Here is a 112,621-nt window from a genome sequence, read left to right on the forward strand (position 1 = left end):
GCGCGGCGGTGTTCGGCGTCGAGTGCGGCTTGGGTGGCGGCGTCGGCGATGTCGGGGGCGACGTGGTCGAGGATGCGGGTGCCGAGTTTGCGCAGGTGGGTGGGGTCGAATTGTGCGGCCCAGCCGACGAGCACACCGACTGCTTTGTCGGCGGTCTCGGCGTCGGCCGACCTGTTCACGGTGTCGAGGGTGTCGGCGATGACCCGGGCCTGGTCCAGGCTGATGGCGCCATCAGCCAGCGCTTGTCGGATGCCGGGGTTGCCGGTGTCGAGGGCCGTGGAGAGGTCGACGAGGCGTCGGGCGGCGGGAACGGTCAGCCGCAGTCGCTCGCGGAGCCAGACCCCAGTGCAGGAGGCGCCCTGCGCCCGGGGCGTGCCGCGGCCGTCGAGCTCGCGGACCAGAGCGAGTTTGACGGCGGCGAGCCGTTGCTCCAAGCGGTGCGCGGCATCGAGCGCGGCGATCAGGTCGTGCTCCGGCAGGGCCCAGGCGGCGGCGTCGACGCAGGCGGCGACGGCGTCGTCTGCCAGCGCCAACTCCTCGACCATGGCCCGACACTAGAACAGGTGTACGACACTTTCAGTCATCATGATCGATTGCTTCGCGGCAGGCAACGTGTAGCTGGCAGGGCAGGGCAGGGCAGCCTGTCGGCAGTGTCGCTTCGGAGCGTGGTCGTTGGCCGGAGCGTCAGTCGCGCCGGACGAGGCCCGGGCCGGCGATGATGTCGATGTCGCCGTCGGCGATCTCATGGCCGGCGGCGCAGCGGAGCACCGCGCGGATCGGCTCGCCGCAGTCGTGGTGGGTGGCGACGACGGACGGGCCGGTGTCGGTGGCGGCCCAGGTGTCGCCCCAGTTGCGCAGTGCGGTGATGACGGGCAGGAGTTCGCGGCCCTTGCGGGTGAGTTGGTACTCGTGGCGGGTGCGCTGCCCGGGCTCCCGGTAGGGAATTCGTTCGAGCAGTTCGGCGGCGACCATCTCCTTGAGGCGGGCCGCCATGGCGGGCTCGCCGACGCCGACCCGGCGGACGAAGTCGTCGAAGCGGCGCGTGCCGAGCAGGGCCTCGCGCATGATCAGGACCGTTGACCTGCTGCCCACGATGTCCATCGCCCGGGCCACCGAGCAGTTTTCGCTCGTCCAGGAATCGCGATCGTCTCGTAGGTCCTCCATGCCTCCAGCGTACCTGACTTGCATGGAGGCTAGTCAGGTGCTTCACTGGGTCGAGCTGACTTCAGCATACGCAAGTCAGACCACCAGCCTGAAGGATCTTCAGTGACCACCAGCGCCACGGCCCCAACCCCACCCGGGAAGACCCCACCAGGACCGGCGGCACCCGGGTCGGCCGCCGTCGCCCGCTCATCCTTGCGCGGCTCCCGCGCGGTGACCCTGATCGCCATGTGCCTGGGCGCGATGATCACGTTCCTGCAGATCACCGCGACGGTCTCCGCGTTGACCACGATCCAGCAGGACCTGCGGGTCGACCCCACCACTCTGGTCTGGATCCCCAGCGCCTACACCCTGATGGTGGCGAGCGCCGTGCTGTCCGCGGCCACCCTGGGCAGCCGCTACGGGCGTAAGCGCATGTTCGGCGCCGGGGTCGTCGCGATGATCGTCGGCGCAACCGTCGTGGCTGGCGCTCCGACCGTCGCATGGGTGATCGTCGGACAGTTGGTCGCGGGCCTCGGCGGAGCCCTGATCCTGCCGAACAGCCTGGCGATCCTCGGCGCGACCTTCACCGATCCGCACCGACGGACCGAGGTCATCACCGCGTGGTCGGCGGCCTCCGGCATCGGCCTCGCGATCGGCCCGCTCATCGCCGGCACCCTGCTGCGGCACTACCAGTGGCACAGCGTCTACCTGTCGACGATCGCGCTGGGTCTGGTCACCCTCGTCGTCGCCATCGTCGGGGTGGCCGAGTCCCGGCCGAGCGCCGCCCGACTCGACGTGCCCGGCCTGCTACTGGGCACCGTCGCCATCGCGGCCGCCGTCTACGCGCTGATCCAGGGCGGCAAGGTCGGCTACACCAACCCGGTGGTGTCGACGGCCTGGGTCGTCGCGGTCGTCGCACTTGTCGCGTTCGTGCTGGTCGAACTGCGGGCCAACGCGCCAATGCTCGACGTGCGGCTGTTCCGGTCCCGGTCGTTCAGCGCCGTCATGGTCGTCGGCGCGGTGTCGCTGTTCGGCTTCACCGGCGTGGCGATCCTGCTGGTCCTCTTCCACGAACGTGCCCAGGCGCTCAGCCCGCTGGACACCGGCTGGCGCATGTTGGTGCTCTTCGGCGCGTACGTGCTGGTCGCCTTCGGTGCCGGGCGCGCGATTCGTCGTACCGGATTCAAGGCGCCGTTGACCCTCGGCCTGGTCCTCGGTGCGGTGGCCAGCTTCGGGTTGGCCAACCAGGGGCCGACCACGTCGTTCGGTGACCGCTGGGCGCTGTTCGCATTGTTCGGCGCGGCCAGCGGTCTGGTGGTGGCCCCGGCGACGGCGGCGGCATTGGCCAGCGTCGCGCCCGCCCAGGCCGGCATGGCCTCCGGCGCGGTCAACGCCGCCCGACAGGTCGGCTCGGTGCTCGGTTCGTCAGTGCTCGGCACTCTCCTCACCACCACGATGGTGGCCGACCTGCCGGACCGGCTCGCCGCGCACCAGATCGGCGAACCCACCCGTACCGCCGTGCAGGCAGCGGTGGCCTCCGGCGCCAACGGCGGCCAACCGCTGCCCGACCCGGTCCGGGCGGCGATCGCCGAGGCGCTGACCTCCGGTGTCCAGGCGGGGTTGCGGGTCAACGGCGTCGTCTTCCTCGTCACCGCAGTGCTGGCGCTCACCCTGATCCGCAACCGGCCGCACCAGCACTAGTCAGGAAGCCAACGCGTCCAACTCGTCGACGGCGTCGGTCGGCAGTTTCAGGTCGGCCGCCGCCATGTTCTCCCGCAGGTGCGCCAGGCTGGAGGTGCCGGGGATCAGCACTGTGGTGGGGGAGCGCTGGAGCAGCCAGGCGAGGGCTACCTGCTGCGGTGAGGCACCCAGTCGGGCGGCCACGCCGTCGAGCGTGTCGGACTGCAACGGCGTGAACCCGCCGAGCGGGAAGAACGACGCGAACGCGATGTTCTCCTCCGCGCACCGGTCGAGAAGGGCGTCGTCCTGCCGGTTCGCGAGGTTGTAGAGGTTCTGCACGGTGACCACCGGCGCGATGGCCTGCGCCTCGTCGAGCTGGTCGAGCGTCACGTTGCTGAGCCCGAGGTGCCGGATCAGGCCCTCCTGCCGCAGCTCCGCCAGGGCGGCGAACTGCGCACCGAGTGGCGCGTCGCCGGTGCCCTCGGCCATGCCTACCCGCAGGTTGACCACGTCGAGCACGTCCAGGCCGAGGTGTTCCAGGTTCTCCCGTACCTGGGCCTTGAGGTCGTCCGGCTCCAGAGCCGGGATCCAGGAGCGGTCGGCGCCGCGGCGCGCGCCGACCTTGGTGACCAGGTGCAAACCCTGGGGGTACGGGTGGAGCGCCTCGCGGATCAGCTCGTTGACCACGACGGGTCCGTAGAAGTCGCTGGTGTCGATGTGGCGGACGCCCAGGTCGACGGCCTCGCGGAGCACGGCGAGCGCCTGCTCGCGGTCGCGGGGCGGGCCGAAGACACCCGGGCCGGCCAACTGCATCGCCCCGTAGCCCATCCGGCTCAGGGTGAGGCCGTCAGCGGGGGTGAGGGCACCGCCGGGAAGGTTCTCGCTCATCTCATCCTCTGTCCGTAGTCGTCATGACATCTGCGGCCGTTCGGAACCGGCCCTTCGACGACTGTCCGCCGGCAGCCGCCCAGGCGGCAGGGCGAGCTGTTCCTGGTAGTGACACAGCCAGTCACCGGGCCGCCCGGCGATCTACCGTCGGTGGCATGGACGCAACGAACCCGCTCGGCGACTTCCTGCGTGCCCGCCGGGAGCAGACCCGGCCCGAGGACGTCGGGCTCGGCCCGGGCGTTGGCCTGCGCCGGGTGCCGGGCCTGCGGCGTGAGGAGGTGGCGATGCTGGCCGGCATCAGCGCCGACTACTACCTCCGATTGGAGCAGGGTCGCGAGCGGCACCCTTCGGTGCAGGTCCTCGATGCCCTCGCCGGGGTGCTGCGGCTGGATCCGGAGGCGACCGCGTACATGATCGGGTTGAGCCGTGCGCGGTCGCGCCGGGCGGCCCGACCGGCCGCCGAGCGGGTGCCGGCCAGCATCCTGCACCTGCTGCGGCAGCTCTCCATGCCGGCCTTCGTGCAGAATCGCTACCTCGACATCCTGGCGTCGAACCCGATGGCGAGGGCGCTGTCGCCGAATCTCGCCCCGGGCGCCAACCGACTCCTGGCGGTGTTCCTGGACGAGGCCGAGCGGGAGCTGTTCCGCGACTGGCGGCAGGCGATGCAGAGCGTCGTGGGGCAGATGCGTGCCGACTCGGGCGGGGCCACCGACGACCCACGGTTGACGGCGCTGGTGGGCGAGTTGTCACTCAAGAGCGACTGCTTTCGGCAACTGTGGGCGCGCCACGAGGTGCGTCGGCGGGAGGGCATCGTCAGCCGGCTGCACCACCCCGAGGTGGGCGATCTCGACCTGTACTGCGACAAGCTCGCGGTGGCGGGCGCCGACGGGCAGCTGCTGGTGATCTACCACGCCGAGCCCGGTACGGAGTCCGCCCGCTCGTTGGCGCTGCTCGGCTCGATCGCCGCCAGCAGCGCCGACGACGTGCCGGACAGCCTCCGCCCCGGCGACCCGGCCCGCCTCCATCCGCTGGAGTGAGCCGGTCAGGGCCGCTGCGGGGTAACCCGGGTGGGGATGTGCTCGTAGCGTTTGCGCATGGTCTCGCTGGCGGCCGGGCCGGCGGCGAACACGAAGTCGGCGTCGTCGAGCGGGCGACCGGTGCGGCGGTCCACGATCACCGGGTCGGCCTCCACCCCTGTGGTCCGGTCGACGAGGATCATGCTGCGCTCGCTCGGCTCGAGGCGTGAGTTACCCCAGGCGGCGAGGGCGACGACGACGGGCCGCAGGCTGCGGCCGAGGTCGGTGAGGACGTACTCGTAACGGTCGGGCCTGGTCTGGTAACGGCGTCGTTCGAGCAACCCCTGACCGGTGAGGGTCTTCAGCCGGCTGGTCAGGATGCTGGACGAGACGCCCAGGTTGGCCTGGAACTGGTCGAACCGGGTGTAGCCGTCGAAGGCGTCGTGCAGGATCAACAGCGTCCACCACTCGCCCACGTGGCCGAGCGCGCTCGACAGCGGGCATTCGCGGTCCTCCAAGCGGATCTTCCCGGCCACAACTGTGCCCTCTCCCGAGTAGGTGCTAGTGTCGAAGTTAGTAGCTGCTGTTTCAGCAGTAACTATACGACTGCCGCTTCATGCTGCCCAGACAGGAGTAACAGATGTCCCAGCGGGACTCACTGCACGGTCGCCGCGCGCTGGTGACCGGAGGTACGAAGGGGGCCGGCGCGGCGATCGCCGCCCGGCTGCGCGAGGTCGGGGCGGACGTGTGGGTCAGCGCCCGCAGTGAGCCGGCGGGGTACGAGTTCGCCGATCGGTTCATCGCCGCCGACACGTCGAGCGTCGACGGCGCGGGGACGGTGGCCGAACGCCTGCTCGCCGAGGGGGGCGCGGACATCGTCGTGCACGTCGTCGGTGGGTCGCACGCTCCGTCCGGTGGTTTCGCCGCGCTCACCGAGCAGGCCTGGATGGACGAGCTGAACCTCAATCTCCTCGGCGCGGTACGCCTGGACCGGCGCCTCGTTCCGTCAATGATCGAAAAGCGCGCCGGCGCGATCGTGCATCTCACCTCGATTCAGCGGCGCAAGCCGATGTACCAGGCCACCCTGGGGTACGCGGCGGCCAAGGCGGCGCTGACCGCGTACAGCAAGGGTTTGGCCAACGAACTCGCTCCGTACGGCATCCGGGTGAACAGCGTGGCACCCGGCTTCATCCAGACCACCGCCGCCGACGCGCTCGTCGACCGCCTCGCCGTGGGGAGTGGTGTCGACCGCGACACCGCCCTGGGGCAGTTGATGGACTCGCTGGGTGGGATCCCGCTCGGCCGCCCGGCGCGGCCGGAGGAGGTCGCCGACCTGGTGGCCTTCCTGGTCTCCGAGCGTGCCTCGGCGATCGTCGGCGCCGAACACGTCATCGACGGCGGCACCATCCCGACGGTCTGACCTGATCTTCACAACGTCCAGGGAGGACGCCAACCATGACCGCCACCCAGGCCGCACCGGCCATCATCCGCCGCTACTTCGAGCTCGCCGGCCAGCCCGACTCCGAGGACTACTTCGCCCTCTTCGCCGAGGACGCCGTGGTCGAGGACGAGTCGACCGAGCACCGGGGCATCCAGGCCATCCGTGCGTGGCGTCGTGCCGTGCCGCTGGTGTCGTACGAGATCACCGACGTCGAGGTCACTGCCACCGGCACCGTCGTGACCACGACGATCACCGGCGACTTCCCCGGCAGCCCGTTCGCCGGTCTCCGGTACCGCTTCGGTGACTACGACGACAATGCGATCCGGCTGCTGCGCATCGCACCCTGACAAACCGAGCGACTTGACGACCCTTGTTTGTGAGTGCACACTTACAAACATGCGATCCACTGCCGAGGCCCGCCGGGTCACCGTCCTGAACACCGCCGTGTCGGTGTTCGCGCGCGCCGGCTTCCACGCCACCCCGGTCACCGCCGTGGCCGCCGCCGCCGGCATCTCCGAGGCGTACGTCTTCCGGCTCTTCTCCGGGAAGCTCGGCTTGTTCGTGGCGGCGGCCGGGGCGTGTTTCGACCGGATCGCCGACGCGATCGAGGCGGGTGCGGAGCGCGCCCGGGGTGACAGCCCGGAGGGGGTCCTCGACGCCATGGGCGGTGCCTACGCGGAGTTGATCGCCGATCGCGACCTGCTGCTCTTCCAGGTGCAGGCGCAGGCCGTCACGGACATCCCGGAGGTCGCCGAGGCGGTGCGGGCCGGCTACCGGCGGGTCGCGACCTTCGTGCAGAGTCGGGCCCGGGCCAGCGACGCGCAGGTGCAGCAGTTCTTCGCGTACGGCCAGTTGTGCCACCTGATCGTGACCGCCGGCCTGGAGCAGGTCCCTGAGCCCTGGGCCCGAGCCCTGACCGCCGGCATTCGCCACCCCTGACCGACCCCGACGCTGGGCCGCTACGGCGGCCCAATCTTTCGGTCCAACAAGTGTGTGAGTGCGCACTTACAAACAAGGGAGAACCTCGATGACCACCGAAACGACGATCACCGAAGTGGTACTGCCCGGCGTGGTCGAGCCCGACGGCCTCCTGCTGCACCGGCGCGCGATGCCCGTGCCCGCCCGGGGGCAGGCGCTCGTCGAGGTCGAGGCCACCGGCATCTCGTTCGCCGAGCAGCAGATGCGCCACGCCCTCTACCCCGGCCAGCCGAAGTTCCCGTTCGTGCCCGGCTACGACCTCGTCGGCACCGTCCGGGAGGTCGGTCCCGGCGGCGACGACGCACTGGTCGGCACCAGGGTGGCGGCGGTCACCAAGACCGGTGCCTGGGCCACGCACGCGCTTGTCGACATCGATGCCCTGGCTGCCGTACCCGTGGGTCTGGACCCTGCCGCGGCCGAGACCGTCGTCGTCAACGGGGTGACCGCCTGGCAGATGCTGCGGGACGCCGACTTGACGGCCGGACAGACCATCCTCGTGCACGGCGCGAACGGCGGCGTCGGGAGCGTGCTCGTCCAACTCGGCCGACACCTCGGCCTGCGAGTCATCGGCACCGCCGCCGAGCGGCACCACGCCGGGCTGCGCGCACTCGGCGTCGAACCGCTCGACTACCGCGACCCGGACATGGCCGCGCGGGTCCGCGAGCTGTCGCCGGGTGGCGTCGACGCCGTCTTCGACCCGGTGGCCGGCCCGGGCGTACGCACCTCGTACGCCCTGCTCGCCCCCGGCGGCAAGCTGGTCGTCTACGGCAATGCCGCCGCCGTCGGCACCGGGCAGTCGGTCGTGTGGGTCTTCGTGAAGCTGTTGACCCGCCTCTACACCTGGAACGCGCTGCCCAACGGCCACCGGGCCGGCTTCTACAACTTCTGGGCCGGCCAGCTCACCCGGCGCGCCGCGTTCCGCCGTCGCCTGCGCACCGATCTCGGCATCGTGTTCGACCTGCTGCGGCAGGGAGTGATCGTGCCGCAGATCGCCGCCCGCTATCCGCTCAGCGAGGTCTCCGCGGCACTGGTGTTCGCCGAGAACCGCACCCGGGCCGGCAAGGTGGTGCTGGAGCCCTGACCTCCGGCCCGTCCAGGGCTGGTGCGGCGGACCGCCGCGAGGGCGTACGGTGAACATGTCGCCCGGGACCCCGGTGGCCGCCAGACGCCGTCGCCACCAGCCCGCCAGGGGCGTTACCGCTCATCTTCTCCATCGCCGCGACGTACCGGTCGTGTCGGCTGATCGCAGACCGCGTCCCGACCGACCGGCGCCGCGTCGTCGGTGTCCGGCGGTCGGTTGCCCGACGCGCGCACCTGGGTACACCCTCCGTGCGAATTGTTCCGAACGCCTTAACTAGGGAGTACCAGATGAGGATCGCCAGGGATCGGATCGTCGCCGCACTTCGCGACCGGGGTCAGGTGGCCCGGGCCGCCTGGGTCGAGCGCGAACTGCCCGAGCAGGTGGACCCGGCCAAGCACTCAGGGCTGCTCGCCACCCTGAACCTCAACCCAGCTGATCTCGTCGACGCGTCGTCTTCCCCTTGAGGGTTGCGCTGGTCGGACCGGTCGCCTGGCGTACGCCCCCACATCACTACGGCCCGTGGGAGCAGGTGACCGGCTTGCTCGCCGAAGGGCTGGTCAGCCGCGGGATCGACGTGACGCTCTTCGCGACACTGGACTCCGTCACGTCCGCCCAGCTCGACGGAGTCTGCCCACGGGGGTACGCGGACGACCCGGACCTGGACGGTCGGGTGTGGGAGGCGATGCACGTCTCCCACGCGATGGCCCGCTCGGCGCAGTTCGACCTCGTGCACAGTCACCTGGACTGGCTGCCGCTGGCGTTCGCGGAACACTGCCGCGCGCCGCTGCTGACCACAGTGCACGGTTTCTCCGGCGCGGGGATCCTGCCCGCCTATGGCCGAGCCCGCTCGTCGTACGTGTCGATCTCCGACGCCGACCGGGCGCCGGAGCTGGACTACGTGGCCACGGTCTACCACGGCGTCGATGTCGCCGGACTGCCGTTCACCAACAAGGCCGGTCCTGGGCTGGCCGCCTTCGGCCGGATCCACCCGGACAAGGGCACCCACACCGCGATCGAGATCGCCCGCCGCGCCGGCCGGCCCCTCACCATCTGCGGGATCGTCCAGGACGAGCGGTACTTCGCCGAACAGGTGGCCCCGCACATCGACGGCGACCAGGTCGCCTTCCTCGGGTCGGTGGGTCCGCGACGGCGTGCCGAGGTACTGGGTGACAGCACCGCACTGCTGCACCCGATCGCCTTCGACGAGCCGTTCGGGCTGTCGGTGGTGGAATCGATGGTCTGTGGCACCCCGGTCGTCGCCTACAAGCGAGGCTCCATGCCCGAGGTCGTCGACGAAGGGGTGACAGGTCTCCTCGTCTCCACCGTCGACCAGGCCGTCGAAGCGATCACCCGGGTCGCCGGCCTCGATCGGGTGCAGTGTCGGGCGCGGGCTCTGAAGCGCTTCAGCGCGGACCGGATGGTCACCGACTATCTCGCCGTCTACGACAATCTCGTCCGCAACTGACTGAACTGCACCGCTCTCCGTTCCGCCGGTCACACACGCTGACCGGCGTGCGCCGTCCCCGCGTGAGGCTCACTCGTACTCCTGCGGTGGCCGACAACCGGAAGGCCCGATGTTCATGCTCAGCTACGGATTCCTCAGCACCCACCCACCGACCCGGTGCGGACTGGCCACCTTCAACGCGGCCCTCGCCGCCCAGTTGACCGCCGACGGCACCCGCAGCGGCATCGTCCGGGTCACCGATCAGGGCGACGACCAGCGACCCGTACCCGGGGTCGTGCACACCTGGTCGGCGCGTAACCCGGCCGGCTGGCGGGAGGCGGCGGCCGCTCTGAACGCGTACGACGTGGCGATCGTCCAGCACGAGTACGGCATCTACCCCGGCACCGACGGCGAGGAGGTCCTGCCGTTGCTGCGGCGGCTCAGCGTGCCGAGCATCGTGGTTCTGCACACAGTGCTCAGCCAGCCCTCGGCCCGGCAGAAATCCCTGTTGGAGCAGATCGTGGCGACCGCCGGGGCGGTCGTCACGATGACCGACACGGCCCGCGACCGGCTGCTCGTCGGATACGCCGTGCCAGCGGGCAAGGTGACGGTTATCCCGCACGGCGCGGCCGAGCTTGCCGGCGTACCCGTCGACCGGCGTACCCGCCCGCACCTGCTGACCTGGGGGCTGCTCGGGCCGGGCAAGGGCATCGAGTGGTCGTTGCGGGCCCTCGCGCGGTTGCAGGATCTGGAACCGACTCCGACCTACACGGTGGCGGGGCGGACCCACCCGAAGGTGATCGAGCACCACGGTGAGGTGTACCGGGCGGGGCTGCACCAGCTCGGTGCCCAGCTGGGCGTCGCGCACGCCGTCGACTACCAGGACGTCTACCACGACCAGGAGGCGCTGGGCCGGTTGATCCGCTCCGCCGACGTGGTCGTCCTGCCCTACGACTCCCGCGAACAGGTCACCTCCGGGGTGCTCATCGAAGCGGTGGCCGCCGGAGTGCCCGTCGTGGCGACGGCGTTCCCGCACGCCGTCGAGCTGCTGACCGGTGGGCCCGGTCTGGTCGTACCCCACCAGAACCCGACGGCACTGGCCAAGGCGATCCGGCGGGTCCTGACCGAACCGGGCCTGACCGCCCGGTTGGCCGGACGGGTTCGCCCGCTGGCCGCGCACCTGCGTTGGCCTGCGGTGGCGGCCCGCTACGGCGCCCTCGCCGAAGAGCTCGTCGACGCCCGCTCACCCGCCGTCAGCGCCGTGCCGGCGTGACGGCGACCACCGGACGCCCCCGGACGTCGACGCGTGGGCGCTGGGTGACGGCACCCGCGCCGAGCTTCGCGCACCTGGCTCGGCTCAGCGATGACACCGGTCTGTTCGAGCACGCACGGCACGCCATCGTCCGGCGTGAGCATGGTTACTGCACCGACGACGTGGCCCGCGGCCTGCTGGTCGTCAGCCGCGAGCCGGAGCCGAGCGAGGAACTGCTCCGGCTGGCGGAGGGATACCTGGCGTTCCTGACCCACGCACAGGACGCCGGCGGAGCGTTCCGCAACCGGCTCGGGTACGACCGGCGTTGGGTCGACGAACCAGGGCTCGGCGACTGGTGGGGTCGAGCTCTGTGGGGCCTGGGCACTGCCGTCGCCCGCAGCCCCGCCCCATGGGTACGCGAGGAGGCGCTGGTCGCCTTCAGCCGGGGCGCCACCCGCCGAGCCAAGGCCCCGCACACGATGGCCTTCGCCGGTCTGGGCGCGGCCGAGGTGCTTCGCCGTCATCCGGGCCACGTCGCCGCCGCGTCCCTGCTGGCGGACGCGGCCAGCACGATCGGCCCGCCGGCCTCCGATCGGGGGTGGCCGTGGCCACGGCAGGAGCTGACGTACGCGAGTGCCGCCCTCGCCGAAGTGGTCATCGCCGCGAGTCAGCTTCGCGAGGGTGGCCCACCTCTCGACGATGGCCTGCGCATGTTGACCTGGCTGCGCGATGTCCAGCTCCGCGACGGACGGCTGTCGGTCGTACCCGCCGGGGGTTGGCGGCGCGGCGCCGTACGGCTGCACCACGACCAGCAGCCGATCGAGGTCGCCGCCCTCGCCGATGCCTGTGCCACGGCGGCCACTGTCACCGGTGACCCGGAGTGGGACAACGGGGTGCGGCAGGCGGTCGGATGGTTCCTCGGCGACAACGACCTCGGCACGCCGATGTGGGATCCGGCGACCGGCGGTGGCTACGACGGGCTGACCGCGCACGGGCCCAACCTCAACCAGGGCGCCGAGTCCACCCTCGCGCTCATCTCCACGCTGCAGCACGCCCGGCGGTGGTCGTGACAGGGAGTCTGGCCGTCCGGCAGGACGTCACTCTCACCCCGGACCCACGCCGTGTCATCGTCAAGCTCTTCGTACCGGGTGAGGACGCCGCGGTGGTACGTAACCGCGCGCGGGCGCTCATCGACCGGGTCGCGCACCTCGACGACGAGGAGACCGGCCGGCTGTTGCGGGACACGTTCGACCGGTTCGGCGCCCGGCACCGCGACCTGGCTGGCACTTTCCAGCACCACTACGAGCTGGTCCGGCACCGCGCCGCGCGGGCCCGGGACCTCTCACCGAACAGCCGGCTGCTGGTCGGCGCCTACTTCAGCCACGAGTACGCAGTCGAGGCCGCCGCCCTGTGCAACCCGTCGATGGTGGTCCACCCGGACCAGAGCGGTCTCGGCCCGGGGCAGCTGCGCGTCGCCATCAGCCTGCGCCAGGTAGGGGAGGGCCACGTGTCCTCGATCGGTTTCGCCACCGCGATCGTCGGACCAGGGGAACAGCTCACGATCGCCGACCGGGCCGGGCCGTTGGTCGTCGGGCAGCGGATGGGCGTACGGCACCGCCGGGACCTGCTCGTTGCCGGCCTGGCCGAGGAGGAGTGCGACAACGAGGTCGCGGCCACGGTGCTGGACGCGTTGCCCGAGTGGTACGACGAGGCCGCCTTCGAGCGGGTGCTCGGCACCCTGCCACCCGATCTGCTCTCCCGCAGCACCGGGTTGGGGACCGTCGAACAACTTCGTCGCACCAACGCCGGTAGCTACGCCACGGCCTTCCCCGCGGACACGGTCCTGCACCAACGGGTGCTGTGGCCGGCGACCCCGGCGGAGAGCAACGGCATGGAGGACGCCCGGTTCGTCCGCTTCGTCGATGAATCCGGGCCGGTGTACCGGGCCACCTACACCGCCTACGACGGCCGGAACATCGCCACCCGGGCGCTGGCCAGCGACGACCTGCGCCGGTTCGAGATGACCCCGATGCGCGGACCGGGTGCCCGCAACAAGGGGCTCGCGCTGTTCCCGCGTACCGTCGGCGGCCGGCACCTGGCACTGTGCCGCGCCGACGGCGAGACCATCGGCCTGACCGCCCTGGACGGCGAGAGCCGCTGGCAGGCCCCGACCCCGTTGCACGCACCGGGCGAGAGCTGGGAATTGATCCAGGTCGGCAACTGCGGATCACCGATCGAGACCGACGTCGGCTGGCTCGTGCTCACCCACGGCGTCGGGCCGATGCGTCGGTACGCGATCGGTGCGCTCCTGCTCGACCTGCACACACCCGAGCGGGTCGTCGCTCACCTGCCTGGTGCGCTTCTCGCACCCGACGAGGACGACCGGGACGGGTACGTGCCGAACGTCGTGTACTCCTGCGGCGCGCTCGTGCACGACGGTGAGTTGTGGGTGCCGTACGGGGCGAGTGACGCGCGAGTGGGATTCGCCACCGTGCCGCTGTCCGCGCTCCTCAGCGCGATGGTCGAGGCGGGCGGAGAATGCGCTGGGGCGGGGTAGCCTCACCGCTGGACAGGGGGAGGTGAAGCATGGCCGACATCGGCGAGGTGGTGCGTTGGTTGCAGCTCAACGCGCCCCGGGGTGGCCCGGACGAGGTGTCGCAACTGGTCGCCCGTGCGGCGCCCGCTCTCGATGCCAGCGAGATCGTGATCTATCTGGCCGACTACACGCAGACCCTCCTCGTGCCGCTGCTCGGCGCGGGACTCGACCGGGATCAGTTGCCGATCGAGACGACGCTCGCCGGTCGGGCCTTCACCACCCTCGCCATCCAGCGCGCGCCCGACAACCCGGACCGGGTCTGGGTGCCACTGCTGCTCGGGTGTGAGCGGATGGGCGTACTGGAGATCGTCTCCCCGGCCGCCGCCGACGAGACGATGGACGCTCCGGCCTGGGAGGTGGCGGTCAACGTCGCCCAGATCCTGGTCAACCGCCGGCTCTACGGTGACGTGGTCGAGCGGATGCGGCGGCGGATGCCGATGCAGGTCGCGGCCGAGATCGTGTGGGGCCTGCTCCCGCCGCTGACCTTCGCCACCGACGACCTGGTGGTCACCGCCATCCTCGAACCGTGCTACGACGTCGGCGGCGACATCTTCGACTACGCGTTGAACGACGACGTGCTCAGCGTCGGGCTCTTCGACACCTGCGGGCACGGCATCAAGGCGAGCACCCTGGCCTCGCTGGTGGTCAGCGCGTACCGCAATGCCCGTCGGTGTGGCCTCGACCTGGTCGACACGGCGATCAGCATCGACCGGTGGGTGCGCTCCGAGCACCCGAACTTCTTCGCGACCGGGTTGCTCATCGAGTTGGACCGCCAGACCGGCCAGCTCAGCATGATCAACGCTGGGCATCCCGGTGCGATGTTGCTGCGTGACGGCAAGGCAGTTCGGGAGCTACCCGGGCCGACCGTGTTGCCGCTGGGCCTGGGTCACCTGTCCCCTCGCCGACCGCGGGTGCACGTGGAGAATTTGCACCCGGGCGACCGCATTCTCGCCTACACCGACGGCATCACCGACGCCCGTAGCGCGGAGGGGGAGCAGTTCGGGTTGGACCGGCTCGTCGACTTCGTCAACCGCGCCCTGAACGACGGGTTGCCCAGCCCGGAGACGATGCGTCGCCTGGTCCGCGCGGTCGTCGGCTACCAGGACGACCAACTCGATGACGACGCCACCGCCCTGTTCGTGGAGTGGCGGCCACCGCACCTGCCGCTCGCGCACCTCCGCGACCTCGCCGCGCTCCGACACTGACCGGGCGCAGTGGGATTTTGCACTCCCAGTGCACTTGTCTCCGATTGCGAGGCTGTCTAGCGTCACCTCATGGCTGACTCATGGACCTTCGCCGTGGCGCGTGACGACCTCGGGCAGACCACGCTCGTCGATGGCTCCACCCCCGCCCTGGCCGACGGTGAGGCGCTGCTGCGCGTGGACCGCGTCGGCCTCACCGCCAACAACGTGACCTACGCGGTGCTCGGCGACCCGATGCGGTACTGGCAGTTCTTTCCGCCGGCCGCCCAGGGCCTCGGGCCGCAGTGGGGCCTGCCGCCGCTCTGGGGCTTCGCCGAGGTGGTCGCCTCGGCGGTGGCCGGTGTCGAGGTAGGGCAACGGATCTACGGCTACCTGCCGCCCGCCGGTCACCTCGTGGTGCGGCCGGACCGGGTGGACGCGTCCGGGTTCCGCGAGGCGAGCCCGCACCGGGCCGAACTGCCGTCGCCGTACAACGCGTACCGGTCGACCACCGGCGACCCGGCGTACCAGCGCGACCAGGAAGATCTGCTGATCCTGTTCCGTCCGCTGTTCTTCACCTCGTTCATGCTGGCCGACCAGGTCGTCGACAACGACTTCTACGGTGCCGACGCGCTGCTGGTGTCGTCGGCGTCGAGCAAGACCGCGTACGCCGCAGCGTTCGAGCTGAACGGGCGTGGGCCGCGCCTGGTCGGTCTCACCTCGCCAAGCAACCTGGCGTTCACCCGGTCGCTCGGCTGCTACGACGAGGTCGTGTCGTACGACGACATCGACGCCCTCGACGTGGTCCCGACGGTCTATCTCGACCTGTCCGGGGCACCCTCGACCCGTGCCGCAGTGCGTCGACGCCTCGGCGATCGGCTCGTCCGGGACATCGCGGTCGGGCTCACCAACCAGACGCCGAACGCCGCCGCCGCCGAGGAGGTGTTCTTCGCGCCGGTGCAGATGCGCAAGCGCAGCCACGACTGGGGCCGCGACGGCCTCGACCAGCGGTTCACCGAGGCGTGGCAACGCTTCGCCGCGGTGGTGAGCGGGTGGCTGGACGTTCGGGTGGGTGCCGGGCCGGAGGCGCTGCGACACGCGTGGCTCGAGGTTCTCGCCGGTCGTACGCCGCCACGGGTGGGCCACGTCATCCAACTCTGATCGGGCTCAGGCAGCGATGTCCGGGTTGAGCTGGAGGCGCAGCGCGGCCAGCGAGCGGGTGATCAGCCGGGACACGTGCATCTGTGAGACGCCGATCCGCTCGGCGATCTGGGCCTGGGTCAGGTTGCCGTGGAAGCGCAGGCTCAGGATCTGGCGCTCGCGTGCCGGCAGCGTGGCGAGGGCCGGGCCGAGGGCGACGCGGATCTCGACGAGGTCGAAAGCGCGGTCGTCGTCGCCGAGGGTGTCCCCGAGCTCCCGGCTGCCGTCAGCCCCGGTCGGGGTGGACAGAGACGTGGCCCGGTAGGCGCGCGCGCCCTCCAGCCCTTCCAGCACGGTCTCCTCGGTCACGTCGAGGTGGGACGCGATGTCGGCGACGGTCGGCGAGCGGCCGAGGGTCTGGGTAAGGGCGCTGTTCGCCGCGCTGATCGACAGGCGCAGCTCCTGGAGGCGGCGGGGCACCCGCACCGCCCAGGTGCGGTCCCGGAAGTACCGCTTGATCTCGCCGATGATTGTGGGAATGGCGTACCCGCTGAAGTCGACACCTCGGTCGTGGTCGAAGTTGTCCACGGCCTTGATGAGCCCGACGAAGGCGGTCTGGGCCAGGTCGTCGTCGGGTGCGCCGCGCCCGCCGTAGCGGCGCGCCAGGTGCCGGGCGAGCGGCAGCCACGCCTCGATGGCGCGGTCCCGCACTGCCGGGCGGCGGGGATCGTCCGCCGGGGTCGCCGCCAAGGCGGCGAGGAGGTCATCCGGGCTCTGCTCGCTGCTCCGCTGATCGGCGCTGGTGGCGCTGCTGGCGTTGTCGACGATGGTGGCCATGTGGGTGGTCCTTCCCGCAGGCCCGTCGATCGAGTCGACCGGAAGAGTCTCCGAACCGGCTGCCGCCGGGGCGCACGTACGGGCGAAGGTGCGCTGTCGCAAGGCCACGAGCACGGGCCTCGCCACCGCGTCATGTCGTTCACTTGATGACCCGGACACTACCCGAAAGACCGATTATTTTCTAGCCGAAAGTATGAGGCTAGGCGTTTAGGGAGGGAGCTGGCGGGGATCAGCCGCGCTGATCCAAGGCGTCGACAGCGGTCGTGGCCGGCTGGGCCGGCTTCACCGCGAACGGGTGGCGCAGTCGCCGCATGGCCTCCTCGCTGCTGTCGAAGGTCACCGCCGGTCCGTCCAGCACGTCACCGTGGGACGTGGCGAGGAACAGGGCGGGTCGACCGTTGTCGTTCGATGTCATGCAGGGATCCTGTCTCTACGAAAGGGGTGCGTCTGGGGCCTCGGCAACGTCGGCCGTGCGACCTGGTGACGCTTCGGCGCACACGCTGGCGCCCGAATGCTGGTGTCCTGTGCACGGGCGAGCGCCCGGCGACACCGACACCCCGCACCATACCCGCCACCGCCACCACATATGCGCCGGCGACGGACCCGTCTCGCTTGTGGCGAGCCGGCGGCCCGGGAATTCTGTAATCCCACCCGCTGCCGCGAGTCTCCGATCTTGAGGGCGGTCAGCACACCCAGCGTGGGCGCCGCGCGGATCAGCATCCAAGGAGTGAGACCCATGTCGTCAGCCGGTCGAGCACTGCCCGATGTCGGGTTGGTCGTCGCGGCCCGGCAGGGCGACCAGCGCGCTCTCGACGACGTCGTCGCGGCCTCGCTCCCGCTGGTCTACAACATCGTCGGGCGTGCGCTGCGCGGGCACGCCGACGTCGACGACGTGGTCCAGGAGACGTTGGTACGGGTGATCCGGTACCTGCCCGCGCTCAACGACCCGGCGGCATACCGGTCCTGGCTGGTGGCGATCACCATCCGCCAGGTGCGTGACTGGGAGACGCGCCGGCGTGTCGCGCTCAACCGCGATGCCGGTCTCGACGCGATCCACAACGTGCCCGACCCCGCCTCCGACTTCGCGGGGATGACCATCCTCCGGCTCGGCCTCACCGACCAACGACGCGAGGTCGCCGAGGCGACCCGCTGGCTCGACCCGGACGACCAGGAACTGCTCTCGCTGTGGTGGCTGGAGGAGACCGGCGAGATCACCCGGAACGAGGTCGCCGACGCGCTCGGGCTGTCACCCGGGCACGTCGCGGTGCGGATCCACCGGATGAAGGAGCAGATCCAGAGCGCCCGCGGCGTCGTACGCGCGCTCCGCGCCCGCCCCGGCTGCCCGGACCTGGGAGCCGTGACCGCCGAGTGGGACGGCACGCCCAGCTCGCTGTGGCGCAAGCGACTGGCTCGACACGTCCGCGACTGCGCGTTCTGCGGACGGCTGGGCACCACCCTGCTGCCGATCGATCGGCTGCTCGCCGGTATGCCGTTGCTGCCGCTGCCGGCGGGTCTCGGCGCCCACCTGCCGAGCGCGGCCACCCCGGCAGCCGCCGCGCAGGCCGTCGCGCCGCCTGGCCCGACGGCCGGACCCGCCGCCGGGTCGACCCCACCGGGCGCGGTGCCCACCGATGCGGGCGGCGGCCCGAGCGTCGTCGACCTCGCGGTGAACCGGCCCCGTGGCCTCGTACCGTCCCTCGCCGCCGGTGTGGCCGCCGCCGTCCTGGCCATCACCATGGCGGTGGTGATCCTGCCGGACGAGCCGTCCGCACCCTTGTGGGCGGCGCCGCCGTCTGCCGCGCCCACCGCCGTCGCCGCCCCGAGCGTCGCGCCCTCGCCGAGCGCACGGCCCTCGTCGAAGGCTGCGGTCGCGCCGGCGGTCAGCTCCGCCCGCAAGGGCGTCGGGGTGTGGAACTTCGCCGGGGCGAGTCAGGCGTTGGCGAACTCCAAGGCCGGCTGGTACTACACCTGGGGCACCCAGCACCCGGGGATCAGCACGCCGCGCGGTGCGACGTTCGTGCCGATGATCCGCAGCGCGGAGAACGTCACCGCCGCGGAGCTGGCACGGGCCAAGGCCGCCGGGCCGTACCTGCTCACCTTCAACGAGCCGGACATGCCCGAGCAGGCGAACATGACAGTCGAGCAGGCGTTGGACCTGTGGCCGCAGCTGATGGCGACGGGCAGCAAACTGGGCAGCCCGGCGGTCGCCTGGGGCGGGCCGGACCCGCAGGGTTGGCTGGACAGGTTCATGACCGGCGCGCAGGCCCGGGGCCACCGGGTGGACTTCATCACGCTGCACTGGTTCGGCGCCGACTTCACGACCGCCACTGCGGTGGCCCAACTCCGGCAGTACCTCCAGGCCGTCTACCAGCGCTACCGGAAGCCGATCTGGCTGACCGAGTTCGCGCTGATCCGCTTCGCCGGGGGCGGTTCGCAGTTTCCCACTCAGCAGCAGCAGGCGGCCTTCCTCACGGCGGCCACCGCCATGCTCGGCCAACTCCCCTACCTCCAGCGCTACGCCTGGTTCGGGCTACCCGCCACGGAAAAGGACCGGTCCGGGTTGTTCAGCGACGGGACCGAGGCGACAGTGGTCGGCCGCGCGTTCCAAGCCGCCCGTTGAGCACCGGCGAACGGATGGACGAGCAGATCATGGTGGTGCGCCGAGGGCGTCGCGTACGGGCCGGGCGGCTGGTCGGCGTCGTCGCGACCCTGGTCGCCACAGCATTGGCCGTCGGGCTCAGTCAGGGCTGGGGCCGCACCGACCAGGCACCAGCAGCGTCGTCGGTAGCAGCGTCGCCGACCGCTGCGGTGCCGACCGCGCAGGTGGTGCTCAACGGCACCGACGACGCCTTCATCCAACTGCTGATTCCGATGAACGAGGGCGCGCTCGCGCTGATCGACCAGCTCGACAACCGCCCGGCGGATCCGTGGCTGCGGGCCCTCCTCGGCGAGGTCCGGAAGGCCCATCAGGCGGAGTTGCGGGACCTGCGTGGGCTGTTGGCAGCGGGCAACGTGCCGGAGCTGAACATCCACGAGGGGCATCAGATGCCCGGCATGGTCACCGAGGCCAGCCTCGCCGAGCTACGAGCCGCGTCCGACGCGGAGGTGTCGTCCCGGGCGGCTGGTCTGATCCGGGCGCACCTCGCGCAGACAGTGGTGCTGTGCCGGGGCGAGCAGGCCGCCGGGGGAAGCCCGGAGCTGAAGGCGCTCGCCGGCCGGATCCAGCAGGCGCGGGCCGCCGAGCTGAACACGCTGGACAACCGGCCCGGCGCGCCCACCGCCGCTCCGGGCGGCTGAACATGCGGCCCAGAGGACCGGCCGATGCGGACGTCTGACCTGCACACCGACGTCCACCCCCCGTCCCGGGCGTCCCGTCCCGCCCACCGTGCCGTCACGTCGGACGCCGTCCGCCCCTTGCGGCGCGCGACGCACCGGACCCGCAGCGCGGCACCGGCCGACGCGGTCATGCCGATGCCGGCGGCCGGTTGGCGCGGCGGCCACCGTCGCGCCGCCGGCCGGGCCACCATCGTCGCCTCGGTTCTGACGGTCAGTCTCGGATGGCTGGTCGCGATCCTCGTCGCACCGCACGTGACCCTCTCTCCGGGTGCGCGGATGGTCGCCCTCTTCTGCCACCTGACCTGCCTCGTGGTGGGCTTCGGCGCGGTGCTGACGGTGGACTGGTTCAGCCTCCGCTGGCTGCTGCGCCAGGAACCGCTCGGCACCGTGCTGACCGCCGCCCGCGGAGCGCACCTGCTCATCTGGCTGGGTCTGGTGGGTCTGCTCGCCAGTGGGGCCGCCCTCGGACCGGACACGTCGTCCGGGCTGGTCTGGGTCAAGTTGCTGGCGGTGCTCGTGGTCGGCGTCAACGGGCTGTTCCTCGGCCGGGTCCGGGATCGACTCGTGGCCGTGCAGGGCCGCCCACCCTGGTCCGCCCTGCTGCCCGGCGTCGCCGCCGCCACGATCTCGCAGCTCGCCTGGTGGACCGCGACCCTCGTCGGCTTCTGGAACGCCAACGGCTGACAGTCGCCGGCTGCGTCGCTGGTCAGGCCGGCGTCGGGTGCCTCTCCGCGAACCGGGCGCGGGTCAGGAACGCGAGTTGGGCCCGCTTGTCCGGCATGTCGATCTCGGAGTCGAAGGTGAAGCCCTCGATCTCCAGTCGGCGCAGGGCGAGGTGGTTGCGGACGTCCGGCTCCACGACGATCCGCTGCGCGGCCGGATCGCGGAACAGGAAGCGGGCGACGGCCGGGCCGGCCGCGTTGGTGAGGCTGCGGGCGAGGCGTCGGTCGGGGCTGAGCAGCAGGTGCATCCCCACGTCGCCGGGCTGGACGGGGTAGCGCTCGCCGACCGGGTCCGCCTCGGGCTGATAGCTCTGGAAGAGGCCGACCGGCTCCCCGTCGACGGTGATCAGGTACGCGTGGTGCGTGGGCAGACTGTTTACAAAGGCGTAGATCTCGCGGACCTCTTCGAGGGTGTGCGAACCCATGCCCCAGAAGGAGTTGCGGGGCAGGGTCACCCAACCGTGCAAGAGGGCGGCGTCCCGGTCCGGGTCCACGGTCACCAACGACAGCTCGCCGAGACCGGCGATCTTCTCCTGGTACGTCATCGGGCGCTGTCCTCTGTTCCATCCGGGGCGCAACTTAGGTTAACCTCCCCTAACCAAGGATGACCTTACCTGGAGGGGTGCGTGAAACGGAACTGGGAGGCCCTGGTCCTCAAGGCCATGGGAGGGCGGGACTTTCAGTTGACCGTCCTGAGCACCGAGTCGATCGACGGGCACTACCAGCGGCTCCTCCTGGACGGGGGCGGCCTGCTGGAGACGTGCGGGGTGCACCCCACGATGTGGATCCGGCTGTGGTTCGACAACGACGGCAGGGCCCACCAGCGCGCGTACACGCTGGTGGACCCCGATCCGGCCACCGGCCGATTCACACTCGAATTCGCCATCCACGACGGCTGTGCGGCCCGCTGGGCCACCACGGCCAAGGTCGGCGACACCATCAGCGCGACGATGCAGGGCAGCGCCTTCGAGCTGCCCGACCCCGCGCCCGAGCACCTCTACCTGGTCGGCGACGCGGCCTCGCTGCCTGCGGTGAACAGTCTGCTCGACGCCGGTGCCGACATTCCGGCGACGGTGTGGCTGGAGTACGCCCACGAGGGCGAGAAGGCACTCGCGCTGCGGGCCCGGGCGCACCACGACGTCACCTGGGTGCCAAGGCGCGACGCGGGTCAGCATCTCGTCGACACGGTCTGCGCGGCAGTGCCGACCAGCGGCGCTGGCCACTACTGGGTGGCCTGCGAGGCGGCCACCACCCGGGGCATCACCCGACACCTGCGCAAGACGCTGGGCGTCGACAAGGACCGGCTGACCTCCCTCGGCTACTGGAAAGCGGCATGAAGGGCCGGCTCGGCACCCTGACCGCGCTGTACGTCACCCAGTACCTCGGCGTCGGCTTCATCACCGTCGGGCTCACCGCCATCCTGCGCGACGGTGGTACCTCGCTGGACACGCTGGCGCTGTTGCAGATCGTCGGCCTGATCTGGCCCATCAAGTTCCTCTGGGCGCCGATCCTCGACCGGTACGGCTCACGGCACCGCGGCCACTACCGCTCCTGGCTGCTCGTGCTCCAGACCGCCCTCGTGCTCGCCCTGCTGGCGCTACTGCCGTTCGCCAGCCCGGCCGACGCACTCGGCCCGATCATCGCGATCTGCGCCGCGTACGTGTTCTTCTCGGCCACCCAGGACATCGCCGTGGACGCCGTCGCGGTCCGGATGCTGGCCGACTCGGCCCGGGGCACCGGCAACGGCATCCAGGTCGCCGCGAGCTACCTCGGCAACCTGCTCGGTGGTGGAGCCTGCGTCCTGGTCTACGACCAGTTCGGCTGGGTGCCGGCGATCGGCCTGCTGGCCGCGATGACAGCGGTCGGTCTGCTGGTGGTGTGGCGGTTCCGGGAGCCTCCCCGTACCGATCGGGTGGAACGAATCGGCGCTGCCTACCGGGCGTTGCTGTCGGTGTTCGGCCAGCCGGGCTGCCGGTGGTGGACCTTCGGTGTGGTGCCGCTGGTGTACGTCGGTGCGGGCATGGCGTACGCCCTGGTCACCCCGGCGCTGGTCGACGCCGGGTGGTCGTTGGGTCGGATCGGCGTCGTCACCGGCGTGGTGATCAGCGCCCCGGCCATCGTGGCGGGCCTGGTCGCGGGTCTCGGGATCGGGCGGTTCGGGCGCGGTGGCGTGCTGGTGGTCGGCGGCGTGGCGCTCACGGTGTCGACGTTGTTGCTGCTGCCGCTGATGAACGGCAGGGCTCCGCTGGGCGGGACGGTCGCCGCGCTCTGCTGCTTCATGGTGGCCTACACCATCGCCAACGTCGTGCTCTACACGGTCAACATGGACTACTCCCGGCCCGACACCGGCGGCACCGACTTCACGGTGCTGTCGTCGTTCGGCCTGGTCTGCTCGTTCGTGGCCGCGTCCATCGGTCTCGCGGCGGCCGAGCGGGTCGGCTATCCGGCGGTAGCTGTCGCGGCCATCGTGCTGGTGGCCGCCGGGGTCGCCCTCGGCCTCTCCCACCAGCGGCGATTCCCGCACCGGCCCGGCCCCGCCGTCGGCCCGACCGCCGAGCAGCCCACCGAGCAGCCCGCAGTGGACGGCGTCAAGGCGGTGGCGTGACCACCGTCCAGCCGGCCACCGACACCGCGACACCGGCACGACTGCCACAGCGATGGCTCATCCTGGCCGTGCTGTGCGTCGCGCAACTGGTGGTGGTGTTGGACAACACGGTGCTGACAGTGGCGGTGCCGGTGCTCACCACCGAGTTGGGTGCCAGCACCGCCGAGGTGCAGTGGATGATCAACGCGTACGCGTTGGTGCTGTCCGGGTTGCTGCTCACCGCAGGTAGCGCCGCCGACCGGTACGGCCGTCGTCGGATGCTGCTCGCCGGGCTGGTCCTGTTCGGGGTCGGCTCGCTGGCCGCCGGTCTGGCCAGCACCAGCGGGCAGTTGATCGCCGCGCGGGCCGGGATGGGCGTCGGTGGGGCGCTGCTGGTCACCGCGACGCTCGCGGTGGCGATGCAGGTCTTCGACGCCGCCGAGCGATCCCGGGCGATCGGCATCTGGGCCGCCACCAGCGCGTTGGGCTTCGCCATCGGGCCACCGATCGGCGGCACGATCCTCGCGCATCTGCCGTGGGGCGCGATCTTCCTGATGAACGTGCCGATCGTGCTGGTCTGCCTGTTCGTCGGTCGTGCGCTGGTCCCCGAGTCCCGCGGGCCGGCCGGCGGTCGACTCGACGTGCTCGGCGCGCTGCTCTCCACCGCCGGCCTGACCGCTGTCGTCTGGGCGATCATCTCCGGGCCGGAGCGCGGGTGGGCGTCGACGGAGGTGATCGGCGCGGCGGTTGTCGGCGTACTCCTGCTCGGGATCTTCGTGCGGTGGGAGCGACGGATCGCGCACCCGATGCTGGACATGCGCTTCTTCCGGGACCGGCGCTTCGTCGGTGCGATCTCCGGCGTCGTGCTGATCACGTTCGGCGCGACCGGCGCGCTGTTCCTGCTCACCCAGCACCTCCAGTTCGTCAGGGGTTATCCCGCCTGGGAGGCCGGTCTGCGGATGGCGCCCTTCGCGCTGTCCATCGTGCTGCTCAATGTCAGTGGCGTCGTCGCGAGTGTGATCCGCCGGCTCGGCCTGGCGGTCGCCATCGCCGTTGGCATGACGCTGCTCGCGGCCGGTCTCGCGCTGGTCACCCTCTTCCCGTCCGACGGGTACGGGGTGCTGCTGGTCGGGCTGCTCGTCATGGGTGTCGGTTGCGCGCTTGCCAATCCGGCCATCGTCGAGGCGGTGATGAGCGCGATCCCGGCGGCGAAGGCCGGCGCGGGCGCGGGTGTCGACGGCACCATGACCGAGGTCGGCAGCAGCCTCGGCATCGCGGTGCTGGGTGCCGTGCTGAACGCCCGGTTCGCGGCGCTGCTGCCGGCGGCCCTGGCCGGTGCCGGGTCGTTTCCCGCGGCTCTCGCCGCCGCCGGTGAAGGAACCGAACGGGAGGTCGTGACTGTCGCCTTCGCCTCGGCGCTGGAGACGGGGCAGTTGGTGGGCGCGGCTGCGGTGTTGATCGGTGGCCTGGTCGCCGCCGGGTTGCTACACCGGGCAGATCGCACCAAAACCTCCTAATAAGGGTAGGCTACCCTAATACTCACATCGTGGTAGTCGACGGAGGCGGTATGCGGCTCTACCTGACCGCGCTCAACCCCACCGACGCCGTCCTGGACGGGTTCCTCCCGGCGGCGGCGTCGCTCGGGCTGCCGGCCACAGTGCTGACCGACCGGCCCGCCGAATGGCCGGCCGCCGTGCCGGTGGCGCGCTGCGCGGTCCGCGACCCGGCCGCTGTGGTCGCGGCGGCGGCACCCACCCGACCGGTGGCGCTACTGTCCAACAGCGACCATCTCCAGGAGGCCACCGCGATCGCCGCCCGAAAGCTCGGCCTGCCCGGCAAGGACCCGGACGCCGCCCGTCTCTGCAAGGACAAGGCCGCGGCCCGCCGGGCGATCGCCGCTGCGGGCCTCGATCTGGTACGCGCCGTCACCGTCGACCCCGGCGCCACGCCGGAGGTGCCGACCGGCATGTTCCCGGCGGTGCTCAAACCCCGCGAGGGGGTGGCCAGTGAGGACGCGTACCTGGTGGCCGACCACGCCGAGCTGGTCGCCCGGGTCGCCGAGATCCGTGGCCGGCGGCCGGACGTGGCACTGGTGGTCGAGGAGTACCTCGCCGGCGAGCTGCGAACCTTCGAGACCCTCGGCGACGGCACCGAGCTGGCCTCCCTCGGCGGATGGCGCACCGGTCTCGGCCCGCCGCCGACCTTCACCGAGGAGAGCCTCGCCTGGTCGCCCCCGGCGGAGCAGGCGCGCACCCAGCTGCGGGCGCGGCTCGACGCGCTCGGGGTCGGCTTCGGCGCCTGTCACACCGAGTACGTCGTCTCCGACGGCCGGGTCCGGCTGATCGAGGTGAACTACCGCCTCATCGGCGACCGGATGGACCTGATCCTCGCCGAACTGCTCGGTGTGCCGTTGTTCGAGTACGTCATCCGGCTGCACCTCGGCGAGCCGCTGGCCGCCCTCGGCCTGCCCGACACCGTCGACCGCTACGCCCAGGTGGAGTACGTCTGCGCGGACCGGTCCGGCCGACTCGTCGCCGCACCGGGCCCCCTCGACACCGTCCACGGCGACGTCCGGCTGGGCTGCCGTCCGCTGCGCGAGGTGGGCCGCACCGCCGAGCACACCGGCACGAACCGCGACTACCTCGCCGTGTTGCACGGAATCGGCCCCGACGAGGGCACCGTCCGGCAGTCGCTGGCCGCCCTCCGCAACGACCTCCAGTGGACCATCGTCGAGTGAGCGACGACTGTGAGCGGGAGGTCTTCGCCCGGGTGCTCGACGCCCTGCTGCGCGAGGACCACCTCGGGCTGCGCAGCGCCGGCCGACCGGACGGACCCGACTGGTGGCAGGTGCCACACCCCGCTGGTCTGCTGCGCATTCCGGTCCGGGCGGACGGGTTCCAGCAGGCCCTGCGCAGTGCCGCGCCGACAGTGCTGCTGGTGACCCGCGCCGGCGACTTGCGGCGTACGGAGACGCTGGACGGACTGTTGACGCTGCTCGCCCCGCGCGACAACGCCGAGGCCGAGGCCGGCTGGCGGGACTTCGGCGTCGAGTGCCGCGCCGACCTGGGGGCCCGACGGCTCGCCGCCCGCAACCGGGCGCGGGTGCTCACCGAGGTGGCCGCCGAACGCGCGCTCACCCCGACCGGCCTGCCGGCGGCGGTCCTGGACGACGTGCTCGCCGCCCACCAAGGCCACCCCGTCTACCCCACCGACCGGTGCCGGCACGGTCTTCGCGACGACGAACTGCTCCGGTACGCCCCGGAGCACGCCCCACGGTTCGCGCTGCGCTGGTACGCCGCCCCGGCCGAGGACGTCCGGCTCGCGGGCGAGCTGCCGTCGTGGTGGCCGCGCGCACCGCGACCGGATCAGCTGCTGCTGCCAGCGCATCCGATCACGGTGGCCCGCGACGCGCTCCCGGTGGTCGACCTGCCGGTGACCCCGGTGCGCCCCACCCTCTCCATGCGGACGGTGGCGCTCGACCACGACCCGTACCTGCATCTCAAACTGCCGCTGCCGACCGCGAGTCTCGGTGCGCGCAACCGACGCACGCTGCAACCGGGCTCGCTCGCCGACGGCGCGGCCGTCGCCGCACTGCTCGACCGGATCGCCACAGCCGAACCCAGCTTCGTCGGTCGGATCCGGCACGCCGACGAGAGCACGTGGGCGCACGTCGACGCCGACGAGCACCGCGGTTTCCTGCTGCGCCGATTTCCGCGCGACCTGGCCGGCGTCCAGGTGGTGCCGGTCGCGGCCCTCGCCGCAGCCGACCCGGTGGCGGGCACGGTCCTCGAACGGATCAACCCGCAGCGGCCCGTCGCGCTGCTGGAGTCCTACCTGGACCTGCTGCTCGACTGGCACGTCTTCCTCTGGCTACGCCACGGGATCGCACTGGAGGCGCACCCGCAGAACATCCACCTGCTGGTGCACCCGGACGGCACTGTCGGCCTGCTCTACAAGGACAACGACGGCGCCCGGCTCGACAGGCGACACGCCGGCACGAACGGGCTCGCCCTGCACGACGACCGGATGTGGGCGCGCGACCCGCACGAGTTGGCCGACGTGTTCACCACCATCACCCTGCACCTTGCCGCCGCCGCGCCTCTGGTGGCCCTGGCCGCCCGAGGGCTGCCCGTGCCGACACCCGCCGAGGCGCTGGCGCCCCGGCTCGCCGCCGCCCGCGACCGCTGGGGCGACGGACCGGCGGTGCGGACCTTCACCGAGCGGGTCCTGAACGCCACCCAGCTGCCCATCAAGGCGATGGTCACCGCCGGCACCCTGCTGCCCAAACAGCGACTCGGCTGCGCCGACATCAACAAGTACTACCTGCGTACCGGCCCGAACTACCTCCGGGAGACACGATGACGAGCGCCCAGTTGCGCTCCCGGCCGGCCAGCGACACCGGTCAGCGCGCCGACCTGGCCGCCGCCCACGCCGTCTTCGGTTGTCTGCTGCGCGAGCTGGCCCCGCCGGACGGCACCCCGACAGTTGTCGACGGTGCCGTACGGCTGCTACTGCGGCACCTCGACGTCACAGTGCGCTGCGAGGTCGCGCGCACCTCGCCGCTCGGCGCGCACCGCTACACCGGCCCGGTCCAACGCAGGACCGGCGGCGGGCGGTGGGAAGACCTGGACGCGGACGGGCTGGCCGCCCTGGTCGCGGCGGAACTGACCACCCGTACCGGCCTGGTCAACGTCGAGTTCGCCGAGCAGGTCCGGGCCAGCAGGGACACAGTGGCCCGGCTGCTGGCCGACCGACCGGCCGAGGATCCGACCCCCACCGGTGAGCCCGCCATCGACGCGTACGTCGACTCCGAGCAGTCGTTGGTCTTCGGCCACCCGCACCACCCCACCCCGAAGTGGCGCAGCGGTGACCCGGACAGTTGGCGGGCGTACGCGCCCGAGCTGCGCACCGCGTTCCGGCTGCACTGGCTGGCCGTACCGGACGACCTGATCGCCGACGCCGGGCCGTTCGACCCGCTGGTGGCCGCGCTCGACCCGCCACGGCCCCCGCGCGGGCACCGCGTCCTGCCGGTACACCCCTGGCAGCTGTCGCTGATCCCGCCCACCCACCCACGGCTGCGCGACCTGGGCGCGGCGGGTGTGCCGGTACGACCCACGGCGAGCGTCCGAACCCTCTACGCCCCCGAGGCCGACCTGTTCGTGAAGACCAGCCTGCACGTGCGGATCACCAACTGCCTGCGCAAGAACGCCCGCTACGAACTTACCGGCGCGGTGGCGCTGACCGACCTGCTGGCCCGGGTGCCGCTGCCGGACGGCGTGGGGCTGCTCGCCGAGCCCGCCTACCGCACCGTCGACGTCCCCGGCCCGGACGAGGCGTACGGAACGATCCTGCGCGACGGTCTTCGCCAGCACCTGCGTCCGGGGGACATCCCGGTGCTGGCGGCGGCGCTGGCCGCAACGCCGCTGGTGACACCGGATCCGGTGGCCTGGTGGCGCGCGTACGTCGGCCTGCTGGTGCCGGCGGTGCTGCGCAGTTGGCTCAGTCACGGCGTCGTGCACGAGGCGCACCTGCAGAACGTGGTCGTCGTGCTCGACCGGGATCGCCGTCCGGTACGCATGCTGCTGCGTGACCTGGAGGGGGTGAAGCTGGACGCCGACCGTTGGGGCAGCTGGCCGGACGGCGTCCCGGCGCAGGTCCGCTACGGTCCCCGGGCCGCCCACCGCCGGATCGTCTACTGCCTGTTCGTCAACCATCTCGGTGGGATCAGCGGGGCCCTCGCCGACGCCCGGCCGGGAGTCGAACGGCGGCTGTGGCAGGAGCTGCGCGCCGTCGTCGAGGCGGTGGCCGCCGACCTCGGTGAGCCGGCGGAGCTGCGGGCGCTGCTGACCGGGGAACCGCTGCTGGCCAAGGCGAACCTGCTGGTCCGGTGGCGGCGTGACGCCGACCGCGCCGCACCGTTCGTGCCGGTGCCGAACCCGATGGGTGGACCACGATGACCCGACCGGTCTACGTTCACGACCTCGACGCGCTGGCCGGGCACGCCAGAGCCGTCCGGGCGGCACTGCCCCAGCCGGTTGAGCTGCTCTACGCGGTCAAGGCCAACCCGGATCCCGGTGTGCTGCGAACCCTCGCCCCGATCGTCGACGGGTTCGAGGCCGCCAGCCGGGGTGAGCTGCGCAGGCTGGCCGAGGTGCTGCCGGGACGGGCGCCGGCCGCGTACGCCGGGCCGGGCAAGACGGACGCGGACCTCGCCGCCGCTCTCGCCGCCGGGGTGCACCGCATCCACGTCGAGTCACCCAGCGAGTTGGCGCGACTCGGCGCGCTGGCCACTGCGGCGGGCCGGTCGGCCCAGGTGCTGCTGCGGGTGAACCTGCCGGTCGACGCGCCGGGCGCGAGCCTTGTCATGGGCGGTGGACCCAGCCCGTTCGGCATGGACCCGGCCGACGCGATCGCGTGCGCCCGCCGCCCGCCGGCCGGCATCGACGTACGCGGAATCCACGCCCACCTGGCCAGCGGACTGGACGCACCGCTCGCCGCGACGGTCGCCGCCGCCGTTGTCGGCTGGGCTGCGGCCGAGGTCGACGCGGCCGAGGTCGACGTCGGCGGCGGTATGACCGTCGACTACACCGACCCGGACGCGCGGTTCGACTGGGAGGGCTACGGCCAGGCCCTGGCGGACGTCCTCGACAGGCACCCGGGCGTGCGGCTGCGCATCGAGCCGGGCCGGTCGGTCACCGCCTACTGCGGGGCGTACCTCACCGAGGTAGTCGACGTGAAGCGCTCCTACGGCGAGTGGTTCGTGGTGGTGGCCGGTGGGACGCACCACCTGCGGACTCCGGCGGCGAAGGGGCACGCGCAGCCGTTCACGGTGCATCCGCGACCGGGTGCCGGCGGCCCCCGCACCGACGGCGGGTCGGTCACCGTGGTCGGGCAACTCTGCACCCCGAAGGACGTGCTGTCCCGGTCGGCCACCGCGGGGCCGATCGCCGTGGGCGACGTGCTGGCCTTCGCCATGGCCGGGGCGTACGCCTGGAACATCAGCCACCGTGACTTCCTGCTGCACGAGCCTCCACATTTCCGCACCGGTGACCTGCACGAAGTGGTCGCCGAGTGGGCGGCCCGGCCGCTCGGGACGTGAGCCCGAGAGCCTCGATCGGCTCAGCGTGTTATCGATAACATGCTATCTTTCATCCGGGAGTGAAGGGCACACTCCCGGTCACCCGAGCCAGCCGGCGAAGATCTGCCGAGGGGCACGCCCCTTCCGCTGCCTTCCCGGTCGGTGACCAGTCCGGGCCCCCGTCAATGCCAGGCGACCATGGTTGGTCGTCGAACGGCAAGGAGCCCAAGCAATGCTCAAACGTAGATTCTTCCTCCCATCCATCGCGGCTGCGGCGCTTCTCCTCGCGGCCACCACCGGCGGCGCGTTGAGCGGCGGCTTCGGTGCGACGGCGGTGGCCGCCACCAACGGCACCCTCGCGGCGACCGCCGGCTGCGGCAAGGCCCCCACACTCGCCAGCGGAACGCGGACGATTCAGAGCAGCGGCCAGAGTCGTACGTACAACCTGCGGATCCCGGACGGGTACGACCGGAACCGTCAGTACCGGCTGATCTTCGGCTTCCACTGGTTGAACGGCTCGGCCAACAACGTCACCTCGGCCGGCTACTACGGGCTCCAGCCGCTGTCGAACAACAGCGCGATCTTCGTCGCTCCACAGGGTCTCAACGCCGGCTGGGCCAACACCAACGGGCGCGACCTGACCCTCTTCGACGACATCTCCCGGCAGATCGAGAATGATCTCTGCGTGGACACCACCCAGCGCTTCGCCCTGGGCTGGAGCTACGGCGGGGCGATGAGTTACGCGGTGGCCTGTGCCCGGCCCACTGTCATCCGTGCGGTCACCGTCATATCCGGCGCCAACCTCAGCGGATGCAACGGGGGCACCCAGCCGGTCGCCTACTTCGGCATCCACGGCATCTACGACAGCGTGCTGAACATCTCCCAGGGTCGGCAGCTGCGCGACACGTTCGTGCGCAACAACGGCTGCACCGCGCAGAGCCCGCGCGAGCCGAGCCGGGGCAGCCTGACCCACATCACCACCGCCTACTCGGGTTGCCGGGCCGGCTACCCGGTGCAGTGGGCGGCCTTCGACGGGGACCACACCCCAAGCCCGGTGGACGGGTCGGGCAGCCCCAACGACTCGCGGACCTGGACCTCGGGTGAGATCTGGAGGTTCTTCAGCCAGTTCGAGTCGACCACGCCGCCGACGACCCCGCCGCCGACCGACCCGCCGCCCACCGATCCGCCGACCACCCCGCCGCCGACCGGGGAGCCCGGCACCTGCGCTGCCACCTACCGGACGCTCAACACCTGGCCCGGCGGGTTCCAGGCTGAGGTGACAGTTGCCAACAACTCCACCGCGCCCCTGAACGGCTGGACGGTGGGCCTGACCCTGGCCAGTGGTCAGGCCATCAGCAGTCTCTGGAGCGGCACCAACACCGGCACCACCGGCAGCGTCACCGTCAGGAACGCCGCGTACAACGGCACAGTTGGCCCGAACGCGTCCACCACCTTCGGGTTCACCGCCACTGGCAACGGTGCCACCGCACCCAGCAACGTCACCTGCACCAGCCCCTGAGTTCCACAGCAGGAGGGCCCGGAGCCATTGGCTCCGGGCCCGCGGGTGACATCCGCTGGCGCCGGTTGCCGCCGGCGGTACCGGGCCACGCTGCGCTCAGGTCTCGCTCTCCAGCAGGTCGCGAAGGGTGTCGAGGGCGGCGATCTCCTCCTCGAACGTCTTGCCGACGACCGGGCCGAGGAAGCGCGACAGCCCGCTCGGCTGCCACGCCAGCTTCAGCGTGAGCCGCGTCCCACCGCCGTCGGCCGGGGTGAGCGTGTATTCGCCCTGGGTGCGTACCACGTTGCCGGTTGCCTGGAACGCCAGACGTCGACCCGGCTCGAACCCGGTCACCTCGTAATCGGCCGGGATGCGGCTCCCACCGGGGCCCTTGAGTCCCTGTTTGTAGCGAGCGCCGACCCCCTCGCCGGAGACGCGCGCGACGTCGAGCACGTTGGGACGCCAGCGCGCGTCGTTCTCGCCACGGGCGAGAAAGGCGAAGACGACCTCAGGGGTCCGTCCGATCTGCACAGTCTTCTCTGCCGAGGGCACAAGAAACCTTTCTCAGGGGTCAGGGAACGATCTTCATCTGTGCCATCATCCCACTCGCCGAATGGTCGATCATGTGGCAATGGTAGACATATCGGCCAAGGTACGGCCCAAATGTCGCCTGGAGCCGGACCGTCTCGCCCGGTCCCACCGCGATGGTGTCCTTCACCCCGGCCTCGCCCGGCGCCGGCGGCTGACCGTTGCGGGTCAGCACCCGGAACTGAACCAGGTGGGGGTGGAAGTTGTGCGGGATGCCGAAGAGCGTGTCGCCGTTCGTCACGGTCCACACCTCGGTCGTGTTGCGTTTGATCTCGGTATCAACCCGTTCGGCGTCGAACTGCTGCCCGTTGATGAGGAACTGGCCGGTTGACGGGTTGAAGTTGAGCGTGAACGCCCGCTCCTTCGTGGCCTCCGGCAGCGCGGGGATGGTGCTCAGCCGGTCGGGCACCCGGCTGGTGTCGGCGGCGGCCCGGTTGACGTCGAAGCGCAGCACCGGCCCGGCCACCGCGTCGTCGAGGAAGACCTGGCTGCCGACCGGGAACGCGCCGAAGTCGACGACGATCTCGACCCGCTCGCCGGGCGTCAGGCTCCACGAGCGGATCGGCGTCGGCCCGGCGAGCAGCCCACCGTCACTCGCGATCTGGGCGACCTCGGTGTCGTTGCCGAGCCGCAGGGTGAACGTGCGGAGGTTGGACGCGTTGACGAAGCGCAGCCGGTACTTGCGGGCGGCCACCGGGAAGTAGGGCTGCGGCTTGCCGTTGACGAGGATCGTGTTGCGGAACTGGAAGTCGTCGTGTTCGAAGACCAGGCTCGCGTCGTCGGCGAACCGCGCGTCGCGCAACATGATCGGAATGTCGTGGTTGCCGGTGGGCAACCGAAGTTCGGCCTGGGCCGGGTCGTCGATCAGGAAGAAGCCGGCGAGCCCGCGGAACACGTGCTCGGCCTCCATGTGATGGGCGTGGTCGTGGTACCAGAGCGTGGCTGCCCGTTGTTTGTTGGGGTAGTTGTAGATCCGGCTCTTCCCCGGGTCCAGCACATCGGTGGGGAACCCGTCGCTGCTCGACGGTGTGTGGCCTCCGTGCACGTGCACCGCGGTCGGCATGTCGAGGTGGTTGCTGTGGGCGATGACCGCGAGCCGGCCCGTCTTGACCCGGAACGTCGGGCCGGGAAAGAGCCCGTCATAGGTCAGCACTTCGGTACGCGTCCCGGGCAGGATCTCCGCTCGAGCCTTACGGGTGGAAACGAGGTAGAAGTCGGTGTTGGCTACCGAGGCGATGGGCTGCTGCACTGGCGGTATCGGCATCCGGACAGCGAACGGGGCGGTGACGGCCGCGACGTGTGCAGTCTTACCGTGGCCGGTGTGGGTGCCGTGGGCCGGTGTCGCGGACGGGGTGGAACCGCGCGCCGCTGCCGCCGCGGTGGCCGTGACCAGCGCGGCTGCTCCCGCGGTGGCACCGGCCTTCATGACGTTGCGTCTGCTCACCATTGGTCGCTCCACTCCTGGTGGTCGAGGTCTCGGGTGAACTGTCGGGGAGGTCCCTCGACGCGCCGTCGAAAACTGGTCGCGGCCAAATATGGATTTCACCTTAAGTTTTGGTGTGACTACCAAAAGCTAAGCTTCGATGCTTCCAACGACGCGCGGTGAGACCGTAGACTCGTGCGAGTAGTCGGCCGTGACAACTCATAAGAGGCCGATCCGATCTGAGTGCTTTGTCGCCCACGCATGGGGGGTCGGCGACACGGCGGGCAGCCGGCGCTGGGGAGAGCCGCGCGAGCCCGCACCTGGGGAGCAATAGGGCACACACCGGGGGATCCGCAATGGTTGTTGGAAACAATGCGCTGCGGAGGACCGCTGCCGAGGTTCTCGAACGCAGGCATCAACCGATTCTTGCCGCCTACCGTCAGCGTCTCGCCGCTGTGAGTGACGACTTCGAAGGGGCCGCTGGCCTGATCGACAGCTACGCAGCGCAGGCCGACGTTCTGCTCCGGGAGACGACGGCCGAGATTCGCCGTGAGACCACCGACCCGCTGTCGACACCGCCGCCGACAGTGCCCACCGAGGACGTCGAGCTTCACCCAAGCGAGTGTTTTCGCGCGGTCGTCGCGCTTGCCGACATCGTGTTGGCCGACGCGCTGGAGCAGTTGACTGGCCAGCCCGACCAGGGCGCGATACTGGCGCTGGTCGCCGACGCGCTCACCCGTACGACACTGACCCGGCTGGCCGACGCGAGTTCGCGCTATGCCGCCGGCCTGATGAATGAGGTCCACCAGGCGCAGATCGCCGAGCGTTCGTTGATCGCGCGCGAGCTGCACGACCGGCTGGGCCACAGCCTCAGTGCGGCGTACCGCAACCTGGAGGCCCACGAACTCGCCCAGGAACGACGCCACGACGACGTGGACCGTCGGGTGGTCATCGCCCGGGAGTCGCTCCACGACGCGGTCGGCTATCTGCGTGTACTCATCGCCGACCTTCGGCTCTCTCAGCCGCTCGGGTCACTCGACGAGGCGCTGGCCAACTTCCTGTCGACCGTCGAAACGGGCGAGACACGTCTGCACACCGAGATCAACGGCGACGAGTCGTGGGTGCCTCCCGAGGTGCTCGACGAGGTGTTCCTGGTCGTCCGCGAAGCGTTGCGCAACGCGGTGGCGCACTCCGGCGCTCGGGTGATCCATTCGGTAATCGACATCACCCCGCACGAGCTGCGGGCGACCGTGGCGGACGACGGGGTGGGCTTCGACGTCGCGGCGGCTCGCGACGGCTCCGGCCTGCGCGCGATGGCTGAGCGCGCGGCGGTCGTCGGCGGTCGCCTCGCGGTGCGCGCGGTGAGCCACCAGGGCGCTTCGGTCGAGCTCGTCGTGCCGCTGCTGTCCGTCGAGGCGGGGGTCGGCCGGTGACCGTCACGATGATCGAGCCGACCCGCATCGTGCTGGTCGACGACCACGTCGTGGTGCGCGACGGCCTCCGGGAGATCCTCGACGCCCAGCGCGACCTCGTGGTCGTCGGCGAGGCCGGTGACAGCGGCGCAGCGATCAACGAGATCCGAATCCGTCAGCCCGACATCGTGCTGCTCGACGTGCAGATCCCCGGCGACGGGGTGACCACCACGGTCCGCCGGATCCGTGACGTCGCGCCGGCGAGCCGGGTCATCATCCTCAGCATGTTCGACGGCCCGACGCTGTTGCGCGAGTTGTTGACCCTGGGCATCTGCGGCTACCTGCTGAAGAACTCGACGCGCCAGGAGTTGGTGGCGGCGATCCGTGGCGCCTGCGCCGATGACGCGCCGGTGATGCTGGCGGTGTCGCGGGAGAGCCTGACCCAGGTGCAAGGGCCGGTGCACAGCACACTGTCGGACCGTGAGCGCGAGGTCCTGCAGTTGGTCGGTCAGGCGATGAGCAACGCGCAGATCGCCGGCCGGCTCTGCCTGTCGGAGGCGACGGTCAAGCGCCACCTGCGCAACATCTTCGCCAAACTTGGCGCGGTGTCCCGGATCGACGCGGTCAACAGGGCGATCGCGGCTTCGCTGATCGTCCTGCCGAGGCTCTGCGACCCGACGTTTCACGGCTAGCAGGCCGCTCAAGGATTGCTCTGGGTAACTTGCCCGCAAACGGGCACTCGTGTTGGACTAATGCCGTGAATAGCACTCGCCTGTTCGTACTCGGAGCGCTCGCGCGCGGGGGCCCCATGCATGGGCACCAGATCCGCCGGGCGGCCCAGGTCGACCGTACCGAGCTGTGGAGCGACGTCAAGCCGGGGTCGCTCTACGGCGCGCTGCACCGAATGCAGGTCGAGGGCGTCATCGAGGCGGTCCGGACCGAGCAGGAGGGCAACCGGCCCGCCCGCACGATCTACGCGCTCACCTCGGCCGGCGCGGCGGAGCTGATCGACCACCGCGACGAGGCGCTGCGCGACACCAAGCTCCGTCACGACCCGGTCGACCTGGCCCTGCAGAACGTGATCGACCTCGGAGAGGACGCGCTGCGCACGATCATCGTGGCGCGGCGGAAGGCCCTCGCCGAGCAGCTCGACTCGTGGCTCGCGCTCCGAGAGCTGGCGGCGCCGCACATCCGCGGTCTGGAGTGGACGACCTTCCGTCATACCGAGCTCCGGCTCCGTACCGAGCTCGCCTGGCACGACGAGCTGCTCGACCAGTTGCCCAAGCTGATGGCCAACCAACCGACCTCGATGACTACCTCGTGACGGTGCCAGCCCCGGCCGCGGTGGCACCTCCGGGGCCGGGGCTGGCGGCATGTCACTGAGCGGGCTCGGGCTGAGTGGTCACGTTCCAATCGGGCTTGCTCGCCTCGGCCCAGGGCTCTTCGGGCCGGCGGGGCAGCAGGTAGACGAGAAGGAACGTGAGGATCACACCGACCAGGACGACGCCGACGGTCCACTGGACCGCCCGGTTGAAGTTGGTCTCCAGCGCCGACGTGGCCGCGCTGTCGAAGGCCGCGCCGACCGGACCCGGCGCCGAGTCGGCGCAGCCGGGCGGCGTGGCCGTCGGATCCGACGCACGCGACTGGCGGATGAAACAGTCGGCGAAGGTGGTCGTCGCCGCGCTCGCCTCGGCCGGCGGCAGGCCCGCCGCCACGAGCGATGCCTGGAGCTCCGGGCTCGCCTTCTCGGCGGCCGTCCCCGAGTAGGAGCCGAGCGTTCCGAAGAGGACCACGCCGGCCACCGCGACACCGATCGCCTGGCCGAGACGCTGGGCGGTGCCGAGCACACCGCTGGCCGCGCCAGCGTCCTGCCAGGGCACGCCGGCCAGCACGATCTCGACGCTCGGCGCGATCACCAGGCCCGAGCCGAAGCCGGCGAAGAGCAGGGCCGGCAGTAGCTCCAGGCCGGAGCCCCACCAGTGGATCGTGGCGATGATGCCCACCATGCCGACGATCACGATGCCCGCGCCGAGCATCAGGACGCCACGACCGAGCGCCCGGGCGACGTTGTCGGAGATGGCCGCGCCGACCAGTGTGCCGAACGAGAACGGCAGCAGGATCAGGCCCGTCGTCAGGGCGGACTTCTCCAGGCCGATCTGCAGGTGCAGCGAGAGCGCGAAGAGCAGGCCGATGAAGCCCGCGAAGTAGCAGAGGCTGATGCCGACGCCGGCGGAGAACGAGCGGTGCGCGAAGAGGCGCATGCTCACCAGCGGGACCTGGGCGCGTCGGGCACGGCGCAACTCCCACACCGCGAAGACGGCCAGCGCGGGCAGCGCCGCTGCCATCGAGACGAACGTCCATGCCGGCCAACCCAGGCGCTGGCCCTCGACCAGGGGGACGGCCAGCAGCAGAACGGCGACCGAGACGAGCAGCATGCCGATCACGTCGAGACCACCGCGGCGGCCCCGCGACTCGGGCACCAGGATCAGCGCGGCGATGAACGTGGCCAGGCCGATCGGCACGTTGAGCAGGAACACCGGCCGCCAGTCCCAGCCGTTGAGGTCCCACGCGATCAGCAGGCCGCCGAGGAGGGGGCCGCTGGCCGTCGCGATGCCGCCGATCGCGCCGTAGATCCCGTACGCCTTGCCGGTCTCCTTCGCCGGGAACGTGGTCTGGATCAGCGCCAGCACCGGCGGGTTGAGGATGCCGGCCATCATGCCCTGCACCACCTGGAACGCGATCAGTTGACCGGGTGTGGCAGCGAGCGCCGACGCCGCCGACGCGAGCGTGAACCCCGCGACGCCGGTGAGGAACAGTTTGCGGTGGCCGAAGCGGTCGCCGATCCGGCCGGCGGGGATGAGCAAGAGGCCGTAGCCGAGCGCGTAGCCGGCGATGACCCACTCCATGGCCGTGTAGGTCGACCGGAGGTCGCGCTGGATCGGCGCGATGGCGACATTGACGATCGTCGTTGCCAGCAGAATCATGAATGCCCCGGCCAGGATGACGGCCAGGATCAGCCATCGGCGCGGATTGGGTGGGGCGGCGCTGCGTTCGTCGGTCCAGCTCTCCGTCATCGCGTTCCTCCTGAAGTCGGACGGGGTCGACAGCGGACCCACCCTTCGACTACACGCGTTCGCGTACGATTAGTCAAGTACGGCTATTTGCGTATGACCAGTACGGCACATGAGGAGGGCCCGGGTCAGGAGCTGACCCGGGCCCGATGGCGCAGAGGTGGTTACGACCAGTCGGAGGAACCCGAACCCCACTCGGACGAACCGGAGCCCCACGCGGACGTCGCCGGCCACGCCAGGTCGAAGGGGAAGTCGTTGGCGCGAAGCTCCAAGGTGCTCTCCAGCACGGCGTCGGTCAGCCGGTCGACGTCGGCGTCGCTGTGAGCGCCGCCGGCGAAGAGCATCGGCATGCCGAGCGTGTAGATGCCGCGCTTGCGCAGCAGCAGCGTGAGGATGAACGTCGCCGGGTTGAGTGCCCGCGAGTAGACCCGGTAGTCGGTGTAGGAGTCTTCCGGAAGGAACTGGAAGCACCCGATGTAGTCGCCGAACCCCACCATGCGCAGCGGGATCCCCTCGGCCGCCCGGAACGCGGCCAGCCGCGCCTGGACCCGGTCGACCTTGGCCCGCAGGTCGGTGTAGTAGGCGGGCCCCTTGTCGCGAAGCAACTGGAGCGTGGCCAGCGACGCCGCCACCGACAGGTAGTTGCCGGTGTGGCTGCCCTGCAGGCCGGTCTTCTGGCCGAAGTCGGTCCAGGACTGCCCACTGGTCTGCGAGATGTCGAGGATGTCGGCCCGACCGCCGATCGCCGACAGCGGCAGCCCGAGCCCGCTGATCACCTTGCCGTAGGTGACGAGGTCGGTCGGGATGTCGAACTTCTGCGCGGCGCCGCCGAGCCCCGAACGGAAGCCCGTCAGCACCTCGTCGAGGATGAACGGCACCCCGAACCGCTGGGCGGCCACCGCCACCTCGCGGATCATCGGGATCGTCGTCTCCTCGAACGGGAACGACGAGGCGGCCGGCTCGGCCAGGATGCACGCCAACTCGCCCGCGTGGCGCTCGATCAACTCGACCGCGAGCGCTGTGTCGTTGGGCAGGATCAGCAGGTCACGCGGCTCGGCCGGGGTGACGCCGGCGAACGCCGAGACCAGCGGAATGCCGTCCTTGCCGATCTCCGGGAACGGCACCGCGGGATGCCCGTGATACCAGGGGGCGGTGTTGTGGACGGCCAGGTCGTGGGACCCGTGCAGGGTGCCCTCGAACTTGGCGACCATCCGCCGCCCGGTGTGGGCACGGCAGAGCCGGATCGCCGACTGGGTGGCGCCCGTACCCGAGTGTTGGAAGGCGAACTTCTCGTTGTGCGGGAGGAGTTCCCGCAGCAGCGTCGCCAGCTCCAGCTCCAACGCGTTGGTGTAGCCGTTGCCGGTGCCCTTGCCGAGGTGCTCGCGGACGAAGTCGACGACCGGCGCCGGGTTGTGCCCGTGCAGCGCCTGAGCGCCGTATCCCATGTGGCAGTCGAGGTAGTCGTTGCCGTCGATGTCGGTCAAGGTCGATCCGCTGGCGGTGGCCGCGATCACCGGAAACGGCGGTGCCTGGAACGGCCAGAACACGTGCGCGGCGGCGTCGACCGCCCTCAGTTGCTCGACGTGCGCGGCCGAGGCACCCTGGCGCGCGCCGATCTCGCCGAACAGCTCGTAGACCCACTTCTGCTGCATGAGGTCCTGAATGACCTCGATCGCTCCGCGCTCCTGGTGGCTGGCGCCCATCGTGTCCCCTTCGCATGGCGGCCGTGACAGGCGCAGCCTGCGCCCGCCCACTCGAACCCGGCTGGAGAACCGGTCGATCGACGCGGCTTCGAGCAGGTCTCGAGCGCCGTCGTCGAAGCTCGCCGCCATGACGGAAAATCGGGTCAATCTCTACTCGCTGACCGACACGATCACGCCGTGGGCAGTGCGGGCCGCGGCGACGCTCGGCCTCGCCGACCTGATCGCCGCGGGCACCACCACGCTCGACGAGCTCGCCGCGGCGACGAAGGCCAATCCCGACGCGCTGCACCGGCTGCTGCGCTACCTCGCGGTCCGCGGCGTCTTCAAGGAGACCGAGCCGCGGGTGTACGCCCTGACGGAAGCCGCCGAGTTCCTCAAGACGGACCACCCCGCCGCCCAACGTCCCTGGCTCGACGTCGAATCGATGGCCGGCCGGATCGAGGGCACGTTCAGCTCGCTGACCCACTCGATCCGCACCGGCGACGCGGCGTACCCAGTGCGTTACGGCATCGAGTTCTGGGACGACCTGGCCACCAACCCCGACCGGGCCACCTCGTTCGGCGCGCTGATGGCCACCCACGCGAGCTACTTCGACCAGGTCGTCCAGGGTTACGACTGGAGCACCGTCAACCACGTCATCGACGTCGGCGGCGGCACCGGCGCCCTGCTCACCGAGATCCTCAAGGCCCAGCCGCACCTGCGCGGCACAGTGGTCGACCTGCCGGGTGTCGTCGAGCAGGGCCGGGCCCGGTTCGAGGCGGCGGGCATCGCCGACCGCGCCGAGGTCGTCAGCGGGAGCATCTTCGACCCGCTCCCGACCGGCGCCGACGTCTACATCCTGTCGAACGTCCTGCACGACTGGAACGACAGCGCCGCCGAGAAGATCCTCCAGCGGGCGGCGGACGCGATCGGCACGACCGGAAAGGTGCTGATCGTCCAGATCCTCGTGAAGGACGAGAACGACAACTTCCCCGACGACCCGGCTCGGCTGATGTTCATCACCCAGATGGACCTGCGCCTCCTCTCGCTCATGGCGGGCAAGGCGAGGACCTGGCGCGAGTACGCCGAACTGGGCGAGAAGGCCGGGCTCCAGGTGGACGGCAGCACGGTGATCCCCACCGGGCAGACCCTGCTCTCGCTCCGCCGCGGCTGAGCCGACGGGCCCCTTGCTGACGGTTTCCGGTTGGGAAGGGGCCCTCGCTAACGGACCGTGCGCGCGTCGTACCGTTGCGGACATGAACCCGGCCGTCAGACGAACCGCGATCGATGCCCTCGTCGCGGTCGTCGTCGCGGCCGTCGTGGCGGTGGCGATCCGGGTCGCCGACGAGCCCGGCGCCCGGCCGCCGGACGCGCGCGCCTACGCGATCGGCGCGGTGATCGGGCTGCTGCTGGTCTTCCGGCGCCGCTGGCCGCTGCTGGTGCTGGTCGGCTCGGTCACCGCGCTGATGATCTACTACGCGCTCGAGTACCCGGGCATCCCGCCCGCACTCCCGCTGGCCGCCGCCCTCTTCTCCGTGGCGGCCGCCGGCCGGTTCACCTGGGCGCTCGTCGTCGCCGGGTTCTTCGTCGTCCTTGAGCTGATCATGCGGTACACGCTGCTCGGCGAGGGTTTCTTTCCCGCCCTCTCGGCCACCCTCGAAGAGGGCTCGCTGCTCGCGGCCGTGGTGCTGCTCGCCGAGACGATCCGCACCCGCCGGGACCGGCTGGCCGAGGCGCAGCAGCGTCTCGCCGTGATGCGCCAGGAGCGTCAACACGAGGTCGCCCAGGAGCGGCTCCGCATCGCCCGCGAGGTCCACGACGTACTCGGTCACACGATCGCCGCGATCAGTGTGCAGGCGAGCCTCGCCGACGACATCTTCGACAGCAAGCCGGCCGAGGCGCGGGCCGCGCTGCGGAGCATCCGGGGCGCGGCACGCGACGCCATGCACGAGGTGCGCTCGGCGATCGGCATGCTCCGCGACGCCGGGGAGGTGCCCGATCTGGCGCGAGTCTTCGCGGTCGCCGAACAGGCCGGCGTGAAGGTGCGGTCGGGAATCGCCGGCACCCCGCGCCCGATCCCGCCGGAGGTGGCGCTCTCGGTCTACCGGATCGTGCAGGAGTCGATCACCAACACTGTCAAACACGCCGGAGCGACGACCGTCGACGTCACCATCGCCTACGCGGGTGACGCCGTCACTGTGGAGATCGTCGACGACGGGGTCGGGCCCGGGGCGAGCCGGCGGGGGCACGGGGTGGCCGGCATGCGGGAACGGGCCACGGCGGCCGGCGGGTCGCTCGAGGCCGGGCCCCGGCCGCAGGGCGGTGGGTTCCGAGTGGCCGCGCGGCTGCCGGTCGAGGTGGAGGAGACAGCGTGACGATCCGGATGGTGCTGGCGGACGACCAGACACTCGTGCGGGCCGGCTTCCGGGGCCTGCTCGACCACAGCGACGACCTGGAGGTGGTCGGCGAGGCATCCAACGGCGCCCAGGCTGTCGAGATGGTCGCCGCGACCCGGCCGGACATCGTGTTGATGGACGTGCGAATGCCGGTGCTCGACGGCGTGCGGGCGACGGCCGCGATCGTCGAGCGGTTCCCGGCCGTGCGGGTCATCGTCCTGACCACCTTCGAGCTCGACGAGTACGTCTTCGAGGCGCTGCGCGCCGGCGCGAGCGGGTTCCTGCTCAAGGACATCGAGCCTGACGAGCTGCGTCAGGCAGTGCGGGTGGTGGCCGGCGGCGACATGTTGATCTCGCCGCGGGTGACGAGTCGGCTGGTGAGCGCGTTCGTCAGCAAGGTCGCGCCGACGCCGGTCGACGGCGGCCGGCTGGCGGTGTTGACCGACCGCGAGCGCGAGGTGATGAGCCTGGTGGCCAACGGGCTGACGAACGAGGACATCGGGCGCCGGCTGTCGATGAGCCCGGCCACGGCCCGTACCCACGTCCATCGAGCCATGGTCAAGCTCCGCGTCCGTGACCGCGCGCAACTCGTCGTTCTCGCCTACCAGACGGGGCTCGTCGCGCCCGGCAGCTGACTACGGCAGTTGTTTCGCGGGCGGTGCCGGCTACGGCGATCGCCGTACGCACCGGCCGTTCCTCAACGGATGCCGGGTGGTGCGCATCCTCCGTATGTTGGCGTCATGTTTGAGGTCGGAGAGAACGCCGACGGGATCCTGGCCGGGGTCCTGTTCCTGATCTGGCTGTCCGCGACGATCCTCGCCACGCGGCTGGCCTGGCGCCCGACGCCCGAGGCGCTGCGCAAGAGCGCCCGTCGGCTGCTGCGTCTGCTCGTCGCCGCGCTTGTGGTGCTGGTCGTCAAGTGCGTCGCGATCGGGCTGATGCTCGCCGTCGACTGGATCTTTGCCGACAACCGCGTGATCGTGCAGATGCCGCTCCTGCTGTTGCCGATGCTGGCCGTCGCCATCTGGACCGTGCCGGGCCTGCGCGCCCTGGCCAACCGTGACGACGCACCGGTCGACGTCGAGACGCGCGCCGCCGCCGCCGATCCCCGATTCGTCGTGCCGGTCCAGGTGACGGCCGTGGCGACGGTCATTGGCGTCTACTTCGCGTACGTGTCCCGTCCGGTCCCGTCCTACCTCGACGACATCGCGACCCACGCCGCGCCGATCCTGCTGTCGGTGTTGGTGCTGTGGTTCTGGCAGGGGCGTCGCCTGCGGGTCGTCACCGCTACCGACTTCGCACGCCGTGGCCGGCGTGCCAGCGCCCTGCGCGCCACAGCGCAGGCTGCCGTCGTGGTGCTGGTCGCCGCCGCCGGCATCACCTACGTGGCGCAGAGCAGCAGGCTGCCCGACCGGATGAGCATGGCGTCGCACGACAACGTCGACTACGGCGGCGGCCCCTCGATCGGTCACGGTGGTCATGGCGGGACCTCGGTCGACGAGCTGCGCGGGCCGCGGACCGGCAAGCCCAACAAGGCATTCACCCTGACCGCGAAGAACGCCACGGTACGCCTCTCGTCCGGCGCCGAGATCAAGGCACTGACGTACAACGGACAGTCGCCCGGGCCGGAGTTGCGGGTCCGTGAGGGCGACCTCGTCGAGGTGACGCTGCACAACGAGATCCCCGACGAGAACGTGACCATCCACTGGCACGGCCTCGACGTCCCCAACGGTGAGGACGGCGTGGCCGGCGCGACGCAGAACGCTGTGGAGCCGGGCGGCACCTTCACCTACCGGTTCATCGCCGAGCAGGTCGGCACCTTCTGGTACCACACCCACCAGAACCCGCTGGAGGCGATCCGGCGGGGCCTGTTCGGCGCGCTGATCGTCGAGCCGCGCGACGGCCCCCCACCCGGCGAGCGGGACTTCGTCGTGCAGGCCCACGAGTGGCGTACGCCCGACGACAACATCGTCTCGTTCGGCACCAGTGACACCTTGCAGCGCCAGGAGGTGGCCCCGGGCACGCCGGTGCGGCTGCGTCTGATCAACACCGACAACAACCCGTCCACCGACAGTCGTCCGCGGTCCCTGACGGTCAACGGCACGCCGGTACGGGTGGCGGCGATCGACGGGGTCGACGTCAACGGTCCGACCCCGCTGACCGACCCGCGGTTCGGGTTGGCGACCGGTGGACGCTACGACGTGACGTTCACGATGCCGGCGGGCCCGGTGCGCCTGACCGACCTCGCCAACCGCGACGCCGGGCTGGTCCTGGCACCACCGGGTGACACCTCGACGCCGAAGATCGTCGACGACGGGGACCAGTTCGACCCGCTGTCGTACGGCTCTGGCGGCTCCCGGCCCTTCGACGCGGGCTCGTCGTACGACCGCTCGTTCACCCAGCTCCTCGACGACCGGCTGTCGTTCTACAACGGGGGCCTCCACCTGGTGCCGATCATCAACGGGCACAGCTTTCCCAACACGCCGACGCTCATGGTCCGGATGGACGACGTGGTCAAGGTGCGGATCGTCAACCGCAGCCACCAGAACCACCCGATGCATCTGCACGGCCATCACGCGTTGGTGCTGTCCCGCAACGGGGTCCGCGCGACCGGGTCACCGTGGTGGATCGACAGCCTCGACGTGATCCCCGGTGAGATCTACGAAATCGGCTTCAAGGCGGACAATCCGGGGCTCTGGATGGACCACTGTCACAACCTCGACCACGCGGCCAACGGCATGGTGATGCACCTCGCCTACGAGGGCGTGACATCCCCCTATGAGCTGGGGCGGGGCACTCCCAACCAGCCGGAGTAGGCGGACCTGTCGAGCCTTCCTCCACCGGGCCTCGAGGCAACGGCGGCAGCGTCGTTCGCATCCGAACCCCGCATGCTGAGGAGAACCCATGCTCGACGCGATGCGACGAACGTTGTCGCTGGCTGTGCCGCTGGTACTGGTGGCCGGCATTGCCGCGCCCGCCACAGCGGCCACCTCGACCACTGGGCGACTGACCGTCGTCGCCCGCAACCTCGACAACCCTCGCGGTGTCGCCATCGACCGGGCCGGCATCGTCTACGTCGCCGAGGCCGGGCTCGGCGGCGACGACGTGTGCATCCCCGGCACGTTCGGCACCAACCTCTGCTACGGCTCGACCGGTGCGATCACGGCGGTCCGTCACGGCTGGCAGAAGCGAGTCGTGACGGGCCTGCCGTCGCTGCGTAGCACCGGCGGCGGCTTCTCCGTCTACGGTGCCCACGACCTGGCCTTCGATCGGCAGGGCAAGCTCCTGGTGGCGATGGGCTACAGCACCGACCCGGTCTCGCGCGACCTGCTCGGTGCGGCCGGGGCCACGATGGGAACCATCCTCCGGGTCGAGGGGAAGCGCCGCTGGTCTGTCGTCGGCGACCTCTCCGCCTTCGAGGGGCAGAACAACCCCGACGGGGTGATTCCGGAGAGCCAGCCGTACGCCGTCGTCGCCGACGGGCGTGACGTCTACGCGCTCGACGCGGCCGCCAACGACCTGCTGAAGATCGACCGTCGTGGCGTGGTCACTGCCGAACACGTGTGGCCGCAGGAGCAGGTTCCCGCGCCGCCGGAGTGGGGTCTGCCGCCCGGCTCGACGACGCCGATCCAGTTCGTGCCGGTCACCATCACCCGTGGGCCGGACGGCGCCTTCTACATCGGACAGCTGACCGGGCACCCCTTCCCGAACGGCGGCGCCCGGGTGTGGCGGCTCGTGCCCGGACAGGAGCCGACGATCTTCGCGACCGGCTTCACCAACATCATCGACATCGCGTTCGACAAGCGGGGTCGACTGGTCGTGCTGGAGATCGCGAAGAACGGGCTCAGCTCCGGGGATTCCACCGGCGCGTTGATCCGGGTGGAGCGCGACGGTAGCCGCCGGGAGTTGGCGAGTACCGGACTGGACTCCCCGATGTCGTTCGCCATCGCTTCCGACGGCAGCTTCTACATCGCCAACAAGGGCCTCGGCATCGGCGAGTTGGTCCGTCTGTCCATACGAGACTGACGGAATCGCGCGGCAATCGTGGCGTTCTTCGTGTCGGGAGGACGCCACGATAGCTGTGGTGTCACACGTCCGCGATACGGTGCCAATCGTGTGCACGCTGGCGGCGGGGATGGGGTCTGGGGGTTAGGTTGACGCGGTCCGACGGCGGGTCCCCCGCCGGCGCCACCACCATCCTCATAGTCGACGACCACGCTCTCGTCCGCGAGGGGCTGCGCTGGGTGCTCGAGGTGCACGCCGACCTCGACGTGGTCGACGAGGCGGGCGACTCGGCCACCGCGGTCGCCAAGGCGGCGTCGGAACGCCCCGACGTGGTGCTGCTCGACGTCGAGATTCCCGGCGACGACCCGGTGGTCACGGTGCGCCGCATCCGTGAGGTGTCGCCCGACAGCGCGGTCGTCATCCTCAGCATGTACGACAGCCCTGACCTGCTGCGCCGTCTGATCGCCGCCGGGGTTCGCGCCTACCTGCTCAAGAGCGTGGGCCGTGAGGAGCTGGTCGCCGCGATCCGCAAGGCCCGGGACGGCAGCGGCTCGGTGCTGCTCTCCGTCTCCGGTCAGAGCCTCGTGCAGGTGCAGAACGCGGAGTCCGCCATTCTGTCCCCCGTCGAGCTGGAGATCCTGCAACTCGCGGCCGAGGCGATGACCAACGCCCAGATCGCACGGCGACTCGACCTGACCGAGGCCACTGTGAAGAGCCACCTGCGTCGCATCTTCGCGAAGCTCGGCGCGGTCTCCCGCATCGACGCGGTCAACAAGGCGGTGGCAGCGTCACTGGTGACGCTGCCACACGACCGGTTGGTGCCACGCCCGCGCCGCCCGCCGTTCTAGGGCCTGTTTCATAAGAACTGGCCGGCCTGCGGCGGGCCCGGACGACGACCGGCGGCGTTGCGGTTTCGTCCGGATACGACACCGGTATCCGGACGAAACCGCGCCTTGCCGGATCGCCGCCCGGACTCCGCCTCGGCTCGACCGCCCTTATGAAACAGGCCCTGGCGACCGGCGACGTTCCTCAACAAGCGGCCTTGAGGTCGGCGGCGCGGTCCGTGCGCTCCCAGGTCAGGTCCGGGAGTTCACGGCCGAAGTGGCCGTAGGCTGCCGTCTGCTGGTAGATCGGACGCAGGAGGTCCAGGTCGCGGATGATCGCCGCCGGACGCAGGTCGAAGACCTCACCGATAGCCTTCTCGATGCGGTCGAGCGGCACCGTCTCCGTGCCGAACGTCTCCACGAACAGGCTCACCGGGTGGGCCTTCCCGATCGCGTAGGCCACCTGCGCCTCGCACCGTTCGGCAAGGCCCGCGGCGACCACGTTCTTCGCCACCCACCGCATCGCGTACGCCGCCGAGCGGTCGACCTTCGACGGGTCCTTGCCCGAGAACGCGCCACCACCGTGTCGGGCGTACCCGCCGTAGGTGTCGACGATGATCTTCCGCCCGGTCAGGCCGGCGTCGCCCATCGGGCCACCGATCTCGAACCGACCGGTCGGGTTGACCAGCAGCCGGTAACCCTCGGTGTCGAGGTCGAGCGCCTCCAGCTCCGGCGTGATCACGTGGTTCCGGATGTCGGGGGCGAGCAGTTCGTCGAGGGAGATGTGGGCGGCGTGCTGCGTGGAGACCACGACGGTGTCGAGCCGGACCGGGCGTAGGCCGTCGTACTCGACGGTGACCTGGGTCTTGCCGTCCGGCCGCAGGTAGGGCACCGTGCCGTCCTTGCGGACGGCGGCCAGACGACGGGCCAGCCGGTGGGCCAGCGCGATCGGCAGCGGCATCAGCTCCGGCGTCTCCGAGCAGGCGAAGCCGAACATCATGCCCTGGTCACCGGCGCCCTGGGCGTCGAGCCCACCGCCGGACGAACCGTCGCGCAGCTCGATCGCAGTGTCGACGCCCTGCGCGATGTCGGGCGACTGGGCACCGATCGAGATGCTGACGCCGCAGGAGGCGCCGTCGAAGCCCTTCTTCGACGAGTCGTACCCGATGCCCAGGACCGTTTCCCGCACGATGCGCGGGATGTCGGCGTAGGCCTGCGTGGTGACCTCGCCCGCGACGTGGACCTGGCCGGTGGTGATCAGGCTTTCGACGGCGACCCGGCTGTGCGGGTCCTGCGCCAGTAGCGCGTCGAGGATCCCGTCGCTGATCTGGTCGGCGATCTTGTCGGGATGACCTTCGGTGACCGACTCGGAGGTGAAGAGGCGGCGCGACATGTGTGACTCCTAACCCGAGGGGCGTGGGGGCCCGGCGAGTCTTCCCGCCCCTGGTGGAGGTTGCCTGGAGGAAGCATCGAGCGATCGAAGGGGTATCCGCCGTACAACTTTCGACACGCATCGATCCTCGGAAGAACCCGCGATGTCGCTACCTGCGGTCGTTCCGACACCCTCCGCCCATCCATAGCTTGAGAGCGTCTCGACGAGTGCTATGGGGAATGGGGGGACCACTGTGGTCAGGTACGAGATCCTCGGGTCGCTGGAAGTGATCCACGAGGGCCGGATCTGCACGCCGACGCCGCCGAAGGTGCGGACCGTGTTGGCGCTGCTGGTGATGCGGGCCAATCGGGTCGTTCTGGTCGACTCGATAATCCGTGAGCTGTGGGGTGACGATCCGGCGCGCAGCGCCGTCACCACAGTGCAGACCTACATCTACCACCTGCGCAAGCTCTTCGCGAAGGAGGGCATAGAGACCCCGGACCGGACGGTGCTGGAGAGCCGTGCCCGCGGCTACCTGCTCAGGGTGGAGCCGGGCCAGCTCGACGCCGAGGTGTTCGAGACGATGCTCGACCAGGGCCGTTCGCACATCGAGTCGGACCGGCCCGAGGAGGGCGCCGAGGTGCTGCGGCGGGCGCTGGCCATGTGGACGGGGCCGGTGGGCGCCAACGTGACGTTCGGGCCGGCGTTGGAGGCGCACGCGATCCACCTCCAGGAGCAGTGGATCCGGGCGTTGGAGCTGCGCATCCAGGCCGACATCACGCTCGGCCGCCACCGCGAGTTGATCGGCGAGCTGCGCTATCTCGTGGGCACGTACCCGCTCAACGAGTGGTTCCACCGCCAGCTCATCGTGGCGCTCAACCGCTCCGGGCGCCGTGGTGAGGCGTTGCAGGCGTACCACCACCTGCGCCGGGTGCTCAGTGAGGAGTTGGGCCTGGACCCTTCGCCTGACCTCCAGCGGCTCCAGCGGGAGGTGTTGGCCGCCGGCGGGCCACTGCGCCCGGGGCTCGCCAGGGCCTCGTGACAGGCCCTCGACCGACGCTCCAGCGCCGTTCGACCGGCCGTCCCTAGCTTTCACACGGACATCGCGGCCAGGAGGTCTTCCATGACGAGCACATCCGACCGTCGGGTGGTCATTACCGGGATTGGCGTCATCGCCCCCGGTGGACTGGGCACCAAGGCGTTCTGGGAACTGTTGACCGCTGGCCGCACGGCCACCCGTACCCTGTCGTTCTTCGACGCCACCCCCTTCCGGTCGCGGGTGGCCGCGGAGGCCGACTTCGACCCGGTCGCCGAGGGTCTGTCGCCGCAGGAGGTCCGCCGGATGGACCGGGCGGCCCAGATGGCGGTGGTCTGCACCCGGGAGGCGCTGGCCGACAGCGGCTTCGAGGTCGCCGACCCGACCCGGGTCGGCGTGAGCGTCGGCACGGCGGTCGGGGCCACGATGAGCCTCGAAGAGGAGTACGTCGTGGTCAGCGACGGCGGCCGAAAATGGCTGACCGACCACCGGTACGCCACCCCGCACCTCTACGACTATCTGGTACCGAGCTCGTTCGCCCGCGAGGTGGCGTGGTCGGTCGGGGCGGAGGGTCCGGCGACTGTGGTCTCGACCGGCTGCACGTCGGGCCTCGACTCGGTCGGCCACGCCCGGGAGCTGATCCGGGAGGGCTCGGCCGACGTGATGATCGCCGGCGCGACCGACGCCCCGATCTCGCCGATCACCGTGGCCTGCTTCGACGCGATCAAGGCGACCACGGCCCGCAACGACGACCCGACGCACGCCTCGCGGCCGTTCGACAACAGTCGCGACGGGTTCGTTCTCGGCGAGGGTTCGGCGATGTTCGTCCTCGAAGAGCTCGAGCACGCCCGCCGGCGAGGTGCGCAGATCTACGCCGAGCTGGTGGGGTTCGCCTCGCGCTCCAACGCGTTCCACATGACCGGCCTGCGGCCCGACGGGCGGGAGATGGCCGAGGCGATCCGGGTGGCGCTCGCCGACGCCCGGCTGCCCGGCGACGCCGTCGACTACATCAACGCGCACGGTTCGGGTACGAAGCAGAACGACAGGCACGAGACTGCGGCGTTCAAGCGGAGCCTCGGTGAACACGCGTACCGCACCCCGGTCAGCTCGATCAAGTCGATGATCGGCCACTCGCTCGGCGCCATCGGCTCGATCGAGATCGCGGCTTCGGCTCTGGCGATCAAGCACGGGGCGGTGCCGCCGACGGCCAACCTGCACGAACGCGACCCGGAGTGCGACCTCGACTACGTGCCGCTCACCGCCCGTGAGCAGCAGACCGACGTGGTGTTGAGCGTGGGCAGCGGGTTCGGCGGCTTCCAGAGCGCGATGCTCCTGGCGCGTGTGGCATGACCACTGTCGTCACCGGGGTCGGGGTGGCCGCGCCCAACGGGTTGGGCCGCGACGCCTTCTGGGCGGCCACCGTCGCCGGGGTGGGTGGCATCGGGCCGATCAGCCGTTTCGACCCCTCGGGTTATCCCGCCCAGTTGGCCGGCGAGGTGCCCGGGTACGAGGCGGCCGATCACATCCCGAGCCGGCTGATGGCGCAGACGGACCACATGACCCGGCTGTCGTTGACGGCGGCGCAGTGGGCGCTGGCCGACGCGTCGGTCGACCCGTCGGCGCTGCCCGAGTTCGGCATGGGTGTCGTCACGGCCAGCGCGTCGGGCGGCTTCGAGTTCGGCCATCGTGAGCTGGAGAAGCTCTGGAGCAAGGGCTCCGAGCACGTCAGCGCCTACCAGTCGTTCGCCTGGTTCTACGCTGTCAACACCGGCCAGATCTCCATCCGCCACGGGATGCGTGGGCCGACCGGCGTGCTCGTCACCGAGCAGGCGGGCGGGCTCGACGCGGTGGCGCAGGCCCGACGCCAGGTGCGCAAGGGCGTGCAGCTCGTAATGACCGGCGGCGTCGACGCGTCGCTCTGTCCGTGGGGCTGGACCGCCCAGCTCGCCAACGGTCTCCTCAGCACGGGGCGTGATCCGGCCACGGCTTACCTGCCGTTCGACGCCAACGCGTCGGGTTACGTGCCGGGCGAGGGCGGGGCGATCCTCGTGTTGGAGGACGAACACGCCGCTGCCCGGCGCGGGGCCGCCGTCTACGGGGTGATCGCCGGTTACGGCGCCACGTTCGACCCCCGGCCCGGCTCCGGCCGTCCGCCGGGTCTGCGTCGGGCGGCCGAGATGGCAGTGTCCGACGCCGGTCTCACACCGGCCGACATCGACGTCGTCTTCGCCGACGGCGCCGGTGTCGCGGAGCTCGACCGCGTCGAGGCCGAGGCGATCACCGCGGTCTTCGGCCCACGTGGGGTGCCGGTGACCGCGCCCAAGACGATGACCGGCCGGCTCTACTCGGGCGGGGCGGCGCTCGACCTCGTCTCCGCGCTGCTGTCGATCCGGCACTGTGTCATCCCGCCCACCACAAACATCCGCCAGCCGGCCGAGGGCCTGCACCTCGACCTGGTGCGCGACGTCGCGCGGGAGACACCCGTACGCGCGGCGCTCGTCCTCGCCAGGGGCTACGGCGGGTTCAACGCGGCCATGGTCGTGACCGACGAAAGGAATGGACGATGACCGACGCCAGCCTCGCCGCCGTCGCGAACTTCGACGAGCAGCAGGCACTCGACCTGCGTGAACGGCAGATCGCGGTGCTGGGAAGCGCCAAACAGATCGCCAACGTGATCTACGTGGTCACCGAACTCGGCGTCGCCGACCTGCTCGTCGACGGACCGGTGCCGGTCGCCCAACTGGCGGCGGCGACCGAGTCGCACGAGGACGCGCTGCGGCGGATCCTGCGCGCGGCCTGCGCGGTCGGCATCTTCGACGAGCAGGAGGACGGGTCGTTCGCGCTGACCCCGCTCGGCGAAGGGCTGACGTCGGCCCGGATCGGCGGGCTGCGGCCGATGGTGCAGTTCAGCGGCGCCGACTTCAACCGCCTCCCGTACGCGGAGATCCTGCACAGCGTCCGCACCGGCGAGCCGGCCTTCAACAAGGTCTTCGGCATGGGCTTCTACGACTACCTCCAGGCCCACCCGGAGGCCAACCGGTTCTTCGAGGGCTTCATGGCCCACTGGAGCCGGCGGCTCGCCGACCGGTTCGCGGCGGAGTTGGCGCCCGAGCGGTTCGGCCGGATCGCCGACATCGGCGGCAGCAACGGCTACTTCCTGGCAAAGATGCTCCAGCGTCATCCCGAGGGCACCGGTGTCCTCTTCGACCTGCCCGAGGTCGTGGCCGATGCCGAACCGCTGCTCAAGGAGCACGGTGTCACCGAGCGGGTCGAGGTGCGGGGCGGCGACTTCTTCACCGACGAACTGCCGGCCGGCGCGGATGCGTACATCCTGAAGTCGATCGTCCACAACTGGCCGGACGACACCTGCGTCACGCTGCTACGTCGGATCCGCGCGGCGATCGGCGACGCCGACTCCCGCCTCATCGCGATCGACCAGATCGTGCCGCCGCGCAACCAGTGGGACCACGCCAAGATCATCGACATCGACATGCTGGTGCTTTTCGGCGGCAAGGAGCGCGACCTCCGCGAATGGCAGGCGCTGTTCACCGCGTCCGGTTTCGAGCTGGTCAACACCCCCGCATCCCGCGGCTGGGCCCTGCTCGAAGCGCGTCCGATCTAGGAAAGGAAGCCCGCAATGGCACACATCGGCATCGACCAGCCGGTCGTGACGATGGTCAACGTCTTCACCGTCGAGCCGGCCAACCAGCAGAAGCTCGTCGACATCCTGATCGAGGCGACCGACGCGGTGATGTCCAAGGTCGACGGGTTCGTGTCGGCGAACATCCACGCCAGCCTCGACGGGACCCGGGTCGTCAACTACGCGCAGTGGAAGAGCGAAGAGCACTTCACGGCGATGCTCCAGAACCCCGAGGTCCACCCCCACTTCGGCGAGGTACGCGCGATCGCCACGCCGGAACGCCACCTCTACAAAGTCGTCTACACGGAGGACGCTCATGTCTGACGGAAGCACCGACGTCCTGATCGTCGGCGGCGGCCCGGTCGGTTTGTCGACCGCGCTCTTCCTGGCCCGCAAGGGGATCCGGCCGATCCTTGTCGAACGTCGGCCTCGGCTGTCGACGATCCCCCGCGCGACCGGCCTGCACGCCCGCACTGTGGAGATCTTCCGCACCGTCGGCCTGGAGCCGGCCGTGCAGCAGGCCGGCATGAAGATCGTCGGGCCGGGCGCCGAACTCGACCTCGTCCGCGCCGGCCGCGCCACGCCACTGGTCATGCTCGGCGCCCAGTCCCTGGCCGACCTCCACAAGTCGTTCGTCATGGAGGCGCACGACGTCGACTACGACAAGTTCACGCCGAGCTGGCCGATCTGGTGCGGCCAGGACCACTACGAGCCGCTGCTCTACGACGCCGCCGTCGAGGCGGGCGCGGAGATCCGCTTCCAGAACGAGCTGATCGGGCTGACCCAGGACCCTGACGGGGTGACCGCGACAGTCAACGACAACGGTACGACGCGCACGATCCGGGCGCGCTACGTCGTCGCTGCCGACGGCGTGAAGAGCCCGGTCCGCGAACTGCTCCAGATCGGAAACCGCAGCAACGGTGTCGCCGGGAACTTCGTCAGCATCATCTTCCGCGCCAAGGTCGACCTGCCCGAGTCGGCACCACGCTTCACGCTGATCTACCTGATGAACCAGCTGGCCCAGGGTTTGCTGCTCTTCATCGAGCCGGGGCGGTGGATGTTCGGCGTCAACTACTACCCCGAGCGGGGACAGTCGCCGGCCGACTTCACCCCGGAACGGTGCGTCGAGCTGGCCCGGATCGCGGCCGGTGACCCCGAGCTGGAGGTCGAGGTCGAGTCGGCCCAGCCCTGGGACGCGCGGCACATGGTCGCCGACGCGTACCAGGCGGGGCGGGTCTTCCTCGCCGGCGACGCCTGCCACGCCCACCCGCCGGCCGGCGGCTTCGGTGTCAACGCCGGCATCCAGGACGCGCACAACCTGGCGTGGAAGCTCGCCGACGTCCTTCAGGGACGAGCCGACGAGAGCCTGCTCGACTCCTACGAAGCCGAGCGTCGTCCGGTCGGCGCGGCGACCGCCGACCAGGCGTGGATGCTCTTCCGCACCCGGGGTCAGCTCGCCGACGAGGACAAGGCCGCCTACCGGGACTTCGTCATCGTGACGATGGGCTACCGGTACACCTCCAACGCGATCGTCGGCGCGCCCGCCGACACCGAGCTGCTGCCCCGCGAGCTGACCTTCACCGGCCAACCCGGATCGCGTGCCCCGCACGGCTGGGTCGACCACGACGGCGCTCGGGTCTCCACGATCGACGTGCTGACCGAGGGCTGGACGTTGGCCACTGCTCCGGGCGACGACGCCTGGCTCGCGGCGGCCGAGGCGGTCTCGGCGGAGACCGGGCTTCCGATCAAGGCGCTGACCGCCGGCCCCGACGGTGACCTCGCCGACGACGGCTCGTGGCTCGCGAGCTGTGGGGTCGGCCCCGGCGGGGCGCTGTTGGTACGCCCCGATGGCATCGTCGCCTGGCGCAGCGCCGGCCCGGTCGACGACCGGGCGCAGACCCTTGCCGCCGCCCTGGCCACGATCCTGCGGGGAGCGTGAGCACATGTCCTACCGCGCCCTCATGGTCATGCGGATGGCCCCCGGTCACGCCGACGCGGTCGCCGAGCTCTTCGCCGAGCACGACAAGGGCGACATGCCGTACGTCGTCGGCATCTCGCGGCGCACGCTCTTCCAATACCAGGACCTCTACATGCACCTGCTCGAGGCCGACACCGACGTCTTCGACAAGCTCCTCGCGGCCCGAGCCCGAGCGGACTTCCAGGAGGTCAACCGCCGACTCTCGGCCTACCTGCAGCGCTACGCGCCGGACAGCATGACCGAGTTGCAGGACTCGAAGGCCACGCCCTTCTACACCTGGAGCCCCGAGACAGGGAGCATCACGTGACGCTGACCCGCCGCGACATCAACGACATGATGCAGGCATACAAGAAGACGAGCCTGCTGCGTACCGCTGTCGAGCTGGGTGTGTTCGACGCGCTCGCCGCGGGCCCGGCCACGGCCAGCGGGCTCGCTCCGAAGCTCGGCATCCACCCGCGGGGCGCGCGCATCCTGCTCGACGCGCTCACCGCGATCCGTCTCACCGACCGGACCGGCGAGCACTTCTCGCTCACCCCGGCGGCCGCCGACCACCTGGTCAGCACCCGTCCGGACTACCTGGGCGGCATGGTCAAGGTGATGTCGAGCGACTGGGAGTGGGACGCGTTGCGCGACCTCAGCGCCGCCGTACGGGCCGGCGGCACAGTGCTCGACGTGCACGCCGAGACCCCGGAGTACACCTACTGGGAGGACTTCGCCGCGTACGCGACGAAGGTCGCCCAGCCGACCGCCGAGGTGATGGCCGAGGCGCTCGCGCCGTGGACGAAGGAGCGCGCCGAACTCGACATCCTCGACGTCGCCTGCGGCCACGGCGTCTACGGCTACACCCTCGCGCAGCACAACCCACAGGCGGCGGTGACCTCGCTGGACTGGCCCAACGTGCTCGCCGTGACGGAGAAGCACGCCGAGCGGCTCGGTGTGCGCGACAGGGCGTCGTTCCTGCCGGGTGACATGTTCACCACCGATCTCGGCGGCCCGTACGACGTCGTGCTGCTCACCAACGTCACCCACCACTTCTCCGAGGAGCGGGTGCACGAGTTGGTGAACCGCCTCGGTTCCGTGGTCAAGCCGGGTGGCCGGCTGGTCATCGTCGGGTTCACCACTGGCGACGAGTCGCCGGCACTTGACCCGGCGCCGTACCTCTTCTCGGTGTTGATGTTGGTCTGGACCTTCGAGGGGGAGTCGCACTCTGTCGCCGCCTACAACCGGGCGCTCGCCGCGGCGGGCTTCGGCCCGGCCACCGTCCACCCGACGGACCTGCCGTTCCGAGTGCTCGTCGCAGAGAAGGGATGATCATGCATCGGCAACCGATCGTGAAGGTCGCCGCCACCGACGTGCCCGGCATCAACCGGATCGGCGGCGAGGTGCGGATCCTGCTCAGCCCGAAGACCGTCGACGCGACGGAGGGCTTCATGGGCACGGTCCGCCTGGAGCCGGGCGAGTTCCTGGCGGAGCAGTACAACCCGTACTCGGACAAGTTCTGTTATCTGGTGCGCGGCGAGGTCGTGATCCGCGTCGACGGCGCGGAGGTCAAGCTCGCGCCCGACGAGGCTCTCATGGTCCGTCGCGGCCAGCGGCACCGCATCGTCAACGCCGGTGGCGAGACCGCGCTGATCGTGTTCCAGATCAGCCCGCTCGCGCCGCGCCCCGAGCTGGGCCACGTCGACACCGAGGAGGTCCCGCACCCCGAGTCGCCGGTGCCACAGGTCGGCGGCGTGCGCGACGGGTGGCAGCGACCGACGGGAGGAAACTCATGAGCCAGCTGACCCTCGACGACCTGCGTCGGATCCTGGAGACCAGTTCCGGCGTGGTCGAGCAGACCGACTGGGCCGATCCGGCGACGCTCGACGCGCCGTTCGACGACCTCGGCTACGACTCGCTCGCGCTGCTGGAGCTGGCGGCGCGGGTGCAGCAGGAGTACGAGGTCCGCATCCCCGACGACGCCGTGTCGATCATGAAGACGCCGCGGCTCGCCGTCGACTACATCAACCAACGACTCGCGGATCGGTGACCCCATGGCCGGACACACTGACAACGCGGTCGTCATCAACGCACCGTTCGACCTCGTCTGGGACCTGACCAACGACATCCCCAACTGGCCCTCCCTGTTCAGCGAGTACGCCAGCACCGAAGTGCTCTCGACGTCCGCCGACGGGGCCGTCGTCTTCCGGCTGACCATGCACCCCGACCCGGCCGGCCGGGTCTGGAGCTGGGTCTCCGAGCGGGTGCCCGACCGCAGCGACCGGGTGGTCCGGGCACGGCGGCTGGAGACGGGCGCCTTCAAGTACATGAACCTGTTCTGGGAATACACCGAGATCCCGGACGGCGGCGTGCGGATGCGGTGGGTACAGGACTTCGAGATGCGGCCGGGCGGGCACGCCGACGACGAGGGCATGACCGCCCACCTCAACCGGACCACACGTGAGCAGCAGGCACGCATCCGGGAGATCGTGGAGAAGGCCGCGGCCGAACGCGGGCAGTCATGACCGCCACCGTCAACACGCCCGTCGGCAAGAGCTGGCTGATCTGCCCGGGCTGCCGGGCGTTGCTCTACCAGCGCCGGGTCGAGCGCAACCTGGGCGTCTGCCCGGAGTGCGACCACCACGACCAGGTCACCGCGCACCAGCGGATCGAGCAGCTCTTCGATCTCGACTCGGTCGAGGAGCTGCCACCGGTCGGCGCCTTCGGTGATCCGCTCGGGTTCGTCGACACCCTGCCCTACCCGCAACGGATCGAGGCCGCCCGCCGGCGCACCGGGCTCGACGAGGCGGTCGTCTGCGTCCGGGGCACTGTCGAGGGGCAGCCGTTGATAGCGGCGGTCATGGACTTCCGGTTCCTCGGCGGCAGCCTCGGCTCCGGCGTCGGTGAGCGGATCACCCGGACGGCCGAGTTGGCGCTCGAAACCCGTACGCCGCTGCTGATCGTCAGCGCCTCCGGCGGCGCCCGGATGCAGGAGGGCGTGCTGTCGCTCATGCAGATGGCCAAGACGAGCGCGGCGCTCGGAGCCCTCGACGAGGCCGGGGTACTGACGATCTCGCTGGTCAGCGACCCGACCTACGGTGGCGTCGCGGCGTCGTTCGCGACGCTCTGCGACGTCATTCTCGCCGAGCCGGGAGCGCGCCTCGGCTTCGCCGGGCCGAGGGTCATCCAGCAGACGCTACGTCAGCCGCTGCCGGCCGGCTTCCAGACCGCCGAGTACCTCTTCGCCCGCGGCATGCTCGACGACCTGGTGCCCCGCTCGAACCTGCGGCCGACCATCGGCCGGCTGCTGGCCTTCGCGGGGGCCGACCGGTCCGCGCCGGATCCTCACCCGGTACGGGCGACCGCGCCTTCCGAGTCGGCGGACCCGTGGGCGGTCGTGGCGCTGTCCCGCGATCTCGGTCGACCGTCCACACTCGACTACATCGGCCACTTCGTGGACGGTTTCGTGGAGCTGCACGGCGACCGCCTGGCGAGTGACTGCCCGGCGATCGTCGGCGGCGTCGGCCTGATCGACGGCCGACCCACAGTGGTGATCGGCCACCAGAAGGGCCACACGGTCGCCGAGGTGGCCAGCCGCAACTTCGGCATGGCCACACCGGCCGGCTATCGCAAGGCGGCCCGGCTGATGCGCCTGGCCGAGAAGCTGGGCACGCCGATCGTGACGCTGATCGACACGCCCGGCGCCTACCACGGCATCTCGGCGGAGGAGAACGGGCAGGCCCTCGCCATCGCCGACAGCATCCGGCTGATGGCCGGGCTGACGGTTCCGGTCGTCGCGATCGTGACCGGCGAGGGCGGCAGCGGAGGTGCCCTCGCCCTCGGCGTCGGCAACCGGGTGCTGATGCTCGCCAACGCGACGTACTCGGTGATCAGCCCGGAAGGCTGCGCGGCGATCCTCTGGAACGACTCCGGTCGGGCCGACGAGGCCGCCGCGCAGCTCAAGCTCCAGGCCGGCGACCTGCTGGCGTTCGGCATCGTCGACGGGGTGGTTCCCGAACCACCCGGCGGGGCACCGGCCGATCCCGGGGCGACCGCCTCGGCCGTGCACCGGGCGGTTGTCGACGCGTTCGCGGAGTTGGCCGGTCTCAGCCGCGAGGAGGTGCGGGCCCAGCGCCGGGCCCGCTTCCGACAGATCGGAGGTTTGACGAATGCCGGAGGGTAACGCCGACCCGCTGGATGCCGCGGTCCGCAGTCTCGCGCGGCTGATCGGGTCGACGCCAGGTCCGGTCCGCCGTGCCCGGCTCCAGCACGGCGACCTGGTGGTCGAGGTGGAGTGGCCGGACGGCGCACCCGGGGTGGCGGCGGTCCCGGCGGTCCCGCCGGTGGAGGCCGACGCCGGTCTGCACTACGTGTGCGCACCGATGGTCGCGACGCTCTACCTCGCGCCGTCGCCAGGCGCTGACCCGTTCGTCAGTGAGGGCGACCAGGTCGTGCCCGGCCAGCAGGTCGCGATCCTCGAAGCGATGAAGATGATGATCCCGGTCGAAGCCGACCGCGCGGGCGAGGTCGTGAAGGTGCTGGTGCCCAACGCGACCCCGGTCGAGTACGGCGAACGGTTGATCGCCTTAGCTGTGTCGGAGGGCTGACCCAGTGTTCGAGTCGGTGCTGATCGCCAACCGGGGCGAGATCGCGGTCCGGATCGCCCGGACCTGCCGGGAGATGGGGCTGCGTACCGTGGCGGTCTACTCGACCGTCGACCGGGACTCGGCGGTGGTGCGGCTGGCCGACGAAGCCGTCCAGATCGGGCCCGGTCCCAGCCGGCGCAGCTACCTGAGCGCCCCGGCCATCATCGAGGCGGCCCGCCGCACGGGAGCCGACGCCATCCACCCGGGCTACGGATTCCTCTCCGAGGACCCGGACTTCGCCGAGATCTGCGAGGCCGACGGGATCACGTTCATCGGGCCGCCGCCCGCCGTGATGGCCGCGCTGGGCGACAAGGCCCGGACGCGGGGCATCATGGCGGGCCTCGGCCTACCCGTGCTCCCCGGCACTACCGACGCCGTCGAGTCGGCGGCCCACGCCCGCGCGGTCGCCGACGAGATCGGCTTCCCGCTGATCATCAAGGCGGTCGCCGGTGGCGGCGGTCGGGGCGTACGGGTGGTCCGCGACCCGGCCTCGTTCCTGGGCGAGTTCGCGTCCGCGCGGGCCGAGGCACAGCTGCTCTTCGGCGACAACCGGGTCTACATCGAGCGCTACCTCGAGTCGGCCCGCCACGTCGAGGTGCAGGTGCTCACCGACCGCTACGGCAACGGAATCCACCTCGGCGAGCGCGACTGTTCGGTGCAGCGGCGTCACCAGAAGCTGATCGAGGAGTCGCCCGCGCCCGGGTTGCCGCAACACATGGTCGACCGGATGACCGCCGCCGCGGTCACCGGCGCGCTCGGTGTCGGCTACGTGGGCGCGGGCACCTTCGAGTTCCTGGTCGGCGGTGGGGACGACTTCCACCTCATGGAGGTCAACTGCAGGCTCCAGGTCGAACACCCGGTCTCCGAGCTGGTGACCGGCGTCGACCTGGTGCGGCAACAGATCCTCGTCGCGGCCGGCGAGCGGCTGGCGCTGACCCAGGCCGACGTGACGCCGCGCGGTACCGCGATCGAGTGTCGCCTCAACGTCGAGGATCCGGCGCGCGGCTTCGTACCGACGCCGGGTGAGCTGACCCGCTTCGACCTGCCCGCCGGCCCGTTCGTCCGGGTCGACACGCACGGGTACGCCGGCTACCGGGTCCCGGCCGACTACGACTCCCTCCTCGCGAAGGTGGTCGTCTGGGCGCCGGACCGCACCCAGGCCCTGGCCCGGATGGCCCGGGCGCTCGACGAGTGCGCCATCGAAGGGCCTGGTGTGGCGACCACCCGGGACTTCCTCCGATCGACGCTCGACCACCCGCTGTTCCGCGCCGCGAAACACGACACCTCGCTTGTCGACACCATGCTCACCGGCCTCCAGCCGGACACCACCGAAGCTCCAGGGCGCCACTAACCGAAGGGTTCACACTGCTGCCGGTTCGCGGGTTTGCGGCCCGTGCGTCCACGCGGGCGCCCGCGGACGGAAGGTGGCCGACATGGCAATTGACAACGCTTCTCGAGGTGTCAGCCGACGGCGATTATTGGCCGGAGTCGGCGCGGGGGCGCTCGTGGCCGGCACCGGGGGAGTCCTGCTCGACGCGACGCCGGCGGCGGCCGCGTTCTCCAACCGGTTCGGCCGAATGTTCCCGTCGCTGCCGGCATTCGGGTCCGCGACGACCCAGATGCGGAACGCGCTGATCGACCTGTCGCGCGTCGGCGGCCCGATGGACGCCCGCGACCCGCTCAGCGTCGGCGCGGAGGCGCTCGCCGACCAGCAGCAGCACAGCATCAACAACCCCGACAACTTCTCGATCCCGCAGGGCATGACGTACTTCGGGCAGTTCGTCGACCACGACCTGGCCTTCGAGACGACGGCGCCGCTGGGCACGCCGGTCGACCCGACCACTGTGCCGAACCCCCGGACGCCGGCCCTCGACCTCGACTCGCTCTACGGTGGTGGGCCGACCGGGAACCCGGAGTTGTACAACTCCGCCGATCCCGCCAAACTCAAGATCGAGTCGGGCGGGCGCTTCGAGGACCTGCCGCGTAACTCCAGTGGCAGGGCGATCGTCTTCGACGTCCGCAACGACGAGAACCTGCCGATCGCGCAGATCACGGCCGCGTTCATCCTCTTCCACAACCGGGTGGTCGACCTGGTGCGCGCACAGGGCACCCCGGCGGCGCAGGTCTTCGGCGCCGCCCGGCAACTCGTCACCTGGCACTACCAGTGGATCGTGCTCAACGAGTTCCTCCCGCTGATCGCCGGCCCGGGCACTGTCTTCACAGTGCTCAACGGCGGCCGCCGCTTCTACAAGCCGGAGCCGAACGCGACGTTCATCCCGGTCGAGTTCACCGCGGCGGCGTTCCGCTTCGGCCACAGCCAGCCGCGACCGGCCTACCTGGTCAACCGGACCGGCAACGGCGGCGACGAGTTCTACGCCATGCTCTTCGACCCGGCGCTGAGCGGCGCCGACCCGGCCGACCTGCGCGGTGGGAAGCGGGCCGCCCGCCGCTACCTCGACCACCAGTTCTGGTTCCAGTTCTTCGACGGCCAGGTGCGCTGGAGCAAGTGGGTCGACGTCCGCAACTCGACGCCGCTGTTCGGCTTCCCGCTGCCACCGCCGCCGTCCGGCTCCCCGTCGGCCAACCTGCTCGGACGTGACCTGCTCCGTCAGCTCACCTTCGGCATCCCGTCGGGCCAGCGGATCGCCGCACACATCGGGGCACCGGCACTCGGCAGCTTCAACTTCCCGGAGCTCAGTGGGTACGGCCTCGGCCTGGACTCCAACACCCCGCTCTTCTACTACCTCCTCAAGGAGGCACAGCTCCAGGCCGGCGGCGGTTCACTGGGCGCGGTAGGTGGGCGAATCGTGGCGGAGGTGCTCATCGGCATCGCCCAGCTCGACCCGGCCAGCTACCTGAAGGTGCAGCCCAACTGGCGTCCGACCCTGCCGGCCCGCTTCTCGGGCCAGTTCACGATGGCCGACCTGCTCACGTACGCCCGGGTCGACCCGGCCAGTCGCAACTCCTGACGGCGCGTGCTCCGCACCCGGGCCCGGGGCGGCCCGGTGTGTGGAGCACGGGCGCGGTTGAACGGGACTCCAACGGTCCTCGACACTGGTGCGGGAGGGTGCGGACATGACTGGCGACTTCAGCGATTTCAAGGTGGCGGATCTTTCGTTGGCGGCCTTCGGGCGTAAGGAGATCGAACTGGCCGAGCATGAGATGCCGGGTCTGATGTCGATCCGGAGGGAGTTCGCCTCGCGGCAGCCGTTGAAGGGTGCGCGGATCACCGGCTCGCTGCACATGACGATCCAGACGGCGGTGTTGATCGAGACGCTGGTGGCGCTCGGCGCGCAGGTCCGGTGGGCGTCCTGCAACATTTTCTCCACCCAGGACCACGCGGCGGCGGCGATCGTGGTCGGCCCGACCGGCACCCCGGACGCCCCGGCGGGTGTGCCGGTCTACGCCTGGAAGGGCGAGTCCCTCGACGAGTACTGGTGGTGCACCCAGCAGGTGCTGCTCTGGCCGGACGGGCAGGGCCCGAACATGATCCTCGACGATGGTGGTGACGCCACACTGCTGGTGCACAAGGGCGCCGAGTTCGAGGCCATCGGGGCGGTCCCGTCGCCGGAGAGCGCCGACTCGGAGGAGTACGAGGTCATCCTCGGTGTGTTGACGCGGTCGCTGCGGGAGGACAACCGCCGCTGGACGCGGGTCGCCGCCGGGATCAAGGGGGTGACCGAGGAGACCACGACCGGCGTGCACCGGCTGTACGAGATGCAGCAGGCGGGAAACCTGCTGTTCCCGGCGATCAATGTGAACGACTCGGTGACCAAGAGCAAGTTCGACAACAAGTACGGCTGCCGGCACTCGTTGATCGACGGGATCAACCGGGCCACCGATGTGCTGATCGGTGGCAAGGTCGCCGTGGTGTTCGGCTACGGCGACGTCGGTAAGGGCTGTGCCGAGAGTCTGCGTGGTCAGGGAGCGCGGGTCATCGTGACCGAGGTGGACCCGATCTGTGCCCTGCAGGCGGCGATGGACGGCTACCAGGTCGCGACCATCGACGACGTGGTCGAGACCGCCGACATCTTCGTGACCGCGACGGGCTGCTTCAGCGTCATCACCAACGAGCACATGGCGCGGATGAAGCACCAGGCGATCGTGGGGAACATCGGCCACTTCGACAATGAGATCGACATGGCCGGTCTCGCGAAGCGCGGGGACGTCGAGCGGGTCACTGTGAAGCCGCAGGTGGACGAGTGGCGGTTCGCGGACGGCCACTCGATCATCGTGTTGTCGGAGGGTCGGCTGTTGAACCTTGGCAACGCCACCGGGCATCCGAGCTTCGTGATGTCGAACAGCTTCGCCAACCAGACCATCGCGCAGATCGAGCTGTTCACCAGCACCGACCAGTACCCGATCGGTGTCCACACCCTTCCGAAGCACCTGGACGAGAAGGTGGCCCGACTCCACCTCTCCGCGCTGGGTGTCCGCCTCACCGAACTGACCAAGGAACAAGCCAACTACCTCGGCGTCCCGGTCGAGGGGCCGTACAAGCCCGACCACTACCGCTACTGAGAGGGCCCGCCCCGCATGATCGCCGTATCCGGCTCGATCGCGACCGACCATCTGATGCGCTTCCCGGGGCGGTTCGCCGAGCAACTCATCGCCGGCAGCCTCGACACCGTCTCGCTCTCGTTCCTCGTCGACGACCTGGTCGTCCGTCGCGGCGGGGTCGCTGCCAACATCGCCTTCGGGCTCGCTCAACTCGGGCACCGGTCGGTGCTGCTCGGTGCGGTCGGCGGCGACTTCGGCGACTACCGCAGCTGGCTGGAGCGGCACGGGGTCGACTGCTCGGAGGTGCAGGTCAGCTCCGTCGCACACACCGCCCGGTTCATCTGCACCACCGACACCGACCTCTGCCAGATCGCGTCGTTCTATCCCGGCGCGATGGGTGAGCCCGACCGGATCAGCCTCGACGGTGTCGCCGCGCGGGCCGGCGGGCTCGGGCTCGTCATCGTCGCCGCGGAGAACCCGGAAACGATGCTCGCCCGCGCCGCCGCCTGCCGCCGGCTGGGCCTGCCCTTCGCGGCCGACCCGTCACAGCAGCTGGCCCGGATGCCGTCGGCCGACATCGAGGCGATGATCAACGGCGCTCGCTACCTGTTGACGAACGAGTACGAGGCGGCGCTGCTGGAGTCGAAGACCGGGCTGAGCGAGGACGACATCCTGCGCCGCGTGGGCGTGCGGGTCGTGACCCTCGGCGCCAACGGGGTACGCGTCACCGGGCAGGAGGGTGACTTCCTGGTCCCGGCGGCGCGGGTGGGCCGCATCGTCGACCCGACCGGCGTCGGCGACGGCTTCCGGGCCGGCTTCTTCGCCGCGCTCGCCGCCGACCTGCCCATCGAGCGCGCGGCACAGGTGGGCTGCGTACTGGCGGCGCACGTGCTGGAGGTCGAGGGCCCGCAGGAATACACGGTCGACGCCGACGCTTTCGAGCGCCGCATCGCCGACTCCTACGGCCCGGACGTCGCTGTCGACGTGCGGGCGCTGGGGCTGGCTCGGGTCTGACCGGGCCAGCCGGCCGAGGCGCGCGAGGTTCGGTGCCGCGTCGGAACGAGCCGGAGCGGACTCTCCGGGATGATCGGATAGCCTGCACGTGTGCGTACACCGCTTCCGGCTCCGAGTTCCACTCGCCGGGGACTGTTCGCGGCGGCGACGCTGGCACTGCTCGGGGCGGGGGCGTGCGCCGACGCCGAGCCGAAGTCCGAACAGCAGCGAGGGCCCGATCCTGAGCTTCTGATCGACGAGCTGACCGCGGGCCTCTCCCGGGACAATCCCTACCGTGACCCGGACGCGGGGGAGCGGGCGGCGGCCCAGCGGGCAGCGCGATCGCTGGTCACCGAGCCGGACGCCGGCGCCGACCTGGATCGGGTCTTCGACGACCTCGGCTTCCGGGCTCACCACGGGGCGGACCCGGTCACCGGCCGGCCGTTCAGCCTCTACCTCGCCGACGGGTCCGACGACCGTTCCTGGGGTGCCGTGTTGGTGGACCGGAGCACGACCCCGCGCACGGTGATCGAGGTGCCGCACCCCGGCTTCGACATCAACACGGAGAAGCTGGGGCTGGTGTTGTACCGCAAGGCACCGGCCAGCGTGCTGCTGGTCGCTGGGGCCCACCGGCAGGCCGCCGACGGCGACGCGGACGTTGCCCACAATGACCGGTCGCTGTTCCACGCCCTGGCGACCGAGTTCGCCGACAACGGCCTCGACCAGATTCAACTGCACGGCTTCGCCGACCGGAACCTGCCCACGTCCGACGCGGTGGTGTCGACCGGTTCGGCTCCGGTGACCCCGGTGGCCCGCCGGATCGCGGACGGCCTCTCCGGGGCCGGGCTGAACACCTGCCGGGCATGGGTGAAGAAGTGCGGCCAACTTGAGGGCAAGACCAACGAGCAGGGTCGGGCGGCGGCGGCACTGGACGCCGTCTTCATTCACCTGGAGCTGAGCTGGTCGGTCCGGCGGGACACCGAGGCCCGTAGCCGCGTCGCGAGGGTGCTCGCGGAGCAGCTCACCGTGACCTGACCCGACGGTCGGTTGCTGTCGAGGTCAGATCCGGCGGGCCGTCCGCCAGCGCAGTGCCCAGTAGCCGGTGCCGTCCAGGATGGACTCGCCACCCAGGTCACCCATCGTGGGGCCGTTGGCGGTGGTGCGGCTGGAGATGAACCGGTGGTGTCCCCGGTCGTCAACGCCGAGGTACATGCCGGAATGCTCGATGTTCGCGCCCTGCACCGGCCCGGCGTTGAAGAAGAGAAGGTCGCCGGGGAGCAGCCGATCCAACTCCCGGGCCCGCTTGCCGGTGTTCGGCATGAGCAGGGCCCCTGGCCCCACCGAGGCCATCGCGGTCGCCCGCCGCGGCAGACCGGGGCCGGCGTTGTTGGTACCGAGCAGCGGATAGCCCATCCGGTAGCCGTAGACCATGCGCAGGAAGCCAGAGCAGTCCAGGCTGCGGATGTGCGACGGTGCCGGCTTCTCCTTCTTGTCGGGGAACTCCCACGGCACCCCGAGGTAGTCGTAGAAGTCGGAGTTCTCCGCGCGACCGTCCGGGTCGATGTCGGAGAGCGGCCCGAAGGCGGCGTCGCCGGAGTACTGCCGGCCCTTCGAATCCTTCTTCGGTACGGCGACGTAGGTGTATTCCCGGGCCACCGCCAGCACGTCCGGGGAGCGGTCCGTGCGAGCTTTCCGGAACCAGTCGGTAAACCACTTCTCTTTCTCGGCGCCCGCCCGCCACTCTCGGGGGGCGAGTCGTACCCAGAGATCGGCGGGCACCTTGGCCTTCGTGAACCGTGCCTCGGCGAACGTTCGCTGCGGGCCGCTGATGTGCACGGTGCGAGCACCGTCGGTCATGATCGCGACGGTCTTCCCCTTGGCGTCGAGCATCTGCGTCCGGTCCGGCGCGGTCAGCCGTCGGTAGCTGTAGCCGGCGCCGCTGGGCGGGGCGGCCTGCGCGGCCTGCGCGCCGAGGCTCAGCTCGATCGGATCCGCCGCGGTGTGCCGGACGACGACATAGGTGAAGGTGCTGCCAGCTGTCAGCAACGCGAAGGCGGCGACGGTCATCAGCACGGCGCGGCCCCGGGAGTAAGTCCGGTAGTTCATGCCTGTCCCTTGTCGGTGTCCGGTTTCAGGTGACCGGCACGAAGCCGGCCACGACGCCGCTGAACGCCACGCCGTAGGTGATGGCGGTGACCATGACGGTGGCCAGCACGGTTGCTTTCGGTGGCTGCCGCACGAGCTGGTAGGCGATCAGCCCTGGCGCCACGAAGCCCAGGGTCTGATGCGCGAAGAGCAGCGGCAGGTCGCGTTGGACGATCACGAACAGCGTCATCTGGAGGAGGACGCTGAGCAGGACGATCGCGGCGAAGAGGCGCTTGCCGTAGAGGATCACCATGCGCTGCATCACCCGGGTGAGAACGTACGTGACGACCGTCATCACCACGATCACCGCGGCTTGGAGCGGGTCCTCGATCAGCGCGAGCGCGATCCAGCCCGGCGTGATCATCCCGCCGGGCGAGAGGTTGGTGGTCAGATAGCAGAGCAGCGCGAAGACCAGGCCGATGCCGAGGCAGGCGGTGGCGAGCTGCGCGCTGAGTTCTCCTCCGAATGTCACCGGTAGGTCCTTCCGAGAAACACGGTCTCGCCGTCCACGTCCGAAGTGCGCGCGGTCGGCGGACGGAGCATCGATTCGGCGCTGGTGTGGTCGTTCGGTTCCCAGCTCGGCAGCGCGGCCAGCTCGTGCAGCAGCACCTCACCCTGCCCGTGGATGTTCCCGACGGCGACGATGGAGGCGTCTTCCGCGGTCACCGCCATGACCTCGCTGATCAGCCGCTCCGACGGGAGTTTGCCGCCCAGGTCGACCACCCGGCTCTGCAAATCGGCGGGCACGTTGACCCGGGCACTGCGGGTCATCTCTCCGATCAGGACGATGCGTTGCGGTTGGACCCGGCCGGCGAGCGTACCCATCTGACCGTTCCGCTCCACCCGGTCCGGTCGGCAGTTGATCACCATGGTCAACGGCTGGCTGATCAGCCGTTGCTTCTCGAGTTGCTCGATGTTCATGAACGTCGACTCCGGGTCGTTGGCGGCGAAGATGTTGGCGAACCTGACCCGCTTGTTGCCGTAGAGAACCCGGGCCACCGAGAGCACACCCGGATCGGGTGGTGCCGACCACATGCCGGCGAGGGCACTTCGCCGGTCGACGCCGAGCTGTTCGGCAACGGCGAGCGCGATGGCCACGTTCTCCTTGAAGGTGATCCAGCCGAACCCCGACATCTCCTGATCGGTCACCGACTCGGGGTCGACAGCGATCAGCTGGCAGTTCCGGTTGGCTGCCTCCTTCTCCAGGATCGCCAGCCGGTCCTTTTCCGCGGTGATGCAGATGCCGTCCTCGGGCATCGACCGGCTCAGCGACCGAGCCACGTCGTCGAGAGTCGGCCCCATCTCCGCGAGGTGGTCCTCGCGAACGTTGCAGAGCACCCCGATGGTGGACCGGATGAGCTTGCTCTGGTTGATCTCCTGCAACGCCGGCATGACCGCCATGCACTCGATGACCAGCGCATCCGGGTGATAGACAGCCGCCCGTCGAACGATGCCGATCTGCTCGACCACATTGGCGATCCCGAACTTGCGGTGTACCGGCTCCTCGCTGGCATCCGGGAAGATGAACCGGGCGGCGGTACCGGTGGTCTTGGCCACCACGACCTTGTCGCCGCCGCGCAGCGCGCCCGCGCAGAGCCGTGTGATCGAACTCTTGCCACGGATGCCGTTGACCAGCACGCGGTGCGGGATGGTGTTGAGGTTGCGGTTGTGGTTCCGCTGTTCGATCACGCCGGCCACCAGGAGCGCGAGGCAGCAGAGGGCGTAGACGGTGTACAGGTAGAACATGCTCAGCCCCTCGTCGCCCGGTTGCGCGTGCCGGCCGCGTGCCGGACGCGGGCGAGGACGCTGGTCCGGTCGGCTCCCGCGCCACGCAGCCGCAGCGCACCACCGAACCGGGCGGACCCGGTGTGCCGGACCTGGCGACAGATCTCCAGGCACATCGCGATCGCGCCGATGTCGTCGTGGCGCTGTGGCGGAACGGGCAGTTCCACAGTCCCGTCGCTCATCCGCTCAGCGAAGGCACTCAACCTCCGCAACGGCCGGACGAAGATGTAGAGCTGCCACACGTGGGTGAGCAGGGCGATGCCGACCACTGCGCCAGCCAGCAGCAAGGTCCAGCGCCGCTCCACCATCGTCGGTAGGCGCAGCCCGGCGACGTCCTGCTCCAGCACGACCGCCCACTCGAGGTGGGCGACGGTCGTCGGCGCGGTCAGACCGGAGGCGGCGATCATCGCCGGGGCGCCGTCCTCGGTGATCGACCGGCCAACCGTGCTGCCCGGCAGCACCTCGACCGCAATGCTGCGGGCCAACTCGCCCTGCAGCGGCTGGAATGCCTGGAAGCCCTCCGAATCCAGGATCGTCCGCAGCTCCGCGTCGACGACCCGGACCCGACCGTCGACCCGACGGACCAGCCCGAGAAGACGGTCCGGGTCGAACTCACCAACCACCGCGTAGCCGTCGGCGCGCTGGTTGAAGGCGTACACCAGCGGCAATCGATCGGCCGTGTCGTCGAGGTGAATGCCGACCTCGCCGGGCAGCGGCGCGACGGCCCGCAGCGGTTTCCGACCCGCCCCCGCCACCTTCTTTCCGTCGCGATCGATCAGGTACAACGCCCGGAGCCGCTGCTCGTCGGCGAGTTCCCGGTCGAGTTCCCGGTCCGCCTGGGCGAGGTCCTTCGAGGTCACCCCCTGCGACACCCGGGAGACGGTGGTCAGGCCGTCGTCGAGCAGGTGTCCCAGCGCGTTGCTGGCCTCCTCGGCTCGGCTCTCCTCGTCCCGCACCAACTGCACGGGAATCGCCGGATCGGAGGCCTGCAGCGCGAGCACCGTGGCTGCCACTGGCCAGAGCATCGCGATCACCACGGCGACGGTCAGGCCCTGGAGAACGGTCGGCCGCCACCGCCGGTCCGGCGGGTACTGGTCGCCTGAGGTCAGGGCCAGTGCCCGCGCGATCCGGTGCGCTTCGCGGATGCGCATCGGCGCGCGGTGCCGCGTCATCGCGCCGCAGGCGTCGGCCTTCGCCTGATCCAGCAGCGCCCGGACCGGCCGGACCAGGGACATGCGCATGAGTACGAAGCTGAGCAGGGCCACGACCAGCAGACTGAGCCCGAGCAACGCCCCCTTGGTGCCCGAGGTCCCCCCACTCACCTCGGAGGCGAGCAGGGAGACGACAACAAGTCCGGTCTCACCCACCGGCGCGGACGACACCACCAATCTGCGGTCCTTCCACTCCTTGACGACCACCTCACGGCTTTGCGGCGAGTCGGACCCGGCCTGGCCGGCGAAGACCGCCGGCAGGTGCACGGCGTCGACCGCATTGGCCCCCTGCATCAGGCTGCTCTTGCCGTCGGGGGTGATCATGTGGATGCCATGTCCCGCATCGGGGTTGAGTCGTAGGTTGCGCATGGTGACCGGCTGGATCGCGAGCACCGACCGGGTGTCGTCCAGCGCGACGGAGTAGACCAGCATGGGGCCATCCGGCGTGGTGACGGCGATGGTCCTGTCGACGTCAAGCACCGGCGGCAGCAGGTCGATCGGCAGCGCCGCGCCCTTGGCGGCGAGAGGTCGCCGGGAGGCGGTCTCGACGATCGCCGCGCCGGTGAAGCCGCTGCCCTCTTCGACCAGCCGGTTCAGCAGGTCGGCCTCACTCGCGGCGCCGCGATCCAGCATCGTCCGGCTGAGATCGGTCGCCAGGCCGCGGGCTTCGACCTGCATGCTCGACGCCAGCTTGGTCACGACGTCACGCTGCGAGTCGACGACGGCCGGGAGTACCCCGGGCTGGGCGCTGACCGCGAACCCGAGGATCGCCACGGCAACCACGAACATTGTGGTCCAGAGGTAGACCAGTGAGGGCGCGCTCGCACCGGCAGGGAAGGCCGCTGCTGGCAACTGCTGGTCGAGCGCCCGTCGCCGCCACGCCAGCAACTGTTCCTGGTCGTCTGTGGGGCCAGCCGCCGACTGCCATGGCGCATACTGCGCCGACCTGCCTGACACGAAACGACAACCTTCCCCGTGGAACTGCCCCCTGGACCGCTACTCGTCCAGCCCGTCAGCCGGGGACAGCCGCCGGCCGTCGCGAATGCTAGCAAGGTGCACCACCACGAGATCCGTGATGATTTCGCTTTCGTTACCGGCTGTTTCGGGTTCGTTATCGGCGCGGTACGCCGCGTACCACCAGGCCCGCCGTGTCAGCGGCCCTGGTTAGGAGGTTGCCCTCGATCCGCTCGACCGCGGCCTCGTAGATGCGGCGTCGACCGGGGGACAGGGTGGGATCAGCCAACGCCCGCTCAAGATCGACCATACGGATGTCCGGGTTCAGATCAACGAAGGTGGGAATCGCCTCGATGGCCACCACCTTCCACCTCTTCGTCTCGCCGGCCGGACCGAACGTCACCCGGGTCATCGCGCCGTCACGGTTGGCGTTGACCGGCTCGGCATGCCGGGCGATCTGGTTGCCCATCCCGTAGACGATCCAGGTGTCGCCGATTCGCTCCACCGGCTGAACCACGTGCGCGTGGTGCCCGAAGACGACGTCCACGTCGTCGATGGCGGCGATCTGACGGGCCCAGGTCTGCTGGTCAACGTCCGGCTCGTGCTCGTACTCGGTGCCCCAGTGCAGGCTGACCACCACGATCTCCGCGCCCGCATCCCGAGCCGCCACGGCGTCCCGCCGGATCACCTTCGCGTCGATCAGTTTCGCCACCCACTCCTTGTCGGCGGGCGGGCGCAGGCCGTTGAAGCTCTTGGTGTAGCTGAGGTGCCCGATCTTCACGCCCTTGGCCTGATAGATCTTGGCGATGCGGGAATCGCGCTTGGTCCGGTAGCTGCCGGTGTGCCCCAGGTTCGACTTGTCCAACGCGTCGAGGGTCCGCTTGACGCCGTCGTACCCCTGGTCGATGGTGTGGTTCGAGGCGGTGGAGCAACCGTCGTACCCGACGCCCTTGATGCCCTTGACCACCTCCTGCGGCACACTGAACTTCGGGAAGCCGATGTACGGGCCTCCCGGCGGTGCCAGCGCGGTCTCCAGGTGGCACAGGGCCAGATCTGCGCTGGAAACGGTCTCGCGCACCGGGGCCAGCATCGGGCCGAAGTCCAACTCGCCGCCGCCGTCGCGCCGGGCCTGGTCCCACAACTCGGGGTGCACCAGGATGTCCCCCGCGCCGAGCACGGAGACGGTGCGTCCGGCGACCTTCACCGATGCGCCCAACGGGCGGGGCGGGTCGGCCGGCGCGGGCGATTCAACCGACCAGGGTCCGAGGGCGTAGATCGCGCCTACCCCGACCGCTAGTGCGATCACACAACTGAGGATCGTCCGTAGCGTGCCGGAGAACCCGCCGCTCGGCTGAGAATTGCTCGCCACCGCGACAGGCTAGTACGCCCCGGACCGCGCCCTCCTGGCGGCGTCTGGGCCAGCGACCCGGCGACGGCAGGATTGACCACTTTTCGAACGGAGAAGACGGCAGCCCCTCGCACCGGCCTCGCGCGAACCATGGCTTCACACCTTGGCAGCGGCGCGCGCCTCCGCTAACGTCCATGGGAACGCTCCCATGAACTTAGATACATCTATGTGATCTGGAGGCAACACGTCGTGGCTATCCTCTCCTCGCTCCGCCGCAGATCGGCGGCCATCAGCGTGGCAGCTGTCGCGGGCGCTACCGCCGTCGGCGTCTGCCTCGCCGTCAGCAGCGCCTCCGCCGGCACGCTGTCCGGGTCGCTCTACCGTGACCCGAGTTCGGCCGTCGTCCGCTGGGTCGCCGCCAACCCCGGTGACTCGCGTACGGCCGTCATCCGCGACAAGATCGCGAGTCAGCCGCAGGCGCGCTGGTTCGCCAACTTCAACCCCTCGACCGTGCAGTCCGAGGTCTCCGGGTTCATCGGCGCCGCCAACGCGGCGCAGCAGATCCCGGTCCTGGCCGTCTACGAGATCACCAACCGGGACTGCGGCGGGGCCAGCGCCGGTGGGGCGCCGGACCTCAACCAGTACCAGACGTGGGTGTCCAACTTCGCCAGGGGACTGGGCAACCAGACCGTCATCATCATCCTGGAAACCGACTCGCTCGCTCTCCTGACGTGCCTGAGCGGCGCCGAGATCAACGCGCGCAACGAGGCGATCTCGACGGCCACCCGGACCATCAAGTCGGGCAACCCCAACGCCAAGGTGTACCTCGACGGCGGCCACTCCACCTGGAACAGCGCCGGTGAGACGGCCAACCGGCTCCGGGCCGCCGGCGTGCAGTACGCCGACGGCTTCTTCACCAACGTGTCGAACTACAACTCCACCTCCAGCGAGGCGAACTTCGGTCGGGCGGTCATCTCCGCCCTCAACGGCATGGGGGTCTCGGGCAAGCGCCAGGTCATCGACACCAGCCGCAACGGGGGCGCCAGCGGGGACTGGTGCGGCGACGACAACACCGACCGGCGCATCGGGCAGTACCCGACGACCAACACGGGTGACGGCAACATCGACGCGTACCTGTGGGTGAAGCCGCCGGGGGAGGCGGACGGCTGCCGCTTCACGGCCGGTTCGTTCCAGCCCGACCTGGCTTTCAGCCTGGCCAACGGCGCGCCCAACCCGCCCACCACCGCCCCGCCGACGACCACTCCCCCGACCACGACCCCGCCGACGACCACGCCGCCAACCACCCCTCCGCCGGCCGGTGACGGCTGCTCCGCGTCGATAGCGGTCAACCAGTGGGCTGGCGGTTTCACCGCGAGCGTGACTGTCACCGCCGGCCAGTCCGACATCAACGGCTGGAACGTGACCGTCGCGCTGCCCGGCGGCTCGGTCACCAGCGCCTGGAACGCGCAGGTCAGCGGCACCAGCGGAACCGTCGGGTTCACCAACGTGAGCTACAACGGACGGGTCCTCGGCCGGCAGTCGACCAACTTCGGCTTCCAGGGCACCGGCACCGGCCCGGGCGTGTTGGCCGACTGCGTGACCAGCTGACCCACCCGATGCGGCGGCCCGGCGCGGAGGACCACTCTCCGCTCCGGGCCGCTCTGTGCCACCCCGGTGAACGCTCAGGTCGCGCTCGCGCCCCCGTAGCTCAGGGGATGCCGCACCGTCTATGTCCGTACGCTGGTCGCCTGCGGCTTCTCGGCATCGCGGCCGTGGATCGGGCGTGCCGACCAACTGCTGTGGTCGGGCTTGTGGCTCCTCCCTCTCCTGCGGGACATTTCGTGGCCGGCGAGCAACGCCATCGCCACGGCTGTCAGCAGGCCACCGAACAGTGGGATGACGCGCACACCGGCCGTCGCCAGCAGACCCGCGCCTATCAACGAGCCGGCCGCGAGGCCGAAGTTGAACGCGACGCTGAGGCTGGCCGACGCCATGTCGGTGGTCGACGGGGCCACCTGCATGACGCGGTGCTGAACTCCCGCGATCAGCGAACTGAACGACATCCCCGCCACGGCGAGCAACGGGATCGTCAATACCTTGCTCGCGCCAACTCCATGGAGGCCGAGCATCGCGGCGGTGAGGAGCCCCAGGAGAACCAGCACGACACCGAGCGGAAACCGGTCCAGGACCCGACCGACCGCCCAGGTGCCGGCGACGCCGAACGAGCCCTGGACGAAGAGCAGCAGGCCGAGAGACGCTGCGGCGAACCCGCTGACGTCGAGGAGAAACACGGTCATGTAGGTGAACGCGCCCATGGCACCGGTGACCGCGAGGACGGTGGCGAGGAGAAGTACGACGAAGCGTGGCCGGTCCGGCATCGGCCCGATGTCGCCCGCACTCTGCTGCGGTGTGACGCTCGGTAGGAGCAGGGCGACCGCGACGCAGGTGACGAAGCCGAAGACGGCCATCGCGACGAAGGCGGCCCGCCACCCGGCCTGCCCGCCCAACCAGGTGCTCAGCGGCACCCCGAGAACCGGGCCGAGCGCGTTGCCGATCGACAGTCGAGCCACGATGCGGCCTCGGATGTTCGCGGGGAACATCGAGATCGCTACCGGGAACACCACCGCCCAGAAGACGCCATTCGTGGTGGCGGACACCAGCCGCGCGGCGAGTAACACCTCGTAGGAGGTTGCGAAGGCCGACACCGCCGTCGCCGCGGCGAACACACCGAGGGCACCGGCGAGCAGCGGGCGCCGGGGCACACGCCTGGTGACCCGGGTCAGCGGGAGCGCCACAACCATGACCACCACTGCGTACCCGGTCACCAGCAGACCGGCCTCGGACCTGGAGCGTCCCAGGTCTGGCGCGATCAGCGTGAGCAACCCGATCGGAAGCACCTCGGTGGTGACGTAACAGAAAGTGGCTGCGGACAACGCGGCGAGGGCATAGACCGCGCGTCGTTGGTGCACCATTGGCTACCTCCCAGATCCTGGACGAGGTGTAGCGATCAGCCGCCCGGGATGAGGCATCGTGATCCCGGCTAACTTGGTTTTGACGGTAGCATAGCTAACCGTGGATCCCCGTTTTTCTCACGTGCGTAGCAAGCAGACGTGAGGTGCAGGCGCGGTGCGTAACTGTCTTAAACGGTTTAGGTGGTAGCGTCGGCGGTATGCCACTCGACGTGTGCCAGCTACCGTTGGTCGGCGGCCACCCGGCACTCGATCTGGTCAACACGCTGGAGCGAGGGGAGGAGTCGCCGCACGATTTCCTGTCCGACAGTTCCGCTCTGCTGCGGTGGTCGGTCCCGGTGGGCGTGATCAGCGACGCGGAGGCCGACCAGGTGGGCCGGGCGTGGCGCGACGAGCCCGCCGCGGCGCATGCGGGACTGGCCGCCGTGCGGGACATCCGTGAGGGGTTGTACGTCGTGATGCTCGCGGCGATCACCGACGCGGACGGTGGCACGGCGGGCGACCCCATCGCCGCCGGTGCCGCGCTGGTCGCCCTACATCAGCGCTGGTCCGGCGCGGCCGCCCGAGCGAGACTCGTGCTCGACTCGTCGCAGGTGCGACTGGTCTACGGCACGGTGCCGGCCATGTTGGTGCCCGACCGGATCGCGGAGGCCGCCCTCGACGTCATGCTGACGGCCGACCTGGCCCGGGTGCGCCGCTGTCCGGTGCCCGAAGGGGGCTGTGGCTGGCTGTTCCTCGATCAGAGCCGCAACGGTTCCCGCCGCTGGTGCCGCATGGCCGACTGCGGCAACGCGGTGAAGGCGCGACGGCTCACCGAGCGTCGCCGCGCGGCCCGGCCCGCCAGCTCGTAGCCGGTCGACGATGGTGATCGATGGTGTGCGTGGTGAGTTGCCGCCGGCGGCGGACCGGTCCTGACCTCATGTCGGTTCCACTGGCGTCCCGTCGGGTTGTCGCCCTGTGCTGGGACAACAGGCGTCCGGGTGGCGGGGCGAGCGCCTGCCGCTCCCTGCCACCCCAGCTGGACGCCCGGGTCGCTAGACTGGGCCCTCGCGCCCCCGTAGCTCAGGGGATAGAGCATCGGTTTCCTAAACCGTGTGTCGCAGGTTCGAATCCTGCCGGGGGCACCTCGAAGACCAGCGGTCAGTCAGGCGGCGTAGATGAGCTTGACGCCGTCCAGGCCGAGTGCCGCTGCCCGTGTGCCGCGGACTCCGCTGTTGAGGTTGCGCCAACTGTTGTTGCTGGCGGCCTCGTGCACCCACCCGTCGACGACGTTGTAGATGTGCTTCACCCCGGTGACGTTGAGCGCGGCCAGCGAGGTGCCCTGGGCGCCGTGGATGCCGGTCCACAGGTTGGCCCAGCCCGCGTTGCTGGCGGCCTCGTAGACCCGGCCGCCGTCCAGTGTGTAGAGGATCTTCGTGCTGCCCACTGTGATCGCCGCTACCGCCGAGGCCGGGATGCCCGTGTTCAGGTTCCGCCAGGCGTTGGCGCTGTGCGCCTCGTGTACGTAGCCGCCGACGATGCTGTAGACGTACTTGACGCCGTTCAGCGCGATCACCGAGATCGAGGATGAGCTGGCACCACCGACGCCGGTGTTGAGGTTGCGCCAGCCGTTGTTGCTGGCGGCCTCGTGCACGTACCCGTCGACGACGTTGTAGACCAGCTTCACCCCGTCGAGGTTGATCGTGGCCAGTGCGGTGCCCTGTGCGCCGTGGATGCCGGTCCACAGGTTGGCCCAGCCGGTGTTGCTGGCGGCCTCGTGGATCCGGCCGCCGTTGAGGGTGTAGAGGATCTTCGTGGATCCGAGGGTGATCGCGGTCGTCGCCGTGCCGGTCACCGCGCCCGCGCTGCCGGAGACCGGCAGGGCACGCCAGCCGGCGTTGCTGGCCGCCTCGAACACCTGACGGGGCTGGTCGGCTGGGTTCTGCTGGATGAAGACCAGCGGGTTGATCCGGGTGCCGGACGGGTCGATCATGTGCCAGTGCAGGTGTGGGCCCGTCGAGCTGCCCGAGCCGGGTGCGCCGGCAGCGCCGCCGGAGCGGCCCACGATCGTGCCCGCGCCCACGCTGGCACCGTTGCCGAGCAGGAACTGCGACAGGTGCAGGTACTGGCTGCGGTACCCGTCCGCGTGGTGGATCGTGACGGTGTGCCCGCCCGTGCCGTTGTTGGGAATGTTCTGGATGGTGCCGGCGCCGCAGGCCGGCAACGCCGTGCCCACCCCCATCCCGAAGTCGATGCCGCCGAGTGACCCGCGGCGGAGGTGACCCTCCCAGGTGTCGGTGATCGGGTAGGCGCTGAACGGGTTGTAGATCGACGGTGCGGCCCGCGCGGCCTCGGGAATCAGCAGGCCACCGGTGCTGATGGCGCCCGCACCCAGCACCGCCGCGCGTACCATCGTGCGGCGACTCACGGCGGAGGTGGTCGTGTCGTCGCCGCAGCAGCTACCTTCGTGACCGTCAGCCATTCCCACTCCTTCACCCGCCGAAATATCTACGGAGGCTAATGGGTGGGGTGGTCTGGCGGTACCGCGGCCACCAGACGTTGATCAGAGCGTTGGCAGCTGTTCGGCTCGGGTGACCACCTGGTCGATGAGACCGTATTCCCGGGCCTGCTCGGCGGTGAACCAGCGGTCCCGGTCCCAGTCTCGCTGGATCTCGTCGAGGGTCCGTCCACTGTGCTGGGCGATCAGCTCCTGCATCGTCCGCTTCACGTGCAGCATGTTCTCCGCCTGGATGGTGATGTCGGCGGCGGTTCCGCCCATCCCGCCGGACGGCTGGTGCATCATGATCCGCGAGTGCGGCAGCGCGTACCGCTTGCCGGCCGCACCCGCGCAGAGCAGGAACTGCCCCATCGAGCCGGCGAACCCGAGCGCCAGCGTCGCCACGTCGTTGCGGACGTAGCGCATCGTGTCGTAGACAGCCATTCCCGCGCTCACCGAACCGCCCGGCGAGTTGATGTAGAGGTAGATGTCGCGGTTGTCGTCCTCGGCGGCGAGCAGCAGGATCTGCGCGCAGATCTGGTTGGCCGACTCCTCCGTCACCTCGGTGCCGAGGAAGACGATCCGCTCCCGCAGCAGCCGCTCGAACACATGGTCACCGAAGGACGGCTGCCCGCCCTCCAGCATTCGCACGTCGTACCCGATCATGTGCCGCCGCCTTCCGCCGTGCCGGCGGGCGGTGGGGACCACCCGGTGGACCGGCCCCTTCAGCGTGCGGGCGACGGCAGTGGCTGGCCCAGTGATTCTGCCGCCGGCAGATCCGCCGACGGCAGAACCCACGCGGCCTACGCGACGGTCACCCGCCGCAGGCCCAGCCGGGCCTGTGCACAGTCAGCCAGGGCGGCGGTACGCGGACCGGGGCGCGAGCCACCAGCGGAGGCTCTTCCGTCGACGCTGAGGGTCGGCTCGCTCGCCACCGGCCCGCGGTGCAGGACGAACCCGCCGACACGTGGACCCACCAGCAGTGTGGCGTTGCCGATCTCCCGCCGAGTCGCATCGACCCGCTCCAGGTGGGTGAGCGCGGCGCGCGGCGCGGCCGGGAGGCGGGGTTCGACCCGGCGCATGTCGTCGCGGGCCTCGCCGAGCAGGTCGGCGAGGCTGATGCCGAGCGCTCGGCAGATCGCCGCCAGCACCTCCGACGAGGCCTCCTTCCGGCCCCGCTCGACCTCCGAGAGGTAGGGCACGGAGACGTCGGCCGACGCGGCCACCTCGCGCAGCGTGCGGCCCTGACGCTGGCGGTGGCGGCGCAGCACCCCGCCGATGACTCGTCGCAGTAACGACATGCCGGCCTCACTTTCGCGGTCGTCGTCGGGAACACCCTCATCATGCCCGTCCGCGGCCGTCCGGACCGACCCGTCCGGGCCCGCGCCGCTCCGTCGGCGGGCCCCGGGGCTCTCACCGGTGGGCGCGCCGCCGGTTGTCCGCCGCGACCCGGACGTGCGGTCGACGGTGTACCCGCTATGTTGTGGGCGTGCAGGCGACGGCGGGGGAGCAGGTTCGACGGTGATCCATTTTCCCGCGCAGCGCCGGGGCCCACTGAGCGCGCTGAGCCTTCGGCTCGCCGCCGCCCTGGGCCTGGTCTTCGCCGTGGTCGCCGCGGTCTACCTGGGCCGGGACGGCTACCGCGATGTCAACGAGGATGGCCTCACCCTCCTCGACTGCTTCTACTACGCGGTCGTGTCGCTCTCGACCACCGGCTACGGGGACATCACCCCGGCCGCGCCGTCGGCTCGGCTGGTCAACGTCCTCTTCATCACCCCGGCCCGAGTGATCTTCCTTATCATCCTGGTCGGCACCACCCTGGAAGTTCTGACCGAGCAGTACCGGACCGGCCGTCGCCTGTCGCGGTGGAGGAGAGCCGTGAAGGACCACGTCATCATCTGCGGCTACGGCACCAAGGGGCGCAGCGCTGTGTCCGCCCTGATGGAGAACGGTCTGGACCGCTCGCGGATCGTGGTGGTGGAGCGCAGTGCCGCCGCCCTGCGGCAGGCCACCTCCGCCGGGCTGGTGGCGATCGAGGGCTCGGCGACCCGGTCGTCGGTGCTGAACGAGGCGCACGTCAAGAGCGCGAAGGCCGTGATCATCGCGACCGACAGTGACGACGCGTCGGTGCTGGTCGCGCTGACGGTACGGCAGCTCACCGCTGGACAGGTCCGCATCATCGCGGCGGCGCGGGAGGCGGAGAACGCTCCGCTGCTCAAGCAGAGTGGCGCGCACCATGTGATCGTCTCGTCGGCCACGGCGGGCCGGCTGCTCGGCCTGTCCACCTCGGCGCCGCCGCTGATCGACGTGGTGGAGGACCTGCTCACCCCCGGTCAGGGCATGGCGCTGGCGATGCGTTCCGCCGAGCGGGACGAGGTGGGTCGCTCGCCGCGTGAGCTGGAGTCGTTGGTGATCGCCCTGGTGCGGCGGGGCAAGGTGGTCACCCTGGCCGACCGGGCCGGCGCGGTGATCGAGACCGGCGACATGCTCGTGCACGTACGCGACGACCGCCCCCAGTCGGCCACCACCGCCTGATCGTCCTACCGCGATCGGTCGGTGTGACCGCCGGCATGACGGCACCGCTGTCGCCGCTGTGGTGAGCCGGCGTCAGCAGGTGTCGTCGGCGACGCAGATCGCCTCGGTGCAGCTGACCGCCGTGCCGGTGGAGGCCCGGCTGAGCAGTTCGTAGAGCGTCTCCCGTTCGGCGGGATCAAGCGCGCCCAGCACCTCGTCCTCGGCGCCGGCCAGGGCGCATTCGGCCTCGCTGAGGCGTTTTGCCCCATCTTCGGTGAGTTCGACGACGTGTCGGCGGCGATCCTCGGGTGAGCGCCGACGCTCGATCAGCTGCTTCGCCTCCAGGTCGTTGAGCAGCCCGACGATGTTGGTGCTGTCCATTTCGAGGATGGTGGCGAGCGCCTGTTGCCCGGTGCCGCCGCCGGCACGCAGCACTGTGAGTGCGACCAGATGCCGGGGGCGTAGCCCCAGCGGCGCCAGCACCGACTCCGACCGCAGCCGCATCCGTCGGGCCAGATGGTCCAGGAGTGCGCCCGAGCGGTGCTCGGAGGAGTCGAGCGGCTGCGCGGACATGTGACCCAGTCTACCGACTCAGCGGAACATCGGCCTGCTATAAATAGTTGGTGCCTCACGAACGATCCCTGGAGGAGGAATGATGCATCTGCTGCATATTGATTCGAGCATCCGCGGTGACTGGTCGGTCAGCCGGCGGCTCACCGCCCGTGCGGTCGACGCATGGCGTGCGGCCCACCCGGACGGCACCGTGGCATACCGGGACCTGGGCGCCGAGCCGCTGCCGCACCTGGACGCGGACGGCGGGCTGGCGCGAATGACCCCTCCGGACCAGCACACGCCGGCCCAGCGCGAGTCCTGGCAGCTCAGCGAGCGGCTCGTCGACGAGGTGAAGCAGGCCGACGTGGTGCTGCTCGGCCTGCCGCTCTACAACTACGGCGCGCCGAGCAGCGTCAAGTCCTGGGTCGACCACCTGATCGTTCCCGGGCTGGCGTACGACCCGACGACCCAGGAGGGCCTGCTCGGCGGGCGCGATTTCGTGGTGCTGGCCACCCGGGGCGGCGGCTACGGCGAGGGCGCTCCTCGCAACGGCTGGGACCACGCCGAGCCGTGGCTCCCGCACGGCCTGTCGATGACCGGCATGGAGCCGCGCTTCATCAGCGCCGAACTGACCCTGGCGCCGTCGGTGCCGGCGATGGCCGAGCTGATCCCGCTGCACGAGGCGAGCCTCGCGGCGGCCGAGAAGGAGATCGACAACCTCTGGATGCCGGCCACCGCCCAGCGCTGAGAAAGCGGCGGTACGACGAGAGCGGCCGCCCCCGATCGGGGACGGCCGCTCTCGTCGGTACGGAGGGGTCAGATGATCGTCCAGGTGTCGCCGCTGCCCAGCAGGCCGGCGAGCTGCTGCTCGGGGGTCTCGGTGACCTTGGCCTTGGCGGCCGCGAGCTGAGCCTGCACCACGCTGTCGTAGGACGGTCGGTCCACCGAGCGGAACACCCCGATCGGAGTGTTGCGCAGGTCCAGGCCGGGCAGCCGGGACAGCGCGAAGGCGTAAGCAGGGTCGGTCACCGTCGCGTCGTGCACGACGATCTCCTCCGGGCGGACCGAGTTGGTGTCCCGGACCTCCAGGCCGAAGCCGCCCGGCGGGTGCACCACGCAGAACTGCCCGTCGGCCCCGAAGGTGATCGGCTGGCCGTGCTCCAGGCGGATCAGGTAGTCGTCCCGCGTGGACGGGTCCTTGAGCTGCTCGAACGCCCCATCGTTGAAGATGTTGCAGTTCTGGTAGATCTCCACGAACGCCGAACCCTCGTGCTCCGCGGCGGCCCGCAGCACCGACTGGAGGTGCTTGCGGTCCGAGTCGATGGTGCGGCCCACGAAGCTGGCCTCCGCCCCGAGCGCGAGCGAGAGCGGGTTGAACGGGGCGTCCGCCGAGCCGGCCGGTGTCGACTTGGTGACCTTGCCGACCTCGGACGTCGGAGAATACTGGCCCTTGGTCAGACCGTAGATCCGGTTGTTGAACAGCAGGATCTTGAGGTTGACGTTGCGCCGCAGCGCGTGGATCAGGTGGTTGCCACCGATGGAGAGCGCGTCGCCGTCGCCGGTGACCACCCAGACCGACAGGTCCGGCCGGGACACCGACAGGCCGGTTGCGATGGCCGGGGCCCGACCGTGGATCGAGTGCATCCCGTACGTGTTCATGTAGTACGGGAAGCGGGACGAGCAACCGATCCCGGAGACGAAGACGGTGCGCTCCCGGGGGATGTTCAGCTCCGGCATGAACTGCTGGATGGCTGCCAGGATCGCGTAGTCACCGCAGCCGGGGCACCAGCGCACCTCCTGGTCGGACTTGAAGTCCTTCGCGGTGAGCTTGACGGCGACGGGCTCAGACATTCTTCAGCACCTCTTCCAGCGTCGTCTCCAGCTCGGCGGCCGTGAACGGAAGACCGCGGACCTGGTTGTAGCTGATCGCGTCGACCAGGTAGCGGGCCCGGATGACGTGGGCCAGCTGGCCCAGGTTCATCTCCGGGATGACCACCTTGTCGTACGAGCGGAGCACCTCACCGAGGTTGGCCGGCATCGGTGCCAGGTGCCGCAGGTGCGCCTGAGCGATGGAGAGACCACGCTGGCGGACCCCGCGGCACGCCGCGCCGATCGGCCCGTACGTCGAGCCCCAGCCGAGGACCAGCACCCGGGCGTCGCCGTCCGGGTCCTCCACCTCGATGTCCGGCACCGGGATCGTCTCGATCCGGGCGGCCCGGGTGCGCACCATGAAGTCGTGGTTGGCCGGGTCGTAGGAGATGTCGCCGGTCTTGTCGGCCTTCTCCAGACCGCCGATCCGGTGCTCCAGGCCCGCGGTGCCGGGAATCGCCCACGGCCGGGCCAGGGTCTCCGGGTCACGCAGGTAGGGCAGGAAGGTGGTGCCGTCCTCGCCGTTGGGCTTGGTGGCGAACTCGACCCGCAGGTCGGGCAGCGACTCCACGTCCGGCAGCAGCCACGGCTCGGAGCCGTTGGCGACGTAGTTGTCGGACAGCAGGATCACCGGGGTGCGGTAGGTGAGCGCGATCCGGGCCGCCTCCAGCGCCGCGAAGAAGCAGTCCGACGGTGACCGGGGCGCGATCACCGCGACCGGCGCCTCACCGTGCCGACCGTAGAGCGCCATGTTGAGGTCGGCCTGCTCGGTCTTGGTCGGCATGCCGGTGGACGGGCCGGCGCGCTGCACGTCCACGATCACCAGCGGCAGCTCCAGCGCCACCGCGAGCGAGATCGTCTCGCTCTTGAGCGCCACGCCGGGACCGCTGGTGGTGGTCACGCCGAGCGACCCGCCGTAGGAGGCGCCCAGTGCGGCGCCGACTGCCGCGATCTCGTCCTCGGCCTGCACTGTGAGAACGCCGAAGCGCTTGTGCTTGCTCAGCTCGTGCAGGATGTCCGACGCGGGCGTGATCGGGTACGCGCCGAGGAAGACTGGCAGCCCGGAGCGGACCCCGGCGGCGACCAACCCCAGCGAGAGCGCCGCGTTGCCGGTGATGTTGCGGTACGTGCCCGGCTTCATCTTGGCCGGCTTGACCTCGTAGCGGACCCCGAAGTCCTCGGTGGTCTCGCCGAAGTTCCAGCCGGCCTTGAAGGCGGCGACGTTCGCGGCGACCAGCTCCGGACGGGCCGCGAACTTGCGCTCCAGGAAGCGCAGCGTCGACTCGTAGGGCCGGGAGTACATCCAGGAGAGCAGCCCGAGCGCGAACATGTTCTTCGACCGCTCGGCGTCCTTCTTGGACACCTGGTGGGCGGCGAGCGCGCCGACCGTCATCGAGGTCAGCGCCACCGGGTGCACCACGTAACCGGCCAGCGAGTCGTCGTCCAGCGGGCTGGCCTGGTAACCGACCTTGGCAAGGTTGCGCTTGGTGAACTCGTCGGTGTTGACGATGATGTCCGCGCCGCGCGGCAGATCGGCCAGGTTGGCCTTGAGCGCCGCCGGGTTCATCGCCACCAGCACGTTGGGCGCGTCGCCCGGCGTGAGGATGTCGTAGTCGGCGAAGTGCACCTGGAAGCTCGACACGCCGGGCAGGGTGCCGGCGGGGGCCCGGATCTCGGCGGGGAAGTTTGGCAGCGTGGAGATGTCGTTGCCGAGCTGCGCCGTCTCCGAGGTGAACCGGTCGCCGGTCAGCTGCATGCCGTCGCCGGAGTCACCGGCGAACCGGATGACCACCCGGTCGAGTTGACGGATCTGCTTGGTCACTGTGCCACCTTCGTTCGCGACTGCGGGGCTTGCCCGGCCACGGAACCTCCTTGACGCAACGCTTCACCGCACCGCCCAGGGCTGGTCCGGCCGCTGTCGTTCCTCACCTGAGAGCCTACGTCTAAGGGAGCCCTAACCATCCCCGGAGGTCCGCCGACTGGGACCGGATCGGGATGCGAAATGCCCACTTCTGTGGGGTTACGCACCGCCCGCCGTAATTCAGATCACCACCGGGTCGCGCCGACGACCCCGGCCGCGCGCTGCCGGGGTCGTCAGTCAATCAGTCGACCGGGTTGGGCGCGGGCTCGGGCGGCGGACCGCCGAGCCGGCGGCGCAGCGAGGTCGTGGCCAGCGTGAGAGCCAGCACCACCAGCAGCGTGGAGACCGCGATCAGGATGACCGCGGTGCGCTGCACCGAGGTCAACCCGCCGTCCCCGGTCGTGGCGCCAGCGGGCAGTACGCCCTGCGAGCCGGTCGGCGCGGGCGGGGAGACCACCGGCGTGGCCAGTGCGGCCGCCGCGGTGATCCGGAAGCTCATCTGCACCCGACGGGTCGGGCCGCTGCGTGGATCGAGTTGACCGATCACGGCCCCGGACAGAGGCGCCTCCCGCTGCGCCTGCGGCGTCGCCTCCACCGGTAGCTGCACCTCGGCGGTCGTGCCCGCCAGCACCAGGCCGGCGTCGCAGCGGGTACGCGTCGGGTCGACCGCCACGCAGCCGAGCGGTGGGGTCGGCACGGTCACCCCGGCCGGCAGGACGACCTCGACCCGGCCGGCGGCGTCCACAGCGCCGGTGTTGCCCAGCCGGAGGGTGAGGGTGCTGGGGCCGCCGCTGATGTCGAAGGCCACCTCGTCGGCGGCGAGCGCGATCCCGGGCACCGGCGGGCCCGCTGGGAAGAGCACCGCGAAGCCCTGGTCGTCGGTCGCCTCCCCGACCGCTCCCGGCGCGTCCGCGATGACCTGGACGGAGCCGCTGAGCGGCATCTGCTTCCACGCCGTGACAGCGACCCGCAGCCGGAGCACGGTGCTGAACCGGACGCCCGCTCCGGCGGTCCAGGCACCGCATCGGTACGTCCCACCACCGTCGGCGGCGCAGCCCTTCGTGCCGGCGTCGGTCAGCCCGGCGGGCAGCGTGTACGAGAGTCGGATCTGTTCCGTGGTGGTACCGGTGTTGTGCACCGTGACCTGGAGGGTGGCTGCCGTGCTCGGCGTGTTCCAGTACGCCTCGGTGAGGGTGACGTCGCCGGTGGTGACCTGCACGCCCAGCGGGCTCTGCGGCGGCGGCGCCGAACCCGGGGCGGGCGGGCGGACCGTCGGCGCCGGCGGCGTTGGCGGGGCCGGGGGTGTCGTCGGTGGCACCGGGGGAGTTGAGCTGGGCGGTCGGGTGGTGCCGCCCGGCGCGGGCGCGCTGGTGGTCGGCGCTGGCGGGATCTCCGGGGCGGTGGTCACCGGCGCCGGTGGCGTCGACTCCGGTGGTGGTGCGGTGGTCTCCGGTGCCGGGTCGGTCGGCTCCGGTTCACCGCCCGGATCTTCGGTCGGGGTGGGCTCCTCCGCCGGTGTGGTCGGCGGCCCCTCGCCTCCCGGTTCGTTGACCGGCTCGGCCGAGGTCGCGACCGGGTCCGCGTCCGGTGCGGCCGCGCTGGCCCACGCCGGCCCCACGGCGAGCGCCGTGAGCAGGCCGAGCGCGAGCGCGGTCGCCAGCAGGGGCGTGGAACGCCGCCCCTCCGCCCGGTTACCGGGCGATGCCTTCACGCGGGCCATCTGTCCTCCGGTGACATGGGTGGGTGTCCAATATTCGGTAACAGTTGCCCCGGTGCACTAGTCCCATCTGGAAACAAATCCGTAACGTGTTTGGGACGACCCCTCCGGGCGGACGGTAGGCTCCCGACTGTGAACGGATACCTGGGCTCGTACGCGACGCTCGGGCTCCTGCTGCTCGCCAGCGTTGTCTTCTTCGTTACGGCGTTCTCGGCCAACCGGGTGTTACGCCCGGCGCGTCCGGCCGACCCGCCGGGCAAGCGGGCCAGCTACGAGTGCGGGCTCGACCCGGTCGGCGCCGACTGGGCGCAGATGCAGATCCGCTACTACGTGTACGCCTACCTCTACGTCCTGTTCGCGGTCGAGGCGGTGTTCCTCTTTCCCTGGGCGGTGGTCTTCGACCGGCCGGGCTTCGGTCTGGTGACGGTGGTGGAGATGGCGGTGTTCGTGGCCGTGCTCGCGCTCGGCATCCTCTACGCCTGGCGTAGGAACATCCTCCGCTGGACCTGAGCGCCACTGCCTCCGGCGATCGTGTCGGTCCGTCCGGCCGTTCGCGGTCGGTTACGGCGACGACCGGTCAGGCGAGCCCTCGGCGGGTGGCAGTGGGCGGGCGGTCGCCTCGGATCGAGGCCACCATGTCCAGCACCCGGCGGGTCGGGCCGACCTGGTGGGCCCGGAAGACCCGGGCGCCCGACCAGGCCGAGACGGCCGTCGCGGCGAGCGTCCCCTCCAGCCGTTCGGCCACCGGCAGGCCCAACGTCTCACCGATGAAGTCCTTGTTGGAGAGCGCCACCAGCACCGGCCAGCCGGTCGCGGTCAGCTCGTCCAGTCGGCGGGTGATCTCCAGCGAGTGCCGGGTGTTCTTGCCGAAGTCGTGCGCCGGGTCGATGAGGATGCCGTCGGGGCGTACCCCTGCCGCCACCGCGCCCTCGGCGAGCCCGGTCACCGTCGCGACCACGTCGGCGACCACGTCGGTGAAGGCTGCCCGGTGCGGCCTGGTCCGCGGCGTCAGCCCGCCGGCGTGCGAACAGACCAGGCCGGCGCCGGTCCGGGCGGCCACCCGGACCAACGCCGGGTCGACGCCCGACCAGGTGTCGTTGAGGAGGTCGGCCCCGGCCGCCACGGCCTCCGTCGCCACCTCGGCCCGCCAGGTGTCGATGGAGATCACCACCTCCGGAAACGCGGCTCGGACGGCGGCGATGGTGTCCACCGTGCGCCGGATCTCCTCGGCCACGTCCACGTCCGCGCCGGGGCCGGCCTTGACGCCGCCGATGTCGATGATGGCCGCGCCCTCGTCCACCGCCCGCTCCACAGCGCGCAGAGCGCTGTCCGCGGCGTAGGTGGCCCCGCGGTCGAAGAACGAGTCCGGCGTGCGGTTGATGATCGCCATCACCACCAGCTCGCCGGGGGCGAACGTGTGCCCACCCAGCCGAAGCGCCCCGGCCATGCCCGCCTCCTGGAAGTTCACGCCGTCGCCGCCGCGTCGGCCGGTCCCGACGCTAGTCGGTCGCCCGTCCACGATTCCGGCCGGGCGTCGGCACCGATCGTGATCGAGGCGGGTGGCGGGGTCGCTCCCGGCCGGCTGCCATGCCACGATCAGTACATGGGTCAGCTTCTGCTCCTCCTGGTTGTGGCGTTGACCGTCGCGGCGGTGATATTCGGCGTGACGGTGCTGGTCAGCGGGCGTGATCCCGGCCTGGTGCCGGCCGAGCCGGATTCGCAGGCCGTGGCGTTGCCGGGCACCCGCCCGTTGCGCGAATCCGACGTGGGGGCGGTCCGTTTCGACACCGGGTTGCGCGGGTACCGGATGGACCAGGTCGATCAGGCGTTGCGCCGTGCCGCCTACGACATCGGTTACAAGTCCGAGCTGATCGGCGTACTGGAGTCGGAGGTCATCGCCTTGCGTGAAGGGCGCACCGACGATGCGGACGTGCTGCGGCAGGCCCGCGAGCAGTCCGCCAGCAAGGTGGCTCCCGCGGAAGCGGCTGAGCCGGGCGAGGCGGCCGAGCCGGGCAAGGCAGTGGATTCGGGTAAAGACGTGCCGCTGACCGGCGAGGCGGGCTCGGCCCCGGTCGGCTCGACGACTCCCGGCCCTTTGCCCGCCGCCAGCTCGTCCCCGGCGGATTCCGACGGGGTGGCTCCCGCCGCCGCGCCCGCCGACGACGAGTCGGCCGATCGCGAGCAGACCGCCGGCACCGAGCAGCGCGACGCGGTGGTTCGGTCGGAGTCGGCGTGACCGAGCCGGAGGGCGCTGACGATCTTCGCGAGGCGGCCCGACCCGGCGCCGGTGAGGTGACCGCCACGGTGATCGTCGAGGCCCCGGCGGCGCGGGTGTTCGCCGCGCTGCTCGCCTGGGAACGTCAGTCCGACTGGATCCCGTTCACCCGCGTCCGGGTGGTCGAGGGCGACGGGCGCGAGGGCAGCCGGATCGAGGCGGTGACCGCGCTCGGCCGGGCGACGCTGCGCGACGAGATGCGGGTGGTCCGGGTCGACGAGCCGTACGAGATCGGCGTCGTGCACCACGGCCAGCTGCTGCGTGGCCCGGGGGTGCTGCGCTGCACCCAGCTGGACCGGGACCGCACCCAGGTCGTCTGGCACGAGTGGTTCCACCTGCCGGGCGGTCGGGCCGGTCGGCTGGCCTGGCCGGTGCTCTGGCCCGGCTCCAAGCTCGGCCTCACCCAGGCGCTGAAGAGGTTTGCCCGTCTGGTCGAGCAGGGCCGGCTGCCCTGACCGGCGAGCCTGGTGCCGGCTGCCAGCCGGGTGCGCGGAAGAGATGCCCGACCCGGTGCCGCCAGGTCACCGCGGCGCGCACGTCCCGGGCGATCGAGGCGTACTCGTGGAACGCCACCCGGACCGGGTTGTAGCTGCCGAGGTTCTTGGTCAGGCCGTACACGCAACGTTCCCGTTCCGGCGCGAACGACTTGAAGAGCCGGTCCCAGACGATCAGGATGCCGCCGAAGTTGCGGTCCAGGTAGCTGCCCTGCGACGCGTGGTGCACCCGGTGGTGCGACGGGGTGTTGAACACCGCCTCGTACCAGCGCGGCATCTTCTCGATCCGCTCGGTGTGGATCCAGAACTGGTAGAGCAGGTTGACCGAGCCGCAGAACGCGACCACGGCCGGGTGGACGCCGGCCACGATCAGCGGAATGTAGAACACCCAACTGGTAAGGCCGGTCCATGGCTGGCGCAGCGCTGTGGAGAGGTTGAACCGCTGCGACGAGTGGTGCACCACGTGCGAGGCCCAGAGGATGCGGATCACGTGGTGGCCGCGGTGCGACCAGTAGTAGCAGAAGTCTTGCGCGAGCAGGATCAGCGGCCAGGTCCACCAGAGTTCGGCGACCCGCAGCGGGGTGAGCGCGTAGAGCAGCGCGTACGCGGCGGCGATCGGCACCTTCCAGAGCAGGTCGGCGAAGATGCTGCCCAGCCCCATCGTCAGGCTGGTCGCTGTGTCGGCGCCGCCGTAGCCGACCTCGTCGTCGTCGCGGTGCAGCAGGTAGGAGACCCGCTCCAGCAGGATGAGCAGCACGAAGGCCGGGATCGACCAGGCGATGACGTCCGGGAAATCCTTCACCGCGCGGCCTCCGCTCGCCGTCACCAGTCGGGGCGCACCGTCGGGTGACCTCGACCTACCGGTCGGTAACAAGCACCATAGGCAGCCGGGCGGCCGGTGGCAATGGGCTGTCGGACGGATGCCCTAGCGTGTACGAGGTGACTGACCTGGTGATCGGCGCGGATGGGCTGGCTCGCTGCGCCTGGGGGTCGAGCACCCCCGACTACGCCATCTACCACGACACGGAGTGGGGGCGGCCGCTGCGCGGCGACGACGCGCTCTACGAGCGGATGACGCTGGAGGCGTTCCAGTCCGGGTTGTCCTGGCTGACCATCCTGCGCAAGCGTCCGGCGTTCCGGCTGGCCTTCGACGAGTTCCACATCCCGACCGTCGCCCGCTACGACGACGCCGACGTCACCCGGCTGCTCGCCGACGCCGGCATCGTCCGCAACCGGGCCAAGATCGAGGCGGCGATCGCCAACGCCCGCGCCGCACTGGAGCTGCCGGAGGGTCTGTCCGCCCTGCTCTGGTCCTTCGCGCCGGAGCCCCGGCCAACTCGCCCCGCCTCGTTCGCCGAGCTGGCACCGATCACCCCGGAGTCCACGGCGATGGCCAAGGCACTCAAGAAACGCGGCTTCCGGTTCGTCGGCCCGACCACCGCCTACGCGCTGATGCAGGCCACCGGGATGGTCGACGATCACATCGTCGGCTGTCACGTCACCCTCCCACCGGCGACGTGATGAGATGGCAGGCATGACGACCGAGACCGCGCACCGGGCCGGTGCGGCCGGCAACGCCGACGGGGTGGGCACCTGGGCGGTGCTGCTGCCCGCCGAACGGTACGAGGCCGAGCGGCTCGTGCACCACGACACGCTGGAGCTGACCGGGCTGACCGACGTCGCCCGGCCAGGGCTGGGCGACCAGGTGGCCGTGCTTGTCGACGCGCCGCCACGGCTGGTGGCCCTCGGCCGGGTCACCGCGCCGGGACGACGCCACCGCGAAGACCCGGACGACCCGCAGTCCCCGGTCGAGCCGGGCACGCTCGTCGTCGCGTACACCCGGCGGGCCTTCGACGAGCCGGTGCCGGCCGACCTGCTGACGCTCGACGGGCCGGTCACCGCGGTGGAGCCGGCGGCCTTCCGGGCGCTGGCCGACCAGCTCGGCCCGCCTCCGGCGCGGCGCACCTGGCTGGTCAGCCTCGACCTGCCGATCGAGGCCGGCACGCCGGCCGAGGCGGTACGGCTGTTCTGGTCCTACGTGCAGGAGCTGGGCCCGCGTGAGCTGCCCGCCTTCGTCTCGCCGGCCGGCGACGAGCTGGCCATGCAGGCGTTCGTGCTGGGCGAGCAGGCCAACCAGGACCCGGAAGAGGACGACTAGAAGAGCTTGTCCACTCGTCCCCGCCAGTCGGCGAGGATGGGGCCCGGGTCGGTGTCCAGCACCCGCTCCAGCAGCGTGGCGTAGACGTCCCGGAAGTCGGTGGTGTATTTCAGGTCGCCGTCGTCGAGGTCGGTGAGGCTCGGTGGTGCGCCGTGCCAGCCGCCCCGGACGCCCGCGCCGAGCAGCAGCACGTCCGAGGCGGTGCCGTGGTCGGTGCCGTCCGAGGCGTTGGCCCGTACCCGACGGCCGAACTCGGAGTAGACCGCCACCACCACCTTTCGGCCCGCCTCGGTGCGACTCATCCGGTCGGCGAACCCGGTCAACGCCCGGTCCAGCTGACCCAGCAGGACGGCCTGCAACTGCTTCTCGTCGGCGTGCGTGTCGAAGCCACCCAACGACACCGAGAAGACCCGGGTGGACACTCCCGCCTCGACGCACTGCGCCACCAGGTCGAGCTGCGCGTCCAGTGGGGTGCGGGCCCCGCCGGTGGCCGTCGCGGGCGCCTGTTCGCCGTCCGGGTCGGTCGTGTCCGGGTCGGCGGAGTCGCGTACCTGGCGGATCATCTCGTCCACCGACCGCAGGTCGGCGAAGCAGGCGGCGGCCCGACCCCGGGCCGCCGACTCGCCCGCCTCGGCGGCGGCGAACGCGGTCAGTGTCGCCGCGGGCAGCCCCTTTGCGGCCTTCCGGTCGGTCACCGGCACGGCCGCGCCGGCGCTCTGGGCCCCGGCCAGCAGCGGTGGCAGCGCCGGCTCGAAGGAGACCGCCAGCCGGGGATCACCGCCGGCGCGGTCCAGCCACCGCCCGAGCCAGCCGGTGTTGCCGGGCCGGTCCGGTTGCGCGGTGTGCCAGATGTCCATCGAACGGAAGTGGCTGCGGTCCGGCTTCGGGTAGCCGACTCCGCGCACGATCGCCAGCCCACCGCCGGACCAGCGCTGGTGCAGGCCGGCCAGCGCCGGGTTGAGGCCGAAGCCGTCGTCCAACCGCCGCACCTCCCCGTCCGGGTACGCCAGCTCCGGGCGTGCCGCCCGGTAGGCCGGGTCGCCGTACGGAATGACGGTGTTGAGCCCGTCATTGCCGCCGTAGAGGGTCACCAGCACCAGGGTGCGGGACTGCGGGTCGCGGTCCCCGCTGGTGTCCAGCAGGTCCCGCAGGCTGTACGCGCCGGCCCCGGCGGCCAACGCGCCCGCGCCGACCACCCCGCTGGTCAGCAGGAACCTGCGTCGGGTCAGGGTGTCCATGTCGACTCCTCCGCTCAGCTGACTGTGTATTCGGGGCTGACCAGGCCGGCGGCCAGCAGTTTGCGGGGCTCACCGGCCAGCGGGGTGAGAGCGGCGCGGGTGCGCGCGCCCCAACCGTCCACCACCAGCAGTCGGGCCAGCGCGTCCGGTCGGCCGGCGGTGGGCGCGGCGGTCAGGCGGGCCAGCACCGCTGGTGCCGTGGCGGCGGCGAGCACCCCGGCCGTCCGCAGCCGGGCCTGTAACGACGAGGTGGTCAGCCACGCGGACCCGGCCGGCCAACCGCCCACGCTCGGTGGGCGCAACGGCACCTGGTCGAGCGCGTTCAGACCGGCCAACAGTTGTTTACGTTGCTGCTCGGGCAGCGCGGACGGTCGGATGCCGAGCTGCCGCAGCGCACCGACCAACCACTCCACCGGCTGCTTCACCAGCGTCCCCCGGGTCTGCGCGAAGGCCGGTGCGGAGAAGAGCGCGCGCACTGTCGCGATGGTGTCTTCGCCGGCCAGGCCATCCGGTGCCGGGGTCTCGGTGCCGGCGTAGCGGAACCAGAGCCGACCGGCCACGAAGGTCGCCGCCGCCGGTTGGGCAGCCAGCAGGCCGGCGTACGCCTCGGCGTCGAACCGGCCACTCTGCCCGAGGATGCGCTTCTCGCCGGGGTCGTGCCGGCGGGCCTCGAAGCGGGCCGCACCGGTACGCCGGTCGACCACCCAGCCGGTCAGGGCCCGCGCGCCGGCCTTCACGTCGGCCTCGCTGTAGGCGCCGATGCCGAGGGTGAACAACTCCATCAGCTCGCGGGCCAGATTCTCGTTCGGTGCCTTGCGGGTGTTCTTCTGCCCGTCCAGCCAGACGATCAGGGCGGGGTCGCGCACCATCGCGGCGACCAGCGGGCCCAGCGGCCCACGACCGTGCCGGCGCAGCGTCTCCAACTGGCCCACCATCAGCCGCGCCGACTTGACCTTCTGCGCGCTGGTGGCCCAGTGCCCGTGCCAGAAGAAGAGCAACTTCTCGGTCAGCCCGTCCTCGGCGGCCACCATCCGGTCCAGCCACCACTCGGTGACCTGCTGGAGTTGCTTGCGGCGCTCCGCGTTGGCCTGCTGCCGTTGCTCACGGGTCGAGTCCTTGGTCAGCCCGGCGTACGGGTCCGGGGGCAGCGTCGGGACCGGTGTGGCCGCCGCACCCCGGTCCGTCCCTGGCGGGGTGAGCAGCCGGTCCAGTGTCGCCGCCGGCCCGGCCCGCTCGGCCGCGTCCACCTCGTCGGCGGTCGGGCCGAAGGTGGCCCGGCGCAGCAGGTGCGCCACCGATTCACGATCGCTCATACCGGCCGACGCTAGGCGTCCCGTGTTCGAGGACGGTAAGGGCGGCGTCCGGATCGCGTTCAGCGTCCCTCGAAGACCGGTTTCTGCTTGCCGACGAAGGCGAGGGTGGCCGCCCGGTGGTCGGCGGTGGCGCCGCAGATCGACTGGGCCTGCGCCTCGGCGGCGAGGGCGTCGGCGAGGGTGCCGGCGTCGGCGATGGAGAGCTGTCGCTTGATCGCCCCGTACGCGACGGTCGGGCCGGCGGCGAGGCGGGCGGCCAACTCCTGGGCGACGGGCAACACCTGCTCGTCGTCGTCCGTCAGCCGGTTGAGCAGGCCCAACCGGCAGGCCTCCTCGGCGCGGACCGGCTCGGCCAGCATCAGCAGCTCCACGGCCTTGGCGTGGCCGACCAGTCGGGGCAACGTCCAGGAGGCGCCGGTGTCGGCGGCGAGACCGACCTTGGCGAAGGCCATCAGGAAATTGGTGGTCGGACCGCCGATGCGGATGTCGGCCAGGAACGCCAGCGACGCGCCCGCCCCGGCGGCCATCCCGCGAACCGCGGCGATCACCGGCTTGGGCAGGTTGGCGAGCCGGGCGGCGATCGGGTTGTAGTGCGCCCGCACGGTGCCCAACGGGTCACTGGCGGAGTTTTCCAGGATGGCCACGTGCTCGCGAAGGTCCTGCCCGGCGCTGAACGACCCGCCGGCCCCGGCCAGGACTACCGCGCGGCAGGACCGGTCGGTCTCCAGTTCCGCGAGGGCGTCCCGCAGCGCCTCCTTGAGCGCCACGTCGAGCGCGTTCATCGCGTTCGGCCGGTTCAGCGTGAGGGTGACGACGGCATCGGTCCGGTCGACCAGCAGCGGCTCGGTCATGTGTCTAACGACCCTTCTGTCGGACGATGCGGTTGCCGGCGTCGAGGCACTGTTCGACGTACCGGTCGGCGGCCGGACGCAGGCGGGCTGCGTGCCGGTCGAAGAAACTGGCCGCGGCGGTGCCGGGCCACCGCTCGGGCAGCAGCGCCGGGGGCAGCTGCGGATCCTGGAAGAGGAACGTACGCCACGCGTGCACGAGGCGGAATCGCGCCGCGTACGCCTCCTCGTCGCTGCTGCGCACGGTGACCGCGGCGAGCAGCGGGCGCTGGTCCGCGACGAACCGCTCGTAGGCGCGACCGATCTCGGCCAGGTTCCAGGCGCGTCGGACCACTCCCATCGCGCCGGGGGTGCCGGAGAAGTGCGAGGCGGTGAACCGCTCGAACCGGATGCCGGTCTCGGCGAGGAGCAGGTCGACATCCTCGGCGGGGCGGGTGGCGACCCAGGTCTGCTCGTCGAGCGTCCCGTAGCCGAGGAAACTCAGGTTGGCGGCGAGCCGCTGGCGGTCCCGCCGGGCGCCCGGGGCCTCCAACACCAGCAGATCGAACCGGCCGTCCCAGGTGACCCGGCCGGTCCGGTAGATCCGGGCCGCTGCCTCGTCGAGTCGGCGGGCAGCTTTAGGTGTGATCGAATATCCCGGTCCGGAGACCAACCGGAGGGGCTCGAGCCAGCCTTGACGCACCATCCGGGAGACGGCGGTGCGAACTGCTGGCGGTGCGATTCCCAGCGGCGCCAGTAGCTTGACCAGGGCAGCAACCGGTGCCCGGCCACCCCTCGGACGGAGGTGGTCGCCGTACAGGTCGAAGAGTGCCGACCGTGCCTGCATGACCGCACATTGTGACAGGCCTTCTCAAGATAAGCTAGATGCTGTTACATCAATGCTGCTCCGGTTTGGGTCCGGCGGTGTTCATCAGGGAAAATCGTTGGTCGACACCCCCGTGACCGTTGCGGGTGGTCGTGACGAAGTGGCTGTGGGGCAACCCACCGACCCTGGTGTAGGTCTGAGGGGAGACAACATGGCGGCGATGAAGCCGCGGACGGGCGACGGTCCGCTGGAAGTCACCAAGGAGGGGCGGGGCATCGTCATGCGGGTCCCGCTGGAGGGCGGTGGCCGGCTCGTCGTCGAGATGACTCCCGACGAGGCCAACGCGCTCGGTGACGCACTGAAGGCAGCGGCCGGCTGAGTAAGGAGTGCTCCGGGCGGCTCACGCCGCCCGGAACGTTCTTCAGGCCCTGAGCCACCGGAATCACCGGTGGCTCAGGGTCTTCAACGCTGTGGGCAGGTGGGTTCGCTGCCGGCCCGCGACACTTTCCTGGAGGTACGGTTCCGCGTGCTCGCCATCCGTCTGATCGCTGAGCCGGACCGGCTCGACGTCCTCGTCCTGCCCGTCCGCTCCGCCGATTCGACGGCGGAAGGTGACACCTCGGCCGAGCCGGTATCGACCGCCGTGGCGGGCCCGGACGGCACGGCCGACGAGGCGGGCGCGCTGGCGTCAGCGGCCCGGCTGACGGGCCGAGCCGGCGAGATCCACACCCAGCTGCGCCCCGGACGCACCCCCGGCCGGCTGCTGCTGCTCGGCATCGGCGACGGCGGCGAGGCGGCCTGGCGGACGGCCGGCGCGACCCTGGCCCGCTCAGCTTCGGCTGAGACGCATATCACCATCGCGTTGCCGGCCGAGGTGGCCCCGGCCGCGGTGCGCGGCTTGACCGAGGGGCTGCTGCTCGCCCCGTACCGGTTCCGACTCACCGAGGCAGGCGACCGACCGGCACTCACCGGCGTCGACCTGCTGCTCGACGACCCCACCGGGTACGAGGACACCGTCGCCACGGCCCGCACCACGGCCGCGATGACCCATCTCGCCCGGGACCTGACCAACACCCCCTCCTCGGTGAAGACCCCGCAGTGGTTCGCCGACCAGGTGGCCTCCGCCGCAGCCGACGTTGCGGACCTTCGGCTGCGGGTCCGTGGCCCGGCCGAGCTGACCACCGAGGGCTTCGGTGGGATCCTCGCCGTGGGCGGTGGCTCCGCCAGCGGACCCCGGCTGGTCGAACTGGACTGGCACCCCGCCAACGCGCGCACCCACGTGGCGCTGATCGGCAAGGGCATCACCTTCGACACCGGCGGCATCTCGATCAAGCCGGTGGCGTCGATGAAGTTGATGCGCAAGGACATGGCCGGCGCGGCCGCGGTCGTCGCCGCCACCCTGGGCGCCGCCGCGCTGCGGCTGCCGGTCCGGATCACCACGCTGGCCCCGCTGGCCGAGAACATGGTCAGCGGCTCGGCGTTCCGCCCCGGCGACGTCATCCGGCACTACGGCGGTACGACCAGCGAGACGACCAACTCCGACGCCGAGGGTCGGCTGGTCCTCGCCGACGCGCTGGCGTACGCGGTGCAGCAGCTCAAGCCGGATCTGCTGCTCGACCTGGCCACGCTCACCGGCGCGAACTCGGTGGCGCTGGGCAAGCGCACCGCCGCCCTCTACAGCGAGAACGACGAGTTGGCCGCCAGCGTGCTGGCCGCGGCCGAGGCGGCCGGCGAGTCGGCGTGGCGGATGCCGCTGCACACCGACTACGTCGAGTACCTGGGCAGCGAGATCGCCGACCTCTACAGCGCACCCGCGCAGGGTGCCGGCTCGGTGCTGGCCGCGCTCTACCTGCGCGAGTTCACCGGCGAACTACGGGACCGCTGGCTGCACCTGGACATGTCCGCCCCGTCCTGGGCCGACGGCGACCAGGCCGAGGTCAGCCGCGGCGCCACCGGTTGGGGCGTCCGCTCGTTGCTGCGCTGGCTCGCCGACGTCAACTAGCGCCTGTCTCAGAGCCTCGGCTTGATCGAGGCGCTGACCCACCCTGGGGTCGGATCAGCACTTCACCGCGGCGAGTAGTCCGTGCCCGACCGGAAGCAGCGCGGGGATCCAGTGCTCCGACTCCCGGACCGCCTTGATCGTTTCGCGAACCGTCACCGTCTCCGCGTCGCGGGCGGACGGGTCGCCGATCCGGTCGCTGGCCAGCACACCGTTGAGCGCCAGCACTCCCCCCGGGCGCAACAGCCGCAGCGCCGCCTCCACACAGGCGTGGAAGCCGGTCGCCTCCGCGTCCACGAAGACCAGGTCGTACGCACCGTCGGCGAGCCGGGGCAGCACGTCGAGCGCCCGACCGGTGATGATCCGGGTACGCCCGGCCGCGAAACCGGCCTCGGCGAAGATCCGCCGGGCGATCCGCTGGTGCTCCACCTCCACGTCGATGGTGGTGAGCACGCCGTCGACGCGCATGCCGCGCAGCAACCAGACGCCGCTGACCCCGGTGCCGGTGCCGATCTCCACCACCGCACGGGCGTTGCCGGCGGCGGCCAGCAGTCGCAGCGCCGCCCCCGCGCCGGGGGTGACCGCGTCGAGGCCCACCTCCCGGGCCAGGCTGCGGGCGGTGCGCAGAACGAGATCCTCGGTGACGTACGACTCGGCGAAGTGCTGGGCCTGTGTCGTCGAACTGCCGGAACCGGCGACCGTGGCGATGGGGCACCTCCGGGGGCGGTGCGTGGTGCGGGGGCGGGTTGGCACTGTGAGCGTAGAGGCGACCGTCGTGGGGCGCAGCCGCGCCTCCGTCGGAAGCGATCACCGGGGGCAACCGCTGACTGCACCGCGTCCATCCGTGCAATCCTGGAGGCGGTATCCCGTCAGCCGCGACCAGACCGGCCCGTGGCCGGGCGACGCGGCGCGGGATCCGGGGACGGACTGGGAGGCACCGACGTGACCGACGGCTGGGACTGGCGCCGGGGCGGTGAGACTCCGGCTCCGGCGCGACCGCCCGGGGCAGGAGCCCCGTCGGTGGGGCCGCCGACCATGCCGGGGGCTGACCGCTCGCCCCTCGCCCCGCCAGGCAACGGACCGGCAGCGGGCTGGCCGGCGTCTTCCGGCGGGCCGACTCCGGGCTGGCCGGGGTCTTCCGGCGGACCGGCACCGGGCTGGCCGGCGCCGGCCGCGGGCGGGCCCAACTCGGCCGACGCGTCGGCCTGGTGGTCGGACGCGCTCGCCGACCCCTGGCGCGACCCGGCGGCCCCGACCGCGGTGGTGGTGCCCGGGGTGGTGGCCCCTGGCACCGAGCCCGAGCCGGTCACCGATCCCGACGCACCGGGCCGGCCGACGCTGCGCCACCTGTTGCTCATTCCCGTGATCACCGCGCTGTTGGCCGGCACCCTCGGTGGTGCGTTGGGCTACGCGTTCGCGGTGCGCGGCGGCGCTGGTGCGGCGGTCCTCGGCGGTGCGCCCGCAGAGGTGCCGGCACTGGCGCAGCGCAAACCGGAGTCGCTGGCCGGGGTCGCCGAACGGGTCCTGCCCAGCGTGGTCACCGTACGGGTGAGCAGCCTCGGCGGGACCAGTGAGGGCTCCGGCTTCGTCGCCACCGCCGACGGCCATGTGATCACCAATGACCATGTGGTGGCCGGCGGCACCGGCAAGGCCTCGGTGGTCTTCAACGACGGCAGCACCGCGCCGGCGACCATCGTCGGCCAGGACGCCGAGTCGGACATCGCGGTGATCAAGGTGAGTCGTCCCGGGTTGCGGCCTGTGGAGTTCGGCGACTCCGACGGGCTGGCGGTCGGCGACCCCGTGCTCGCCATCGGTTCGCCGCTGTCGCTCGCCAACACGGTCACCGCCGGCATCGTGAGCGCGCTGGACCGGACGATGCAGGCCGGCGAGCCGGGCGGCCCGGTGCGTTACTACGCGGCCATCCAGACCGACGCCGCGGTCAACCACGGCAACTCGGGCGGCCCACTCGTCGACGGCGCCGGCCGGGTGGTCGGAGTGAACTCCACCATCAAGTCACTCGTCGCCGAGGGACAGGAGGCGGGCAACATCGGGCTCGCCTTCGCCATCCCGATCAACCAGGCCAAGCGGGTGACCCAGGACATCATCGGCACCGGCAAGGCCCGACGTACGGTGATCGGCGCCCGGGCGGACGGCCCGACCGGGGTGGTCGGGGGCGGCCTGCGGCTGGCAGAGGTCGAGCCGTCCGGTCCCGCGGACGGCGCCGGGCTGAAGGTCGGCGACGTCATCCTCAAGATCAACGGACGGCCGATGACCGAGCCGACGGATCTGACCGCGTTGGTCCGCAAGTACGCGCCGGGCTCGGTCGTGACCGTCGAGTATCGGCGGGGCTCCGCCCGGCAGAACACCTCGGTAACTCTCGCCGCGGACGCGAAGTGACTCACCGCGGAGGCGAAGTGAACAGCGGCGCACCCCTTGCCCGAAAGCCGTCCGCCGTGCGTAGTCTTGCTGCTGACGCCGAGAGGAGGCCCGCGGGATGCTCGACAACCTGAACTGGTGGGAGATCGGTGCGCTGCTGCTCCTGGCGCTGCTGATCTTCGGCGACCGGCTCCCCGCCGTGATCACCGACGGCCTGCGGTTGGTGCGCAACCTGCGCAACATGGCCCGCAACGCGACCGGCGACCTGAGCCGTGAGCTGGGCACCGACATCCAGCTGGAAGACCTGCACCCGAAGGCGTTCATCCGCAAGCACCTCCTCAGCGAGGAGGACGAGGCGGCGATCCGCAAGCCGTTGCAGGGCGTCTACGACAACCTGCGCGCGGACGTCAGCGGCGTGCACAACGACCTGAAGGACGTGGCGAACGCCGCCGACCTGCGGTCGAACGAGACTCGGTCCGGCACGGCCACCAGCAGCCCTTCGGCTCCGGCCCCCCGCGCCAGCTACGACGACGCCACCTGACCGACCCGTACCCCGACCGGCTGGTCCGGCCCTGCCCGCCCACGCCGGCCCTGCCCGCCCACGCCGGCCCTGCCCGCCCACGCCGGCCCTGCCCGCCCACGCCGGCCCTGCCCGCCCACGCCGGCCCTGCCCGCCCACGCCGGCCACGCCGGTCAGCGGCCCGGCTGGACCATCCACCGACACGATTCAGCCCGCCGGCCAACAGTGGCCGACGGGCTGACGGTGTTCCGGGTGGTCAGCGCCCAGCGGGCTTGAGACCGAGTGGCTTGCCGAGCAGTGACTCGCGGCGCAGGGCGAGCCGGTCGGCGATCGTGCCGAGCGCCTGAGCGGCCGGGGACTCCGGCTCGGCCAGCACGATCGGGTTGCCGGCGTCGCCGGCCTCGCGGACCCGGGTGTCCAGGGGGATCTGACCGAGCAGCGGCACCTGGGCGCCGATGGTCCGGCTCAGCGACGCGGCCACCGCCTCACCACCGCCGGTGCCGAAGATCTCCATCCGGGAGCCGTCCGGCAGCTCCAGCCAGGACATGTTCTCGATGACGCCGACCACCCGCTGGTGGGTCTGCAGGGCGATCGCCCCGGCCCGCTCGGCCACCTCGGCGGCGGCGGTCTGTGGGGTGGTGACGATCAGGATCTCCGAGTTGGGCAGCAACTGGGCCAGCGAGATGGCCACGTCGCCGGTGCCCGGCGGCAGGTCGAGCAGGAGCACGTCCAGGTCGCCCCAGTAGACGTCGGCCAGGAACTGCTGCAACGCCCGGTGCAGCATCGGGCCGCGCCACACCACTGCGGCGTTGCCGGAGGTGAACATGCCGATGGAGATCACCTTCACGCCGTGCGACTGCGGCGGCATGATCATGTCCTCGACGCGGGTGGGCCGTGCCTCCGTGCCGAGCATCCGCGGAACCGAGTGGCCGTAGATGTCGGCGTCGACCACGCCGACGGAGAGTCCACGGGCGGCGAGCGCCGCCGCCAGGTTGACAGTGACGCTGGACTTGCCGACGCCACCCTTGCCGCTGGCCACCGCGTACACGCGGGTGCGCGAGCCGGGCTGGGCGAACGGGATGACGGGCTCCTCGGTGGCGCCGCCGCCACGCAGCTGCGACTGCAACGACTGTCGCTGCTCGGGGGTCATCACCCCAAAGTCGATCTCCACGCCGCTGACGCCGGGCACCGCGGCGACGGCGGCGGTGATGTCCGTACGCAGCTTGTCCTTCAGCGGGCAGCCGGCGACGGTGAGCAGCAGTTCGACGCGGACGACACCGCTGGCACCGATCGTGGCGGAGCGGACCATGCCCAGCTCGGTGATGGGCCGGCGGATCTCCGGGTCGTTGACGGTGGCCAGGGCGGCCTGGATCGCGTCCTCGACGGTGCTCACGGGTGCTGACATGCCCGCAATGCTACGTCGCGGGGCATCCGTTGCCGCCGCTGCCCGGGGCGGTGTGAGCCAATCGATGACCCGCCGGTCAGCTCTCTGACCGGCGCGGGCCGGTGCCGTCCGGCCGGGCGTCCCGGGTGAAGTCGCCGTCCAGGTCGTCGCGGGGTTCTTCCAGGCCGACGCCGTCGGTCGGCCGCTGGCCCCGTCGCTCCTGCCGGCTGTCCTTCTCCTGCTGGCGGCGCTCCAGTCGCTGCCGGCGTTGCCCCACCTCGTCCAGTTCCTCGGCCAGCCGGGCCAGCTCGGAGCGGAGGAAGTCGCGGGTGGCGACCTCACCGAGCGCGATCCGCAGGGCTGCGATCTCCCGGGCCAGGTACTCGGTGTCCGCCTTCTGCGCGGTGGCTCGCCGCCGGTCCTCCTCCAGGGCCACCCGGTCCCGGTCGGCCTGCCGGTTCTGGGCCAGCAGGATCAGCGGGGCCGCGTAGCTGGCCTGCAACGACAGCACCAGGGTCAGGAACGTGAAGGTGTACGGGTCGAAGCGCAGGTTCGCCGGGGCCAGGGTGTTCCAGACGAACCAGATCGCGATCACCACTGTCATGACGACGATGAAGTTCGCGGTGCCCATGCCCCGGGCGATGCCCTCGGACCACCGACCGAACGCCTCCGCGTCGAACCGGGGCAACTTCACGCCCCGGGGCTCGCGTGGCTGGTCGAGACGCTCCGTCCGACGCCGGTCAGCCATCTGCGCCGTCCAGCGCGGGGTCGGTGGTACCCGGGGCGGCCAGGGCGTCGCGGTCCCGCCAGTCCCGGGGCAGCGAGTGGTCCAGCACGTCGTCGACCGTCACGGCGCCGACCAGCCGGTTGTTGCGGTCGATCACCGGCATGGCGACCAGGTCGTAGGTGGCCATCCGGCGGGTGATCTCCGGCAGCGGCGTGGTGGGGCGCAGCGGGTCGATGTCGTTGACCACCACCTTGCCCAGCAGGTCGGCCGGGGGTTCGCGCAGCAGCGCCTGGAAGTGCACCATGCCCAGGTAGCGGCCGGTCGGTGTGTTCTGCGGTGCCCGGGTCACGAAGACCTGCGCGGCGACGGCGGGAGAGAGCTGCGGCTCCCGGATCCGGGCCAGCGCCTCGGCGACTGTGGCGTCCGGCGGCAGGATGACCGGCTCCGAGGTCATCACACTGCCCGCCGTGCCGGGGGTGTACTTCAGCAGTTGGCGTACCGGGTCGGCCTCGTCCGGCTCCATCAGGTCCAGCAGCACGTCCTGCTCGGGTGGGGGCAGTTCGTTGAGCAGGTCTGCGGCGTCGTCCGGGTCCATCTCCTCCAGGACGTCGGCGGCCCGCTCCCGGTCGAGGGCGGCGAGGATCTCCACCTGGTCGTGCTCCGGCAGCTCGCTGAGCACGTCGGCCAGGCGCTCGTCGTCCAGGGCGGCGGCGACCTCGTTGCGTCGCGCGTCGGGCAGATCCTGCAACGCGTTGGCCAGGTCGGCGGGGCGCATGTCCTCCAGGACGGCGAGCAGGTTCGCCGTACCCCGGTTGTCGGCGATGCCGCTGAGCCCGCGCACCCGGTCCCACTCGACCTGGTGCAGGTGGCCGCGGCGGCTGAGCCGACCGGTCTGCTCGCGTACGGCGACCCGGGTCAGCGACCACTCGCCACCGCGGCTGCACTCCATCGCGACGTCCACGACGGCGCCGGGCTGGCCGCCCGGGTCGAGTTGCACCCGCCGGTCGAGCAGTTCCTGGAGCACCAGCAGTTCGTTCGGGCGCTTCTCGAACCGGCGCAGGTTGAGGGTGCCGGAGCCGAGCACGACGGCGTCCGCGTCGATGGAGGTGATCCGGTTGATGGACAGGAAGATCCGGCGACGCATCGGCATCTCGGCGACGAGGCCCACCACCTCCGGCGGACGCTTCGTCGCCCGCAGCCGTGCCACGGCGTCACGAACCCGGCCCACCTGATCGCCGTTCGGGTCGAAGACGGCGACTCCGGCGAGACGGGCGATGTAGACCCGGGTCGGCGTACTCACGGGCACCAGCCTAAGCGCCTAGTGTTTATCAACATGTCGACCTTGGCCTACGAGATCGTGGACGTCTTCACCGATCGCCCCTTCGCCGGCAACCCGCTGGCGGTGGTGTTCGGCGCGGAGGCGCTGGCCACCGAGCAGATGCAGGCGCTCGCGTTGGAGTTCAACCTGTCCGAGACGGTGTTCGTGCTGCCTGCGACCCAGGTCGGCGTCACCTACCGGGCCAGGATCTTCACCCCGGTGGAGGAACTGCCGTTCGCCGGGCATCCCAGCGTCGGCGCGGCGGTCACCGCCTGCCGACGGGGCATGTTCGGTGTGGGGCAGGTCACCCAGGAGTGTCGAGCCGGTGTGCTGCCGATCGAGGTGACCGCGTCCGGGGCGACGCTGACCGGTGGCGCCCCGACGCTCGGGCCGGAGCTGGACCCGGAGCCGTTGCTGGAGATCGCCGGGCTGCTCGCCGAGGACCACATCGGGCCCGCTCCACGGGTCGCCGGCTGCGGGCTGGAGTTCCCGTACCTGCCGGTGCGTCCGGAGTCGGTGGCCCGCGCCCGGGTGGACCCGGCGGCGGCGCAGCGGTACGGGGTGTCGCACGTCAGCGTCTTCTCCTGGGACGCGGCCGCGCAAACCGCGCACGCCCGGGTCTTCGTGCCGGGGATCGGCGTTCCGGAGGACCCGGCGACCGGTTCGGCGGCGCTCGGCCTCGGTGTCTGGCTGGTGGCCAGTGGTCTGCTGCCCGGTGAGGGGCGGTCGGAGTACGCGGTCCGTCAGGGCGTGGAGATGAACCGTCCGTCCGCGTTGGCCTGCACTGTCACCGCGGCGAACGGGGTGGCGGTAGGCGCTACGGTCGCCGGCCAGGTGGTGCCGGTGGCTCGGGGCGAGATCGCCGTGCCGCCGTTCGTGGGCTGAGCGGAGGAGCCGATGCGGGAGGATGCGGGTGTGACGGACGAGGACGCCCCCGGGGGCACCCCACTGGTCGACGAGGCGATGAAGAAGGCCGCCGTGGCCTGGGTCAGCGTTGCGGGTGGGCCGGCGCTCGCGCTCTGGTGCGCCCCGCTGGAGGGCGCGCTGCTGGTGGTCAGCGGGCCGGGCGAGCAGGCCGCACCGGGTCTGGCCGACGCGACCGAGGCCCAGGTCACCCTGCGCGGCGACCACGGCGGTCGGATCGTCACCTGGCCGGCCCGGGTGAGCCGGTTGCTGCCGGGCACCGAGGCGTGGGACGTCACCGCGCCGCTGGTGGCGGCGAAGCGCCTCAACGCGCCCGGTCCGACCGCTGACCTGGTGGCCCGATGGGCCGCCGACGGATGCGCTGTGAACCGCCTCGCCCCGGCCGGTACGCCGCTGGCCGGAGCGGAGTTGCCGGCCGACGCGCAGGCCGAGCCACCCCGGGCGACTCCGGCGGTCCGGGCCACCCGCAAGCCGTTCCGCCTGCACCGGGTCCGCCGCCGCTGATCGGTTGATCAGCCGGCCCGACCGCCGACGCCCGCCACTGCGGCGTCGGCGTCGACGAGGGCGAGCACCTCGCCCAGGGTGCCGAGTGTGGGGCCGCGCCAGTCCCGGTCGGCGTTGAAGACCATGTGCGTGGCCAGATCCGGTGCGGCGAGCCGGACAGCGGTCATTCCGGCCCGCTCGGCGCCGGTCAACTCCTGGCTGCCGCCGTCACCGATGTAGAGGCAGTCGCCCGGCGCGAGCCCGAGCCGCTGGCAGGCCGTCAGGTAGAGGGTCGGATCCGGTTTGCACCGCCCGACCTGCACCGAGAAGACCCGTACGTCGAGCAGGGGGGCGATTGCGAGCTGCGGCAGGAAGGCCGGCAGTTCGTGCGTACAGTCGCTGATCACGCCGGTGTGCAGCCCGCGCTGGCGCAGAGCCGCCAGCACCGGCACCGCGTCGGCCCGCAGCCAGGTGTCGGCGCGGACCGCCCGGTGCCGGGACGCCACCGCTGCCCGTACCGCATGGTCGCTGGGGTGTACGCCGGCCTGGGCGCACACCCAGCGCAGTGTCGCCTCCGCGTCGCCGAGTCGGCCGCTGGCCCGCTCGTAGTAGGTGCGGTTCAGCACCTCGGTCAAGATCTCGGTGGGACACCCGAGCAGTTCGGCGGTGCCGACGTGCGCGACACCGCGTTGTACCGAACGGGTCAGGGTGCCGAAGAAGTCGAACAGCACCGCCTGGTAGCTGGGCATGGGGGAGCGCCTCCGGGCGGTCGAGGGTCGCCGGCGCGAACCCGCGTGATCGTAACGGAGTGATGACCCTCCGTGCTGACCGTCATACGTGTGAGGATTACGTCCCGTGCCCCCACCCTCACCCCGGCCGTCCCTGGACCCGCTGACCACCGGCGCGGTCGGGCTGGCCGTGGTCGCCGTGTCGTCGTCCGCGCCGCTGATCGCGTACGCCGCCGCCCCCGCGCTGGCCATCGCGTTCTGGCGAAACCTGCTCGCGGTGGCCGTGCTGAGCCCCTTCGCCCTGGTCCGACGCCGCGCGGAGTTCCGCAGACTGACAGTGGGCGCGGGCCGGCGGGAGGGCCTGTTCTGCGTTCTGTCCGGGGTCGCCCTGGCCGGGCACTTCGCGACCTGGGTGCCGAGCGCCCAGCTCACCTCGGTCGCCACGTCCACCGCGCTGGTCGCCACCCAGCCGGTCTGGCAGGGGCTGATCGCCCGCGCCCAGGGGCGTCCGCTGCCCCGGGTGGTGTGGATCGGCATCGCGGTGGCGGTCGGCGGCGCGGCGGTCGCCACCGGAGTGGACGTGGGGGTCTCCGGCCGGGCCGTCCTCGGTGACGTGCTGGCGCTGATCGGCGCGGTGTTCGCCGCCGTCTACACCGCCTTCGGGGAACGGGCCCGGGTCAGCATCAGCACCACCACCTACACCACCATCTGCTACGGGATCTGCGCGCTGATCCTGCTGGCCCTGTGCCTGGTCGGCGGCGTACGGCTGACCGGCTTCGACGGGCGTACCTGGCTGGCCATCCTGGCCCTGGTGGCCGGCGCCCAACTGCTCGGGCACTCGATGTTCAACTACGCCCTGCAAAAGATTCCGGCGACCACGGTGAGCGTGCTGATCCTGCTGGAGGCACCCGGCGCGGCAGTGCTCGGCTGGGCCTGGCTGGGTCAGCTGCCCCGCCCGTACGCGCTGCTCGGCATGGCGTTGCTGCTGGCCGGTGTGGCGGTGGTGGTGCTCGGCGGCCGGCGGACCGAACCCACCGCACTGCCGGCCGACCCGACCCCGCTGGCCGACTGATCGCCCCACCCGGGCGGGCCGAGGCCCCCACCCGCCTACCGGGTCAGCCCTCGTGCACCTCGACGACCCGGGTCGTGGGCGCGGCTGCACCGAGGGCGGTACGCAGGGCCGCCCGGTCCGGGTCGGCGAGGAACGACTCGTAGCCGACCCGACCGTCGAACCGGATCACGTGCACCTCGGTCTGCCCGTCGGTGCCGCGCAGACGCCGCTCCAACCGGCCGCCGTGCCGATCGAGCAGGGCCAGGACGGCGTCCTCGTAGCGCCGCCCGGCGGCCTCCGCCCCGACGGTGAACTCGACGATCGCGACGAGTGTCAGCGCACCGTCCCGGTCAGCCATCGAGACCGACCGCCTTGGCGCTCGCCGTCCACAGCCGGGCGGCGAGCTGCGGATCGGCCGCCTTCCGTAGCGGTCGACGCGGCCGGCGGTCGACGTAGTAACCCCCGTTGATCAGCCGGGAGCGCTCCTGGTTGGCCAACCACACCAGGGTCTCGGCACCCTTCTCGGGGCTGCGGAACGGCATGAACCGCATGCCGAACGCGACAAGCCTGCTGTCGTTGGCGAACCGGGTACGGACCACCCCGGGGTGGAAGCTGTACGAGGCAACGTCCGGCCAGCGTCGGGCGGCCTCGGCGGTGAAGAGGACGTTCGCCTGCTTGCTGGTGCCGTACGCGCCCATCGGCCGGTAGTCACGCAGTGGCTTGTTCAGGTCGTCCGGGTCGAGTGCGCCGAAGCGGTGCGCGCCGGAGGCGGTCACCACGACCCGGCCCACCCGGTCGGCGAGCAGGTTGGTCAGCAGAAACGGGGCCAGGTGGTTGGCCTGGATCGACATCTCGAAACCGTCGACAGTCCTCAGTGGTTGCAGCGCGATCGCTCCGGCGTTGTTGGCGAGCACGTCGATCCGGTCGTACGTGGCCCGGAGCTGCTCGGCCAGTCGGCGTACGTCGTCGAGGATCGCGAAGTCGGCCCGGAACAGTTCCGGACGTTCACCGGAGTTCTCCCGTACCCGTTCGGCTGCCGCCTGCAGGCGGGCCGGGTCCCGCCCGACCAGCACCACCTGGTCTCCCCGGCAGGCCAGGTCCACGGCGGCTGCCAACCCGATGCCGGAGCTGGCCCCGGTCACCACCACCAGTCGGCGCCCAGTGAGATCTTCCACAGGTCCATTCACCCCGGTCATGGCGCGAGGTTACCGTGGCGTCACAACGCCCTTTGGGATCGTTAAGGTCCCGGATCTGTCGTCAGGTGGCGTCGGCATGCCCGCCGGACGCTGGAAGGAGCGCATCCATGGCCGCAGTCGGTCGCCCCCGCAGGTCCTGCCTCGCCGTGCCGGGTTCCAGCGTGAAAATGCTCGGCAAGGCCCAGGGTCTCCCGGCCGACCAGGTCTTCCTCGACCTGGAGGACGCCGTCGCCCCACTGGCCAAGCCGGACGCGCGCAAGAACATCGTGGCCGCCCTCAACGAGGGCGACTGGGCCGGCAAGACCCGCGTGGTCCGGGTCAACGACCTGACCACCCCGTGGACCTACCGGGATGTCATCGAGGTCGTCGAGGGCGCCGGCGCCAACCTGGACTGCATCATGCTGCCGAAGGTGCAGACCGCCGCCCAGGTGCAGTGGCTGGACCTGACGCTCACCCAGATCGAGAAGACGATCGGCCTGGAGGTCGGTCGGATCGGCATCGAGGCGCAGATCGAGAACGCCGCCGGCCTGGTCAACGTGGACGCTATCGCCGCCGCCTCGCCGCGCGTGGAGACCATCATCTTCGGCCCGGCCGACTTCATGGCGTCGATCAACATGAAGTCGATGGTGGTCGGCGGCCTGATCCCGGACTACCCGGGCGACCCGTACCACTACATCCTGATGCGGATCCTGATGGCCGCGCGGATGCACGACAAGCAGGCCATCGACGGCCCGTTCCTGCAGATCCGCGACGTCGACGCGTTCCGCGAGGTGGCCAAGCGCTCGGCCGCGCTGGGCTTCGACGGCAAGTGGGTGCTGCATCCGGGCCAGATCGACGCCGCCAACGAGGTCTACCAGCCGGCGCAGGCCGACTACGACCACGCCGAGCTGATCCTCGACGCGTACGAGCACTACACCTCGGAGGCCGGCGGCCGGCTCGGCGCCGTGATGCTCGGCGACGAGATGATCGACGAAGCGTCTCGCAAGATGGCGCTGGTGGTCGCGGCCAAGGGCCGGGCCGCCGGGATGAGTCGTACCTCGTCGTTCACCCCACCGGCGCAGTGACCGGCCGGGCCGGGACGACCGCCGCCGGCTGTCGGTCCGGCCCGACAATCGGCGGTACGCCGGCCCGCCCGCCGGTCAGTAGCTGCTGCTGTTGTCGCTCGTCGCGATCGCGTAGATGATCGCGGCGGCGTAGATGGCGATCACCAGCACCAGGAACCCGGTGAGAATCCAGCCGACGATGATGGCGGCCTTCGCCATCCCCGCCCCACCCTCGCCGCTGAGCCGGATCTGCTTCTGCGCCACGTGGCCGAGGATCGCGCCGATCGGCGCGGTGATGCAGGACGTGAAACCGAGCAGGGCCAGCACGAACGCCGCGATGGCCAGCCCGTTGGTCTTCGGCGCCTGCGGGTAGCCGTAGCCGGGGTACTGCGGCGGGTATCCGGGCGGGGCGTATCCGGGCGGAGCGTAACCGGGCATCGGCTGGGCCGCCGGCTGCTTCGCGCCGGCGTACGGGTCGACCGGGGCGTACGGGTCCGGGGCGTATGCGGTCGGGGCGTACGGGTCGGGGGTGTACGGGTCGACCGGGCCAGGTTGCGCGGGCACCGGCTGACCGGCCACCACTGTCGGGTCCGGTGCGGGGCTCGACGGCTGGGCCGACCACGTGGGGTCGCTCCAGTTGCCGGGCGGCGGGGGATTGGTCATACGAACTCTCCGTCAGGTTGGGGTGCGGAGACAGGGTAGCCAGCGCCGCCCAAACCCGACGCCCCTGCTTCCGGGTGCCGCGTTGCTCGGGCCGGTCGTAACGGGCAGGATCCCTGACATGGCATACGACGCGCGCGCCGCGGACCGCTCCGGCAGCCGACCCCGACGGGACGTCAGCCGCCCGGGTGCGGCCCGACGCGCCCGGACGGCCGCCCCGGCGGGCAGCCCCGGCCCCGACGAGCCGGTCGCGCTCACCGACCCGGTCACCATGCGCCTCGACGGGCGGGTCGCCCTGGTCACCGGGGCGGGCAGCCCGGACGGCATCGGGTACGCCACCGCCCGGCGACTCGCCGACCTGGGCGCGCGGGTGGCGATCGTCTCGACCACCCGACGTATTCACGAGCGGGCAACCGAGCTGGGGGTGACCGGCTTCGTCGCGGACCTGACCGACGAGTCCGAGGTCGGCGCGTTGGCCGATGCGGTCGCCGAGCAGTTGGGCGACGTCGAGGTGCTGGTCAACAACGCCGGCCTGGCCAGTCGCGCCAGCCAGGGGGTGCTGCGGCCGGTGGCGCAGCTGACCTACGACGAGTGGCGCGGCGAGATCGACCGCAACCTCTCCACCGCGTTCCTGTGCAGCCGGGCGTTCATCGGGGGGATGGCCGAGCGGGGTTGGGGTCGGATCGTCAATCTGTCGGCCACGGCCGGCCCGGTCAACGCCCTGCCCACCGAGGCCGCGTACGCAGCGGCGAAGGCCGGGGTCGTCGGGCTGACCCGGGCCCTGGCCATGGAGATGATCGCCGACGGGGTGACGGTCAACGCGGTGGCGCCCGGCACCATCTACACCGCGGCGTCCACCATGGCCGAGATCAAGCAGGGGTTGGGCACCCCGGTGGGGCGACCGGGCACGCCGGACGAGGTCGCCGCGGCGATCAGCTTCCTCTGCTCGCCGGCCGCCTCGTACATCACCGGGCAGATGCTGGTGGTGGACGGCGGCAACAGCGTCCGCGAGGCCCGCTTCCGCTGACGGCGCCGGTCGGCACCGGCCCGTTCGTCAGTAGCCGCCACTGTCACCGGTGTTGCTGCCGAAGGCCACCAGCGCCAGCCAGCCACAGCAGGCCAGCACGGTGAGCCCGGTGAAGACGTAGCCAAGGATCAGCCCCCAGGTGGCGAGCTGGTCGCCCTCCTCGCCGCTGGTGCGGATGTGCCGCTTGGCCAGGTGGCCGAGGACGGCGCCGGCCGGCGGAAAGACGAAGGCGAACACCAGCGACAGGATCGCCAGCACGTTGGTGCCCCGACCCGGCCCGGACGGCGGTGGGCCGTACTGACCGTAGGGACCCTGCGGTGGGTACGGCGGTTGCTGGCTCCAGTGCGCTGACTGCTGCGGCCCCTGGTGGCCGTACGGTGACGGTTCGCCCGCCGGTGGCCCGTACGGTGACCGTTCCGTCGGCAGCTCGTACGCCGGTTGGTCCGGCTGTGGCGCGTACGGCGACTGGCCGGCCGGCGGTGGCGCGTACGGCGACTGGTCTTTCGGTGGCTCGTAGGGTGACGGCGGCGGCTCGTCCTCGGGCGGTCCCGACGGCGGCGGGTAGCTCACAGCTGTCCTCCTCCTGCCGGTGCCGGAAAAGTCCCTCTTGCCGGACGCTACCCGCAGCGGTGAACCTTTTCACAGCGGTTGTGTGGACTGGTCACCTTGGCCTCGTCGACCCGAGGGGCCGATACTGACCCAGCGTTCAGTTACCCATGAGTAGTGCGCGGATCCCCGGAGGCTGAGATGGCCCGACTCGCCCAGACGCCCGGCCTGACCGATGTGCAACAGTCGATCCTGGAGACCGTTCGGGACTTCGCCGACAAGGAGATCATCCCGCACGCGCAGCGACTGGAGCACGCCGACGAGTACCCCACCGACATCCTCGACGGCATGCGCGAGATGGGGCTGTTCGGTCTCACCATCGACGAGGAGTACGGCGGCCTCGGCGAATCGCTGCTCACCTACGCGCTGGTGGTGGAGCAACTGTCCCGAGGTTGGATGTCGATCTCCGGCATCGTCAACACCCACTTCATCGTGGCGTACCTGATCTCTCAGCACGGCTCCGCCGAGCAGAAGACCCGCCTGCTGCCGAAGATGGCCACCGGCGAGGTTCGCGGCGCGTTCTCCATGTCCGAGCCCGAGACCGGCTCCGACGTCTCGGCGATCAAGTCCCGGGCCGTCCGCGACGGCGACCGCTACGTGCTCAACG

Annotated in this window: 110 protein-coding genes and 1 tRNA gene (2 of these 111 running past the window's edge); 71 read left to right on the forward strand and 40 right to left on the reverse strand. The window is 70.9% G+C overall.

What is annotated here, in order from left to right:
* Together PSH03_RS26630 and PSH03_RS26635 are read right to left on the reverse strand one after the other, a co-directional pair.
* Positions 1-545, reverse strand: the 5' end (the start) of a protein-coding gene (locus PSH03_RS26630) for an HNH endonuclease signature motif containing protein (protein ID WP_238690749.1). The gene continues 706 nt to the left of window position 1, outside the view; 545 of the gene's 1,251 nt are visible here — the first part of the coding sequence; the start codon lies at positions 543-545; the stop codon falls past the left edge of the window.
* Positions 546-684: 139 nt separating this feature from the next.
* A complete protein-coding gene (locus PSH03_RS26635; protein ID WP_210785683.1) occupies positions 685-1,164 on the reverse strand; it encodes a winged helix-turn-helix transcriptional regulator in 480 nt (159 codons plus the stop codon).
* Between the two features lie 210 nt (positions 1,165-1,374).
* Between PSH03_RS26635 and PSH03_RS26640 the strand changes: the two genes are divergently transcribed.
* Positions 1,375-2,844 (forward strand): MFS transporter, encoded by a 1,470-nt coding sequence (locus tag PSH03_RS26640; protein WP_238690750.1) that lies wholly within the window; start codon positions 1,375-1,377, stop codon positions 2,842-2,844.
* Here the strand turns inward: PSH03_RS26640 and PSH03_RS26645 are convergent, their stop codons facing one another.
* Entirely contained in the window at positions 2,845-3,711 is an 867-nt protein-coding gene (locus PSH03_RS26645) for an oxidoreductase (RefSeq protein ID WP_238690751.1), read from the reverse strand.
* Positions 3,712-3,866: 155 nt separating this feature from the next.
* On the opposite strand from PSH03_RS26645, the gene PSH03_RS26650 reads away from it, so the two are divergent.
* Positions 3,867-4,748, forward strand: a complete 882-nt coding sequence (locus PSH03_RS26650) for a helix-turn-helix domain-containing protein (RefSeq protein WP_210785685.1) — start codon at positions 3,867-3,869, stop codon at positions 4,746-4,748.
* Between the two features lie 5 nt (positions 4,749-4,753).
* On the opposite strand, the gene PSH03_RS26655 is transcribed toward PSH03_RS26650, so the two are convergent.
* Complete coding sequence (locus PSH03_RS26655; RefSeq protein ID WP_210785686.1) at positions 4,754-5,245, reverse strand: winged helix-turn-helix transcriptional regulator; 492 nt, start codon at positions 5,243-5,245, stop codon at positions 4,754-4,756.
* A 122-nt stretch (positions 5,246-5,367) separates the two neighbouring features.
* Between PSH03_RS26655 and PSH03_RS26660 the strand changes: the two genes are divergently transcribed.
* The 11 genes from PSH03_RS26660 (at position 5,368) to PSH03_RS26710 (ending at position 15,861) form a co-directional block, all read left to right on the forward strand.
* Positions 5,368-6,147 carry an SDR family oxidoreductase gene (locus tag PSH03_RS26660; RefSeq protein ID WP_210785687.1) on the forward strand — a complete coding sequence of 260 codons (780 nt, stop codon included), beginning with the start codon at positions 5,368-5,370 and terminating at the stop codon, positions 6,145-6,147.
* Between the two features lie 35 nt (positions 6,148-6,182).
* On the forward strand, positions 6,183-6,515 hold the full coding sequence (locus PSH03_RS26665) for a nuclear transport factor 2 family protein (protein ID WP_238690752.1): 333 nt from the start codon (positions 6,183-6,185) through the stop codon (positions 6,513-6,515).
* Positions 6,516-6,564: 49 nt separating this feature from the next.
* Positions 6,565-7,107, forward strand: coding sequence for a TetR/AcrR family transcriptional regulator (locus PSH03_RS26670; protein WP_238690753.1), 543 nt, complete (start codon positions 6,565-6,567; stop codon positions 7,105-7,107).
* 88 nt (positions 7,108-7,195) lie between these two features.
* Positions 7,196-8,227 carry a medium chain dehydrogenase/reductase family protein gene (locus PSH03_RS26675; RefSeq protein ID WP_238690754.1) on the forward strand — a complete coding sequence of 344 codons (1,032 nt, stop codon included), beginning with the start codon at positions 7,196-7,198 and terminating at the stop codon, positions 8,225-8,227.
* A 287-nt stretch (positions 8,228-8,514) separates the two neighbouring features.
* Positions 8,515-8,691: a hypothetical protein gene (locus PSH03_RS26680; protein WP_210785691.1), complete on the forward strand. Its 177-nt coding sequence runs from the start codon at positions 8,515-8,517 to the stop codon at positions 8,689-8,691.
* Positions 8,688-9,692: a glycosyltransferase family 4 protein gene (locus PSH03_RS26685; RefSeq protein ID WP_238690755.1), complete on the forward strand. Its 1,005-nt coding sequence runs from the start codon at positions 8,688-8,690 to the stop codon at positions 9,690-9,692. The genes PSH03_RS26680 and PSH03_RS26685 overlap by 4 nt, the downstream gene beginning before the upstream one ends.
* Positions 9,693-9,807: 115 nt before the next feature.
* Positions 9,808-10,944 carry a glycosyltransferase gene (locus PSH03_RS26690; RefSeq protein ID WP_238690756.1) on the forward strand — a complete coding sequence of 379 codons (1,137 nt, stop codon included), beginning with the start codon at positions 9,808-9,810 and terminating at the stop codon, positions 10,942-10,944.
* Positions 10,941-11,993 (forward strand): glycosyltransferase, encoded by a 1,053-nt coding sequence (locus tag PSH03_RS26695; RefSeq protein WP_210785693.1) that lies wholly within the window; start codon positions 10,941-10,943, stop codon positions 11,991-11,993. Before PSH03_RS26690 ends, PSH03_RS26695 begins: the two co-directional genes overlap by 4 nt.
* On the forward strand, positions 11,990-13,480 hold the full coding sequence (locus PSH03_RS26700) for a glycoside hydrolase family 130 protein (RefSeq protein ID WP_238690757.1): 1,491 nt from the start codon (positions 11,990-11,992) through the stop codon (positions 13,478-13,480). Before PSH03_RS26695 ends, PSH03_RS26700 begins: the two co-directional genes overlap by 4 nt.
* 29 nt (positions 13,481-13,509) lie before the next feature.
* Entirely contained in the window at positions 13,510-14,724 is a 1,215-nt protein-coding gene (locus PSH03_RS26705) for a PP2C family protein-serine/threonine phosphatase (protein ID WP_210785695.1), read from the forward strand.
* 69 nt (positions 14,725-14,793) lie between these two features.
* Positions 14,794-15,861 carry a DUF2855 family protein gene (locus PSH03_RS26710; RefSeq protein ID WP_238690758.1) on the forward strand — a complete coding sequence of 356 codons (1,068 nt, stop codon included), beginning with the start codon at positions 14,794-14,796 and terminating at the stop codon, positions 15,859-15,861.
* 6 nt (positions 15,862-15,867) lie between these two features.
* On the opposite strand, the gene PSH03_RS26715 is transcribed toward PSH03_RS26710, so the two are convergent.
* Both PSH03_RS26715 and PSH03_RS26720 read right to left on the reverse strand, forming a co-directional pair.
* Positions 15,868-16,677 carry a SigB/SigF/SigG family RNA polymerase sigma factor gene (locus PSH03_RS26715; RefSeq protein ID WP_238690759.1) on the reverse strand — a complete coding sequence of 270 codons (810 nt, stop codon included), beginning with the start codon at positions 16,675-16,677 and terminating at the stop codon, positions 15,868-15,870.
* 229 nt (positions 16,678-16,906) lie between these two features.
* Positions 16,907-17,092, reverse strand: coding sequence for a hypothetical protein (locus tag PSH03_RS26720; RefSeq protein WP_210785698.1), 186 nt, complete (start codon positions 17,090-17,092; stop codon positions 16,907-16,909).
* Positions 17,093-17,413: 321 nt separating this feature from the next.
* Here PSH03_RS26720 and PSH03_RS26725 point away from each other — a divergent pair, with 321 nt between their 5' ends.
* From PSH03_RS26725 to PSH03_RS26735, 3 genes are read left to right on the forward strand one after another with little or no spacing between them, the layout of a single operon-like run.
* Complete coding sequence (locus PSH03_RS26725) at positions 17,414-19,297, forward strand: sigma-70 family RNA polymerase sigma factor (RefSeq protein WP_238690760.1); 1,884 nt, start codon at positions 17,414-17,416, stop codon at positions 19,295-19,297.
* A gap of 14 nt (positions 19,298-19,311) precedes the next feature.
* Positions 19,312-19,974, forward strand: a complete 663-nt coding sequence (locus PSH03_RS26730) for a DUF305 domain-containing protein (protein WP_238690761.1) — start codon at positions 19,312-19,314, stop codon at positions 19,972-19,974.
* 24 nt (positions 19,975-19,998) lie between these two features.
* The gene (locus tag PSH03_RS26735) at positions 19,999-20,697 is read left to right on the forward strand and encodes a hypothetical protein (RefSeq protein ID WP_210785700.1); all 699 of its coding nucleotides are present in this window, start codon (positions 19,999-20,001) and stop codon (positions 20,695-20,697) included.
* A gap of 22 nt (positions 20,698-20,719) precedes the next feature.
* On the opposite strand, the gene PSH03_RS26740 is transcribed toward PSH03_RS26735, so the two are convergent.
* Entirely contained in the window at positions 20,720-21,280 is a 561-nt protein-coding gene (locus tag PSH03_RS26740) for a GNAT family N-acetyltransferase (RefSeq protein ID WP_238690762.1), read from the reverse strand.
* 81 nt (positions 21,281-21,361) lie between these two features.
* On the opposite strand from PSH03_RS26740, the gene PSH03_RS26745 reads away from it, so the two are divergent.
* The 8 genes from PSH03_RS26745 (at position 21,362) to PSH03_RS26780 (ending at position 31,916) form a co-directional block, all read left to right on the forward strand.
* Positions 21,362-22,072 (forward strand): siderophore-interacting protein, encoded by a 711-nt coding sequence (locus PSH03_RS26745; RefSeq protein WP_210785702.1) that lies wholly within the window; start codon positions 21,362-21,364, stop codon positions 22,070-22,072.
* Positions 22,069-23,340: an MFS transporter gene (locus PSH03_RS26750; RefSeq protein ID WP_238690763.1), complete on the forward strand. Its 1,272-nt coding sequence runs from the start codon at positions 22,069-22,071 to the stop codon at positions 23,338-23,340. Before PSH03_RS26745 ends, PSH03_RS26750 begins: the two co-directional genes overlap by 4 nt.
* Positions 23,337-24,836, forward strand: coding sequence for an MFS transporter (locus tag PSH03_RS26755; RefSeq protein WP_238690764.1), 1,500 nt, complete (start codon positions 23,337-23,339; stop codon positions 24,834-24,836). Before PSH03_RS26750 ends, PSH03_RS26755 begins: the two co-directional genes overlap by 4 nt.
* A gap of 50 nt (positions 24,837-24,886) precedes the next feature.
* Positions 24,887-26,056 (forward strand): ATP-grasp domain-containing protein, encoded by a 1,170-nt coding sequence (locus tag PSH03_RS26760; RefSeq protein WP_255751167.1) that lies wholly within the window; start codon positions 24,887-24,889, stop codon positions 26,054-26,056.
* Positions 26,053-27,681, forward strand: a complete 1,629-nt coding sequence (locus tag PSH03_RS26765; protein WP_238690766.1) for an IucA/IucC family protein — start codon at positions 26,053-26,055, stop codon at positions 27,679-27,681. The genes PSH03_RS26760 and PSH03_RS26765 overlap by 4 nt, the downstream gene beginning before the upstream one ends.
* Positions 27,678-29,276, forward strand: coding sequence for an IucA/IucC family protein (locus PSH03_RS26770; protein WP_238690767.1), 1,599 nt, complete (start codon positions 27,678-27,680; stop codon positions 29,274-29,276). The genes PSH03_RS26765 and PSH03_RS26770 overlap by 4 nt, the downstream gene beginning before the upstream one ends.
* A complete protein-coding gene (locus PSH03_RS26775; protein ID WP_238690768.1) occupies positions 29,273-30,418 on the forward strand; it encodes an alanine racemase in 1,146 nt (381 codons plus the stop codon). The genes PSH03_RS26770 and PSH03_RS26775 overlap by 4 nt, the downstream gene beginning before the upstream one ends.
* Before the next feature lie 211 nt (positions 30,419-30,629).
* Positions 30,630-31,916: a CE1 family esterase gene (locus tag PSH03_RS26780; RefSeq protein WP_238690769.1), complete on the forward strand. Its 1,287-nt coding sequence runs from the start codon at positions 30,630-30,632 to the stop codon at positions 31,914-31,916.
* Positions 31,917-32,012: 96 nt separating this feature from the next.
* On the opposite strand, the gene PSH03_RS26785 is transcribed toward PSH03_RS26780, so the two are convergent.
* Together PSH03_RS26785 and PSH03_RS26790 are read right to left on the reverse strand one after the other, a co-directional pair.
* A complete protein-coding gene (locus tag PSH03_RS26785; protein WP_307850464.1) occupies positions 32,013-32,447 on the reverse strand; it encodes an SRPBCC family protein in 435 nt (144 codons plus the stop codon).
* Positions 32,448-32,466: 19 nt separating this feature from the next.
* On the reverse strand, positions 32,467-33,930 hold the full coding sequence (locus tag PSH03_RS26790; protein ID WP_238690770.1) for a multicopper oxidase family protein: 1,464 nt from the start codon (positions 33,928-33,930) through the stop codon (positions 32,467-32,469).
* 431 nt (positions 33,931-34,361) lie between these two features.
* On the opposite strand from PSH03_RS26790, the gene PSH03_RS26795 reads away from it, so the two are divergent.
* From PSH03_RS26795 to PSH03_RS26805, 3 genes are all read left to right on the forward strand, one after another.
* On the forward strand, positions 34,362-35,339 hold the full coding sequence (locus PSH03_RS26795) for a sensor histidine kinase (RefSeq protein ID WP_238690771.1): 978 nt from the start codon (positions 34,362-34,364) through the stop codon (positions 35,337-35,339).
* Positions 35,336-36,010 carry a response regulator gene (locus tag PSH03_RS26800; protein ID WP_238690772.1) on the forward strand — a complete coding sequence of 225 codons (675 nt, stop codon included), beginning with the start codon at positions 35,336-35,338 and terminating at the stop codon, positions 36,008-36,010. Before PSH03_RS26795 ends, PSH03_RS26800 begins: the two co-directional genes overlap by 4 nt.
* Before the next feature lie 65 nt (positions 36,011-36,075).
* Positions 36,076-36,642, forward strand: coding sequence for a PadR family transcriptional regulator (locus PSH03_RS26805; protein ID WP_307850466.1), 567 nt, complete (start codon positions 36,076-36,078; stop codon positions 36,640-36,642).
* Between the two features lie 52 nt (positions 36,643-36,694).
* Here PSH03_RS26805 and PSH03_RS26810 read toward each other — a convergent pair whose 3' ends face one another.
* Both PSH03_RS26810 and PSH03_RS26815 read right to left on the reverse strand, forming a co-directional pair.
* Positions 36,695-38,392 carry an MFS transporter gene (locus PSH03_RS26810; protein WP_210781774.1) on the reverse strand — a complete coding sequence of 566 codons (1,698 nt, stop codon included), beginning with the start codon at positions 38,390-38,392 and terminating at the stop codon, positions 36,695-36,697.
* Between the two features lie 161 nt (positions 38,393-38,553).
* A complete protein-coding gene (locus PSH03_RS26815) occupies positions 38,554-40,092 on the reverse strand; it encodes an aminotransferase class III-fold pyridoxal phosphate-dependent enzyme (protein ID WP_238690773.1) in 1,539 nt (512 codons plus the stop codon).
* 127 nt (positions 40,093-40,219) lie between these two features.
* Here PSH03_RS26815 and PSH03_RS26820 point away from each other — a divergent pair, with 127 nt between their 5' ends.
* The 6 genes from PSH03_RS26820 (at position 40,220) to PSH03_RS26845 (ending at position 47,320) form a co-directional block, all read left to right on the forward strand.
* Positions 40,220-41,245 (forward strand): methyltransferase, encoded by a 1,026-nt coding sequence (locus tag PSH03_RS26820; RefSeq protein WP_210781776.1) that lies wholly within the window; start codon positions 40,220-40,222, stop codon positions 41,243-41,245.
* 82 nt (positions 41,246-41,327) lie between these two features.
* A complete protein-coding gene (locus tag PSH03_RS26825; protein WP_210781777.1) occupies positions 41,328-42,446 on the forward strand; it encodes a sensor histidine kinase in 1,119 nt (372 codons plus the stop codon).
* Positions 42,443-43,102 carry a response regulator gene (locus PSH03_RS26830; protein ID WP_238690774.1) on the forward strand — a complete coding sequence of 220 codons (660 nt, stop codon included), beginning with the start codon at positions 42,443-42,445 and terminating at the stop codon, positions 43,100-43,102. The genes PSH03_RS26825 and PSH03_RS26830 overlap by 4 nt, the downstream gene beginning before the upstream one ends.
* Positions 43,103-43,207: 105 nt before the next feature.
* On the forward strand, positions 43,208-45,283 hold the full coding sequence (locus PSH03_RS26835) for a multicopper oxidase family protein (RefSeq protein WP_238690775.1): 2,076 nt from the start codon (positions 43,208-43,210) through the stop codon (positions 45,281-45,283).
* A gap of 88 nt (positions 45,284-45,371) precedes the next feature.
* The gene (locus PSH03_RS26840) at positions 45,372-46,493 is read left to right on the forward strand and encodes a ScyD/ScyE family protein (protein ID WP_210781779.1); all 1,122 of its coding nucleotides are present in this window, start codon (positions 45,372-45,374) and stop codon (positions 46,491-46,493) included.
* Between the two features lie 128 nt (positions 46,494-46,621).
* A complete protein-coding gene (locus PSH03_RS26845; RefSeq protein WP_181539555.1) occupies positions 46,622-47,320 on the forward strand; it encodes a response regulator in 699 nt (232 codons plus the stop codon).
* 181 nt (positions 47,321-47,501) lie between these two features.
* On the opposite strand, the gene metK is transcribed toward PSH03_RS26845, so the two are convergent.
* Positions 47,502-48,689 carry a methionine adenosyltransferase gene (gene metK, locus PSH03_RS26850; protein WP_238683686.1) on the reverse strand — a complete coding sequence of 396 codons (1,188 nt, stop codon included), beginning with the start codon at positions 48,687-48,689 and terminating at the stop codon, positions 47,502-47,504.
* Positions 48,690-48,900: 211 nt separating this feature from the next.
* Here metK and PSH03_RS26855 point away from each other — a divergent pair, with 211 nt between their 5' ends.
* The 18 genes from PSH03_RS26855 (at position 48,901) to PSH03_RS26940 (ending at position 66,475) form a co-directional block, all read left to right on the forward strand.
* Positions 48,901-49,710 carry an AfsR/SARP family transcriptional regulator gene (locus PSH03_RS26855; RefSeq protein ID WP_210781781.1) on the forward strand — a complete coding sequence of 270 codons (810 nt, stop codon included), beginning with the start codon at positions 48,901-48,903 and terminating at the stop codon, positions 49,708-49,710.
* An 81-nt stretch (positions 49,711-49,791) separates the two neighbouring features.
* Positions 49,792-51,054, forward strand: coding sequence for a beta-ketoacyl-[acyl-carrier-protein] synthase family protein (locus PSH03_RS26860; RefSeq protein ID WP_238690776.1), 1,263 nt, complete (start codon positions 49,792-49,794; stop codon positions 51,052-51,054).
* Complete coding sequence (locus PSH03_RS26865) at positions 51,051-52,271, forward strand: ketosynthase chain-length factor (protein ID WP_210781782.1); 1,221 nt, start codon at positions 51,051-51,053, stop codon at positions 52,269-52,271. Before PSH03_RS26860 ends, PSH03_RS26865 begins: the two co-directional genes overlap by 4 nt.
* Positions 52,268-53,326, forward strand: coding sequence for a methyltransferase (locus tag PSH03_RS26870; RefSeq protein WP_210781783.1), 1,059 nt, complete (start codon positions 52,268-52,270; stop codon positions 53,324-53,326). Before PSH03_RS26865 ends, PSH03_RS26870 begins: the two co-directional genes overlap by 4 nt.
* Before the next feature lie 15 nt (positions 53,327-53,341).
* Positions 53,342-53,668, forward strand: a complete 327-nt coding sequence (locus PSH03_RS26875) for an antibiotic biosynthesis monooxygenase family protein (protein ID WP_210781784.1) — start codon at positions 53,342-53,344, stop codon at positions 53,666-53,668.
* Entirely contained in the window at positions 53,661-55,283 is a 1,623-nt protein-coding gene (locus PSH03_RS26880) for an FAD-dependent oxidoreductase (RefSeq protein ID WP_210781785.1), read from the forward strand. The genes PSH03_RS26875 and PSH03_RS26880 overlap by 8 nt, the downstream gene beginning before the upstream one ends.
* A 4-nt stretch (positions 55,284-55,287) precedes the next feature.
* Positions 55,288-55,629 (forward strand): TcmI family type II polyketide cyclase, encoded by a 342-nt coding sequence (locus PSH03_RS26885; protein ID WP_112581708.1) that lies wholly within the window; start codon positions 55,288-55,290, stop codon positions 55,627-55,629.
* Positions 55,626-56,633, forward strand: coding sequence for a class I SAM-dependent methyltransferase (locus PSH03_RS26890; protein ID WP_238690777.1), 1,008 nt, complete (start codon positions 55,626-55,628; stop codon positions 56,631-56,633). The genes PSH03_RS26885 and PSH03_RS26890 overlap by 4 nt, the downstream gene beginning before the upstream one ends.
* Positions 56,633-57,097 carry a cupin domain-containing protein gene (locus PSH03_RS26895; protein ID WP_210781862.1) on the forward strand — a complete coding sequence of 155 codons (465 nt, stop codon included), beginning with the start codon at positions 56,633-56,635 and terminating at the stop codon, positions 57,095-57,097. Before PSH03_RS26890 ends, PSH03_RS26895 begins: the two co-directional genes overlap by 1 nt.
* Entirely contained in the window at positions 57,094-57,351 is a 258-nt protein-coding gene (locus PSH03_RS26900) for an acyl carrier protein (protein ID WP_210781786.1), read from the forward strand. The genes PSH03_RS26895 and PSH03_RS26900 overlap by 4 nt, the downstream gene beginning before the upstream one ends.
* 4 nt (positions 57,352-57,355) lie before the next feature.
* Entirely contained in the window at positions 57,356-57,826 is a 471-nt protein-coding gene (locus PSH03_RS26905; RefSeq protein ID WP_112626174.1) for an SRPBCC family protein, read from the forward strand.
* A complete protein-coding gene (locus PSH03_RS26910; RefSeq protein ID WP_238690778.1) occupies positions 57,823-59,484 on the forward strand; it encodes an acetyl-CoA carboxylase carboxyltransferase subunit alpha in 1,662 nt (553 codons plus the stop codon). Before PSH03_RS26905 ends, PSH03_RS26910 begins: the two co-directional genes overlap by 4 nt.
* Complete coding sequence (locus tag PSH03_RS32635; protein WP_151496891.1) at positions 59,471-59,908, forward strand: acetyl-CoA carboxylase biotin carboxyl carrier protein; 438 nt, start codon at positions 59,471-59,473, stop codon at positions 59,906-59,908. Before PSH03_RS26910 ends, PSH03_RS32635 begins: the two co-directional genes overlap by 14 nt.
* A gap of 4 nt (positions 59,909-59,912) precedes the next feature.
* Positions 59,913-61,298 (forward strand): acetyl-CoA carboxylase biotin carboxylase subunit, encoded by a 1,386-nt coding sequence (locus tag PSH03_RS26920; protein WP_210781788.1) that lies wholly within the window; start codon positions 59,913-59,915, stop codon positions 61,296-61,298.
* 154 nt (positions 61,299-61,452) lie between these two features.
* The gene (locus tag PSH03_RS26925; protein ID WP_210781789.1) at positions 61,453-62,916 is read left to right on the forward strand and encodes a peroxidase family protein; all 1,464 of its coding nucleotides are present in this window, start codon (positions 61,453-61,455) and stop codon (positions 62,914-62,916) included.
* Positions 62,917-63,022: 106 nt separating this feature from the next.
* Positions 63,023-64,468 (forward strand): adenosylhomocysteinase, encoded by a 1,446-nt coding sequence (gene ahcY / locus PSH03_RS26930; RefSeq protein WP_210781790.1) that lies wholly within the window; start codon positions 63,023-63,025, stop codon positions 64,466-64,468.
* A gap of 15 nt (positions 64,469-64,483) precedes the next feature.
* On the forward strand, positions 64,484-65,461 hold the full coding sequence (locus tag PSH03_RS26935; protein WP_210781791.1) for a carbohydrate kinase family protein: 978 nt from the start codon (positions 64,484-64,486) through the stop codon (positions 65,459-65,461).
* Between the two features lie 90 nt (positions 65,462-65,551).
* Positions 65,552-66,475, forward strand: coding sequence for a hypothetical protein (locus tag PSH03_RS26940; RefSeq protein ID WP_238690779.1), 924 nt, complete (start codon positions 65,552-65,554; stop codon positions 66,473-66,475).
* Positions 66,476-66,499: 24 nt separating this feature from the next.
* On the opposite strand, the gene PSH03_RS26945 is transcribed toward PSH03_RS26940, so the two are convergent.
* The 5 genes from PSH03_RS26945 to PSH03_RS26965 form a co-directional block, all read right to left on the reverse strand.
* Complete coding sequence (locus PSH03_RS26945; RefSeq protein WP_210781793.1) at positions 66,500-67,546, reverse strand: NlpC/P60 family protein; 1,047 nt, start codon at positions 67,544-67,546, stop codon at positions 66,500-66,502.
* Between the two features lie 25 nt (positions 67,547-67,571).
* Positions 67,572-68,057 carry a poly-gamma-glutamate biosynthesis protein PgsC/CapC gene (locus PSH03_RS26950; protein ID WP_210781794.1) on the reverse strand — a complete coding sequence of 162 codons (486 nt, stop codon included), beginning with the start codon at positions 68,055-68,057 and terminating at the stop codon, positions 67,572-67,574.
* A complete protein-coding gene (pgsB, locus tag PSH03_RS26955) occupies positions 68,054-69,331 on the reverse strand; it encodes a poly-gamma-glutamate synthase PgsB (protein ID WP_210781795.1) in 1,278 nt (425 codons plus the stop codon). The genes PSH03_RS26950 and pgsB overlap by 4 nt, the downstream gene beginning before the upstream one ends.
* 2 nt (positions 69,332-69,333) lie before the next feature.
* A complete protein-coding gene (locus PSH03_RS26960) occupies positions 69,334-71,538 on the reverse strand; it encodes a HAMP domain-containing protein (protein ID WP_210781796.1) in 2,205 nt (734 codons plus the stop codon).
* Positions 71,539-71,692: 154 nt separating this feature from the next.
* On the reverse strand, positions 71,693-72,904 hold the full coding sequence (locus tag PSH03_RS26965; protein WP_238690780.1) for a CapA family protein: 1,212 nt from the start codon (positions 72,902-72,904) through the stop codon (positions 71,693-71,695).
* A 228-nt stretch (positions 72,905-73,132) separates the two neighbouring features.
* On the opposite strand from PSH03_RS26965, the gene PSH03_RS26970 reads away from it, so the two are divergent.
* Positions 73,133-74,491, forward strand: a complete 1,359-nt coding sequence (locus PSH03_RS26970) for a glycoside hydrolase family 6 protein (protein WP_210781797.1) — start codon at positions 73,133-73,135, stop codon at positions 74,489-74,491.
* A gap of 119 nt (positions 74,492-74,610) precedes the next feature.
* Here the strand turns inward: PSH03_RS26970 and PSH03_RS26975 are convergent, their stop codons facing one another.
* Complete coding sequence (locus PSH03_RS26975; RefSeq protein WP_238690781.1) at positions 74,611-75,855, reverse strand: MFS transporter; 1,245 nt, start codon at positions 75,853-75,855, stop codon at positions 74,611-74,613.
* A gap of 197 nt (positions 75,856-76,052) precedes the next feature.
* Here PSH03_RS26975 and PSH03_RS26980 point away from each other — a divergent pair, with 197 nt between their 5' ends.
* Both PSH03_RS26980 and PSH03_RS26985 read left to right on the forward strand, forming a co-directional pair.
* Positions 76,053-76,703, forward strand: coding sequence for a CGNR zinc finger domain-containing protein (locus PSH03_RS26980; protein ID WP_238690782.1), 651 nt, complete (start codon positions 76,053-76,055; stop codon positions 76,701-76,703).
* Between the two features lie 200 nt (positions 76,704-76,903).
* Positions 76,904-76,976: transfer RNA gene (locus PSH03_RS26985), tRNA-Arg, on the forward strand.
* A gap of 20 nt (positions 76,977-76,996) precedes the next feature.
* On the opposite strand, the gene PSH03_RS26990 is transcribed toward PSH03_RS26985, so the two are convergent.
* From PSH03_RS26990 to PSH03_RS32955, 3 genes are all read right to left on the reverse strand, one after another.
* Positions 76,997-78,313, reverse strand: coding sequence for a M23 family metallopeptidase (locus tag PSH03_RS26990; RefSeq protein ID WP_238690783.1), 1,317 nt, complete (start codon positions 78,311-78,313; stop codon positions 76,997-76,999).
* An 81-nt stretch (positions 78,314-78,394) separates the two neighbouring features.
* Positions 78,395-78,994 (reverse strand): ClpP family protease, encoded by a 600-nt coding sequence (locus tag PSH03_RS26995; protein ID WP_210781801.1) that lies wholly within the window; start codon positions 78,992-78,994, stop codon positions 78,395-78,397.
* 137 nt (positions 78,995-79,131) lie between these two features.
* Positions 79,132-79,629 carry a helix-turn-helix domain-containing protein gene (locus PSH03_RS32955; RefSeq protein WP_210781802.1) on the reverse strand — a complete coding sequence of 166 codons (498 nt, stop codon included), beginning with the start codon at positions 79,627-79,629 and terminating at the stop codon, positions 79,132-79,134.
* 220 nt (positions 79,630-79,849) lie between these two features.
* Here PSH03_RS32955 and PSH03_RS27005 point away from each other — a divergent pair, with 220 nt between their 5' ends.
* Positions 79,850-80,863, forward strand: coding sequence for a potassium channel family protein (locus PSH03_RS27005; protein WP_030329269.1), 1,014 nt, complete (start codon positions 79,850-79,852; stop codon positions 80,861-80,863).
* Between the two features lie 72 nt (positions 80,864-80,935).
* Here the strand turns inward: PSH03_RS27005 and PSH03_RS27010 are convergent, their stop codons facing one another.
* Positions 80,936-81,415, reverse strand: a complete 480-nt coding sequence (locus PSH03_RS27010; protein ID WP_210781803.1) for a MarR family winged helix-turn-helix transcriptional regulator — start codon at positions 81,413-81,415, stop codon at positions 80,936-80,938.
* An 82-nt stretch (positions 81,416-81,497) separates the two neighbouring features.
* Here PSH03_RS27010 and PSH03_RS27015 point away from each other — a divergent pair, with 82 nt between their 5' ends.
* Complete coding sequence (locus PSH03_RS27015) at positions 81,498-82,142, forward strand: FMN-dependent NADH-azoreductase (protein ID WP_238690784.1); 645 nt, start codon at positions 81,498-81,500, stop codon at positions 82,140-82,142.
* A 68-nt stretch (positions 82,143-82,210) separates the two neighbouring features.
* Here PSH03_RS27015 and PSH03_RS27020 read toward each other — a convergent pair whose 3' ends face one another.
* The 3 genes from PSH03_RS27020 to PSH03_RS27030 all read right to left on the reverse strand — a co-directional run bounded on the left by PSH03_RS27020 (position 82,211) and on the right by PSH03_RS27030 (position 86,844).
* Complete coding sequence (locus tag PSH03_RS27020; protein WP_210781805.1) at positions 82,211-83,245, reverse strand: 2-oxoacid:ferredoxin oxidoreductase subunit beta; 1,035 nt, start codon at positions 83,243-83,245, stop codon at positions 82,211-82,213.
* Positions 83,238-85,085: a 2-oxoacid:acceptor oxidoreductase subunit alpha gene (locus PSH03_RS27025; protein WP_210781806.1), complete on the reverse strand. Its 1,848-nt coding sequence runs from the start codon at positions 85,083-85,085 to the stop codon at positions 83,238-83,240. The genes PSH03_RS27020 and PSH03_RS27025 overlap by 8 nt, the downstream gene beginning before the upstream one ends.
* Before the next feature lie 280 nt (positions 85,086-85,365).
* Entirely contained in the window at positions 85,366-86,844 is a 1,479-nt protein-coding gene (locus PSH03_RS27030; protein WP_238690785.1) for a hypothetical protein, read from the reverse strand.
* 129 nt (positions 86,845-86,973) lie between these two features.
* Here PSH03_RS27030 and ndhC point away from each other — a divergent pair, with 129 nt between their 5' ends.
* A complete protein-coding gene (gene ndhC, locus PSH03_RS27035) occupies positions 86,974-87,351 on the forward strand; it encodes an NADH-quinone oxidoreductase subunit A (RefSeq protein WP_210781808.1) in 378 nt (125 codons plus the stop codon).
* Between the two features lie 67 nt (positions 87,352-87,418).
* On the opposite strand, the gene folP is transcribed toward ndhC, so the two are convergent.
* Positions 87,419-88,288 (reverse strand): dihydropteroate synthase, encoded by an 870-nt coding sequence (gene folP / locus PSH03_RS27040; protein WP_210781809.1) that lies wholly within the window; start codon positions 88,286-88,288, stop codon positions 87,419-87,421.
* 156 nt (positions 88,289-88,444) lie between these two features.
* Between folP and PSH03_RS27045 the strand changes: the two genes are divergently transcribed.
* Together PSH03_RS27045 and PSH03_RS27050 are read left to right on the forward strand one after the other, a co-directional pair.
* Entirely contained in the window at positions 88,445-89,077 is a 633-nt protein-coding gene (locus tag PSH03_RS27045) for a DivIVA domain-containing protein (RefSeq protein WP_238690786.1), read from the forward strand.
* Positions 89,074-89,571: an SRPBCC family protein gene (locus tag PSH03_RS27050; RefSeq protein WP_238690787.1), complete on the forward strand. Its 498-nt coding sequence runs from the start codon at positions 89,074-89,076 to the stop codon at positions 89,569-89,571. The genes PSH03_RS27045 and PSH03_RS27050 overlap by 4 nt, the downstream gene beginning before the upstream one ends.
* Here the strand turns inward: PSH03_RS27050 and PSH03_RS27055 are convergent.
* Positions 89,516-90,412: a sterol desaturase family protein gene (locus tag PSH03_RS27055; protein WP_238690788.1), complete on the reverse strand. Its 897-nt coding sequence runs from the start codon at positions 90,410-90,412 to the stop codon at positions 89,516-89,518. The two genes, PSH03_RS27050 and PSH03_RS27055, sit on opposite strands and share 56 nt — an antisense overlap.
* 137 nt (positions 90,413-90,549) lie before the next feature.
* Here PSH03_RS27055 and PSH03_RS27060 point away from each other — a divergent pair, with 137 nt between their 5' ends.
* Complete coding sequence (locus PSH03_RS27060; protein WP_210781812.1) at positions 90,550-91,131, forward strand: DNA-3-methyladenine glycosylase I; 582 nt, start codon at positions 90,550-90,552, stop codon at positions 91,129-91,131.
* 13 nt (positions 91,132-91,144) lie between these two features.
* Entirely contained in the window at positions 91,145-91,768 is a 624-nt protein-coding gene (locus tag PSH03_RS27065) for a hypothetical protein (protein WP_210781813.1), read from the forward strand.
* On the opposite strand, the gene PSH03_RS27070 is transcribed toward PSH03_RS27065, so the two are convergent.
* From PSH03_RS27070 to PSH03_RS27085, 4 genes are read right to left on the reverse strand one after another with little or no spacing between them, the layout of a single operon-like run.
* The gene (locus PSH03_RS27070; protein ID WP_210781814.1) at positions 91,765-93,006 is read right to left on the reverse strand and encodes a DUF1501 domain-containing protein; all 1,242 of its coding nucleotides are present in this window, start codon (positions 93,004-93,006) and stop codon (positions 91,765-91,767) included. The genes PSH03_RS27065 and PSH03_RS27070 overlap by 4 nt on opposite strands.
* 14 nt (positions 93,007-93,020) lie before the next feature.
* Complete coding sequence (locus PSH03_RS27075) at positions 93,021-94,319, reverse strand: DUF1800 domain-containing protein (protein WP_238690789.1); 1,299 nt, start codon at positions 94,317-94,319, stop codon at positions 93,021-93,023.
* A gap of 59 nt (positions 94,320-94,378) precedes the next feature.
* A complete protein-coding gene (locus PSH03_RS27080) occupies positions 94,379-95,170 on the reverse strand; it encodes an enoyl-CoA hydratase-related protein (RefSeq protein WP_210781816.1) in 792 nt (263 codons plus the stop codon).
* 4 nt (positions 95,171-95,174) lie between these two features.
* Positions 95,175-95,993 carry a PaaX family transcriptional regulator gene (locus tag PSH03_RS27085; protein ID WP_210781817.1) on the reverse strand — a complete coding sequence of 273 codons (819 nt, stop codon included), beginning with the start codon at positions 95,991-95,993 and terminating at the stop codon, positions 95,175-95,177.
* A gap of 190 nt (positions 95,994-96,183) precedes the next feature.
* Between PSH03_RS27085 and PSH03_RS27090 the strand changes: the two genes are divergently transcribed.
* Positions 96,184-96,351 carry a DUF3117 domain-containing protein gene (locus PSH03_RS27090; protein WP_007455245.1) on the forward strand — a complete coding sequence of 56 codons (168 nt, stop codon included), beginning with the start codon at positions 96,184-96,186 and terminating at the stop codon, positions 96,349-96,351.
* Positions 96,352-96,498: 147 nt separating this feature from the next.
* Positions 96,499-97,974, forward strand: coding sequence for a leucyl aminopeptidase family protein (locus PSH03_RS27095; protein ID WP_210781865.1), 1,476 nt, complete (start codon positions 96,499-96,501; stop codon positions 97,972-97,974).
* Positions 97,975-98,028: 54 nt separating this feature from the next.
* Here PSH03_RS27095 and PSH03_RS27100 read toward each other — a convergent pair whose 3' ends face one another.
* The gene (locus PSH03_RS27100) at positions 98,029-98,598 is read right to left on the reverse strand and encodes an O-methyltransferase (protein WP_112581855.1); all 570 of its coding nucleotides are present in this window, start codon (positions 98,596-98,598) and stop codon (positions 98,029-98,031) included.
* Positions 98,599-98,913: 315 nt separating this feature from the next.
* On the opposite strand from PSH03_RS27100, the gene PSH03_RS27105 reads away from it, so the two are divergent.
* Positions 98,914-100,368, forward strand: coding sequence for a S1C family serine protease (locus tag PSH03_RS27105; protein WP_238690790.1), 1,455 nt, complete (start codon positions 98,914-98,916; stop codon positions 100,366-100,368).
* 97 nt (positions 100,369-100,465) lie between these two features.
* A complete protein-coding gene (locus PSH03_RS27110) occupies positions 100,466-100,888 on the forward strand; it encodes a twin-arginine translocase TatA/TatE family subunit (RefSeq protein WP_210781819.1) in 423 nt (140 codons plus the stop codon).
* A 235-nt stretch (positions 100,889-101,123) separates the two neighbouring features.
* On the opposite strand, the gene PSH03_RS27115 is transcribed toward PSH03_RS27110, so the two are convergent.
* From PSH03_RS27115 to PSH03_RS27125, 3 genes are all read right to left on the reverse strand, one after another.
* A complete protein-coding gene (locus PSH03_RS27115) occupies positions 101,124-102,272 on the reverse strand; it encodes an Mrp/NBP35 family ATP-binding protein (protein WP_238690791.1) in 1,149 nt (382 codons plus the stop codon).
* Between the two features lie 76 nt (positions 102,273-102,348).
* A complete protein-coding gene (locus tag PSH03_RS27120) occupies positions 102,349-102,999 on the reverse strand; it encodes a DUF1003 domain-containing protein (protein WP_210781821.1) in 651 nt (216 codons plus the stop codon).
* Positions 102,992-104,278 carry a magnesium transporter MgtE N-terminal domain-containing protein gene (locus PSH03_RS27125; RefSeq protein ID WP_210781822.1) on the reverse strand — a complete coding sequence of 429 codons (1,287 nt, stop codon included), beginning with the start codon at positions 104,276-104,278 and terminating at the stop codon, positions 102,992-102,994. The genes PSH03_RS27120 and PSH03_RS27125 overlap by 8 nt, the downstream gene beginning before the upstream one ends.
* Before the next feature lie 33 nt (positions 104,279-104,311).
* On the opposite strand from PSH03_RS27125, the gene PSH03_RS27130 reads away from it, so the two are divergent.
* Both PSH03_RS27130 and PSH03_RS27135 read left to right on the forward strand, forming a co-directional pair.
* On the forward strand, positions 104,312-105,181 hold the full coding sequence (locus PSH03_RS27130) for a PhzF family phenazine biosynthesis protein (protein ID WP_210781823.1): 870 nt from the start codon (positions 104,312-104,314) through the stop codon (positions 105,179-105,181).
* A gap of 12 nt (positions 105,182-105,193) precedes the next feature.
* Positions 105,194-105,724: a hypothetical protein gene (locus PSH03_RS27135; RefSeq protein WP_238690792.1), complete on the forward strand. Its 531-nt coding sequence runs from the start codon at positions 105,194-105,196 to the stop codon at positions 105,722-105,724.
* A gap of 8 nt (positions 105,725-105,732) precedes the next feature.
* Here PSH03_RS27135 and PSH03_RS27140 read toward each other — a convergent pair whose 3' ends face one another.
* Entirely contained in the window at positions 105,733-106,452 is a 720-nt protein-coding gene (locus tag PSH03_RS27140) for an HAD family hydrolase (protein ID WP_238690793.1), read from the reverse strand.
* A gap of 106 nt (positions 106,453-106,558) precedes the next feature.
* On the opposite strand from PSH03_RS27140, the gene PSH03_RS27145 reads away from it, so the two are divergent.
* Positions 106,559-107,503, forward strand: a complete 945-nt coding sequence (locus PSH03_RS27145; RefSeq protein WP_210781826.1) for a DMT family transporter — start codon at positions 106,559-106,561, stop codon at positions 107,501-107,503.
* A 43-nt stretch (positions 107,504-107,546) separates the two neighbouring features.
* Here the strand turns inward: PSH03_RS27145 and PSH03_RS27150 are convergent, their stop codons facing one another.
* A complete protein-coding gene (locus tag PSH03_RS27150; protein WP_210781827.1) occupies positions 107,547-107,840 on the reverse strand; it encodes a hypothetical protein in 294 nt (97 codons plus the stop codon).
* Positions 107,833-108,657, reverse strand: coding sequence for an SDR family NAD(P)-dependent oxidoreductase (locus tag PSH03_RS27155; RefSeq protein WP_238690839.1), 825 nt, complete (start codon positions 108,655-108,657; stop codon positions 107,833-107,835). Before PSH03_RS27155 ends, PSH03_RS27150 begins: the two co-directional genes overlap by 8 nt.
* 128 nt (positions 108,658-108,785) lie before the next feature.
* Between PSH03_RS27155 and PSH03_RS27160 the strand changes: the two genes are divergently transcribed.
* Complete coding sequence (locus tag PSH03_RS27160; RefSeq protein WP_091394764.1) at positions 108,786-109,742, forward strand: HpcH/HpaI aldolase/citrate lyase family protein; 957 nt, start codon at positions 108,786-108,788, stop codon at positions 109,740-109,742.
* A 75-nt stretch (positions 109,743-109,817) separates the two neighbouring features.
* Here the strand turns inward: PSH03_RS27160 and PSH03_RS27165 are convergent, their stop codons facing one another.
* Positions 109,818-110,384, reverse strand: a complete 567-nt coding sequence (locus tag PSH03_RS27165; protein WP_210781829.1) for a DUF4190 domain-containing protein — start codon at positions 110,382-110,384, stop codon at positions 109,818-109,820.
* Between the two features lie 118 nt (positions 110,385-110,502).
* Here PSH03_RS27165 and PSH03_RS27170 point away from each other — a divergent pair, with 118 nt between their 5' ends.
* Entirely contained in the window at positions 110,503-111,408 is a 906-nt protein-coding gene (locus PSH03_RS27170) for an SDR family NAD(P)-dependent oxidoreductase (RefSeq protein ID WP_210781830.1), read from the forward strand.
* A gap of 27 nt (positions 111,409-111,435) precedes the next feature.
* On the opposite strand, the gene PSH03_RS27175 is transcribed toward PSH03_RS27170, so the two are convergent.
* On the reverse strand, positions 111,436-111,978 hold the full coding sequence (locus PSH03_RS27175; RefSeq protein WP_238690794.1) for a DUF4190 domain-containing protein: 543 nt from the start codon (positions 111,976-111,978) through the stop codon (positions 111,436-111,438).
* Positions 111,979-112,155: 177 nt separating this feature from the next.
* Here PSH03_RS27175 and PSH03_RS27180 point away from each other — a divergent pair, with 177 nt between their 5' ends.
* Positions 112,156-112,621 carry the start of an acyl-CoA dehydrogenase family protein gene (locus tag PSH03_RS27180; RefSeq protein WP_210781867.1) on the forward strand. 731 nt of this gene lie beyond the right edge of the window, so only the first 466 of its 1,197 coding nucleotides appear in the window; it begins with the start codon at positions 112,156-112,158; its stop codon lies off the right edge, out of view.

Origin of the sequence: Micromonospora salmantinae (assembly GCF_022230905.1) — a bacterium.
GTDB classification, from domain to species: Bacteria; Actinomycetota; Actinomycetes; order Mycobacteriales; family Micromonosporaceae; genus Micromonospora; species Micromonospora salmantinae.

What these genes read in the sequence shown, in the direction of transcription:
- PSH03_RS26635 (WP_210785683.1), bottom strand. Translation starts at nt 1,164, where the DNA reads ATGGAGGACCTACGAGACGATCGCGATTCCTGGACGAGCGAAAACTGC.
- PSH03_RS26645 (WP_238690751.1), bottom strand. Translation starts at nt 3,711, where the DNA reads ATGAGCGAGAACCTTCCCGGCGGTGCCCTCACCCCCGCTGACGGCCTC.
- PSH03_RS26650 (WP_210785685.1), top strand. Translation starts at nt 3,867, where the DNA reads ATGGACGCAACGAACCCGCTCGGCGACTTCCTGCGTGCCCGCCGGGAG.
- PSH03_RS26660 (WP_210785687.1), top strand. Translation starts at nt 5,368, where the DNA reads ATGTCCCAGCGGGACTCACTGCACGGTCGCCGCGCGCTGGTGACCGGA.
- PSH03_RS26665 (WP_238690752.1), top strand. Translation starts at nt 6,183, where the DNA reads ATGACCGCCACCCAGGCCGCACCGGCCATCATCCGCCGCTACTTCGAG.
- PSH03_RS26670 (WP_238690753.1), top strand. Translation starts at nt 6,565, where the DNA reads ATGCGATCCACTGCCGAGGCCCGCCGGGTCACCGTCCTGAACACCGCC.
- PSH03_RS26675 (WP_238690754.1), top strand. Translation starts at nt 7,196, where the DNA reads ATGACCACCGAAACGACGATCACCGAAGTGGTACTGCCCGGCGTGGTC.
- PSH03_RS26680 (WP_210785691.1), top strand. Translation starts at nt 8,515, where the DNA reads ATGAGGATCGCCAGGGATCGGATCGTCGCCGCACTTCGCGACCGGGGT.
- PSH03_RS26690 (WP_238690756.1), top strand. Translation starts at nt 9,808, where the DNA reads ATGCTCAGCTACGGATTCCTCAGCACCCACCCACCGACCCGGTGCGGA.
- PSH03_RS26705 (WP_210785695.1), top strand. Translation starts at nt 13,510, where the DNA reads ATGGCCGACATCGGCGAGGTGGTGCGTTGGTTGCAGCTCAACGCGCCC.
- PSH03_RS26710 (WP_238690758.1), top strand. Translation starts at nt 14,794, where the DNA reads ATGGCTGACTCATGGACCTTCGCCGTGGCGCGTGACGACCTCGGGCAG.
- PSH03_RS26715 (WP_238690759.1), bottom strand. Translation starts at nt 16,677, where the DNA reads ATGGCCACCATCGTCGACAACGCCAGCAGCGCCACCAGCGCCGATCAG.
- PSH03_RS26720 (WP_210785698.1), bottom strand. Translation starts at nt 17,092, where the DNA reads ATGACATCGAACGACAACGGTCGACCCGCCCTGTTCCTCGCCACGTCC.
- PSH03_RS26725 (WP_238690760.1), top strand. Translation starts at nt 17,414, where the DNA reads ATGTCGTCAGCCGGTCGAGCACTGCCCGATGTCGGGTTGGTCGTCGCG.
- PSH03_RS26730 (WP_238690761.1), top strand. Translation starts at nt 19,312, where the DNA reads ATGGACGAGCAGATCATGGTGGTGCGCCGAGGGCGTCGCGTACGGGCC.
- PSH03_RS26735 (WP_210785700.1), top strand. Translation starts at nt 19,999, where the DNA reads ATGCGGACGTCTGACCTGCACACCGACGTCCACCCCCCGTCCCGGGCG.
- PSH03_RS26740 (WP_238690762.1), bottom strand. Translation starts at nt 21,280, where the DNA reads ATGACGTACCAGGAGAAGATCGCCGGTCTCGGCGAGCTGTCGTTGGTG.
- PSH03_RS26750 (WP_238690763.1), top strand. Translation starts at nt 22,069, where the DNA reads ATGAAGGGCCGGCTCGGCACCCTGACCGCGCTGTACGTCACCCAGTAC.
- PSH03_RS26760 (WP_255751167.1), top strand. Translation starts at nt 24,887, where the DNA reads ATGCGGCTCTACCTGACCGCGCTCAACCCCACCGACGCCGTCCTGGAC.
- PSH03_RS26770 (WP_238690767.1), top strand. Translation starts at nt 27,678, where the DNA reads ATGACGAGCGCCCAGTTGCGCTCCCGGCCGGCCAGCGACACCGGTCAG.
- PSH03_RS26775 (WP_238690768.1), top strand. Translation starts at nt 29,273, where the DNA reads ATGACCCGACCGGTCTACGTTCACGACCTCGACGCGCTGGCCGGGCAC.
- PSH03_RS26780 (WP_238690769.1), top strand. Translation starts at nt 30,630, where the DNA reads ATGCTCAAACGTAGATTCTTCCTCCCATCCATCGCGGCTGCGGCGCTT.
- PSH03_RS26790 (WP_238690770.1), bottom strand. Translation starts at nt 33,930, where the DNA reads ATGGTGAGCAGACGCAACGTCATGAAGGCCGGTGCCACCGCGGGAGCA.
- PSH03_RS26810 (WP_210781774.1), bottom strand. Translation starts at nt 38,392, where the DNA reads ATGACGGAGAGCTGGACCGACGAACGCAGCGCCGCCCCACCCAATCCG.
- PSH03_RS26815 (WP_238690773.1), bottom strand. Translation starts at nt 40,092, where the DNA reads ATGGGCGCCAGCCACCAGGAGCGCGGAGCGATCGAGGTCATTCAGGAC.
- PSH03_RS26820 (WP_210781776.1), top strand. Translation starts at nt 40,220, where the DNA reads ATGACGGAAAATCGGGTCAATCTCTACTCGCTGACCGACACGATCACG.
- PSH03_RS26825 (WP_210781777.1), top strand. Translation starts at nt 41,328, where the DNA reads ATGAACCCGGCCGTCAGACGAACCGCGATCGATGCCCTCGTCGCGGTC.
- PSH03_RS26835 (WP_238690775.1), top strand. Translation starts at nt 43,208, where the DNA reads ATGTTTGAGGTCGGAGAGAACGCCGACGGGATCCTGGCCGGGGTCCTG.
- PSH03_RS26840 (WP_210781779.1), top strand. Translation starts at nt 45,372, where the DNA reads ATGCTCGACGCGATGCGACGAACGTTGTCGCTGGCTGTGCCGCTGGTA.
- metK (WP_238683686.1), bottom strand. Translation starts at nt 48,689, where the DNA reads ATGTCGCGCCGCCTCTTCACCTCCGAGTCGGTCACCGAAGGTCATCCC.
- PSH03_RS26855 (WP_210781781.1), top strand. Translation starts at nt 48,901, where the DNA reads ATGGGGAATGGGGGGACCACTGTGGTCAGGTACGAGATCCTCGGGTCG.
- PSH03_RS26860 (WP_238690776.1), top strand. Translation starts at nt 49,792, where the DNA reads ATGACGAGCACATCCGACCGTCGGGTGGTCATTACCGGGATTGGCGTC.
- PSH03_RS26865 (WP_210781782.1), top strand. Translation starts at nt 51,051, where the DNA reads ATGACCACTGTCGTCACCGGGGTCGGGGTGGCCGCGCCCAACGGGTTG.
- PSH03_RS26870 (WP_210781783.1), top strand. Translation starts at nt 52,268, where the DNA reads ATGACCGACGCCAGCCTCGCCGCCGTCGCGAACTTCGACGAGCAGCAG.
- PSH03_RS26875 (WP_210781784.1), top strand. Translation starts at nt 53,342, where the DNA reads ATGGCACACATCGGCATCGACCAGCCGGTCGTGACGATGGTCAACGTC.
- PSH03_RS26880 (WP_210781785.1), top strand. Translation starts at nt 53,661, where the DNA reads ATGTCTGACGGAAGCACCGACGTCCTGATCGTCGGCGGCGGCCCGGTC.
- PSH03_RS26885 (WP_112581708.1), top strand. Translation starts at nt 55,288, where the DNA reads ATGTCCTACCGCGCCCTCATGGTCATGCGGATGGCCCCCGGTCACGCC.
- PSH03_RS26900 (WP_210781786.1), top strand. Translation starts at nt 57,094, where the DNA reads ATGAGCCAGCTGACCCTCGACGACCTGCGTCGGATCCTGGAGACCAGT.
- PSH03_RS26905 (WP_112626174.1), top strand. Translation starts at nt 57,356, where the DNA reads ATGGCCGGACACACTGACAACGCGGTCGTCATCAACGCACCGTTCGAC.
- PSH03_RS26910 (WP_238690778.1), top strand. Translation starts at nt 57,823, where the DNA reads ATGACCGCCACCGTCAACACGCCCGTCGGCAAGAGCTGGCTGATCTGC.
- PSH03_RS32635 (WP_151496891.1), top strand. Translation starts at nt 59,471, where the DNA reads ATGCCGGAGGGTAACGCCGACCCGCTGGATGCCGCGGTCCGCAGTCTC.
- ahcY (WP_210781790.1), top strand. Translation starts at nt 63,023, where the DNA reads ATGACTGGCGACTTCAGCGATTTCAAGGTGGCGGATCTTTCGTTGGCG.
- PSH03_RS26935 (WP_210781791.1), top strand. Translation starts at nt 64,484, where the DNA reads ATGATCGCCGTATCCGGCTCGATCGCGACCGACCATCTGATGCGCTTC.
- PSH03_RS26945 (WP_210781793.1), bottom strand. Translation starts at nt 67,546, where the DNA reads ATGAACTACCGGACTTACTCCCGGGGCCGCGCCGTGCTGATGACCGTC.
- pgsB (WP_210781795.1), bottom strand. Translation starts at nt 69,331, where the DNA reads ATGTTCTACCTGTACACCGTCTACGCCCTCTGCTGCCTCGCGCTCCTG.
- PSH03_RS26975 (WP_238690781.1), bottom strand. Translation starts at nt 75,855, where the DNA reads ATGGTGCACCAACGACGCGCGGTCTATGCCCTCGCCGCGTTGTCCGCA.
- PSH03_RS26980 (WP_238690782.1), top strand. Translation starts at nt 76,053, where the DNA reads ATGCCACTCGACGTGTGCCAGCTACCGTTGGTCGGCGGCCACCCGGCA.
- PSH03_RS26990 (WP_238690783.1), bottom strand. Translation starts at nt 78,313, where the DNA reads ATGGCTGACGGTCACGAAGGTAGCTGCTGCGGCGACGACACGACCACC.
- PSH03_RS26995 (WP_210781801.1), bottom strand. Translation starts at nt 78,994, where the DNA reads ATGATCGGGTACGACGTGCGAATGCTGGAGGGCGGGCAGCCGTCCTTC.
- PSH03_RS32955 (WP_210781802.1), bottom strand. Translation starts at nt 79,629, where the DNA reads ATGTCGTTACTGCGACGAGTCATCGGCGGGGTGCTGCGCCGCCACCGC.
- PSH03_RS27010 (WP_210781803.1), bottom strand. Translation starts at nt 81,415, where the DNA reads ATGTCCGCGCAGCCGCTCGACTCCTCCGAGCACCGCTCGGGCGCACTC.
- PSH03_RS27015 (WP_238690784.1), top strand. Translation starts at nt 81,498, where the DNA reads ATGCATCTGCTGCATATTGATTCGAGCATCCGCGGTGACTGGTCGGTC.
- PSH03_RS27020 (WP_210781805.1), bottom strand. Translation starts at nt 83,245, where the DNA reads ATGTCTGAGCCCGTCGCCGTCAAGCTCACCGCGAAGGACTTCAAGTCC.
- PSH03_RS27030 (WP_238690785.1), bottom strand. Translation starts at nt 86,844, where the DNA reads ATGGCCCGCGTGAAGGCATCGCCCGGTAACCGGGCGGAGGGGCGGCGT.
- folP (WP_210781809.1), bottom strand. Translation starts at nt 88,288, where the DNA reads ATGGCCGGGGCGCTTCGGCTGGGTGGGCACACGTTCGCCCCCGGCGAG.
- PSH03_RS27045 (WP_238690786.1), top strand. Translation starts at nt 88,445, where the DNA reads ATGGGTCAGCTTCTGCTCCTCCTGGTTGTGGCGTTGACCGTCGCGGCG.
- PSH03_RS27065 (WP_210781813.1), top strand. Translation starts at nt 91,145, where the DNA reads ATGACGACCGAGACCGCGCACCGGGCCGGTGCGGCCGGCAACGCCGAC.
- PSH03_RS27070 (WP_210781814.1), bottom strand. Translation starts at nt 93,006, where the DNA reads ATGGACACCCTGACCCGACGCAGGTTCCTGCTGACCAGCGGGGTGGTC.
- PSH03_RS27075 (WP_238690789.1), bottom strand. Translation starts at nt 94,319, where the DNA reads ATGAGCGATCGTGAATCGGTGGCGCACCTGCTGCGCCGGGCCACCTTC.
- PSH03_RS27080 (WP_210781816.1), bottom strand. Translation starts at nt 95,170, where the DNA reads ATGACCGAGCCGCTGCTGGTCGACCGGACCGATGCCGTCGTCACCCTC.
- PSH03_RS27085 (WP_210781817.1), bottom strand. Translation starts at nt 95,993, where the DNA reads ATGCAGGCACGGTCGGCACTCTTCGACCTGTACGGCGACCACCTCCGT.
- PSH03_RS27090 (WP_007455245.1), top strand. Translation starts at nt 96,184, where the DNA reads ATGGCGGCGATGAAGCCGCGGACGGGCGACGGTCCGCTGGAAGTCACC.
- PSH03_RS27110 (WP_210781819.1), top strand. Translation starts at nt 100,466, where the DNA reads ATGCTCGACAACCTGAACTGGTGGGAGATCGGTGCGCTGCTGCTCCTG.
- PSH03_RS27115 (WP_238690791.1), bottom strand. Translation starts at nt 102,272, where the DNA reads ATGTCAGCACCCGTGAGCACCGTCGAGGACGCGATCCAGGCCGCCCTG.
- PSH03_RS27120 (WP_210781821.1), bottom strand. Translation starts at nt 102,999, where the DNA reads ATGGCTGACCGGCGTCGGACGGAGCGTCTCGACCAGCCACGCGAGCCC.
- PSH03_RS27130 (WP_210781823.1), top strand. Translation starts at nt 104,312, where the DNA reads ATGTCGACCTTGGCCTACGAGATCGTGGACGTCTTCACCGATCGCCCC.
- PSH03_RS27135 (WP_238690792.1), top strand. Translation starts at nt 105,194, where the DNA reads ATGCGGGAGGATGCGGGTGTGACGGACGAGGACGCCCCCGGGGGCACC.
- PSH03_RS27140 (WP_238690793.1), bottom strand. Translation starts at nt 106,452, where the DNA reads ATGCCCAGCTACCAGGCGGTGCTGTTCGACTTCTTCGGCACCCTGACC.
- PSH03_RS27150 (WP_210781827.1), bottom strand. Translation starts at nt 107,840, where the DNA reads ATGGCTGACCGGGACGGTGCGCTGACACTCGTCGCGATCGTCGAGTTC.
- PSH03_RS27160 (WP_091394764.1), top strand. Translation starts at nt 108,786, where the DNA reads ATGGCCGCAGTCGGTCGCCCCCGCAGGTCCTGCCTCGCCGTGCCGGGT.
- PSH03_RS27165 (WP_210781829.1), bottom strand. Translation starts at nt 110,384, where the DNA reads ATGACCAATCCCCCGCCGCCCGGCAACTGGAGCGACCCCACGTGGTCG.
- PSH03_RS27170 (WP_210781830.1), top strand. Translation starts at nt 110,503, where the DNA reads ATGGCATACGACGCGCGCGCCGCGGACCGCTCCGGCAGCCGACCCCGA.